This window comes from Nocardiopsis sp. NPDC101807, assembly GCF_044766605.1.
Lineage (GTDB): Bacteria > Actinomycetota > Actinomycetes > Streptosporangiales > Streptosporangiaceae > Nocardiopsis > Nocardiopsis tropica.
This window is the reverse complement of sequence record NZ_JBIWMK010000003.1, coordinates 436,904-551,041: the sequence shown is the minus strand read 5'-3', so window position 1 is coordinate 551,041 and position 114,138 is coordinate 436,904. Positions and strand designations below refer to the sequence as shown.

Below are 114,138 nucleotides of genomic sequence, written 5' to 3'. Positions count from 1 at the left end.
TGGCCGAACCGCTGCGCGACGAGCCGATCCGGCCCGGCGACTCCCTGCTGCTGGAGCCGCGCTCGGGCTACGTGTACGAGCGGATCCCGAAGTCGGAGGTCGAGGAGCTCATCCTCGAAGAGGTCCCCGACATCGCCTACACCGACATCGGCGGCCTCTCCGGGCAGATCGAGATGATCCGCGACGCGGTCGAGCTGCCCTACCTCTACAAGGAGCTGTTCCACGAGCACAAGCTGCGCCCGCCCAAGGGCGTCCTCCTCTACGGCCCTCCCGGCTGCGGCAAGACGCTCATCGCCAAGGCGGTCGCCAACTCGCTGGCCAAACAGGTCGCCGAGCGCACCGGCCGCGACGTCGGCAAGAGCTTCTTCCTCAACATCAAGGGCCCGGAGCTGCTGAACAAGTACGTGGGCGAGACCGAGCGGCACATCCGCCTGGTCTTCCAACGTGCCCGTGAGAAAGCCTCCGAGGGCACCCCCGTCATCGTCTTCTTCGACGAGATGGACTCGATCTTCCGGACCCGCGGATCGGGTGTGTCCTCCGACGTGGAGAACACGATCGTCCCGCAGCTCCTCAGCGAGATCGACGGCGTCGAGGGCCTGGAGAACGTCATCGTCATCGGCGCCTCCAACCGCGAGGACATGATCGACCCGGCGATCCTGCGGCCCGGCCGCCTGGACGTCAAGATCAAGATCGAGCGGCCCGACGCCGAGGCGGCCCGCGACATCTTCGGCAAGTACATCACCGAGGACCTGCCGCTGCACGAGGAGGACCTCGTCGAGCACGGCGGATCGACCAGGGCCACGGTGGACGCCATGATCCAGCGGGTCGTGGAGCGGATGTACACCGAGGGCGAGGAGAACCGCTTCCTGGAGGTCACCTACGCCAACGGTGACAAGGAGGTCCTGTACTTCAAGGACTTCAACTCCGGCGCGATGATCGAGAACATCGTCTCCAGGGCCAAGAAGATGGCCATCAAGGACTTCATCGACCAGCAGTCCCGGGGCATCAGGGTGTCGCACCTGCTGCAGGCCTGCGTCGACGAGTTCAGCGAGAACGAGGACCTGCCCAACACCACCAACCCCGACGACTGGGCGCGGATCTCCGGCAAGAAGGGCGAGCGCATCGTCTACATCCGGACCCTCGTGACCGGCAAGAAGGGCGCGGACGCGGGCCGCTCCATCGACACCGTCGCCAACACGGGCCAGTACCTGTAACGACGCGCTCCGAGAGCGCCGTGAGGGGCCGACCGGATGTTCCGGTCGGCCCCTTCTCGTGCCGGTTGTCTCCGGGCCCCGTGATGGCGGGGTGAGGGCACAGCCCTGGGGTCCGGAGGAGCCGGGAGCGATCCCAGCCGTTCTCCGTTGGGTCACCGACGGTAACCGCCGAGGCCCGGCGCGGATCGCGAACCTGAGGACGGCCGTTACCTCGACGAGCACCCGGGTGCGCTGCGTGAACAGGACCGGCGTCACCTGGGCATCCCCTGTGCCGGCATGTGCTCGGCAGGGCGCCTGGTGACACGCTCCTTCCTCGGCACGTGTCCGGGAGACCTTCGCTGCGGCCCCTGCGGGCGCTAGGGACTGCTCTGCCGCTTGCGCCGCGCGCGGGGGCGGAGCGCCAGTGCGAGCACGGGGCCTGCTGCCAGCAGGACCGCGAGGGCTGCGTAGCCGAAGGCGAGGGTCGAGACGGTGGCGACACCGGCGACGAGCAGGGGTCCGCCTGCGTCTCCGAGCTCGCGGCCCAGCTCGGCCGATCCCATGGTCTGGCCCATGCGCTCCTCCTGGGTGGAGGCGGCCAGGGCGGCGAAGCCGAGCGGGGTGATCAGCCCGGTACCTGCGCCGATGAGGGCGGCGGCCAGCAGGACGCCGAAGAGGCCGGGCAGCACGGCGGCCGCGAGCCCGGCGGCGGTGATGAGAAGTCCGGTGAGAAGCCCCGTGCGCGTGGTCAGGCGCCCGGCGTCGAGGGCGCGGCCGGTCTTGGGCTGGACGAGAGCGGCTGTGGCGGCCAGGACGGACACCGCGGCGCCTGTCGCCACGGGGCCGAGGCCGGCTGCGGCACCGGAGACGGGCAGGAAGCCCACGCCCACGGAGAGCGCGGCGGTGGCAGCGGCGAGGGCGGCGGTCGGGGCGAGGAAGGAGCGGTCGGTCAGGCGGCGGGCGAGGTCGGCCAGGGTCTGCCTCGCGCGGGGCAGGGGTGGTACGGCGGGCACGGCGAGAGCGGCCCACACGGCGACGGCCCCCGCGCACAGGGCCATCACCGTGAAGAGCAGGCGCAGGCCGCCCGCCCACACCAGGATGCCGCCGAGGAGGGGACCGAGGGTGTAGCCGATGGACTTGTAGAAGCCGTAGCTGCCGAACACGCTCCCGCGCTTGGCGGCCGGGTTGAGGCGGGCGACCATGGCGGAGGCCGAGGGGGAGAAGGCGGAGGCCGCGGCGCCCTGGCCGAGGCGGGCGGCCCACAGCCAGCCGGGGCTGTCGGCGATGGCGTACAACGTAGAGGCGGCGGCGAAGGCGAGGAGGCCGGCGAGGAGTACGGGCTTGCCGCCGATACGGTCGGCGAGCGATCCGAAGACGGGTTTGAGCAGGACTTCGGCGCCGTCGTACAAGGCGAGCAGCGCGCCCAGGACGAGCAGGGAGGTGACGGCGTCTTCGGAGAAGCCGCCGAGGTTGGCGGCGATGCCGTGGGCGCCGAAGGCGGTGGTGAACCCGGCCGCGTACAGAGGCCACATGGCTCGTCGGGGGGTTGCCGTGGTGGTGGGCCGGGTGGTCACGGGGTGTCCTCGGAGGTGGAGTGCAGTGCGCTGAAGACGAGTTCGGCGTAGTCCTCGCAGGCTGCGGTGCACTGCTTGAGCCGCTCGGCGGCCTCGGCCGCTTCGGGGGCGCCGAAGACGTCCCGAGCGGTCAGATCGCGGTGCCAGCGACGCAGCCGTTCCAAGCTCTGTTCCTCTTCTTCCAGTTCGGCCAGGGTGAACTTGGCGATCCGGATCTCCTTGGCGATCTCCTCCTGGAACTTGCCGCAGTCAGCGAGGAACTCCGCCCAGTCCGCCGAGCGGGCGGCGGTGAACATCTCCTGGAAACGTGCGGCGTCCTGGTCGGAGCGGCCGGAGGCCTGGAGGGTCAGGCGCTGACCGCCCGCGGTGTCGGTGAGTTCGAGGGCGCGCTGCACTCCCTCGGAGAAGACGGGTACCTCCGGTACCGCCCAGATGCCCTGGCCCAGGGAGAGGGCTCCGATCTTGCGCAGTTCCCGCCACACTGCCACGCGGTGCCGGGAGGGGGCCGCGGGCAACTTGATCACGAGAATCAGCCACCGCGTGGCCTGTTCATTGTTGGTCACGCCTGAGAATGTAGCAGGCGTTACATATCGCCTCGGTTCGCGCGGGTGCGGGCCCCGGGGGTCGCGCACCCGCGCCGATGTCCGGGAGCGATCCGAGGGCCGGGGCGGCCTCGCCGCGGGGACGCGCACGGCTCCAGACCGGCGGCGTCGGTCCGCGCCGGCCGGCCAGTCGGCGTTCCCGCACACCCGGCAGTCCGGGTGGTCGCGGATCTGCTCGCGGTGGTAGCTCGATCGTGCTCCGGAGCACTCGTAGAAGCCGGAGCCGGCCGCGGGCATCTTCACCTGGCGAGCGACGCGGCCGCCCACCTCGTCGGGGAACCCGGTCCGGCCGCGGAGGAAGCGGCCGTGGTGCGTGCAGTACGTCAGCGGCGCGAACCCGGTTTCGTCGTTGCGCGCTTCACGGCGGAGAGCGCAGGGCCCAGGCCCCTCTCATCACGGGTGCGTCCGATGATGCCTTCGGCTGCCAGCATGCCGACGACGACGAGAAAGGCGGCGGTGGGGAGGGGGCGGGCGAGCTCGTCGCGTCGGCCTTCAGGAAGGTCGCGTATCGCCTTGGCCGCGGCTGCGGCGAACTCGACTGCGGTCAGCAGGATGATCCGACCGGACCGCCGGTCGGCCCCTTCGCGTAGGGGGCGTGTCCGTCCGCGCGGGTGGGAGCCGTTCAGCGGGGTGCGGGCGCGAAAACGCCGTCGAGTCGGTGCTCGATCAGCTCCACGGCCTGCTCGGGACTGTGCTGCCCGAGCAGGACGCTGGTCTGCAGGCCGGTGGCGCCCGCGACCAGGAACGCGCTCTCGGCCTCGACGTCGGTTTCCGGCGGCACCTCGCCGGACTGTCGGCCCTGGTCGAGCAGGCCGGTCACGAGGGCCTCCAGGGCGCGCGGCGCGTCGCGGGCCGCGGCGGTCAGGGCGGGATCGGTGACGAAGGGGATGAAGTAGGCGGCGTACACCAGGTGCCGGGTGCGGCGCTCCTCGTCCAGCGGGAGCAGCTCCCACAGCACCCCGCGCACGAGCGCGCGCGTGCCGGGGGCCTCGCCCAGTTCGGCCAGGCGCTGCGCGGCCCGCTGCTCGGCGTCGGCGTTGAGGATCTCCAGCGCTCCCAGCAGCAGGCGGTCGCGGGTGCCGAAGTAGTACTGCAGCAGCCGGGCGGAGACCTCGGCCTCGGCGGCGACCTGGCGCAGGGTGACGTGTTCGAGTCCGCCCCGGGTGGCCAGGCGCCACACCGCCTGGGCGATCTGGCGGCGGCGCAGGTCGTGGTCCACCTGTCGGGGCATGGAGGTTCTCCTCGGGGTCGCGTGCGGCGGTGCATTTTCGTGGTGCGATCGTACCAAGACCGTGTTATGGTTCGATCGAACCATAAAGAGGTGCGCGTCGGAGACCCCGGTCCCGGCTTCGCGCGTGCCGGAGGGAGGGCGAACGATGGTGTACGTGGCGTGCCTGGTCGTGGGTCTGGTGATGCTGGTGCTGGGGGCGCAGGGAGGTATCCGGCTGCTGGTCGACCACGGTGAGGCCGGGATCCTCCACCAGGTGCCCGGAGGGTTCGAGGTGTGGCTCGCCTGCTACGCGGCTATGGCGGTCCTCGGTGTCGTCCTGGCCGGTTGGGGCGCGGGAAGGGCCAGGAGGTCCGGACACGTCCGGTGAGCGGTCGCCGGGGGCGAGCGCCCCCGGCTCCTCCGTCGCACGGATCGGGACGGGGGACTCGGCGGTGAAAGCGAATCGTGTCGCCAGGGGCGACCGCCCGCCGCGGTCCGAGAGAAGGCGGCAGCCCTGCGGACGAGCGCGGTCCGTGGCCTGCGCCGCTCTCGCGGCGCGGCACGGGCCCCCTGGCCCCCGACACGCAAGAGCCCCTCCGACGCGGTCGTCGGAAGGGCCCGTCCGTCTGCGGTCACCGACCGGGTCAGTGCGCTCCGCTGACCGTGCTCGAGGAACCCGCCCCGTGCTTGCCCGCGTGCGTGCAGGACTTCGAGTACCAGGACTTGCCGTCCTTCGCCTTGGAGTGCACCTCGCAGTGGTGGGCGCCCTTGGGCCCGGCCCAGCTGGACTCCGACCCGTAGTAGGCGTCGGCCATCGACACCGCAGGGGCTCCGAAGGCCAGAGCGGGAGCGATGGCGGCGACGAGTGCGAAGCGGCGCAGGGTCTTCTTCGGCATGCTGTCTGTGTCCTCTCACGGAAGGTCCGGCTCGGCGCCGGACCCGCTCAGGTCCTCCCCGGCGGCCACGTCGACGTGGCGGGGTCCCGGACCTCGTCCACGTCCCACAGTGCGGTCCGGGCACACCAACAAAGAACCCCGGCTGTTCCCGTATACGCCCAAGCCGTCCGTGGGGCGCCCGGTCGCGCGGGGACGGGAGCGCTCCTCGCGTTCGTCCGGTCGGCTGTGCCGGCGAGGCGCGGGGAGCGTCGTTTCTCCGCCCTCGCCCTCGGCGCTTCCACCGCGGCCGTGGCCGGCTCCTTCCCCGCGACCGGCCGCGCCGAGACCGGGCCCTGAGGGCCCGGAGCCGGTGCCGGCTTCCCCGGACACGAGGCGGGCTCACCCCTGGCCGTCCGGGCGTGCGCGACCCGCTGCCCCCGGTCTCAGGGCCGGTCCGCCGGGACGGGACCGCCGGTCGTGCCGGCTTCCGTCACGGCGGACCCGCCCGACCTCCGGTCACCAGGTGAGGGAGGTGGTCCACGACTCCCCGTCGGCTGCCACGTAGCAGAAGGCCTCCTGGATCCCGTAGTCCCACGATTCCTGGTTCGGGGCGATGTAGCCGACGAAGTACGTGTCCGGCATGCGCGCCGGGTCCAGGGCGCTTTCGCTCATGGGGCTGCACGTGGCGTCGATGTCGGCGATGAAGGCCGCCTCCCCGGGCCAGTCGCTCCCGGAGGGGGAGTAGGAGCCGATCACCTGGGCGTTGTGCGGTTCGTCGCAGGAGGTGAGCTCGACCTCGTAGAACTCCGTGGTCGCCGGGTCCATGAAGCAGTCGCCGGTCTCCAGCGTGCACACCGTGGCGTATCCGGGGGAGGGCTCGCACAGGTCGGCGGGGGAGGGGCCCTCGCCCCCGCCGGAGGCGGAGGGGAGCGTGCCCGGGATGGACAGGTCCGTGTCCTCCGAGGCGTAGGAGCCGGATTCCGCCTGCGCGACGATGACGGCCGCAGCCGTCCACCCGAGGCCCCACATGCCTGCGGCCAGGAGCCCGACCAGGGAGAAGACGACGCTGATCGCCTTGGCGGCCGCGAACCCGCTCCCGGCCGCCGGGACGAAGGGGGCCGGGACCCCGGCGGCCGGAGGCGTGAACGGCGGCCCCGCCGCAGAGGGCGCGGGCGCCGGTGGCGGGTACACGCCCGCGTGGGATCCCGCCTGGCCTGCGGACCAGTCCGGCGTGATCGGCGCGGCGGGGTCCGTGCCCGGGGGAGCAGGGGAGCCGGAAGGTCCTGCCCGGCCTGCGGACCAGTCCGGTGCGAACGGCGCGGCGGGGTCCGTGCCCGGGGGAGTAGGGGAGCCGGAAGGCCCCGCCTGGCTCGTGAGCCCCTCGGGTGCGCCGGGCGCCGGGTCGGCGGCGGGCCCGGACCACCCGGCCGGCTCGGCCTGAGGGGGAGCGCTGTTCGCCGCGGTTCCGGTCTCCTGGCCGGTCGGCCCCGCGGGGCCGGTCATCGATTCCCTGGACCCCGCCGCGGACGGTCCCCCGGCGGCGGACGGGCCGCCACCAGCCTGGTCGGCGCCAGGGGCCTGGGCCTGGGACGGCGACCGGAGCACCCGGGTGAGGGCCAGGAGCCCGAAGACGATGGCGAAGGGGATGGGGAGGACGAGGAAGCCCAGCAGTCCCAGGACGAGAGCAGCGATGGAGAAGCCGCTGATCCTCCGCTCGTGGACGGTGTTGTGCACCGTGTGGTGGACGTTGTGGTGCGTGTTGTTGGTGTTGTCGCCCATGTGGATCGGGCCCTGGTGGTCGCCGCCCACGCTCACGTTGTGGTGGCCGGTCACCGTGAAGGAGGACACCCGGATGTTCATCATGGCGGCCACCTCCCTGGTCAGGCCCGGGTCCTCCTGCAGGGCCTGCCTGATCCGGCCGTGGAGTTCCCCGGCCGCTCCGGGGTCCTCCGGCGCTGCGGCGAGCCTTCTGACCGCGTCCTCGACCGGGGGTGCGGCCTTCCCGCGCCTGAGCACGGCGGCCAGCACCCGCTGGCCGAGCCGGACGGTGCCGCTCGCCGCCGCGTCCTCGGTCTGTGTCAGCACCGCCTGCCCATAGGCGCTGATCGCGCCTTTCACATAGGGAAACACCTGGGAGGCGAGTGTTTCGGCATCCATCGAAGGCGCTCCTATTCGGTTTCGGCGGCAGGCGTCGCGATGACGCGAGGGGTGCCGGCCGGTGAGGGGTCACCACTATAACGACGCGGTGCGCGCGCACAAGAAGGAATGCGACAACGGTTTTCCGGGTCGGCGTCAAACGGTCGTTCTGCGGCACTCGGAGAAACCGGGGAAGTGCTCTGAACTCGTGGAATGCCCTCGGCTGCGGTGATCCCGCGCCCGTGTCCGGAAGCGGACACGGTTTTTCGATTCCGCGAGGAGTCTGTCGTTCCGGCGGCCCCCTCGTGAACCTGACGAAGGTCCTGAACAGGAACGACCGTGGGTTCGACGAGAATCGTGCGGTTATTTACGGGGGTGGAGGGGTGAAGTCCGTGCGCTTTCTGGTTTTGGGTGAAACGTCGGATTCGAGGTGCTTTGGGGTGAATGTAGAAGCTGCTGCGGGCCTGGAGGCGGCCCGGTTCCCGCTCCGAGGGGCCGGGGAGAACCGTCGGCGTGCGGGCGGTTCCCGCGTACACGGGAACCGCCCCTCACGCGGTGCGGGAGCGGACTCAGTCCCCGGCCAGGGGGTCGTAGGCCTCGCCGGTCACCGGGTTGGTGGCCAGACCCGTCGCGGGGTCGTAGTCCACGTCCATGCCCAGCTCGGGGTCGTGGTACAGCCCGGTGTCCGGGTTGCGTGGCAGCCCCACCTCGGGGTCGACCTCCCAGCCGGTGACGGGGTCCACGGTCGGAGCGGGAGCCTCGGAGGGCGGGGCCGAGGGCTCCGCCGTCGGGGCGGCGGAGGGCGCGGGCTCCTCCGCCTGCCGCTCCTCCTCCGCGTCCTCCTGCTCCACCGCCACGACGTCGCTCCTGGCCGCCTGCGACTCCGCGCCGCCCTCGGGGTCGAGCACGCCCCAGCTCACCAGCGCCAGGATGAGGATGCCCAGGCCCACGCGGTAGTACACGAACGGCATGAAGCTGTGCGTGGAGATGAAGCGCATCAGCCAGGCGATCACCACGAACCCGACCACGCCGGCGACGAGGGTGCCCACGATCGTGGCCCCCCACCCCGCGTACTCGTTCCCGCCGATGTCGGTCAGCTTGTACAGGCCGGAGCCGAACACGGCGGGCAGAGCGAGCAGGAAGGAGTACTCGGCCGCGTCCTTGCGCGTGAACCCGAGCAGCATCCCGCCGGTCACGGTGCCGCCCGACCGGGACACCCCCGGGATGAGGGAGAGGGCCTGGAAGAGGCCGAAGACCAGGCCGCGGGAGGCGGTGAGGTCCTCGATCCCCCGGTGCTTGCGCGTGTACCGGTCGACGATGCCGAGGATCACGCCGAAGACGATGAGGGTCAGCGCGATCAGGCGCAGGTCGCGGAAGACGCTGTCGATCTGCTCCTCCAGGAGCAGGCCCAGGACCACGATCGGCAGGGAGCCGAGGATGACGTACCAGCCCAGGCGTGCGTGGATGTCGCCGCGCAGCTCGCGGTCGAACAGCGACCTGGTCCAGGTGGAGAGGATGGCCCAGATCCGCTGCCGGAAGTAGATCAGGACCGCCAGTTCGGTGCCGAGCTGGCTGACGGCGGTGAAGGCGGCCCCGGGGTCGGGCCAGCCGAAGAACGCGGACATCACGCGCAGGTGTCCGCTGGAGGAGACGGGCAGGAACTCGGTCAGCCCCTGGACCAGGCCGAGGACGATGGCTTCGAAGAGGGACACGGCGGGAACTGCTCCAGGCTGCTTCGGGCGCCCCTGGGAAGGGCGGGGTGGCGGGTGAGCTGTGGGGGACGCTCCGGGAAGTCGGCCGAGGGCGCCGGGAGGCCCGCGGCGTCCGGCCCCGGTCGGATCGGCGCCGCGTCCGGCGGGGCGGGCACGGCGGCCCGCTCCCGGGAGGTCCGAGCGTACGCGGGCCCGCCACCGGTGATTCCGGCGGGTCGGCCGCGACGCAGGGCGAGGCGGCGCGGGGTGAGGCGAGGACCGCCCCGCGAGACGGTGTCCGAGGCGTCACCCAACGTCACACCCTAGCGCTGTGGGGCGGTGGCTCGCGACTCGGAAACGGGGACGGCGGCGCGGGGGCCGAACACGGCAGGGTTCTCGTCCGGAAGTGGCCAGGGTTTCCCCTCCGTGCGGGTCGCCGCCGTGAAATGCCTGTTCCGGGGGGTACGCGTCTTCCCGGCCCCGCGCCCGGCACGGGTCGGGCGCGGCGCCGTTCCCCGCCGCCGGCGTCGCTGCACGCCCCGCCCCGGGCCCGTCGCGCCCGGCGCCTGGTCGCCGTTGCCGCAGGCAGGGACGGGTTCCCGGGCGCCCGAGCGGAATGGACAGCGGTTGCCCCCCGACACCGGACCCCGTGCGGGCTCCACGGAGACGGCCCCTAGCGTGGGTGCCACGGACGGACAGCACCAGGGGAGAAGAGCCATGGACGTCGTCGTCATCGGAGCCGGCGTGGGCGGACTCGCGGCAGCCGTCGGCCTCAGGCGCAGGGGACACGACGTGCGGGTCTTCGAGCGGGGCGAGGTACTGCGCACCGGCGGAGCGGCCCTGGCGCTGTGGTCCAACGGCACCGCTGCCCTGGGCGGGTTGGGCGTCGACCCGACCGGGCTGGGGCGTCCCACCGACGTCATCGTCGGGTCCACGCACACCGGCGCCGAGCTGTACCGGATCGACCTGCGGTCCGTCTCCGCGCGCCTCGGATGGCCCAACCTGTGCCTCCCGCGCCGCGAGCTGCTGGACCGGCTGGCGTCGCTGCTCCCGGACGGCGTCGTCCGCTTCGGCCCGGCGTGCACCGGTGTGCGTCAGGACGCCGACGGCGTGACGGCGCTGTTCGAGGACGGCTCCACCGCCCGCGCCGACGTCGTGGTCGGCGCGGACGGCGTCCACTCGGCGGTCCGGACCTGCCTGCGCCCCGGCGACGCGCCCCGCCCGCGCGGCTACGCCAGCTGGCAGGGCCTGACCCCGCTGCCGGTGCCGCTGGCCGGGAGCACCACCTCGCGCTGGCTGACCGGACCCGGGGGGACCTGCGGCATCATCCCCACCGGCGGCGGTCTGGTGCAGTGGTGGTTCGACCTCCCCTGGGCCCCCGGGGACCCCGAGCCCGCCTCGCCCGCGGAGGTGCTGCGTGAGCGCTTCGGGGGATGGACCGATCCGGACGTCCGCGCGGTGCTGGCCCACGCGAGGGACGAGGACGTCACCAGCTTCCCCCACGTGCAGACCCCGGTCCCGAAGACCTGGGGCAGCGGACGGATCACCCTCCTGGGCGACGCCGTGCACGCCTTTCCCCCCTCGACCGCGCAGGGGGCGAACCAGGCGCTGGAGGACGCCCTGGTGCTGAGCGCCGCGCTGGACGGCGTCCGGGGGGCCGACGCGGCCCCGGCGCTGCGCCGGTACGAGCGGGTGCGCGGCCCCCGGGCAGCTCGGGCCTCCTGGGTGTCCGGGCACCAGCCGACCCAGCGCATGAGGGGGACGAGGCCGGTACCGCTCTCCCCGGCGGTGATGGGCGGACTGCTGGAGGGGTATCTGAAGCTGGTCAGCAACGCCCTGCGGAACGCTCCCCGAGGACCGCGGGCCCGGGTCTGACCGCGGTCCGACGTCGGGGGAGGGGAAAGGCGGGAACGGCGCCGGGCGCCGGAGGACGGTTCCGCCGCCCCCACCGCCGCCGGAGAAAAAAGAACGGACGGCGGAAACGCCGCCGATTTTCCCCGCCGGGGTTCCGGAATCCGTTGCGACCTGCGATGACAACGGATCCGGCGTGTGCGGCGAAACGCCCGGGAAGACGGCGCTTGGGCCACGATTGGCGCGGAAGCGTTCAAGAGCGGGCCGCGGTGGATAACCTCTCACCATGAGTGTGCGGCGGATTATGGGTATCGAGACCGAGTACGGGATCTCCGTGCCAGGCAACCCCGGGGCCAACGCGATGGTCACCTCCACCCAGGTGGTCAACGCCTACCTGGCCGCCTCGGCGGCCCGGGCGCGACGGGCCCGCTGGGACTTCGAGGAGGAGAACCCGCTGCGCGACGCGCGCGGCTTCGACCTCGCGCGTGAGGTCGCCGACCCCACGCAGCTCACGGACGAGGACCTGGGGCTGGCCAACGTCATCCTCACCAACGGCGCCCGCCTGTACGTGGACCACGCCCACCCCGAGTACTCCGCCCCGGAGGTCACCAACCCGCTCGACGCGGTGCTGTGGGACAAGGCCGGGGAGCGCGTGATGGCGGACGCGTCCGCGCGGGCCGGGACCACCCCGGGCATCGACCCCATCCAGCTGTACAAGAACAACACCGACAACAAGGGCGCCTCCTACGGCTGCCACGAGAACTACCTGATGAACCGGTCGACGCCGTTCGGCGACATCGTCCGGCACCTCATCCCGTTCTTCGTCTCCCGGCAGGTGGTGTGCGGCGCGGGCAAGGTCGGCATCGGCTCGGACGGCCAGGGCAGCGGGTTCCAGATCTCCCAGCGCGCCGACTTCTTCGAGGTCGAGGTGGGCCTGGAGACCACCCTCAAGCGCCCCATCATCAACACCCGGGACGAGCCGCACGCCGACCCCGACCGGTACCGGCGGCTGCACGTCATCATCGGCGACGCCAACATGAGCGAGATCTCCACCTACCTCAAGCTGGGGACGACCGCGCTGGTGCTGTCGATGATCGAGGACGGGTTCCTGAGCGTGGACCTGTCGCTGGAGACCCCGGTGGCGGACCTGAGGGCGGTCTCGCACGACCCGGGGCTCACCCACAGGGTGAAGCTGCGCGACGGCCGCAGGATGACCGCGCTGGAGCTGCAGGGCGAGTACCTGGACCAGGCGCGCAAGTACGTGGAGGACCGCTTCGGCACCGACGTCGACCCGGACACCGCCGACGTCCTGGACCGGTGGGAGTCGGTGCTGAGCAGGCTGGGCTCCGACCCGATGAGCCTGGCCGCGGAGCTGGACTGGGTCGCCAAGCTGAAGGTGCTGGAGGGGTACCGGTCGCGGGACAACCTGGAGTGGTCGCACCCGCGCCTGCAGCTGGTCGACCTCCAGTACTCGGACGTGCGCGCGGAGAAGGGCATCTACAACCGGCTGGTGGCCCGTGGCCGTATCCAGCGCCTGGTGGAGGAGTCCGAGGTGAACCGCGCGGTCACCGAGCCGCCGGAGGACACCCGGGCCTACTTCCGGGGCCGCTGCCTTGCCAAGTACGCGGACGAGGTCGCCGCGGCCTCCTGGGACTCGGTGATCTTCGACCTGCCCGGCTACGACTCCCTCCAGCGGGTCCCCACCCTGGAGCCCCGCCGGGGAACCAAGGAGCACGTGGGCGCCCTGCTGGACGCGTCGAACACCGCGGCGGACCTGGTCGCGGTGCTCACCCGCAGGCAGTGAGGCGCTGAGACGACGCCTGGGGCGGGACCGCGAGGTTCCGCCCCTCGGCCGCTGCGGCCTCCCGGTTGATCACGTGGAGATAACGCGCCGCGTCTGCGCAGGTCAGTAACTGTGAGCCCCGCGCACGCGGGGATGGACCGGCGTTCGCGACGGGGCGTCCGATCCCGCGCGGGTGAGCCCCGCGCACGCGGGGATGGACCGCCGGTGGCGCCCGCCTCGACCCACGCGCCCAGGTGAGCCCCGCGCACGCGGGGATGGACCGGAGGGCGCGCGCGACGCGCTGGACTCCCTGTTGTGAGCCCCGCGCACGCGGGGATGGACCGGGGCTTGTCCATGGCATGGTTCGTTCTCGTCGGTGAGCCCCGCGCACGCGGGGATGGACCGTTGAAGTCCTGGAAGGTCGGCATGGGGACACGGTGAGCCCCGCGCACGCGGGGATGGACCGGGACATGAGGTCGATCCCCCACATGAGCGGCAGTGAGCCCCGCGCACGCGGGGATGGACCGGTGCCGGAGGGCGCGGCGGTGGCGTTCTCGTTGTGAGCCCCGCGCACGCGGGGATGGACCGCTGGGGTTCGGCCTGGTCGGGTACGGGTGCATGTGAGCCCCGCGCACGCGGGGATGGACCGGCGGACAGAGAACCGGGGAGCAGTTCGAGGGCGTGAGCCCCGCGCACGCGGGGATGGACCGCCGGACTGCTTCTCTTGCTTCCCGGCGGCGTTGTGAGCCCCGCGCACGCGGGGATGGACCGGTCAGGATCGCGCCGCCCACCTCGTCCGCCACGTGAGCCCCGCGCACGCGGGGATGGACCAACGAGTGGGCCTCTACCGGCTCCCCGGCCTGGTGAGCCCCGCGCACGCGGGGATGGACCGTGGCGGGTCAGGTAGACCAGGCCGCCGACGGCGTGAGCCCTGCGCACGCGGGGATGGACCGTCCACGTCGTCGTCGGTGACGACCTCCTCCGTGTGAGCCCTGCGCACGCGGGGATGGACCGAAGAAGATCAGCGCGAGGATCAAGCAGACGACGTGAGCCCTGCGCACGCGGGGATGGACCGCCGTCGAGGTCGCCCCGCCCGCTGGCGCTTTCGTGAGCCCTGCGCACGCGGGGATGGACCGGCACCGGTAAGCGGAAATGCCCCCAGAGTCGGGTGAGCCCTGCGCACGCGGGGATGGACCGGCAGAGGGCACCCTCACTTTCAAGGTGTCGGGGTGAGCCCTGCGCACGCGGGGATGGACCGGTCGCCGGCCAGCACTCGGTCTCCCGCCGCAGGTGAGCCCCGCGCACGCGGGGATGGACCGTCGCAGCCGCCCGGGGCCCGGGAGGGGTTGGGTGAGCCCTGCGCACGCGGGGATGGACCGCTGATCGACGTCGCCCGGCACTACGGCATCGAGCGAGCCCCGCGCACGCGGGGATGGACCGCTGTCGGCCACCCAGGCCGGGATCTTCAAGCGGTGAGCCCCGCGCACGCGGGGATGGACCGGCATCGACCCGGAGGACCTCGCCTACGAGCTCGTGAGCCCCGCGCACGCGGGGGTGGGCTCGGCGGACGGCGGCGCAAGTGTGAGCCCGTGCACACCGGAGTTCCTTACGGGTCGGCCCTCCCGCCGTGCCTGAGGACGGTTGTCGCAGGCCAGGCGCCGACCGCTACGTCGTGAACGCTTGTGCCGGGACCCCCGCTCCCGAGGCCGCTCAGAGTCGTGTGGCAGTCCCATGTTTGCCCGCGGCAGATCGGGTAGAGAGGGGTGTAACGCACCTGCGCGCCCCGAGGACCAGGGGGTACGGCCTCTTCGGTCGTACGGTTCCGGGATGACACAGCGCGGGTGCGGGGCCGGGCGCTCATGGGGGTGCGCGCGCGGCCCGCGCCGGACCGCCGGTATCGGGGGATGCCGCAGGGTCCGGCGAGACGCGGAGGCCCCCGCGCGACGCTCGGTCGCGCGGGGGCTCTTCCCTTTTCCGGGGTGGACGGGCGCCCGAGGGCTGTTGCGCCGCCGTCCCCTCGCCGGGAGGGGTCACTCCGCCGGCTGCTGCCGGGGTGCGCTCGCGGGCCCGCTGCCCTGGGCCGCGGCCTCGCGTACGGCCTCGGCGATGGCGTGGAAGTCCTTCCTGAGGATCGCGCCGTGATTGCTGGGGACCTTCGCGCTGACCCGGATGCGGGGGTTGCGCGCGGTCACCGCGTCGAGGCTGGTGCGGATCTGTTCCTGCTCGTCGCCCTTGCTGCCGAAGGACGTCCCCGAGGCGACCACGTACCGGGTCGGGACGGCGATCGCGTCCAGCACCGGGCCCAGTTCGCCTTCCCGGGAGATCCGGCCGAGCTCGATGTTGCTGTCCGCCATCTGCTCGGCGTCCATCCGCGGGGTCAGGCCCGTCGGGCGTATCAGCGCCGTGAAGGGGCGCAACCGCTTGAACAGCTTCCGGATCCGCCGCTCCGTGGCCTCGTCGATCCAGTCGTAGGGGAAGGCGCCGTCGACCAGGACCGCGCCCAGGGCCCGGTCCGGGTTGCGGCTCGCCCAGTGCGCTCCGACGAACGCGCCGTAGGACCAGCCCACGACCAGGGCCCGCTCCACGCCCCTGGCGGCCAGGACGGCGTCGACGTCGCGGACGGCGGCCTCGAAGGAGTAGTCCGCCGACGTCCGCGACTTTCTGCCGCGGGCCCGTTCGTCGTAGGTGATGTGCCGCCATCCGGGGCCCAGGTCGGCGATGACCCGGCGCCAGTAGCCCTGGGTGGCGAACTGTCCGTTGAGGTAGACGACGGGGGTCCCGGGCCCGCCGGTGTCGGTGACGGCCAGCGCCGTGTCGTCGACCGGCACCATGCCGGTCCATGTCGCGGGGGTCGGGGAAGTGCTGTTCTTCGTCATGTCTCGCCTTGCCGTGTCGGGTGTTCCGCGGGGATGTTCGGGGGCCGGGGCGGGCCCGGTCGTGCTTTCTCAGAGACTGCGGGCGGTGATGTCGCCGACCGAGGTGGTGGCCCGGATGTCGAGTTCGGCGGCGCCGTCGTTCTTGAGGGCGTTGCTGATGCGGCCGCGGTCGGCGCCGGCGTCCAGGGAGGCCGAGACGCCGGTGGCGGCGGTGACCGAGATGTCGCCGGACCGGGTGCGCAGCACGACCGTGCCGCGTACGGCCTCGGCGATGCGGATGTCGCCCCGGGTGGTGCTGATCTCGGCGGGGCCGTTGAGCCGGCCGACCTCGACGTCACCGTCGATCGCGGTGAGGCGGACGCTCGCGGCCTCGTCGAGCTTGGTCAGCCGGTAGGAGCCCTCGAAGGCGACGTCGCCGAGGCGTCCGACACCGCGCAGCTCGGCGGCGGTGGACGTGGCCTCGACGGCCGAGCCGGCGGGCAGCTGGACGGTGACCTCCACGGACCCGGTGGAGCCGAGGAGCCGGGCGGGGGCGGGGGCCGTGACCCGCAGGACGCCGTCGGTGTAGGCGACGGTGGTCTGCTCGGCGGCCTTGGTGTCGCGGTTCTCGGAGGGGTCGGCGGGCCGGACCTCGACGGTGGTGTCGGCACGGTCCGCGGCGATGAACCGGATGCGGCCGGCGGGGACGTCCAGGACGGCGGAGATCGGGGTGGGGGTGGCGAACTTCTGCATCGTGTGCTCCCGTGCTCGTGTGTTTCTGACAGGGGAAACGCTACGTTGTCTTTCTTGTTTCGACAACATGCTTGTTGCACGAGAAATGCATTAGTGCAGGTAAATACGTTAGAACTGTTGCGGTGGTTGTCGTGATAATGCAACGCAGGTGGCGTCGTCCATTGCAATGATCGAAGGGTGAATGCTATGGGGGCCGGGGACGCCGCTCCGGTCAGCTGTGCCAGGTGCCGTCGAAGCAGGGCATGGGGTCCAGGCTCAGCGCGGTCCACAGCTCCAGCCGGGTGCGGGGGTCCTCCAGGGACCGGCCCATGACCCGCTCGGCGATGCGCAGCCGCGAGCGCAGCGTGTTGCGGTGGATCCCGAGGTCCCGTGCGGTCGCCTCGACCTGGGCGCTGTTATCCAGGTAGTGCAGCAGCGTGTGCGCCAGCTCCGTCGCGTTGCGCGCGTCGTGGTCGCGGAGCGGCCCCAGGACCGCCTGGTCGAAGACGCGTGCTCCCGTCGCGGGGACCGAGGACCGGAGCAGGGCCCACGCGTCGGCCTCGTCCACGTGCCGGTAGCCGTCGGCGGCGGCGTTGCGGGCCCGGTCCACGGCGGAGGGCAGGTCGTCCGGACGGCGCGCGCCGCACGCGCCCGCGGCGGAGGGGCCGTCCGCCTCCGAGGCCAGGGCCGCGAACAGGCGCTCCCCGGTGTGCGGCCGACCGCTCGCGGGCAGCACCGCCAGCAGCACGTCGTCCAGGGCGGCGAGACCCACCCGGTGGGCGACGTCGGTGTCGCCCAGCACGTCCACCAGCGCGTCCGCCGCACGGTCCATCAGGGCGGCCGGGTCGGAGGTCCGCAGGCACACCACCTCCCACGGGGGGACGGGCAGGGTCGGCTGGACCTGGGGGCGTCCGGTCACGACGGCGCGGAGCACGGGCGCGCGCTCGCGGTACAGCGCACGCCGGGCGTCGCGCGAGTGCAGGAGGTCCACCGCCAGCAGCGACGCCGCGTGGTTGGCGAGCATCCGCACATGGGGGGTGACCGGGAACGGGCAGTGCAGCGCCAACCAGCCCAGTGTCCGCCCGGCCGGGCCCAGCGTCTGGAGCAGGACCGTCGCCTCCCCGTCCGCCAGCAGCGTCATCCCGCGCGGGCGTCCGGCCAGCGCCGAGCGCACCGCCGCGTGCCAGGGCGGCTCCGTGTCCGGCACCGACACGCTGGTCATGCCGTTCCGGTCCAGCAGGAGGGACGCCCCGGCCGTCGACGAGGACAGCTCTCCCATCACCCCGGCGGGCCCCGAGCGCAGGGCGGCGCGCGCCATCGCGTCCTGCGCGGTCAGCAGCCGGTGCTGTTCCCGTGTCCGCTCGGCCGCGTAGTGGTCGGCGACCGTCTCCACCACCGCGATGAACGGGGTCTCGCCCTCCACGCGCAGGACCGGGAGGCCCAGGGCGTCGCCCTCCTCCAGCACCTCGGGCGGGATCTCGCGCAGCCAGACGTCGATCGCGAAGGCCAGTCCCGCGCACCCGGCCCCGTGCAGGCGGCGGACGTATTCCCGGCGCGACCGCTCGTCGGAGCCCAGCCCCAGCCCGACCGTCAGCACCAGCTCGCCGCCGCGGAGCCACCGCACCGGGTCGTGCAGCTCGGTCACGTGCGCCCAGCGGATGGACCGGTCCAGGCCGGTGCGCCCGGCCGCGGCCCGCACCTCCAGGGCGGGGTTCGCGGTGATGTCGCCGACCGTGATTGTCACGGGATCCCACCTCCGAAGGGGGTTGTGTGCACCTTGCACATTTGTAACAGCGCGTGGAGTGCGGACCGTCCCGACCCGGGCGGCGCCGGGGTGTCTACGGTCACAACAACATCCGAACCGGCTGTGGCCAGCGGCGACACCCCTCCCAGGGGTGCGGCCGGGACTCACCGAACGCGCAACGGAGCACACATGTCAGAACGGACCGCCCCCACGTCCTCGCACCCGGCGCGTGCGGCGATAGCGGCCTTCGTGGGCACCACCATCGAGTGGTTCGACTTCTACGTCTACGCCACGGCCGCCGGCCTGGTGTTCGGCACCCTGTTCTTCCCGCCCGGCACCGACCCCATGATCGGGCTGATGGCGTCCTTCGCCACCTTCTCCGTGGGCTTCTTCGCGCGCCCGCTCGGCGGGATCGTCTTCGGCCACTTCGGCGACCGGCTCGGCCGCAAGTCGGCGCTGGTCATCACGCTGCTGATGATGGGCGTGGCCACGTTCTGCGTGGGTCTCCTGCCCACCTACGAGCAGGCCGGCTTCATCGCCCCGCTGCTCCTGGTGCTGCTGCGCTTCGTGCAGGGCATCGCCGTGGGCGGGGAGTGGGGCGGCGCCGTCCTGATGGCGGTCGAGCACGCCCCCGAGAACCGCAAGACGTTCTACGGCGCCTTCGCCCAGCTCGGCAACCCCGCCGGCGCCCTGCTCGCCACCGGTTCGTTCGGGCTCATCGCCGCCTGGGACGCCGACCTGCTGTACACCTGGGGCTGGCGCCTGCCCTTCCTCGCCTCGGTCCTGCTGGTCCTGGTGGGCCTGCTGATCCGCCTGAAGGTCGAGGAGTCCCCGGTCTTCGAGGCCGTCCAGGAGAACGACGGCCGACCGGCGGAACTGCCCCTGCGCGAGGCCGTGCGCACCTCGTGGCGCCCCCTGCTGCTGGGCATCGGCGTCCTGCCCGTGGCCGTCGGCGGCTACTACATCGTCACCACGTTCCTGCAGGCCTACGGCGTCGAGGTCGGCGTCAGCGAACAGGTCATCCTCAACGGCCTGAGCCTGGCCGCGTTCGTCGAGCTGGTCGCCACCCTCGGGGTGTCCTGGCTGGGCGACCGCTTCGGCACCGTCCGGATCGTCACCATCGGCCTGGTGGGGGTCATCGTCCTGGCCCTGCCCCAGTTCCTGGTCATGGAGACCGGCAGCACCCTCCTGATCTTCGTGATGCTGTGCGTCATGCGCCTGGCCATGGCCGCCGTCTACGGCCCCATCGCCCGCGTCCTCGCCCAGATGTTCCCGCCCCGGGCCCGCTACACCAGCATCTCCATCGCCTACCAGGTCGCGGGGGCCGTCTTCGGCGGCCTGTCCCCGATCGTGTGCACGGCCCTGTTCGCCCTGACCGGCAGCATCCTGCCCGTCGTCGGCCTGCTCATGGCCATGGCCGTGGTGAGCATCGCCTGCCTGGTCAAGGCCCCCCGCCACCAGGACGACGACCTGGCCACCGCCGCCTGACGCGGCCGTCCACAGAACCGCCGCCGCGCCGCGGCGGCACCACCGCACACCCACCGCCGCCGGGCCCTTCCGGCCGGCGGCACCCACCCAGGGAGGAACCGCACCCGTGTCCGGTCTGCTCATCCACAACGCCAACGTCCTGACCATGGACGACACCAACCCGCGGGCCGAGGCCGTCGCCGTGCTCGACGGACGTGTCCGCCTCGCCGGGAGCGTCGAGGCCGCCCGGGCCGCCGCGGGTCCCGGCGCGACCGAGGTGGACGCGGGCGGGCGGACCGTCCTGCCCGGGTTCATCGACCCGCACAACCACCTGCTGTCCACCGCCGAGTCGCTGGCCGCCGTCGACGCCGGCTACCCGCGCGTGGGCAGCGCGGCCGACCTGGTCGCGGTCATCGGGGCCGAGGCCGAGCGGACCCCGCCGGGACAGTGGATCCGCGCCTTCCACATGGACGACGCCAAGTTCCCCGGGGGCCGCCCCACCCGCCGCGACCTGGACGGCGCCACCAGTGAGCACCCGGTCATCGTCTACCACGTCTCGGGCCACCAGGCGGTGGTGAACTCCGCCGCTCTGGCCTGGAGCGGCATCGGCGAGGACGTCCCCGACCCGGCGGGCGGCTCCTTCGTGCGCGACGAGGGCGGGCGCCTGACCGGGATGGTCCTGGACTCGGCCATGGAACTGCTGCTGCCCCTGGCCGTCGACATCGGCTGCCACGGCCCGAACTTCCACACCGACCTCCCGGCCGAGCAGCTGCTGGGCTGGCTCTCCGCCGCCGCCGACCCCTACCTGTCGGCCGGGGTCACCACCGTGTGCGACCCGCAGGTGTCGGCGCGCGAGCTGCGCGTCTACCGGGCCGCCCGCGCCGCCGGGACCCTGCCGCTGCGCACGTTCGGCATGCCGCTCTCCCACCAGCTGGACTCGCTCACCCACGCGGGGCTGGCGAGCCCCTTCGGCGACGACTGGCTCCGCCTGACCGGCATGAAGTTCTACTCCGACGGAACCCTCCTGGGCGGCACCGCCAAGTTCAGCGTCCCCTACGGCGAGCGGGGCGAGTTCGCGGGCAGCCTCTACCACCACCCCGACCAGCTCGTCGACCTGGTGACGCGGGCGGCGGCGGAGGGCTGGCAGGTGGCCGTCCACACCCAGGGCGACGCGGCGATGGAGAACACCCTGGCCGCCATCGCCTCGGCCGCGCGCGTGTCCGGACCGGACCCGCGCCCGCGGGTGGAGCACTGCGGCTACCCGACCCCGGAGCAGGCCAAGCGCTTCACCGACTACGGGGTCATCCCGGTCAACCAGCCCAACTTCCTGTACGACAGCGGCGGCGACTTCGTCCGCCGCCTCGGCGAGCGGGCGCACCGGCTCCAGCCGATGCGCGAGGAGATCGACCTGGGTCTGCGCCCGGTGCTGTCCAGCGACTCGTTCGTGTCCAGCCTGCGCCCGATGGACACCGTCGCCAACGCGGTGTGCCGTACCACCCGGGAGGGCGGCCCGATCGGTGTCGAGCAGGCGGTCACCCTGCACGAGGCGCTGCGCGCCCACACCCTGGACGCCGCCCACGCCCTCGGCGTGGAGGACCGCCTGGGAGCCCTGCGTCCCGGCTACCTGGCCGACCTGGTGGTCCTGGACCGCGACGTCGAGTCGCTGCCGGAGCAGCGGCTGCGCGAGGTCGACGCCTGGTTGACGGTGCTGGACGGGCGCGTCGCCCACCGCGCCTCCTGAGGCGCCCGGTCCGGTCCCGCCGCACGAGGGGCCGGGCGGGGCGGCGCCGGGCGTCCGGCGCCGCCCCGGGCACATGGGCGTCCCCGCCCGCTGACGCGGACGGGGACGGTCAGGGGTGGTGAGGAGGGTCAGCTGGTGCGGATGCTGACGCCCCACGAGTTCACCATCGGCAGGACCTCCTGGTAGAAGGTGGTGCCGCCGACGGAGCAGTTGCCGGAGCCACCGGAGGTGACGCCCTGGGCCTGCGAGCCGGAGATGAACGAGCCGCCGGAGTCGCCGGGCTCGGCGCAGACGTTGGTGCGGGTGAGCGAGTAGACGGTGCCCTGCGGGTAGCTCACCGTCTGGTTGCGGGCCTGGATGGTGCCGCAGCGCCAGCCGGTGGTGGAGCCGGAGCGGCAGATGGCGGAGCCGACGGCGGCCTGGCTGGTGCCGGTGACGCTCTGGTAGCCGCCGGTGTTGTAGCGGGAGACCAGGTTGGTCAGGGTGAAGTTGGTGATGCCCCGCACGAACGCGGCGTCGTTGCCGGGGAAGACCGAGTTCTGGAAGGTGCCGCTGCCGTTGCCGATGGTCACCGCGGTGCCGACGCGGCCGCAGTGGCCGGCGGTGACGAAGCCGGGCTGTCCGGCGCTGTTGGTGGCGGCGAAGCCGACCGAGCAGCGTCCGCCCATGGTGTAGGCGAGGCCGCCGATGATGTCGGCGTAGGTCTCGGGGGTCTCGCCGGTCTCCTGGACCTGGACGGCGGAGGCGTCCACGCCCGCCTCGGCGAGCAGGGCGTCGATGTCGGCGCCGGAGCCCTCCAGGACCTCGACCACGACGGTGTCGCTCGTGACGTCCGGGTACCAGCCCACGACGCCCTCCGGGACGTCGGCCGCGTTGAGGTCGTCCACGACCTCGGCCAGGCCCTCGGTGCCGTAGGAGACGACGCTCGCCTCGGCGCCGGTCGCCTCGACGGCCTCGACCGCCGCGGCGTCGGTCACCAGGACGGTGAGGGTGTGGGTGTCGATGTCGAAGGTGGAACCGCCGTAGGCGGAGCCGGCTGCCTCGGTGGCCTCTGCGTCGATCTCCAGGGCGGCCTCCTGGGCCTCCAGGAGGGACTCGGCCTCGGACTGGGTGAGGTCGAGGTCGCGCTCGAGGGCCTCGAACATGCTGGCGGCGTTGTCGTCGGCGGAGGGGCCCTGGGGGAGGGGGGCGGTCGCCGCGAGGGCTCCCGGCGCCAGGGACAGAGCCAGGCCGAAGGCCAGGGCTCCCGTGCCGATGGCGGAGATGACGGGGGAGGGTCGCATGGGTGTCTACTCTCCAAGGGGGGATCTGAGGGGGATTCGGAGTTTCCGCGCCGGTAGGGACGGAAAACCGCATTTCCAAAGGCCGGAGTTGTTCCGGCGTCCGGAATTCACCGAGACATCCGGTAAACGATCCCCAACATAAATGGACACTTTGGTGAGGGAAAGACCCGCTCTGTGTTGATCTATTCAGACGTACGAAGGATCGTCCGATGACCCTCTGTTCCGTCATGGCTACGCGTAGCCGCCCGGTGTGCGACCTTGCGGTTTCTGCAGTCGGACGCTCACGGATCGAAGCGGCGGCCTGGGGGCAAGGGGTGTTCCGTGGCCGGATGCGGACATCGGTACCCGGTACCTTTCGTGACGGCCCGGCTACCTGGATGTAACACCAGAGGTCACAGAGGTGCCAAAGGGGCTCCGCGGACGGTTCGCGGCGCGGCCCCGGGCACGGGCCTCTGGCCGGATGCGGACGTGTGGGCGGCCTGCGCCCCTTCGGGACGCCGACCGCCCACGGGGAGGCGCTCAGGAGGTGACCAGGTTCAGACCCCACATGGCGAGGAGCGGGTTGACGTCCTGGAAGAAGGTGGTGCCGCCCGAGACGCAGCTGCCGGAGCCGCCGGAGGTCACGCCCTGGGCCTGCGAGCCCGCGAGGAAGGGGGAGCCGGAACCCCCGGGGCCCGAGCACGCGGTGGTGCGGGTCAGGCCGTAGACCGTGCCCTGCGGGTAGTTGACCGTCTGGTTGCGGGCCTGGATCCGGCCGCACCGCCAGCCGCTGTAGGGGTTGGACACGCACACGGCCGACCCGATCGGCGCGGACTGGGAGCCGTTGACCTCGATGAACCCCCCGCCCTGGTCGGTGACCAGGTTGGTGAGGGTCCACCCGGGCCCCACGCGGACGAACGCGCCGTCGGAGACGGGGAACTGCGAGTGCTGGAAGGTTCCCGTCGCTCCGGCGGGGATGCTCTGCACCGGGGTGCCGACGGCGCCGCAGTGCCCCGCCGTCAGGAAGCCCGGCACCCCCGCGGCGGTGGCGGCGAAGCCGATGGTGCACGCACCTCCGCCGGTGCCGAACAGGCGACCGCCGACGACCTCGGCGTAGGGCACGGCCTGCTCCGCGCCCTCACGTATCCGCACGGCCGCGGGGTCCACGCCGGCGTCCTCGACGAGGGCGTCGGCCTCCCGCGAGGCCCCGTCCACGGTCTCGACGACCACGGCGCCCTCGGACGGGTCCGGGTACCAGCCGACGACCCCCGCGCCGGGGTCGGCCGCGTCGAGGTCCGCCATGACCGCGGCCAGCTCGTCGGCGGAGCGCGGGACGACCTCGACCCGCGCTCCGGTCCTTCTCACCTCCTCGGCGGCGGAGGGGGTGTCGACCAGGACGGTCAGGCGGAGCGTGCTCGTGTCGAAGACGGAGCCCGCGTAGGCGGAGCCGGCCGCCTCGGCGGCCTCCGCGTCCGCACGGGCCGCCTCCTCCTGCGCTCCGAGCAGGTCCCGGGCGTCCGCCCGGCTCAGGCCGAGTTCCGCGGCGAGGGCCCCGACCTGGTCGGCGGAGGCGCCGGAGCGGGCGTCCTCCGGGGCGGCGGGGAGGGCGGCGGCCCACGAGGGCGCGGGCGCGGCGGCGAGGGCGGTGGTCAGGGCGAGGGAGAGGAGGGCGCCGGCGGTTCGCGGCGCGGGGGTGGGGGAGGTGCGCATGGTCGTCCGTTCTCCTGGGGGAGGGGCTTCCAGGAGAACCCGGAAGTCCGCACGGCGCCAGAGGTCCTCCGCCCCTGTGGACGACGGAGACGGCAGGCGTCCCCGCCCGCGGGTGCGGACGGGGACGCGCTGCGGTCGACCGGCCGGCCCGGTCGGCGGCCGGGGTCAGCCGGTCACCAGGCTGAGCCCCCACGAGCTCAGCAGCGGTCCGACCTCCTGGTAGTAGGTCGTACCGCCGGAGGTGCAGTCGCCGGAGCCGCCGGAGGTGACGCCCTGGGCCTGCGATCCGGAGATGAACGAGCCTCCGGAGTCGCCGGGCTCGGCGCACACGTCGGTCCGGGTCAGGTCCTCGACCGTGCCCTCGGGGTAGCTCACCGTCTGGCCGCGGGCCTCGATGGTGCCGCAGTGCCAGCCGGTGGTCGAGCCGGAGCGGCACACGGCCGAACCGATCGGCGCCTGGGTGGAGCCGGAGACGGTCGAGGAGCTGCCCTCGACCCGGTTGGTCCCGGTCCAGTCGGACGTGGCGGCGACGTAGGCGCCGTCGCTGCCGGGGAAGACGGACTCCTCGAACACACCGGAGCCGGTGCCGTCGGAGCTCTCGGCGGTGGTGCCGACGGTGCCGCAGTGGCCCGCCGTCACGAAGCCGCCCTGCACGGCGAAGCCGATGGAACAGCGTCCGCCGCCGCCCATGTGGTAGGCCTCGCCGCCGACGATCTCGGCCAGCAGCCTGGGCGCCTCGACGGTCTCCTGCACCTCGAAGGCGGAGGCGTCCACCCCGGAGGCCTCGATGAGGCCGTCGGCGCTCGCGCCCTCGGTGACCTGGATGACGACGGTGTCGCGCTCCACGTCCGGGTACCAGCCGACGACGCCCTCGGGCGCGCCGACCGCGTCGAGTTCGTCCACGACCTGGGCCAGGCCCTCGGTGCCGTACGAGACCACGGTGGCCTCGGCGCCGGCGGCCTCGACCGCGTCGACGGCGGCGGCGTCGGTCACCAGGACGGTGAGCTCCTGTGTCTCGGGGTCGAACAGGGAGCCGCCGTAGGCGTCTCCTGCGGCCTCGGTGGCCTCGGTGTCGGTCGCGAAGGCGGATTCCTGGGCCTCGAGAAGCGCTTCGGCCCCGAACGGGGTGAGGCCGAGGTCCCTCTCGAGGGCTTCCAGCATGGTCGCGGACCCGCCGCTGGCGGGCTCGGCGGGGACGGCCGCCGCGGTCGCGCCCGGCGTCACGGAGAACGCCAGGCCGAACGCGAGTGCGCCGGTGCCGATCGCGGAGATAACGGGGGAGGGTCGCATAGATCCCTACTCTCCTCGGGGAATTCTGACGGGGGTTCGGGGCCCGACACCCGCCGGCGAGGGCGTCGGACCCCGGACCGGAGCCCGTGATGGGACGAGAACTCCGGCCGGTTCGCCGTGTGTCCTGGGGTTCAAGACACTCGGTCAACGTTCATCCACGTTAAGTGCACATCTTGGGCAACGAAAGGACCGAGAACCTGGTATTTCATTCACATGGCGAAAGGATCATGTGATGATCCGATGCTTTTGCTCCGATCACGCACAGTGACGACATGGCTGACCTTGTAGTTTCCTACTGTGATCATTTTCGGATCACATATCAGGTCTGAGCGCAAGGGGTGTTGCGTGGCCAGATCCGGCCACTGGAACTGAATGCCATCTGTGATGGTTCGGACACGGATATGTAACTGCAAAGGTCAGAGCGGTAACTCCTGGGTAACTTTGTTTGTCTTGCGAACAGTCGTGCGTTTTCCGAACAAGCTCGCGATGTAACTCGTCCGGCCGTGAGGCGCGGACCCGGTGCCGGCCGGCCCGGGGGCGGCTCCGGGAGACACGCCCGGTGCGCAACGGGCGCCCGCGCGGGCCACGCCGCGCGCACATCGGACGATCCGAGGTAACTAGCGGGTATCGGGCCCCGGGAAGGGGGTTGAGTCGCGCGGTGTTGGGCCAAGATAAGGGCGAGAGCCCCGAACGGGAGCCCGAACGGGAGGGAAGACGCCATGGCGACGAAGGACACGGGCGGTCAGAAGCACGCCTCGCGCCGCGACGAGGAGGTCGAGGAGACCGAGGCGGCGGCGGACGTCCAGGAACGCAAGGACCAGCTCGACGAGGACGTCGACGACATCCTCGACGAGATCGACGACGTGCTGGAGAGCAACGCCGAGGACTTCGTCCGGCAGTTCGTGCAGAAGGGCGGCGAGTAGCCGCTCCGCGGCGGTTCGCTGACAGCGCACCCGGGCGCCCCCGGCACCGCCGTGCGCCCGACTAGGGTCAGTCTCATCGGCCGGAGCACTGCCCGGCCGCCGAAAACAAGGACAACAGGCGCCCCACCCGCCCCCACGTCGGGGTGGGGCGCGAGTGGAGGGAGTCGCGTGTTCGAAGGGTTCGAGGGCGGACGGTTGCCGGCCGCTTTCATGAGTGCGGGAACCTCGTCCTTCACCGAGTTTCTCAGTTCGGTCAGCCCCGAGATGCTGCCCGGGCACAAGCTCCCGGCCGGAGGTGGGACGGAGCACCTGACGCCCGACGCGACGACCATCGTCGCCCTGACCTTCCCCGGGGGGGTCCTGCTGGCGGGCGACCGCCGGGCCACCCAGGGCAACGTCATCGCCAACCGCGACATGGAGAAGGTCTTCCGGACCGACGAGTACTCCGCGGTGGCCATCGCGGGCTCCGCCGGGATCGGTATCGAACTCGCCCGCCTCTACCAGGTCGAGCTGGAGCACTACGAGAAGATGGAGGGCCGCTCGCTCTCCCTCGAGGGCAAGGCCAACAAGCTCGCCCAGATGGTCCGGGGCAACCTCGGCATGGCGATGCAGGGCTTCGTCGTCGTCCCGATCCTCGTCGGGTTCGACGAGAACACCGGGGTGGGGCGGGTCTTCAGCTACGACGCCGTCGGCGGACGCTACGAGGAGCAGCGCTACCACTCCATCGGATCCGGGTCGGTCTTCGCCAGGGGCTCCATCAAGAAGCTGTACCGCGACGACCTCGACGAGACCGGCGCCGCCAAGGTGGCGCTCCAGTCCCTCTACGACGCCGCCGACGACGACTCCGCCACGGGCGGACCCGACCTGCACCGCAAGATCTTCCCCCTCGTCGACGTCATCACCGAGGACGGCCACCGCCGACTGCCCGTCGAGGTCGTCGCCCGCCTGGCCACGGAGGTGGTCGAGGGGCGCGCCGAGCACCCCGACGGCCCCACCGCCGAGCTGGGCTGATCCGGCGCCCGTCCCCACCCCAGACTTCTCCCGACTAGGTAAGGAAACGATCCGCGGTGTCGATGCCGTTCTACGTCGCCCCCGAACAGCAGATGAAGGACAAGGCGGACTACGCGCGCAAGGGCATCGCGCGCGGCCGCAGCGCCGTCGTCCTGCAGTACGAGGGCGGGATCCTCATGGTGGCGGACAACATGTCCCGCACCCTGCACAAGATCAGCGAGCTCTACGACCGCATCGGCTTCGCCGCCGTCGGCCGCTACCCCGAGTTCGAGAACCTGCGCCTGATGGGCGTGCGGTTCGCCGACGTGCGCGGGTACCAGTACGACCGCCGCGACGTCAGCGGGCGCCAGCTCGCCAACATCTACGCCCAGACCCTCGGAACCGTCTTCAGTGAGAGCCTCAAGCCCTGGGAGGTGGAGATCGTCGTCGCCGAGGTCGGGGACACCGCCGACGACGACGAGATCTACCGCATCACCTTCGACGGCTCCATCGTCGACGAACAGGGCTTCGTGGCCGTGGGCGGATCGTCCGAACACGTCTCCACCCAGCTCAAGGACCGCTTCGCAGCCGACGCCCCGCTCAGTGCCGCCCTCAACGCGGCCACCCGCGCCCTCGCGCGCGAGAACGGCGAGGAGCGGGAGCTGGAGGCATCCAACCTGGAGGTCGCGATCCTGGAGCGCTCCAGGCAGCACCGCAAGTTCCGCCGCATCCAAGGCCGTCGCCTGACCGCCCTCATCGAGGAGGGCAAGGCCGGAGGCACTGTCGCCGCGGGCGGCGACGGCACCGAGGACGAGGCCGACGAGTGATCTGAACGATGACGACGGTGCGGCGCGCCCGAGGCGCCGCACCGGCCGGGCGGGTGCGGACGGCGAGGGCCCGTCGTCCGCACCCCGGTGACGGGAAGTTGGTGAGGCCGCGTGGAACGACGGATCTTCGGGCTGGAGAACGAGTACGGGGTCACGTGCACCTTCCGGGGACAGCGCAGGCTGTCACCCGACGAGGTCGCCCGGTACCTCTTCCGCAGGGTGGTCTCCTGGGGGCGCAGCAGCAACGTGTTCCTGCGCAACGGCGCCCGGCTGTACCTGGACGTCGGGAGCCACCCCGAGTACGCCACCCCCGAGTGCGACAGCCTCGTGGACCTGGTGGCCCACGACAAGGCCGGCGAGCGCATCCTGGAGGGGCTGCAGGTCGACGCCGAGCAGCGCCTGCACGAGGAGGGCATCGCCGGCGACATCTACCTGTTCAAGAACAACACCGACTCGGCGGGCAACTCCTACGGCTGCCACGAGAACTACCTCGTCGGACGGCACGGGGAGTTCGGCCGCCTGGCCGACGTGCTCATCCCCTTCCTGGTCACCCGCCAGATCATCTGCGGCGCCGGCAAGGTCCTCCAGACCCCCCGGGGTGCCCTCTTCTGCGTCAGCCAGCGCGCCGAGCACATCTGGGAGGGCGTCTCCTCCGCCACCACGCGCTCCCGCCCCATCATCAACACCCGCGACGAGCCGCACGCCGACGCCGAGCGCTTCCGGCGCCTGCACGTCATCGTCGGCGACTCGAACATGAGCGAGACCACCACCCTCCTCAAGCTGGGCTCCACCGACCTCGTCCTGCGCATGATCGAGGCCGGGGTCGTCATGCGCGACTACACGCTGGAGAACCCCATCCGGGCGATCCGCGAGGTCAGCCACGACATGACCGGTCGGCGCAAGGTGCGGCTGGCCAACGGCCGCGAGGCCAGCGCGCTGGAGATCCAGCGCGAGTACCTGGACAAGGTGCAGAGCTACGTCGACCGGCACGGCACCGACGCCACCGGCAAGCGCATCCTCGACCTGTGGCAGCGCACCCTGGAGGCGGTCGAGACCCAGAACCTGGACACCGTCGCCCGGGAGATCGACTGGGTCGCCAAGTACCAGCTCCTGGAGCGCTACCGGGACAAGCACGACCTTTCCCTGTCGTCGCCGCGCGTGGCCCAGCTCGACCTGACCTACCACGACATCCACCGCGACCGCGGACTCTTCTACCTCATGCAGAAGCGCGGCCAGATGGACCGCGTGGTCGGCGACCTGAAGATCTTCGAGGCCAAGTCGGTGCCCCCGCAGACCACGCGGGCCCGGCTGCGCGGGGAGTTCATCCGCCGTGCCCAGGAGCAGCGCCGCGACTTCACGGTGGACTGGGTGCACCTCAAGCTCAACGACCAGGCGCAGCGGACCGTGCTCTGCAAGGATCCCTTCAAGTCGGTCGACGAGCGCGTGGAGAAGCTCATCGCCGGAATGTGACCTTCCGCAGTGGTCGGACACGGGCCCCGCCCGGAGGACGAAAGCCCTCCGCGGCGGGGTTCTGACGTTCGGTGCTCTCCCGGGGGTGGTTACGGCCCTACTTTTCGGTAGTGTGACCCTGTCCCAAGCCGGAAATCAGAGGTTGTGACTCATGCACCGACGTGCCGCCGCCCTCGCGGTGCCGCTGGCCGCCATCACCCTGGCGGTCTCAAGCTGCGGAAGCATCCCAGAGGAATGGCGAACGCCAGCCTTCCTGCGCATGAACGGGGACCAGCTCGACCCGCGGCTGCCCACCGTCACCGGCGAGGTCGGTGAGGAACCGGAGGTCACCTTCCCCGAGTCCGACCCGCCGGACGAGGAGATCTCGGGCATCGTCAGCGCCGGCTCGGGCGAGGACGAGCTGGTGCGCGCGGACGACCTCGTCGTCGCCAACGTCGTCCAGTACCAGTGGACCGGCCCCGGCGAAGGCGAGCTCGCCGAGGGCATGTCCAGCTACGAGACCGGCGCCCCCGACCTGATCCGCATGGAGCAGATGCCGGAGCAGATCAGCGAGGTGCTGGTCAACCAGCCCGTCGGCAGCCGCGCCGTCTACGTCATGCCCCCTCTCACCGAGGACGAGCAGGCCCAGGCGGAGGCGGCCGGACAGGCCGCCCCGGCCGGCGCCAGCGTCCTGGTCATCGACCTGGTCAACAGCTTCAACAAGGGCTCGGTCGTGCCCGGGGAGCAGAGCACCGACGGCGGCGACGGCCTGCCCGTGGTGACCCAGGAGGGCCACAGCGAGCCGACCATCGAGTTCCCGGAGGACGCCCAGGCGCCCGAGGACCTCGAGGTCGTCCCGCTCATCGAGGGCACCGGCGACGAGGTGGAGGAGGGCGAGCAGGTCATCGTCCAGTACACCGGCGTGCGCTGGGAGGCCGACGACAACGGCGAGCACCCGTCCTTCGACTCCACGTGGAGCCGCGGCGGCGACCCGTTCGACACGACCATCGGCGCGGGAGCCGTCATCGAGGGCTGGGACGAGGGCATCGTCGGCCAGCCGGTCGGCAGCCGCCTGCTCCTGTCCGTGCCCGCCGACATGGCCTACGGCGAGACGGAGGAGGAGACCATGGGCGCCCCCGCCGGCCCCCTCGTCTTCGTCGTCGACGTGCTCGGGTCCTACCAGAACCCGCCGCCCGCCGAGGAGGGCGCGGAAGGCGGCGCCGCCCCCGAGGAGGGCGCCGAGGAGGAGGCCGACCCCGCCGAGGGCGGGGAGTAGCCGACTCCGCGCGTACGCGTACGACCGCCCCCGCGGGCCTCCCGCGGGGGCGGCCGCGTGTCCGGGGCCGTCCGCGCCCCGGCGCGTCCGGGGCGCGGACCCCGCGGCGGTCGGCCTCCTGCGGGGCGCCCGGGCCTGACACGCCCGGTTGACGAGGTCCCGGGCCGGACGGCGGCCCCGTGCGTAGAGTCGGAGGATCCGTGGACAGGCGAGGGGGAGTCATGTCGGACCGACGGCGCTACTGCTACGTGTCAGGACTACGCCTCGGGGTTGCGGCCCTGGAGGAGCTCTGCGCCCAGGGGCGCCCGCCCGCCCTGGTGGTGTCCTACTCGGGGGAGCTGGCCCACCGCTGCGGGTACCTCGACTACGAGTCCGTCGTCCGCCGCCACGACCTGCCGCACCTGCGCGTCGCGGACATCAACTCCGACGAGGTCCGGGACGCCCTCGCCGCGCACGGCGTGGACCTGATGGTCGTCGCCGGGTGGTCGCAGCTGGTCCAGGAGGACGTGCTGGAGCCGCTGGCGCTGGGCGCGGTCGGGCTCCACCCCTCGCCCCTCCCGGTCGGGCGGGGGCACGCGCCCATCCCCTGGACCATCCTGCGCGCCATGCGCTCCAGCGCCGTCACCCTCTTCCACCTCGAACGCGAACCCGCCACCGGCGACATCGTCGACCAGAGCTGGTTCGACGTCCCCGCCGACGCCACCGCCACCGGCCTCTACGAACGGGTCGGCCGCCTCCAGTCGGAGCTGCTGGTCCGGCACCTGGACGACCTGCTGGAGGGCTCGGCCCCGCGGCGCCCGCAGAGCGGCCACGCGTCGGTGTGGCCCGCCAGGCGCCCCAGCGACGGCCACCTCGACCTCACCGCCGCCGGGAGCGACGTGGACCGGATGGTGCGCGCGCTCGCCTCCCCCTACCCGGGGGCGTTCGCGATGTTCGGCGGCGCGCGGATCACCCTGTGCGCGGGGGCGCTGCACGGCGAGGCCCGGGGCGGGGACCCCGGCCAGGTGGTCTCGGTCGGGGAGGGGCGCAGGTGGGGCATCACCTGCGGGGACGGGACGGTGTTCGTGCCCGAGTCGCTGCGGGTCGACGAGGGGGTGCGGGCCGAGCCGACCTCGCTGTCCATGTTCCGGCCGGGGGCCTACTTCGACGCGCCCTCCGAGCACATGCTCGCCTCCACCCGCAGGGTGCCGGTGCCCGGCCAGGCACCGAGCCCGGACGCGCTCCAGAGCGCCTGAGAACCGGGCCTCCGGGCCCGTGGGAGCGGCTCGGGCCGCGGGGCCCTGCCCGACGGCGGGCGCGGTGCGCCGGAAGGCGCCCCGGGGCCGGGGAGCGCCCGCTGCCGGTGCGCACGGGCGGGGGCCGGGTTGTGCGGCGCCGGGGAGCACACGGGCCGCCCCGCACCGCCCGGGGCCGGTGCGGGGTCGGCGGGCGCGCGGTGCGCACGGGCGGCCCCCGGGCAGCACCGGGCCGGCAGAACCGTGGGCCCCCCTGTATCCAGGAAACCCCACCGCGGGGCGCGGCGGAAGGAGCTGTGGACGACCGCCGGCGCGGACCCTACAGCAGTGCCGCCGCGTGGCGGCCCGCCGCGGCGGAGCTCAGGAACGCCGCGCGGTCCTCGTCGAGCCCGCGGCCCATCGTCGACACCTTCACCGGCAGGGCCGTCAGGGCCTCCTCCAGACCGCCGACGCCGACCTCGACCAGGGTGTGCCGCGCACCCAGCGGCCGGGCCTGGGCGCGCACGCGCTCGCCGAACACCCCCGGCAGCACCGGCACCACCACGTCGGCCCGGGCCAGCGCCACGCGCCCGTACGCGGTCAGGCTGTGGTGCGACACCCCCCGGTGCCGCTCGCGCCCGTCGGCCTCGCTCACCCGGAGCGCGGCCACCGGGCGCCCGCCCAGCACGGCCGCCGCGTTGACCGCCTCGCCGCAGGAGACCCCCGAGAACCCCCACGGGGTGCCGGTGCCCAGATTCCCCGGCCCCTGGCACACCACCGCCACCTCCGCGCCCATCACGTGCCGGGCCGCCAGCAGCCCGGTGTGCACGGTGACCGCCTCCAGGTCGCCCCCGAAGGACTGCCCGGTGGTCACGCACCCCTCGACCAGGCCCTCCTCCCGCAGGGCCCCTACCAGCTGCGAGAACGCGGCGGGCAGGGCCCCGCCGTCCAGCATCACGTTGACGATCCGCGTCCCCGGCCGCTCCGCGCGCACCCCGGCGACCACCGCGGGCAGCGCCGAGTGCAGGTCGGCCACCACCACGGGCATGCCGTCCACACCGTCCGCGGACCGCAGCACCCCGTGGTGGGGCGACCCCTGCTCGTCCGCGCCCAGCACGGTGGCCTGGAGAGGCGTGTAGCGGGCCTTCACCAGGTGCCCGGGCCCCTCCCGGTCGGCGGGGAGGCGGTCCGGGAGCGCCACGACCAGCGCGTACCCGCCCGTCCCCAGACCCAGGTCCAGGGCCCCGGTGTTGAGCAGCACGGAGTCCCCGACCACGGGCTCCCCGACGAGGTCGGTGTAGGCCAGCGCGCGGCACGTCGCCGCGGCGCCCGCGCCGGTCCCCTCCGCGCCCCCGCCCCCGTCACCGGCGGGGTCCACCGCCACCAGGGCCAGGGCGACCCCCGGCCAGGACGGGAGGAGCTGAAGGACTTCACCACGGCGCCACCGGATCATGCCAGGCACGGTACCGTCGTTGCTGAACCGGAGTAGGGACGACGCGCCAGAGCGCACCCCGGCCGGTCCATCCACCATGCGCGGGCGAGAAGGGTGCGGACGATGTCTCGCAGGAAGACGGAACGACAGCTGAACCTGGTCATCTGTCTGTTGTCCACACGCCGCCACCTGACCGCCCAGGAGATCAGGCAGACGGTGCACGGCTACGCCGAGGCGGACACCGAGTCGGCGTTCAAGCGCATGTTCGAGCGGGACAAGCGCGAACTGCGCGACAGCGGCATCCCCATCCAGGTCGGGACCGGGGACGCGGTCAGCGGCGAGGAGGGCTACCGCATCTCCCGCTCCGACTACGAGCTGCCGGAGATCGAGCTCCTCCCCGACGAGGCCCTCGTCCTGGGCCTGGCCGCCCGCGCCTGGAGGCACGCCTCCCTGGGCGAGGCGGCGGCCAACGCCCTGTTCAAGCTCCGCTCCGCGGGGGTGCCCGTGGACAGCGAGGCCGCGCCCGGGCTCACCCCCGCGATGCGCACCGACGAGCCCTCCTTCGGCCCCGTCTGGCAGGCGGTGCGGGACCGGCGCCCCATCTCCTTCGACTACCGCAAGCCCGGCCAGGCCGGGTCCGAGACCCGCGAGGTCGAGCCCTGGGGCATCGTCAACCTGCGCGGCCACTGGTACGTGGTCGGCCACGACCGGCTGCGCGACGCGCGCCGGGTGTTCCGCCTGGGCCGCATCCGGGGAGAGGTGACCGTCCTGCGGGGAGGCCCCGACGTGGTCGTCCCCGAGGGCGTCGACCTGCGCTCGGTGGTCGCGGGCCAGACCGCCGAGCCCGAGCGCACCGCCCTCCTGCGGGTGCGCGCCGACTCCGCGCACGCCCTGCGGCGCCGCGCCCTGCGCGTGGTCCCCGGGGAGAGGGACGGCTCGGGCAACGGCTGGGACACCCTCAGCTACCCCTACTCGGACACCCCCGCCCTCGTCCGGCGCGTCGCCTCGTTCGGCTCGCGCGCGGAGATCGTCGAGCCCGCCGGGGCCCGCGAGGCGATGGCGGCCCACCTGGCGGCCACGGCCGGGGCGGCCGGAGCCGCCGCGTCCGAGCCCGTCGGCGCGGGCGGCGCCGGGGCGGCCGACGCCCCCGCCCGCGGGCCCCGCTCGGCCGACCAGCTGCGCCGGCTGCTCATGCTGGTGCCCTACGCCCTGGGCCGCGACGTGCGCGTCCCGGAGGTCGCCGGGCACTTCGGGCTCAGCGAGAAGCAGGTCGTCGCCGACCTGAGCCTGCTCTGGATGTGCGGACTGCCCGGCTACACGCCCGGAGACCTCATCGACGTCGACCTCGACGCGGCCAAGGAGACCGGCGAGATCATCATCGCCAACGCCGACACCCTCGCCCAGCCTCTCCGGCTCACCGCCGACGAGGCGGCCAGCCTGGTCGTGGGCCTGTCCCTGCTGGAGGCGCTCCCCGAGACCGAGGGGCTGGAGGGCGGCGCCCTCAAGCGGGTCGGGGAGAAGCTGCGCACCGCGGCCGGGGCCGCCCTGGGCTCCCTGGCCGACTCGGTCCAGGTACGGGTGGAGGGGGACGAGCAGGTCGCCCGGACCCAGCGGCGCTGCGCCGACGCCCTGGAGGCCGGGCAGCGCCTGCACCTGCGCTACCTGTCGGGCTACCTGGACCAGGTCACCGAGCGCGACGTGGACCCCATGGGCCTGGTCGTCCAGGACGGCTACCCCTTCCTGGAGGGGTACTGCCACCTGCGCGAGGACGTGCGCCTGTTCCGCCTGGACAGGGTGCTGGAGCTCACCGTCCTGCCCTACGCCGCCGAGGTCCCCGAGGGGGTGGGCCGCCGCGACCTGTCCGCGGGGGTGCTCCAGCGCTCGGACCGCGACGCCCAGGTCACCCTCGACCTCGAGCCCACGGCGGGCTGGGTGACCGAGGACTACGTGTGCGAGTCGGTGACCGAGCTCCCCGGGGGAGGGGTCCGCGCCACACTGCGCACGCCCGCCCCCGCCTGGGTGGTGCGCCTGGCGCTGATGCTGGGGCCGGAGGGGCGCGTGGTGGCGCCCGGAGCGCTCGCCGAGGAGGCGCGCGCCGAAGCACTGCGGGCGTTGGAGTACTACCGCACAGAACGAACCTGTGGGAAATTGGTCGAGACCACTTCGTCGCCCGAGTGAGGCCCAGCTGTTCACCGGGGGCAGGGGTGGCGGTCACTCCGCAAGGGATAAGGTGAACGCGTGATCGTCCTCGCCGTCCTGTTCGGTGTGTTCACAGCCGGACTCGCCGTCGTCGCGGCCCTCGCCCTGCGGGTGCGCCGCGCCGCGGGTGTGCTGTCCGGGCAGGTGGCACGGGCGTCGGGCGAGTACCGGGCGAGCAGTGACGACCTGCGTGAGCGCGTCGGTCGAAGCGGTGCGGCGACATGACGGACCCCTATCCGCACCCGCGTACCATCGAAGGCGCTTGTTCGCGCCCCACAGAGAGGTAGAACCATGGGACCGTTCAACGGACCTACCCTCGCCATCCTGGCGATCCTGGCACTGCTGCTGTTCGGAGCCAAGAAGCTGCCGGACCTGGCCAGATCCCTGGGGCGCAGCGCCCGCATCCTCAAGGCCGAGAGCAAGGGCCTGATCGACGAGGACGAGAACGCCGAGGCGAACGGGGCCCAGGCCCAGCAGGCCTCCCAGCAGCAGAACCCCGCGGCCGGCCAGCAGTACCCCCAGCAGCCGCAGCAGCAGAACTACCCGCAGCTGCCCCCCGGCCAGCGCATCGTCGACGAGTCCGGTGAGACCACCCACCGCACCTACGGCAACTGATCCAGGCACCACATCCGAGTGGAGCCGCGCTCCGCGCTCCGCGGTCCCCGCACCGCGTGACGCCGCGGTTCCGCCCCGGCGGCCCGCCCGAGGGCGGCGCCGCGGGACGCCCGACGCCGAGAGGCGGGCGGCTCCCGTGACCGGGCACCCCGCGGTGCCGGACACGGGTGCGACACGGGCGCGGCGCCGAGCAGGAGCGCCGCGCCGCACGGCTGTCATGGGGGTGCGCGCCGAGCGCGCGGACCCGGAGGAGAAGAGAGTGACCACACGATGAGGGCACGAGGCCGGGCGGCCAATCCGGAGGCCCGGATGCCGCTCATGGAGCACCTACGCGAGCTGCGCAGCCGACTGACCAAGGCGGCCATCGCGCTGGCCCTGGGCGCGGTGGTGGGATACCTCGTCTACGACTACGTGTGGGCGTTCCTGGTCGAGCCCTACTGCTCCCTGCCGGTGTCCCAGGTCAACGGACCCGACGACTGCTCCCTGATCGTCACCGGCCCCTTCGACGCGTTCTTCGTGGCCTTCAAGGTCTGGCTGTTCGTCGGGGCACTCGTCTCCGCGCCGTTCTGGCTGTACCAGCTGTGGGCGTTCGTCGCCCCCGCGCTGCACGGGCGCGAGAAGAAGTACGCCTACCTCTTCGCGCCGCTGGCCGCCGTGCTGTTCGCCGCGGGCGCGGGCCTGGCCTACGCCATCACCTCCATGGCGCTGACCATGCTGTTCGGCTTCCTGCCCGAGGACGCCGACCCCTTCCTGACCATCGGCGAGTACCTGAACTACATGCTCATCATGATGGGCATGTTCGGCATCGGCTTCGTGCTGCCCCTGCTGGTGGTCCTGCTCAACATCTCCGGGGTCCTGCCGCACGCCGCCATCGCCAAGTGGCGCCGCGTCATCATCTTCTCCTCGTTCGTGATCGCGGCCGTCATCACCCCGGCCGAGCCGATCTCCATGCTCGCTCTGGCGGTCCCGCTCGTCGTCCTCTTCGAGATGGCCGAGCTGTTCGCCTTCCTCAACGACCGCCGCAAGAAGCGCGACGACCCCTACGCCGACCTGGACGACGACGAGATCTCCGAACTCGACGACACCCCGTCCGCCCTGGACGGGCCCGACGTGGGAGAAGAGTCCGGAAAACGCTCCTGAGGGGCCCCGCCACACGCTAGGGTCGGGCGGTGGGGCGGGCTCGTCCCACCGTCGGCTCCGGCGCACCCCCGGGCCGACCCAGGCCGCGGAGAAGGGGAAGACCGATGAGTGAGCAGAGAGAAGCCCGACGGGAGCTCCCGCCCGAGGCCATGGGCAACGAGAAGTGGCACGACACCACCGACGCCGTCTGGATGCGCTCCTCCCTGTCCAAGGAGGAGTCCGAGGCGGTCGTGGAGGTCGCCACCTTCGACGACGGCTTCCGCGCCGTACGCGACGGCAAGTCCCCCGAGAAGGGCACGCTGTACTTCACCCCCGCCGAGTGGGAGGCCTTCGTCCTGGGCGCCCGCGACGGCGAGTTCGACATCCCCGAGGAGTACCTCACCGAGGAGGAGCGCCGGATCCAGAACGGCGAGGTCGACGTCGAGGTCGCGTGGGTGCCCTCCCCGCTGAACACCCCCAAGGCGATGGAGGAGTACCATCGCCGCCAGCGTGAGGAAGCCGAACAGCGGGAACAGCGGACCGGGGCCTCCGAGGCCTCCTGACGCACCCCCGCGCGCACCCGGGCGCGAGGGATGCGCGGCGACCTCCACAGCTCCGACCCCCTCCCTGTCCCTCACGGGGTAGCAAGGACTGGTATGCCCCCTCACATCGCTCTTCTCGTCAACCCCGTCTCCGGCAGACGTCGCGCCGCCGTCACCGCGGTCCGGCTCAAACAGGCGCTCCGCGACGCCGGGGCCAGAGTGCACGTGTACACCGGCCGCTCGGCCTCCGACAGCCGGAGAATGGCGCGCCTGGCCGCCTCCGACAGCCCGGACGCCCTCGTCGCCGTCGGCGGTGACGGGCTCGTCCACCAGGCCCTCCAGGGGGTCGTGGGGACCGGGGTCCCCCTGGCCGTGGTGCCCACCGGGACCGGCAACGACATCGCCCGCGCCTTCGGCCGCCCCAGCGGCCCGGCCCGTGACGTGGCCGCCGCGATCCTGCGGGGCCGCACCCGCCCCGCCGACACCGTGCGCATGACCCTGGCCGACGGCACCCACCGCTACTACCTCAGCGTTCTGGCCTGCGGCTTCGACGCCAGGGTCAACGAGCGGGTCAACGAATCCCGGTTCAGGCTCGGCCGCGCCGGCTACGTGATGGGCCTGCTCGCGGAACTGCGCTCCTTCGCGCCCGTCGACTTCGAGATCGAGGTGGACGGCAGACGCATCGCCGAACCCGGCATGCTCGTCGCGGTCGGCAACACCAGCGCCTACGGCGGGGGCATGCTCGTGTGCCCCGACGCCGAACCCGACGACGGCCTCCTCGACGTGGTCTTCGTCCGTGAGGCCCCGGTGGGCCGGTTCCTGCGCCTGTTCCCCCGCGTCTTCAACGGCAGCCACACCGGGTGCGACGAGGTGGTGGTCGAACGCGGCCGCTCCGTCACCGTCCGCGCCGCGACCGGCGCCGCCTACGCCGACGGAGAGCGGGTCGGGGAGCCGCCACTGGTCTGCGAGGTCGTCCCCAAATCGGTCGAGATGTTGGAGCTGACCTCATAGGCTGGAGGCCATATGAGTAGTCACTCCGAGCGGTACGCCGCCTTCCGTCGGCGCCAGGCCGCCTCCAGCCCCGCCATCGAGGCCTTCCAGGGCCTCTACGGGTTCGAGTTCGACCCGTTCCAGGTCAGGGCCTGCCGGGTCCTGGAGAACGGCCACGGGGTGCTGGTGGCCGCCCCGACCGGCTCCGGCAAGACCGTCGTCGGCGAGTTCGCCGTGCACCTGGCCCTGTCCGAGGGCACCAAGTGCTTCTACACCACGCCCATCAAGGCCCTGTCCAACCAGAAGTACAACGACCTGGTCAAGCGCTACGGCGCCGACCGGGTCGGACTGCTGACCGGTGACAACAGCGTCAACGGCGAGGCCCCCGTGGTCGTCATGACCACCGAGGTGCTGCGCAACATGCTCTACGAGGGCTCCTCCACCCTCGGCGGGCTCGCCTACGTGGTGATGGACGAGGTCCACTACCTCGCCGACCGCTTCCGCGGCGCGGTGTGGGAGGAGGTCATCATCCACCTGCCCGAGTCGGTGCGCATGGTCGCCCTCTCCGCGACCGTCAGCAACGCCGAGGAGTTCGGCGAGTGGCTGCAGCAGGTGCGCGGCGACACCACCGTCATCGTCGACGAGAAGCGCCCGGTGCCGCTGTGGCAGCACGTCATGGTCGGCAACCGCGTCCACGACCTGTTCGTGGACATGGAGGAGGACACCCGCCAGGAGGAGGAGCCCGAACCCGGCGGCCATCGCAACAAGGGAAGGCGCAAGCGCGAGAGGCGTCGCCCGCAGCAGCACAGGGAGATCGAGGTCGGCGGCCAGAGGCTGCGGATCAACCCGTCCCTGATCCGGTTCGCCGAGGAGGACTCCCGGATCACCCAGCTGGCCGACCGGCGGCGCCACCCGCAGTCCAGGGCGCGGGGAAGCATCCGCCCGCGCTCGCGTTTCACGCCGCCCTCCCGGACGGCCATCATCGAGGAACTCGACGACGACGGGCTGCTGCCCGCCATCACCTTCATCTTCAGCCGCGCGGGCTGCGACGACGCCGTCCGCCAGTGCGTGGCCTCCGGGCTGGTGCTCACCACTCCGGAGGAGGCCGCCGAGATCCGCGAGTACGCGGAGACGCGTTGCGCCGACATCCCCCCGGCCGACCTGGCCGTGCTCGGCTTCGACCAGTGGCTCCGCGCCCTGGAGGCGGGCATCTCCTCCCACCACGCGGGGATGCTCCCCACGTTCAAGGAGATCGTCGAGCACCTGTTCTCCCGGGGGCTCATCCGCGCCGTGTTCGCCACCGAGACCCTCGCCCTGGGCATCAACATGCCCGCGCGGACCGTGGTCATCGAGAAGCTCGACAAGTGGAACGGCGAGGCCCACGTCCGGCTCACCCCGGGCGAGTACACGCAGCTCACCGGCCGCGCCGGACGCCGCGGCATCGACGTGGAGGGCCACGCCGTCGTTGTGTGGCAGGCCGGGACCGACCCCGAGGCCGTCGCGAGCCTCGCGGGCACCCGCACCTACCCGCTCAACTCCAGCTTCCAGCCGTCCTACAACATGGCGGTCAACCTGGTCGGCCAGGTCGGCCGCCGGCGCAGCCGCACCATGCTGGAGGAGTCCTTCGCCCAGTTCCAGGCCGACCGCGCCGTGGTCGGGCTGGTCAAGCAGCTGCGCAAGCACGAGGAGGCGCTGGACGGCTACGCCAGGGCCGCCGAGTGCCACCTGGGCGACTTCATGGAGTACGCCTCGCTGCGCCGCGCCCTGAGCGACCGCGAGTCCATGCTCTCCAAGACCCGTTCGGCCCAGCGGCGCGACGAGGCCCTGGAGAGCCTGGAGAAGCTGCGGCCGGGCGACATCATCCGCATTCCGTCGGGCCGCTTCTCCGGCCACGCCGTGGTGCTCGACCCCGGGCTGCGCCACGACCTGCCCGCACCGCTGGTGCTCACGGCGGACAAGCAGGTCAAGCGGGTCAACGCCAGCGACTTCACCGTTCCCGTGCATCCGTCCGGGCGGATGCGCATCCCCAAGTCGTTCTCCGCCAAGTCGCCCCGGTCCCGCCAGGACCTGGCCTCCACGCTGCGCAACAAGCTCAAGGAGCGCGGCACCGACCCGGTCTACGAGCGGGGCGGGCGCGACGCGGGCGAGGACGCCGAGGTGCTGCGGCTGCGCACCGCGCTGCGCGAGCACCCCTGCCACGGGTGCTCGGACCGCGAGGACCACGCCCGCTGGGCGGAGCGGTACTTCCGGCTGAGCCGTGAGACCGACTCGCTGCGCCGCCGGGTCGAGGGCCGCTCGCACGTCATCTCCCGCACCTTCGACCGGGTGTGCGGTGTCCTGGAGGACCTGGAGTACCTGTCCGGGGACAGCGTGTCCGACGACGGGTCGCGTCTGGCCAAGATCTACTCGGAGCTGGACCTGCTCGTCGCCGAGTGCCTGCGCCGGGGGGTCTGGAAGGGCCTCAACCCGGTGGAGCTAGCCGCGTGCGTGGCGTCCCTGGTCTACGAGGCGCGGCGCAACGACGACGCCTACCCCCGCATCCCCTCCGGCCCGGTCGAGACGACCCTCGCCGAGATGGTGCGGCTGTGGGGCGAGCTCAACGAGGTCGAGGCCCGGCACCGGGTGTCGTTCCTGCGCCAGCCGGACCTGGGGTTCGTGTGGACGGCGCACCGGTGGGCGCGCGGGGACCGGCTGGACGACATCCTGCGCCAGGCGGACATGCCCGCGGGCGACTTCGTGCGCACCGCCAAGATGCTGGTGGACATGCTCAGCCAGATCGCCGGGGCGACCGGTGACGCGGAGGTGCGTTCCACCTCGCGCAAGGCCGCCGACCTGGTGCGCCGCGGCGTGGTCGCCTACTCCTCGTTCAACTAGGCGCGTTCCCCGCGGCGGCCGGCCCGGTGGCGCCGGACGCCGCGGGGAACACCGGCGGTCGCGGGGGCGTTCGTCGCATTGCGGGACCCGGTGGTCGCAGCCGCTCCCGGCCGGGTCCATCATGGGAGACGCACGGGACCCCCGACACAGGGGCCTGTAGTTCGCAAGACACCTGAAACGAGGCTCGAACAGTGCTGCGCACCCTCATCAACGGCAAGATCCACCGCGCCACGGTCACCCAGGCCGACCTGCACTACGTCGGCTCCGTCACGATCGACGCCGACCTGATGGACGCCGCCGACATCGTCGACGGGGAGCAGGTCCACATCGTCGACATCGACAACGGAGCCCGCCTGGTCACCTACGCCCTCGTCGGGGAGCGCGGCAGCGGGGTCATCGGCATCAACGGGGCCGCCGCACGTCTGGTCAGCCCCGGCGACCTCGTCATCATCATCGGCTACGCCCAGGTGGACGAGGCCGAGCGAGCCGAGCACGTCCAGCACATCGTGCACGTGGACCGCGACAACAGGATCGTCAAGCTGGGCAACGACCCGGCGGAGCCGGTTCCCGGCGACGCGACACTCGTCGCCGGGCGCTGACCGGCCCGGACGCGCACGAGGCGGACGCCCGTGCCGGCGCCCACGGCGTCGGCACGGGCGTCCCGTCCGTGCAGCGGCTTTCGGAGCGCACCTACAACCCTTGCAAACTGGCCGATTCCGGCCTGATCGGTCCTCCCGGCGGCGGGTATGCCCACAGTCGGCATGGACGACACAGGAGACGAGGAACAGCGCCGGATCGCCGAGCACATCGAATGGCAGAAGCAGGGGGCGTGGGTCGTCGTCTGGGGGGCCTACACCCGCTGCTTCTGGGCCTACGCGTGCTGGCCGGTGGTCCCCGAGAGCGGCGTCGTCATCAGTGCGCGCGACCCGCACACCCTCTACGCCGAGATGCGCTACGTCGAGCGCGAGCACGACTTCCTGCGGTGGCGCTACGGCCGGGCCTAGGAGGGCGTCCGCCCATGCGGTCCGAACACACTCGTCGCGGACACGCGCCCGGAGCGGGGGCCGCCGCACGGCGTTCGCGTCGCGCGGGAGGCGCCACGGGCGGCATCGGCGGACGATCCCGTCCGGGGGCGGGGGAGCCCCCCTCTGTCCGGGAGAGCGTGAGGGACGCCGCGGTCCACGGGGCGGGGCCGCCCCCGCGCGCGGCGGGCCCCGACACGTCCGTCCCCCTGAGCGGCCGGTTACGATTCCTCCATAGATAGGACGAATCGGAGAGCAGGCCTCGTGTCGACAGAAAACGCTCATGTCGGGGAGGCCCTCCCCGAGGAGGCGCGCGCCCGCATCCAGCGCCGCACCGTCCTCGTCCTCATGCTCGCCCAGGTGGTCGGCGGCATCGGCATGGGCGCCATGCTCGCCGTGGGCGCGCTCATCGCGCTCGACCTGTCCGGCTCGGACGCCTGGTCCGGTATGGCCACCACCATGATCACCCTGGGCGCCGCCGTGTTCGCCCTGCCGCTGGCGTCGCTGGCCGCCCGCAGGGGCCGCCGTCCCGGCCTGGCGCTCGGCTGGGCGCTCGGAGCCCTCGGCGGCACCACCGTCATCGCCGCCACCGTCCTGGAGGCGTTCGCCCTCTTCCTCCTCGGGATGGTGCTGGTCGGAGCGGGGACCGCGACCAACCTCCAGTCCAGGCACGCGGCCGCGGACCTGGCGTCCGAGGCCACGCGCGGCCGCGACCTGTCCGTCGTGGTGTGGGCGACCACCGTCGGCTCGGTGGCGGGCCCCAACCTCATCGGCCCCAGCGGTAGGGTCGCCGCCCTCCTCGGACTCCCCGAGCTGCTCGGCCCGGTGGTCTTCACCACCACAGGGTTCGTCCTGGGGGCGATCCTGATCTTCGCCCTGCTGCGCCCCGACCCCCTGCGCACGGCCACCACCGAGCTGGCCCGCAGCGGGGCCCCCGCCGGGGCACGGCTGTCCGTGTCCGGAGCCCTGCGCCTGGTCGGACGCAGCCCGGGCGCCCTCCTCGCGATCGTGGGCATCGTCGCCAGCCACACGGTGATGGTCGCGGTCATGACGATGACGCCCGTGCACATGTCGCACCACGGCGCCGCGCTGACCGTCATCGGCCTGACCATCTCCCTGCACATCGCCGGCATGTACGGCCTGTCGCCGGTGGTGGGCTGGCTCACCGACCGCTTCGGCCGGATCCCGGTGCTCCTCACCGGCCAGGTGATCCTGCTGGTCGCGACCGCGGTGTCCGGGACGGCCGGGCACGACGAGGTGCTCGTGACGACGGGGCTGGTGCTCCTGGGGTTGGGCTGGTCCTTCGGGCTGGTGGCGGGGACGGCACTGCTGGCCGAGTCGCTGTCGGCGGACGTGCGCCCGCGTGTGCAGGGGGTCAGCGACCTCACCATGAACCTGGGCGGCGCCGCGGCGGGAGCGCTGTCCGGCGTCGTACTGGCCCAGGCGGGGTTCGGCGGGCTCAACCTGTTCGCGGCGCTGTTCACCCTCCCGGTGTTCGCGCTCGCCGTGCGCGCCCTGGCGTCCCGTTCCCGGAGCACCCCGCGGACGCCGTGAACCGGGGCCCGTGAAACACATCCGGACCTTTACCGGAAACGCCCCCGCAGCTGTCCTACGAGCCCCCGGGCCGCGGTTACCGTGCAGTTTTGGGGCGCCTACCGGCCTCGGTGGGCGGATTCCGCTGACAGGGGGTGTTCTCAGTGACCGGTCGAGAGCCCGAGGACGGGGCGGGGGAAGCGTCGGAGCCGCGTCCCGACCCGGTGAACCACCACCCGCCGGAGGAGTGGAGGCCCGGTGACCCGGGGGATCCTGTCGAGGGCGGCCGGCAGCCGCCCGGCGAACCGCCGCACGAGTTCCCCCACCACGATCCGCACATGCAACAGCCCCCTCCGGGCGGGGAGGGAGCGGGGTACACCTCCGAGGACCCGCCCCCGGGCGGGGACCCCGGCCGTGACCTGCCCTTCGGGGCGCACCCCTACCGGGAGCAGCCCTACGGCGAGCGCCCGCGGGAGGGCGGCGCGCCGGGGGAGGCCCCCGCCGGCGGACCGTCCGCGCCGGACGGCGGTGAACTCTCCGAGGGGCCCAACGGGCCCGCGCAGGCGGGCTACGAGCACGAGGGGTACCCGCCCGGCTACGGCGAGACGGACGCCTCGGAGGCCGGCGCGGGAGGGGCCCCGGAGGGAGGCCCGCTCGCCGGGGACCAGAGCTCCGGACAGGGGCCCGGTTACGGCGAGGCGGGCGGCTACCCGTCCGGGCAGGGGCCCGGGTTCGCGTCGGACCCCGGGTACGCGGCCCACCACGGTCCCGGACAGGGCTACGGGCAGGGGCCGGGGTACGGCCCGGGTCAGCCGCCCGGGTACGGCCCGCAGGGCTACGGGCAGGGCGCCGCCTACGGCCAGGGCTGGCAGCCGCAGCCCGGCTACACCTATCCGCCCCAGGGCGGCTACGGGCCGCCGGAGACCAGGCCCACGCCCTGGGGGAAGATCATCGGGATCGGCTGCGGCGTCCTGCTGCTCCTGCTCCTCCTCGGCGGAGGGTGCACGGCCATCGCGCTGATCTCGGCGGGCGTCGGAGACCGGGCCACGGAAGGGTCCGGGGAGCGGGCCCCCGGTGACGAGGGGCTGAACGAGACCCGGGGCGCGGAGGTCACCGCCGGCGAGACCGACTTCGAGCCCAGTCCGCTCTACGCCGAGGGCGTCTACACGAGCGTCGCCGTCTCGGTGACCAACTCCGGCGAGGAACAGCTGGACGTCAATCCGCTCTACTTCAGCATCGTGGACGCGGAGGGCTCCGTCCACAGCACCAGCGAGGCCATCGGCATGGACGCCAACGAGCTCGGCGCGCAGACCCTCGCCCCGGGACAGACCACGTCCGGGGCGGTCACGGTCGAGGGCCGCGTGGACGCGGCGCGCGTCGTCTTCGAGCCCTTCTACAGCAGTCCGGTCGAGGCGCCGGTCACCTGAGGCCGGCGGTGGCGGGGCACGGGTCCCCGGGCGGTGCGCAGGCGTCCGTCAGGGGGCCAGGGCGGGGTCGCGCAGCCACTCGGACAGGGCCTCCTGGCGCTCCCCGTCGCACTTGAGCGGGCAGGTGGTGCAGTAGCCGTGCTCGGGGTCGCCCTTGTAGTCGAAGCAGCACGTGCCCCGTACGGCCCAGGTCCCGCGCGGGTTCTCCGGGGCGAAGGGGAACAGCCGGGGACGCCTGCGGGTCACGGCGCCCGCCTCGACCACGGCGTCCGCCAGCCGGGTGGCCAGCCCCCAGGCCTCCTCCGCGTCGCGGCCCAGGTACCGGGCCGGGTTGAGCATGTAGAAGTGCAGGGTGTCGAGCACCCACCCCCACAGGGTGCGCCTGCCCGCGCGCGAGTGCGCGTGCAGGGCCTCGACCAGGGGCGAGAAGGTGGCGAACAGGCCCTCGGCGGCCAGGCGCAGCTGGTCGTCCCCGTCCCGGGCGACCACCGTCCCGGGGCGGCCCGCGGCCGGGTCGTCCGGCAGCACGGCCAGCCGCGTGCCGACCGACGCGGGGGTGCGGAACCGCGCCTGGACGGTGTCCCAGGGCAGGTACAGGCGGTCCGGGGACAGGACCGGCGCGCGCCCGGTCAGGTACAGGGAGGCGGAGACCAGGAAGATGGGTTCGCGGAGGGTGACCCGGAGGAAGTTGGTGGCGGCCGGGAGCCGGTGCCCGGGACCGTGCTCGGTCTGCAGCTTGTCGAACAGGACCGGCAGCCAGCCCTCCGACGCCAGGGAGTCGGACCGGTACCAGTGCACGCCGCCGACCGCGTGGGAGTGCAGGTCGTCGAGGGTGACGAGGTCGGGCAGGGGTGCGAACCTGAGCCCCGCGCAGGCGTCGCGGAGCGTGTCGAGCGGGTCTGGAGTCACCGCGGAACCTGCCCTTCGTCGCTGATGCCGTCGTGTCCGGGGGTGCGTTGTCGCAGTTCACACCCCGGGGGGAACGGGTACATCTGCGTCTCTTAAGTGAGGCTACCCTAACGAGTGGTGATGTCGCAATGAACGCCCGGGTGACCCGGATCCTTCCCCGAAGCACGGTCGGAAAGTCTGGTTCGCTCAAAATCTGGGCTGTTTTCGTTTTTTGTCCGCTGTTTCGGGTGTGCGGGGCCGCAGGGGCGCCGTCACCCCCGCGGCCCCGCACCGGATCACGCCTTCCCCGGGGCGCGTGCCCCGCCCGCTCGGGGGCGGCGGTACTTGAGCCACCACTCCACGAACAGCAGGGGGAGCACGGTGTTGAGGAAGGCCGCGCCCGGGGCGACGTCCAGGATCAGCGCCTCCACGTCACCGCCGTAGCCCGACTCCAGGCGGGGCAGCACGGCGAGCACCAGCAGGGGCGTGCTCACCCTGGCGAGGGGGATGGACAGGATCAGCGCGAAGCTGCGCAGCATCCACTCGCGGTGCACGCCGTACCGGCGCCTGCGGGCCATCGCGTAGCCGATGGCGGTGAAGGCCAGCCACGCCAGGGCCCACACGGTGTTGATGAGGGCGACCGAGGTCCCGCCGTGGCTGTACGGCGCGATGAGCAGGGCCGGCACACCGACGAAGGGGACGCCGAGCATGACGTAGGCGCGCCCGCTCCACCGGTGCACGGCGGGGTGCGCCAGGCGCAGCCAGGGCCACACCTGGAGGGTCACCAGCGCCATGAGCACGGTGCCGCCGAAGACGTGCGTCAGCAGCATCGGGTAGTACCAGCCCGGCTCCTCCCAGATCGGGATGGGCGCGGTCGCGGGGTCCAGGCGCGCGTAGGGCGGGACGGAGAACGCGGCGAAGGTCCCGCAGAGCAGGGCCAGCGGCGCGATCCAGGGGCGCTCCCACCAGCGCGCGGCGGGTCCCTCGCGGCCGGCGCCCGTTCCGGGGCGCGCCGCGGTGGAGGCGGTCATGGGTCTTCTCCTCTTGTCGTGAAGGGGTGAGGCACGGGGTCAGGGCTCGTGGAGCCGCGGCGGACCCGGGTCAGCGGCTGAGCCGCCGGAAGCGCCGCACGGCCAGGGGCGCGGCCACGGCGACGGCGAGGACCGGGACGGTCAGCGCCAGCAGGAGGGCGTTCTCCGAGGGCCAGGCGTCGGAGGGCAGCGACGGGTTCCCGAACAGGTCGCGGGTGGCGGTGACCACCGCCGAGAGCGGGTTCCACTCGGACACCGGGGCCAGCCAGGACGGCATCTCCGAGGAGGGGATGAAGCTCGTCGAGAGCATGGTGACCGGGAAGACCAACGGGTAGACCACCATGCTCACCGCGTCGGGGGTGGGAAGCAGCAGGCCCATGAGCACCCCCAGCCACACCAGGGCCAGCCGGAAGAGCAGGAGCACCCCGATCGCGGCGGCGGCGCCCCCGGGGCCGTCCTCGGCGCGCCAGCCCATCGCCAGCCCGACGAGGAGCAGCGCGGCCACCTCGGCGCCCGCTCGGGCCATGTCGGTCAGGACGCGGGCGCTCAGGACGGCCGCCGGCGACATGGGGAGCGTGCGGAAGCGGCTCATCACGTCGCGGTCGGTGTCGCGGGCGATGCCGGAGGCGGTGCCGCCGACGCCGTAGACCATGACCATCGCGACCATCGCCGGGACCAGGAACGCCCGGTAGCCGTCCGTCCCCGGCGGCGCCATCACGTCCCCGAACACGTAGCCGAAGAGCAGGACCATCATGACCGGCATGGTGATCGCGATGGCCGGCTCGAAGGGGTCGCGCGCCATGTGCAGGAGGTTGCGGCGGGTCAGGACCAGGGTGTCGGAAACCGCCTTGCGCCACCCGCGGAGGGCCCCCGGGGGGCCGGGCGGGCCGTCGCCGGGAGGGGTCGGGCGGGGCGTGGTTCCGAGGTCGGCGGCGGTCATCGGTACTCCTTCGGGAGGGTGTCGTCGGAGGCGGCCGGGTCCCCGGCCCCCTCGCCGGAGCGGTCGGCGGCGGGCTCCCCGGTGAGGGCGAGGAAGACCTCGTCGAGGCTGGGGCGGCGCACGCCGACGTCCTCCACCCGCAGCCCCGAGCCGTCCAGGGCGCGGACCACCGCGGTCAGCACGGCCATGCGGTCCCCGGCGGGGACGCTCACGCGCTGCTCACGGCGGTGGACGCCGACCGCCCCGGGGACGGTGGAGCGCAGGAGTTCGGCGGTGGCCTCCAGGTCGGCGGGGTCGCGGACGATCACGTCGACGCGGTCGCCGCCCGCCCGGGACTTGAGGGAGTCGGGCGTGCCCTCGGCGATGACCCGGCCGCGGTCGATCACGGCGACGGAGTCGGCGAGCCGGTCCGCCTCCTCCATGTACTGGGTGGTGAGGAGCACGGTCGCGCCGGAGGCCGCCAGGGCGCGGACCGACTCCCAGACCTGGAGGCGGCTGCGCGGGTCGAGCCCCGTGGTGGGCTCGTCCAGGAACAGCACGTCGGGCCCCTGGACGAGGCTCACGGCCAGGTCGAGGCGGCGGCGCATGCCGCCGGAGTAGCCGTCGGCGCGCCGGTTGGCGGCCCCGACCAGGTCGAAGCGTTCCAGGAGGGCCGCGGCGCGGTCCGCGGCCCCGCGGGGGCCGAACCCGTACAGGCGGCTGAACATGACGAGGTTCTCGCGGCCGGTGAGGAGTTCGTCCACCGACGCGTACTGGCCGGTCAGGCCGATCCTGGTGCGGACCAGGTCGGCCTGGGCGACCACGTCGTACCCGGCGACGAGGGCGTGCCCGGCGTCGGGGCGCAGCAGCGTGGCCAGGGTGCGCACGACGGTGGTCTTGCCCGCGCCGTTGGGCCCGAGCAGGCCGAGGACGGTCCCGGGCGGGACCGTCAGGTCGACGCCGTCCAGGGCCTGGGTGGCGCCGTAGCGCTTGCGGAGCCCCCGGGCGCTGATGGCCGGGGTCGGGTGGGTCATGGCGTGCGCCCTCTCAACTGTTTATCTCATACACGTATTAGTGTAATAGATACACAGTTTTAGGATGGGTGTCAACGCGACCTGGAGGCCGAAGGGGCGCAGCCGACGACTGGTGGGGTATGACGACCGAGCAGCAGCCGACGAACCGGACGACGCGGGAGGTGGACCTCCTGTGGGGCCTCGACCGGCCCGCGCCCAGACGCGGGCCCCGGCCCAAGCTCAGCCGGGAGGCCGTCGTCGCCGCCGCCGTCGCCGTCGCGGACACGGAGGGCCTGGAGGCCGTCTCCATGCAGCGGGTCGCCAAGGAGCTCGGCTACACCACGATGTCCCTCTACCGGCACGTGGACAGCAAGGAGGACATGCTCGTCCTCATGAGCGACCGGGCCATGGACGGGACGCCCCCCGCGCCGCGCCCGGACCGGGGGTGGCGGGCCGGGGTCGAGGAGTGGGTCCACGAGGTGATGGAGGTGTACCGCCGCCACCCCTGGGCGATCCACCTCACCGTCAGCGGGCCGCCCGTCGGGCCCAACGGCCTCCGCTGGATGGAGGCGGGCCTGCGCGAGATCGTCCGCTCGGGGCTCGACGTCGGGGGCGCGCTCCAGATGCTCTCGATGCTCTCCTCCCTGCTGCGCGACACGCTCCGCCTGGAGGCGGACATGGCGCGCGCGGCCGGGGAGGCGGGGAGCACGATGGCCGAGGCCGAGCGCGACTACAGCGTGGGCCTGCGCAAGGTCGTCACCCGTGAGGAGTTCCCCACGATCGCGATGATGCTGGAGAGCGCGGTACTGGAGGAGCCGCCGGGGCGTCCGGACCGGCTCGGCGGCCCCGCGGAGGGGTTCGGCTTCTCCCTCCACCGCGTCCTGGACGGCATCGAGGTCCACGTCGGGCGAATGCGCGCCGAACGGGAAGCCGGCGGCGGGGGCGAGCCCGCCGTCTAGCCGCGCGCCCGCGTGGCCGGCGGACGCGGAGCCGCCCGGCCCCTCCGGCCGACTGGAGCCGCGGGGGGCGCCCGCCCCCCGCGACCGGTCAGCGCACCAGCACCAGGTGGTGCCTGGCCAGCACCGCCACGATCTCCGCGGCCCGTTCCGGGGTCAGCCCCGCGCGGTCGGCCAGCGCGCCCACCGTCAGCGAGCGCTCCTGCGCCAGCACCGCCAGGACCGGCTCCACCTCGGCGGGGAACCGGTACCGCCGCCCGCTCACCGACACCGCGACCCGTCCGCCCTCGCGGACGAGCGGCGGAGGCAGGATCGGCACGAACTCCACCCGCGCGTCCTCCGGCGGGGCCACCTCCTGGACCGGCCACGGGAGCGAGAACGACGTCCGGCGCGGGAACCGGGCGTCCCGCTCCGCCAGGAAGTCGTCCACGCCCCACTCCTCGGCCAGCTCCACCAGCCGCGCCGCCAGCTCGTGCTGGTGCTTGCGCCGGACGTCGGGGTCGGAGAAGCGGGGCAGGTCCCGCCGGAACCCCTCCTCGGCGAACAGCCGCCGCACCAGCGCGTCCGCCCAGTCCACCCCGGTCGCGCGGGTGAACCCGAAGGTCAGGTGCATGCTCACGTCGCCCGTCCCGGTCACGGTGTGCCACCAGCCGCGCGGCACGTGGATCACCTGGCCGGGGCGCAGGACCCCCTCCCACACCAGGTGCAGCCCGCCGTCGGCGTCGCGGGGGGGCTCGTGGTCGTGGTCCAGGTCGTCCTTCATCGGGAAGGGGCGGGAACCGGGGCCGTGCACCTGCCAGTGCTTGGAGCCCTCCACCTGCACGATCACGGTGTCGTGGTCGTCCCAGTGGGTGTCGAAGCCGCGTGACTCGCCCCAGATCAGGTACAGGTTGGCCTGCGCCCGCTCGCGCACGAGCCGCATCAGGTCGTCGGCCGCCGCCCCCACGGGCGGGTGCATCCTGTCGACCCCGTCCAGGACCAGGCTCGCCCCCGCGCGCAGCTCCCGGTAGAGCGCCTCGGGACGGACCACCCGGCGCTCGGCCCGCGAGGCGGTCGCCGTATCGGTGTAGCGGTCGACCGGGACGGGCGACCCGTCGCGGTGGAGGCGCAGTCTCGGCGGTTCCGGCGAGCACGCGGCCAGCAGCCCGTTGAGGTCGTCGAAGGTCAGCAGCGAGCGCACCGCCTCCGCCCCGAGGTCGGCGAAGACGAACTCCTCCGACAGGCGTGTGGTGAGGGCCTCCCGCCCCACGATGTCGCACAGCGTCCGGGTGAACAGGTGGCCGGGGTCGGTCACGGGTCGTCCTTTCCGTACAGGGGGGAGAGGGCGGCGCCCCCCCCCGGGGGCCCGGGGGGGGGGGGCCCCCCGGCCCCCCCCAACTGCACTGGGGAGTGAGCTCAGGCCCCCCCCCGGGGCCGCCCGCCGGGGGGGGGGGGGGGGGGGGGGGGGGGGGGGGGGGGGGGGGGGGGGGGGGGGGTGGGGGGGGGGGGGGGGGGGGGGGCCCGCGGGGGGGGGGGGGGGGCGCCCCGCCCCCCCGCCCCGGTCCCGAGATCAGATGAAGTCGGAACTGGAGTCGGTACCGTCGCTGTCGCCGCCCGCGGTGATGTCGCGCGACGTCACGTCGGCCAGGTCCTCGATCTCGACCTCGATGGGGTCCATACGCACCGCACCTCGCTTTCTGTGTGCTTCTCGTGCTGTTTCCTCTGTCCAGGGCCGCCCGAGCGCGTCAGCGCGGGGACAGCCCCGTTCGGTGGGCCGCGAACGCGTGCGCGTCGGCGGCCAGTCCCACCGCCCGGCCGACCGCGCGCGGGCCGTGCCCGACGTCGCGTTCGTACCGGAGCAGGACCGGTGGGCGCCCCCCGTCCCGCGCGGCGGCCAGGAGCGCCGCGCACATCTTGCGCGGGTGGGCGGCGTCGGTGCGGGTGTCGCCGTGGAAACCGGTGAGCAGGACGTCCGGGAAGTCCGGCCGCGGCGTGCGCGCGGCGGCCTCCAGGGCCCGGTGGTAGGGGGAGTAGGACATCAGGGCGGCGAAGTCGTCCGGGTCGGCCGCGGTGCCGAACTCCCGCGTCCACATCCGGCCCAGGCCCATCCGCTCGAACCGTGCCATGTCGGCGAGCGGCGCCGAGGCGATCACGGCCCCGCACAGGTCGGGACGGGCGGTCGCCGCGGCCAGGACGAGCAGCCCGCCCGCCGATCCGCCGGACAGGCACAGCCGGTCCCGCGTGCACAGCCCCGCCGCGACCAGGGCGTCGGCGGAGGCGACCAGGTCCTCGACGGCGCGCGGTTTGGCGCGGCCGGATCCGGCCAGGTGCCACGCGCGGCCGGCGTCGCCGCCCCCGCGCACGTGGGCGACGGCGTACCGCCCCCCGGCGAGCAGCCAGGCCAGCACCGTGGCGCTGAACCCGAACTGGCGCGGACGGCCGAAGCCCCCGTAGGCGTGCAGGATGGTCGGGGCGGGGCCGGAGGGCCCGCGCAGGCCGGCGCCCGCCGCGTCGAACACGGTGACGGGGACCCTCGTGCCGTCCTCGGAGCCGCACCACAGCACGGTGCGCTCCACGGCGGGGGAGGGCGGGGCGTCCGGGGCGCCCGCGGGCCAGGGGCCGGGCCGCCGCTCCCCGGGCGGCAGGCGCAGGATCCGCTGCTGGGTGGCCACGTCCGCGTACGCCAGGTGGACCGATCCGTCGGGGGCGGTCTCGGGGGTGGAGACCATGCCCTCGCCCGGCAGGTCCACGGGGTACAGGAGCGCTCCGGTGCGGGCGTCGTGGACGGAGGCCTCGCTGATCCCCAGGCGGGTGCGCGACACGAACAGCGCCGGTGCGCCGGCCCCTTCGCCGGCGGAGCGCGCCAGGACCGCGAACGCGTCCAGGGTGGCGCCGCTCTCCTGTGCCATCACCTCGGTCCAGTGCTCCACCCCGGGCTCGTCGGGGGAGACCGCGCAGATGCGCCTCCAGGGCGCGCCCAGGGTGGTGCGCAGGTACAGGAGGCCGTCCGGGCCCAGCCGGGCCTCGGTCTCGCCCTCCTCGCCCACCTGGACGGGTCTCAGCGCCGGCCGCGCGGCCCGGCCGCCGGACAGGTCGGCGAGCCACAGGTCGGTGCGGTGCCCGGTGCCGTGGCTCTCGGTGACCAGCAGCCACCGGCCGCCCAGGACGCGGACCCCGGGCACGGTTCCGGGGGCGGTGCAGGCGTGGACGAGCGTCTCCGCGCCGTCGCGGACGCGGCGCAGCCAGACGCCGCGCACCCCCCGCTCGCCGTCGCGGCGCACGTAGAAGAACGAGGGGTCGCCCCCGGGGGCCCACGCGACGTGGGAGTAGCGCACCCCCGGCACGTGCGGCCCGCACGGTTCGCCCGTGGCGGTGGCGAGCACCCGCAGGAGTCCGCGCTCGACGCCGCCGCGGGAGGTCTGCACGGCGACCATGTCGCCGTCCGGGCAGGGTTCCCAGGCGTCCAGGGTGGTGTGCCCGGCGGGGTCCTCGGCCGCGGGGTCGTAGACGGTGCGCGGGGGCGCCGCCCCCTCCAGGGCGACGAGGCGCGGGTGTTCGCTCCCGGCGGGGCGCACGGTGGCGAAGGCCCTGCCGGGCCGGTGCGCGGGGACGCTCCACAGGTCGGTGGCCACGAGGGAGCGGATCCGCTCGGCCAGGTGCTCGCGCAGGGGCCAGCCGGCGGCCTCGCGCTCGTACTCGCGGCGGCGCTCGTCGAGCCAGCGGGCGGTCTCGGGGGAGTCGGGGGTCTCGAGCCAGCGGTGGGGGTCGGCCACCCGGTGGCCGTGCAGGGTGTCGACGACGGGGCCGGGGGCGAGGGCTGCTCCGGGGGCTCGGTTGGGCACCATCACATGGTTCAGGTGGGTCGAGTCGGCGGTCAAGCAACAGCTGCCTCACCCGCAGGAACACGAATATGTCCGACTGGTCAGGTTTATGCACCGTTTGGGGAAGTGTGAGGGCTCGCGTCCTTTGTGGGCGGAGCGGGTCCGAACGGGTAGGACCCCGGACGCGGGACGTCCCGTCCCGCCGACACGACGGGCACACCGCCCGGGACCGGGAGGAGAGCATGGAGAAGACGGTGGAACGGCGCAGGGCGTCGCCCGGACGGTCCGTCCTGGCGGCGGCGGGGTTCGCCGCGGCCCTCGTCGCGGTGGCGGCCGTGGGCGGAGCGGCGGCGAGCGGGTCGGGCGCGGTCTACGCGGAACTGGAGCTGCCGGCCTGGGCGCCGCCCGCCTGGCTGTTCGGCCCCGTCTGGACCGCGCTCTACGTGATGATCGCGCTGGCCGGATGGCTGGTGTGGAGGGCCTCCGGGCTGGCGGGGGCCTCGGCCTTCTTCGCCGTCTACGCCCTGCAGCTCGTGCTCAACGCGGCGTGGACCCCGCTGTTCTTCGGCGCGGGCCTGTACTTCGCGGCGCTCGTCGACATCGCCGCCCTGGCCGTGGCGGTGGCCGCCGCGATCGCCCTGGGCCGCCGGCACAGCACCGCCGCGGCGCTGCTGCTCGTGCCGTACCTGCTGTGGGTGGTCTTCGCCGCCGCCCTCAACCTCGCGATCGCGGTGGCGAACTGAGCCCGCCCGCCCCGGTGGGCAGGGGCGGGGCGGCCCCCCGCGTCGTGCGGGGAACCGCCCCGGAGCCCGGCGGACCGGCGGCAGGGGCGGGAGCGGGGCCCGACGCCCCGCTCCCGCCCCTCCCGCACCCGCGGCCCGGGGAGCCGCTCAGGCGTTGTCGGGGTGGCCGATGGCCAGACCGCTCTCCTGGTCGAAGAAGTGCAGCTGGCTCACGTCCACCGACAGGCTGACCTTGCTGCCGGGGCGCACCTGGCTGCGGGGGCTCACCCGGGCGGTGAAGAGCGAGCGGTCGCCGCCCAGGGGCAGCGCGGCCTCGGCGCTCTCCTCGTCGTCGCCCGCGGCGTCCCGGGCCAGAGCGGTGGCGTCCTCGTGGCGCACCGGCGGGGCGTCGACGCCGAAGATGATGTTGATCTCGGTGCCCAGCTCCTCGGTGACGCCCGCGGTCACCTCGATGCGGGGGTCGCCGTTGCCGTCGAACTCGGCGTCGTTGAAGTCCGAGGGTCGGATGCCCAGGATGACCGAGCGGCCCAGGTAGTCGCGCAGCTTCGGACGGGCGTCCAGGACGGCCGCGGGGACGGGCAGCCTGTGCTCGGCGAACTTGAGGGTCGCCCCACTGCCGTCGGCGGTCAGCTCGGCGTCGACGAAGTTCATCGCGGGCGAGCCGATGAAACCGGCCACGAACAGGTTGACGGGGGAGTCGAACAGGCGCTTGGGGGTGTCGACCTGCTGGAGCCGGCCGTCGCGCAGCACCGCGACGCGGTCGCCGAGGGTCATGGCCTCGATCTGGTCGTGGGTGACGTAGACCGTGGTGACGCCCAGGCGCTCGTGGAGCTGGTTGAGGGAGGCGCGCATCTGCACGCGCAGCTTGGCGTCCAGGTTGGACAGCGGCTCGTCCATGAGGAACGCGCGCGGCTCGCGCACGATCGCGCGGCCCATGGCCACGCGCTGGCGCTGACCGCCGGAGAGCGCGCCCGGCTTGCGCTTGAGGTAGGGCTCCAGGCCCAGCATCTCGGCCGCCTCCTGCACGCGGCGGGCGATCTCGGGCTTGGCGACCTTGCGCAGCTTCAGGCCGAAGGCCAGGTTCTGCTCGACGCTCATGTGGGGGTAGAGCGCGTAGTTCTGGAAGACCATCGCGATGTCGCGGTCCTTCGGCGGGCGGTCGTTGACGATCTCGTCGCCGATGACCAGGGTGCCGGCGGAGATCTCCTCCAGGCCGGCGATCATGCGCAGCGCGGTGGACTTGCCGCAGCCGGACGGGCCGACGAGCACCATGAACTCGCCGTCCTCGATCTTCAGGTTCAGGTCGTCGACGGCCTTGACGTCGCCGCCGTAGATCTTGTCAACGCCCTCAAGGACGATCTCCGCCATGGTTTCAGCTCCCGCGCTGGGCTCGAGGTGGGGGTGACGGGGATCTCGTGGCCGAAGGTCCGCGTCACCCGACCCGGTGTTTCCGAAGTTGATCGAAACGGGCCGATTTACTGATCACATCAGACACGATCGTGATCGAAAAGTCCAGGCTTGGCCTGATGTCGATCCGATTGCGGTCAGGTGCAAACGCCAGCGGTCCAGCTGGCGTGGCGGCCCCAGGTGCGTTAGCCTGTCCGACGGTTCATCGCTATCTCCCCTCCAGACGCCCGAAGCGGCGGCCACGACACGGCAGCCGGGTTGAGGCATCCGGTTGGGGAGTCTGGGTAACCTAACGACCAGTCCAGCACTGGACGGACCGGTTGTGCGGCCCCCGCTCGTCCGATCGGACGCTGCATCACGCGCCAGGTGCAGTTGGGATCGGGTGAGGGGCGGAGTACCACGACCGGGCGGGGGGTTGGACCCGGAAAAGGCCCGGACATCCAGTAGACAACGGTCTTCCGAGCTCGCCGCCGACGGGACGGAGCCGGTCCGAAGGGTGGCTCGGGCCTTTTCCGCGTCCCCCCAATATGCTGACCGCCAGCACTTCACCCGCCAGCGGAAAGCGAGCACCCCACGTGGTTGCCGAGCACATCGAGCAGGGCGACGCCCCCGGCTCCGACAGACCCTCGCCGGGACCGGAGGGGCGGGAGCGGACGGCGAACCCGGGACGCTCCGCCGCTTCCGCACTGATGCCGGGGCACCGCTGGGGACGCCTCGACACACTGTGGCGCGTACTCGCCGCGGTCGGCTCCGGCCTCGCGCAGCTCCTCGCCCTGCCGCCCTTCGGCCTGTGGTGGCTGGGACCCCTCAGCGCGGCCCTGCTCGCGTTCGCCGTCGCCGGGACCCGCATGCGCCGCGCCGCCTGGCTCGGCGCCCTCGCCGGAGGCACCCTCATGGTGCCGCTCGTGCACTGGCAGGACATCTTCGGCGTGGACGTGTGGCTGGCCATCGCCGGCGCCGAGACCGTCTACTTCCTCCCCATGGCCATGGGTGTGGCGCTCGTCATGCGCCTGCCGGGCTGGCCTCTCTGGACCGCGGCGCTGTGGGTGGCCCAGGAGGCCGTGCGCGCCCGCTGGCCCCTGGGCGGCTTCCCCTGGGGCAAGCTCGCCTTCGCCCAGCCCGACACGCCCTTCGTCGGCTACGCCGCCCTGGGCTCCTCCGCGCTCGTCTCCTTCGCCGTCGCCCTCACCGGTGGGCTGCTGCTGTGGAGCGTGCTGCGCGCGGCCCACGCCCTCCTCGGCACGCGGGGGACCGCACCGGGCGCCGGGGTCGCCTCCACGGCCCCGCGGCCCCGCGCCCAGTGGGTCGGCGCGGCCGCGGGACTGGCCGCCTGTGCCGCCGTCGTCGCCGGAGGCTCCCTGGCCCCCGCGATCGGCCGCCCCGCCGTCGATGACACCGTCACCGTCGGCATGGTCCAGGGCAACGTGCCCAACGTCGGCCAGATGTCCATCCTCGGCGAGCGCATGCAGGTGCTCAACAACCACGCCGACGGCGTCCACGAGCTCGCCGCCGCCGTTCGCGAGGGGGAGTACCCCCGGCCGGACATGGTGCTGCTGCCCGAGAACGCCACCGACATCGACCCCTTCCGCGACCCGGTCGCCCGGGAGACCATCGACGCCGCCGCGGCCGACGCGGGAGTCCCCCTGCTGTGGGGCATGAGCCGCTTCAACGACGACGGCACCCGCCACGTCAGCAGCGTCGTCTGGGACCCGGAGACCGGCCCGGGCGAGCTGTACGACAAGCGCTACCTGGTGCCGTTCGGCGAGTACGTCCCCTACCGCGACTTCTTCACGCGCTTCGTCGACCGCCTCCAGCAGGTCAGCTCCGACGCCGTCCCGGGCACCGAGCCCGGCGCCCTGGACGTGGCCGGAACCACGCTGGCCGTCGGCATCTGCTTCGACGTCGCCTTCGACCCGCCGGTGCGCGAGTCCGTGGCCGCGGGCGGGCAGGTCATCGTCATCCCCACCAACAACGCCAACTACAACTTCACCGGCCAGTCCGACCAGCAGCTCGCCATCACCCAGCTGCGCGCCGTCGAGCACGGCCGCCCGGCGGTGGTCGTCTCCACCAGCGGCGTCAGCGCCGTGGTCGACCCCGACGGGAGCGTCGTCTACCGGTCCCCCGAGGGGGAGCCCGACATCCACGTGGCCGAGCTCGACGCCATGGAGGGCACCACGGTGGCCACCCGGATCGGCGCCGCCCCCGAGGCGGCCCTGAGCGCCCTCGGCCTGGCCGCGGTCGCCGCCGCCCTCGTGATCGGCCGCCGCCGGGCCTGAGGACGCCACGGGGCCCGCGCCGGGCGCCCCCGCCGGGGCACCCGGGGCGTTCGCCCGCGGATGAACGGGCCCCGTCGGGGAACCATTGCGGCCCCGGACGCGTTCATCCCTGTGAGGGAGGACCCGTTGGCCGACGACCCTGAGGATGGTTCCGCATGCCGCTGCTGACAGTGCTGGCGCTCATGGCGCTGCCCTTCCTCGAAGTGTGGCTGATGATCGTGGTGGGCGGCTGGATCGGTGTCCCCTGGACACTGGCCGCGCTGGTCTCGCTGATGGTCCTGGGCGTGGCCGTGCTGCGCCGGGCCGGGACCAAGGCCTTCCAGGACGCCGACGAGGCCATGCGCTCCGGTGAGCCGCCGCGCGGCGGCCTGCTCGACCCGCTCATGCTGATGGCGGGGGGCGTCCTGCTCGTCATCCCCGGCTTCATCACCGCCGCGCTCGGACTCCTGCTCGCCCTGCCGTTCACCAGGCCGGCGCTGCGCTGGGCGTTCGCCGGATGGGCCCAGCGGCGGATGAGGAAGATGCAGGACCGCATGAACCAGGAGTTCGTCGTGCAGGGCGTCCGCGTCCCCGGACAGGGCGGACGCGCCGGCGACCCCTTCGGCGGCGGGCCCGGAGCCGGCCCCTTCGGCCGCCGCCCCGGCGCCGACGCGGCGGGGGACGCCCCCGCGGCCGACCGCGGACGCGTCATCCAGGGCAGGTTCGAGCCCACCGACGGGGGCGACGACACCCCCAGCTGATCCATCCACCTCCCGGGGCAGGCGCGCTCCCGGGAGCGACGAGGCCCGCCGCGGATCGCCCCACGGCGGGCCTCGTCACGTCCGGACCCGGTCGTCAGTCCCGGTCGTGGAAGTGCGCCTGGAGCGCGCGGACCTCCTCGGCGAGCGCCTCCACGGGGCCCTCCACCTCGACCCCGGGCACGACCTCGTTGACGGACAGCGCGCGCACGGGTCCCGCGGGCACGCCCCACCCCTCCAGCCAGGAGACCAGCTGCGCCGTGGAACTCGCGTACACGATGCGGCCGAGACCCGCCCAGCCGTGCGCCGCCGAGCACATGGCGCAGTGCTCCCCGGAGGTGTACACGGTCGCCGCCGCGCGCTCGGCCGGGGTCATGCGCGTCGTCGACCACCGGGCGATCGCGAACTCCGGGTGCTGGGTCCCGTCACCGCCCGAGACGTGGTTGTGGTCCTCGAACAGCACGGTCCCGTCGGCCGCGACCAGCAGCGAGCCGAACGGCTCGTCCCCCGCCGCCAGCGCCTCCGCGGCCAGCTCGACCGCGCGCCTCAGGTGCCGCAGGTCGGTGTCGTCCACCATGCCCTCCCTCTCCTCGCGCCGCGGCCGGGGGCCGCGGTCCGCGCCACGGTACCGTCGGCGCGGCCGGGACGGCGAACCCCCTGCGGAAGGCGTCCCGGGGCCCGGCTAGGGTCCGTGTCCATGACCGAACCCTCCTTCCTGACCCGCACCCGCACCGCCTACGACGCCATCGCCGTGGAGTACGCCGAACTCCACCGCGGCGAGCTGGGCAGGGTCCCGCTCGACATGGCGATGCTGGGCCTGTTCGCCGACCTGGTCCGCCCCCTGGGCGGCCCGGTGACCGACGTGGGCTGCGGTACCGGCAGGGCCACCGGGCACCTGGCCGGGCTGGGGGTGGACGTGTCCGGGGTCGACCTGTCACCGGGGATGCTGGAGGTCGCCCGGGCCGCCTACCCGGACCTGTCCTTCAGGGAGGGGTCGATGACCGGCCTCGACCTCCCGGAGGCCTCCCAGGCCGGCATCACGGCCGTGTACTCGATCATCCACGTGCCGATGGAACTGCTGCCGGGGGTGTTCGCGGGCTTCCGCCGCGCGCTGGTCCCCGGCGGCGAGGTGATGGTGGTCTTCCAGGTCGGGGAGGAGCCCCGGCGCATGGGGCCGGTGCTCGGCCACCCCGTCGAGCTGGTCTTCCACCGCCGGACAGCGGAGCAGATCGCGGCGCTCCTGGAGGAGGCCGGGCTCGTCGTGCACACGCGGGTGGTGCGCGAGCCCATGGGGGACGAGCGGACGCCCCACGCCCACCTGTTCGCCCGCAGGCCGCTCGAGGACTGAGCGGCGGGCGGGGACCCGGCGGGCCCACGGGCCCGCCGCGCCCGCACACGCGGACGGGGGCGGCCGCGCCCCCCCCCGGGGGGGGGGGGGGGGGGGGGGGGGGCCCCCCCCCCCCCCGGGCCCCCCCCGGGCGGGCACAGCCCGCCGCCGGCCCCCCCGCGCGGGGGGGGCGCGGGGGGGGGGGGGGGCCCCGGGCGCCCCCCCCCCGCCCCCCCCCCCCCCCCCCCCGCGGCGGCCCCCCCCCCCCCCGCCCCGCCCCCCCCGTCGGGGGTCGGCGCGGTCCCCTAGACCAGGGAGGCCTCCCGGCGTTCGTCCTCCTCCCGGGCCGCCTCCTCGGCGGCGCTGGCCTCGGACCGGGCGATCCACCGGTCGTCCACCACCCGGATCACCGTGATCGCCACGATCGCCACCCCGGCCACGGCCAGACCGGTGAGGACCTTGGCCGGGTCGCTCACGTCCAGGTCGAAGAACCACTGGCCCAGCGGCGTCACCATGGCCAGTGTCAGCAGGCCGACCATGGAGCCCACCATCAGGACCTTCCACCACACGTACGGCTTGGCCACCAGCAGCAGGACCCACAGGGTGGTCGCGCACAGCGTGATCACCACCGCAGTGCGGTCCGCCGGGTCCGGGACGGTCCGCCCGCCCAGCACCAGCAGGTAGGTCGTCACCGCCGCGAAGCCGGCCACCATCCCCGAGGGGATCGCGAGCCGCAGCGTGCGCATCACGAACCCCGGCTTGGCGATGTCGGTGTTGGGCGCCAGGGCCAGGAAGAACGACGGGATGCCGAACGTCACCGCGTTGATCAGCGTCGCGTGCCGGGGGAAGAACGGGTACGCGACCGCCAGCAGCCCGACGATGATCGCCAGCGTCATCGTGTACACGGTTTTGGTCAGGAACAGGCTGGCCACACGCTCGATGTTGCCGATGACCCGGCGGCCCTCGGCCACCACGCGCGGCAGCACCGCGAAGCGGTTGTCCAGCAGGACCAGCTGCGCCACCGAGCGCGACGCCGGGCTGCCGGAGCCCATCGCCACCCCGATGTCGGCCTCCTTCAGGGCCAGCACGTCGTTGACGCCGTCGCCGGTCATCGCCACCGTGTGCCCGCGGTCCTTCAGCCCGCGCACCATGTCGCGCTTGCGCTCCGGCGTCACCCGGCCGAACGCCGAGCGCCTCTCGACCTCGCGGGCCAGCTCGTCCGCGTCGGCGGACAGGGAGCGGGCGTCCACCGGGTCCTCCGCGCCCGGCAGGTGCAGTTCGCGGCCCACCGCGCCGACCGAGGCCGCGTGGTCGCCGGAGACGATCTTGACGTCGACGCCCTGGCCGGCGAAGTAGTCGAGGGTGGCCCCGGCGTCCTCGCGGACCTTCTGGTCCAGGACCACCAGCGCGACCGGCTCCACCTCGCCCGGGGCGGCGTCGGAGTCCACCCGGACGGAGGCGCGGGCCAGCAGCAGCACCCGGAGCCCCTGCGAGCCGAGCCGTGCCGCCTCGGCCGCGGCGGGGGAGTCGGGGGAGGACAGCACGTCGGCGGCGCCCAGGACCCAGTGCTCCTCGCCGCCCGGGGTGAGGAAGCCGGCCCCGCTCCACTTGCGGGCCGACGAGAACGGCGCCAGCGCGGTGACGGTCCAGTCGGGGGCGGACACCCCGCTCGCCCCGAACCCCTGGGCGATGGCGGCCATGCTCGCGTTGTGGTCGGGGTCGCAGGCCGCCAGGGCGGCCAGTACCAGGGTCGGCGACGGGTCGTCGCCGACCGGGCGCCCTCCCAGGTCGCGGATCTCGGCCAGCTTCATGCCGGCCTCGGTCAGCGTCCCCGTCTTGTCGGTGCACACCACGTCCACGCGGGCCAGGCCCTCGATCGCCGGCAGTTCCTGCACCAGGCACTTGTACCTGCCCAGCCGGATCACACCGACCGCGAAGGCGATGCTGGTGAGCAGGATGAGCCCCTCGGGGATCATCGACACCAGCGCCGCCACCATGCCGCGCAGCGCGTCCGCCAGCGGGCCGGAGATCTGGCCGCCCGCCGTGGGCTCCTCCAGCGTGACGTGGCCGCCCATGAACAGCTGGCTGTAGATCAGCAGCGCGCCGATCGGGAACAGCGCGTAGGTGATCCAGGTCAGGATGCGGTTGATGCCCGACCTGAGCTCCGAGTGCACCAGCGAGAACCGGCTCGCCTCCTCGGCCAGGCGTGCCGCGTACGCGTGCCGTCCCACCTTGGTGGCGCGGAAGCGCCCGGCGCCGGCCACCACGAAGCTGCCCGACATCACGGTGTCGCCGGGCCGCTTGAGCACGGGATCGGCCTCGCCGGTCAGCAGGGACTCGTCGACCTCCAGCCCTCCCGCCCAGGTGACGACGCCGTCGACCGCGATCTGGTCGCCCACGCCGACCTCGAGGACCTCGTCCAGGACGATCTCCTGGGTGGTCACGCGCACCGTCGCACCGTCGCGCACGACCCGGGGGTGGGCGGCGTTCACGATCGCGAGCTTGTCCAGGGTGCGCTTGGCGCGCAGCTCCTGGACGATGCCGATCAGCGTGTTGATCAGGATCACCATCGCGAACAGCCCGTCCTGGACGGGACCGATCACGGCGATGATCGTGAACAGCACCGCGATCATCGCGTTGATCCGGGTGAACACGTTGCCGCGGATGATCTGCCCGACGCTGCGGCTGGCACGCACGGGGACGTCGTTGGTCCGGCCGGTGGCGACCCGTTCGGCGACTTCCGCCAGGGTCAGCCCGGTCTCGGACGGGGGGCCGTGGAGGCCCGGCCCGGCACGCTCGGGCCGGGCGCCGTCGACGGTCGGGGCAGCCGCCTGCGAATCCCTGTCCGAGGCGCCTTCCGCACCGTCGTCGGGTCGTTCGGGTTGGACGGGCACGCACACTCCTGGGTGGTACGGGAGACGGGTGGACGGGCCCCGGATCACGCGAGGGGGCGCACCGGCCACGGACGTCCGGAGAGTAAGGAGATGCACAGCCTAAAAGACCCGGGGACCACTCGCGGGCGTCCTGCCCCCCGGATGCCGGGTGGTGCGGGCACCCCCGGCATCAGGGGACGGCAGGGGCCGTGCCCGGCGCCCGCCCCGCGCCCCCGGCGGGCCACGCGCGGACGTAGAGTCCAGGTACCGTTCCGTCCACCCTCCGGGCGGGCCTCTCGGGCCGTGCCTCCGGGGAGACAGCAGAGGTCCTCATGTGCACCGTCATCGTCGGATTCGATCCCGGCGCCGACACACCACTCGTCGTCGCGGCGCTCCGGGACGAGATGTCCCTCCGGCCCTGGGACCCGCCAGCGCGCCACTGGCCCGACCGGCCCGCGCTGGTCGGCGGGCGCGACCTCACGGCGGGGGGAACCTGGCTGGCGGTGAACCCCGGCCGCCCCCGGATGGCCGCCGTGCTCAACGGATGGCCCCGGGACGGGAGCATGCCCTGGGAGGGCGTGTACCCGGCGAGCCGGGGGGAGCTGCCGCTGCGCGCCCTCGCGCACCCGGCACGGGACCCGCTCCAGGGGGAGGACCCCACCTGGTACGCGCCCTTCCACCTGCTGGACGCCGACGCCCACAGGGTCGGCCTGCACAGCTGGGACGGGCGGTGCGTGGACACGAGGCCGCTGCCCGCGGGGGTGAGCATCGTGGTGAACACCGGCCTGGACCCGCAGGACCCCAGGGCGGCGCGCCACACGCCGGCGTTCGCGGCCACACGGCCCGACCCGGCGAACCTGGCCGCCGCGAAGGGGGTCGAGGAGGTGTGGGGCGAGTGGCCCCGCCTCATCACCGAGGCCGCCGGCGCGACCCCCCGTTCCGTGGGCGCCGACGGCTCGGGCGACCCGTCGGGCCTGGTGGCGCGGGCGGACCTGGGGGAGGGGCGGATCTGGGCCACGGGTTCGGTGACGCTGGTCGCGCTGGACCGGGAGACGGTCCGCTACGCCTTCACGGACGCCCCCGCCGACGCCGGGGCGTGGCGGATGGTCGAGGTGTGAGGGGCCGTCGCCGCCCCGGCGCCCGGGGCGGCGACGGGCCGCGGAGTGAAACCTCGGTGAAGGATTCCCGCAACGGGGTGTTTACAGGAGGTCGGCCGCTGGCTACTCTCATGGGAGCGTTCCCAAATGACTTGGGTCACATTCTTTCGGCATCCCCCTTCCCCCTGACATCCCCCTCCCCCCACACCCCTCGCCCGGCGTCGCCCCATGGTGGTCGGGTTTCCTTCGCCTGCCGTTTGGGAGCGCTCCCACACCCCCCGGCGCATCGCGCCCCTGCCAGTACGAGGTCGTCATGCCCCGCGCACCTCCGTCCCCGTCCACGTCTGAGCGGACCCCACGCAACCGTCGCCCGCACCCCGGTCGACACTCCGCATGCTCCTTTTGGCCACCCCCCTCCATGAGGAAGAAGACGACATGAGCAGGATCCACCGTGGCGCGAGCACACGCTCGCGGACACGACGAGGCCTCGCCGCGGCCTCGGCCCTCGTACTCGGCACCACCTTGGCACTCCTTCCCACCACGCCCGCGAGCGCCGCTCCGGGCTGTGAGGTGGACTACCAGGTCAACGACTGGGGCTCCGGTTTCACCGCGAGCGTCGAGATCACCAACCTGGGAACCGCCCTCAACGGCTGGACCCTCGACTGGTCCTTCCCCGGAAACCAGCAGGTCACGAACCTGTGGAACGGTACGCACACCCAGTCGGGGCAGGACGTGTCGGTGACCGCGGCCGGTCACAACTCGTCGATCTCCACGAACGGGACCGTCTCCTTCGGGTTCAACGCCTCCTACTCCGGGAGCAACGCCGCACCCTCGGACTTCGCCCTCAACGGCGTGCTGTGCGACGGATCGGTCGACCCCGGTCCAGGACCCGACCCGGACCCGGACCCCGACCCGGAACCGGGGGACCGCGTGGACAATCCGTATGAGGGCGCGGATGTGTACGTGAACCCGATCTGGTCGGCCAACGCCGCGGCCGAGCCCGGCGGGGACGCGATCTCCGACCAGCCCACGGGTGTGTGGCTGGACCAGATCAGCGCGATCGAGGGCAACGACAGCCCGACCACGGGGTCGATGGGCCTGCGCGAGCACCTGGACGAGGCGGTGGTCCAGGCCGCGGGCGAGCCCCTGGTCTTCCAGGTGGTGATCTACAACCTGCCCGGCCGCGACTGCGCGGCGCTGGCCTCCAACGGCGAGCTGGGTCCGGACGAGATCGACCGGTACAAGGAGGAGTACATCGATCCGATCGCGGAGATCCTGGCCGACCCGGCCTACGCGGACCTGCGGATCGTGACGACGGTGGAGATCGACTCGCTGCCCAACCTGGTCACGAACGTGTCCCCGCGCGAGACGGCCACGCCCGAGTGCGACGAGATGCTGGCCAACGGCAACTACGTGGAGGGTGTGGGCTACGCCCTGGCGCAGCTGGGCGCGATCGACAACGTCTACAACTACGTGGACGCGGGCCACCACGGCTGGATCGGCTGGGCCGACAACTTCACGGCGTCGGCGGCGCTGTTCTACGAGGCGGCCAACACCGCGGGCGCTTCGCCGGACGACGTGCACGGGTTCATCGCGAACACGGCCAACTACTCGGCGCTGGTGGAGGACAACTTCTCGATCGGCCAGACGATCGCGGGTACGCCGGTGCGGCAGTCGCAGTGGGTGGACTGGAACCAGTTCACCGACGAGCTGTCCTACGCCCAGGCACTGCGCGAGGAGCTGGTCTCGCAGGGGTTCGCCTCCGACATCGGGATGCTGATCGACACCTCCCGCAACGGCTGGGGCGGCCCGGACCGCCCCACGGGCCCCGGCCCCGAGACCAGCGTGGACGCCTATGTGGACGGGGGCCGCTACGACCGGCGGATCCAGTCGGGCAACTGGTGCAACCAGTCGGGTGCGGGGCTGGGCGAGCGCCCGCAGGCCTCTCCCGAGGCGGGCATCGACGCCTATGTGTGGATGAAGCCCCCGGGTGAGTCGGACGGCTCCAGCGAGCTGATCCCCAACCCCGAGGGCAAGGGTTTCGACCGCATGTGCGACCCGACCTACGAGGGCAACCCCCGCAACGGGAACAACATGAGCGGCGCGCTGGCCGACGCCCCGATCTCGGGCCACTGGTTCTCGGCCCAGTTCCAGGAGCTGCTGGACAACGCCTACCCGCCGTTGAACTGACGCCCCCCGTCTCCCCGGCGTGCGCCGCGGGGGACCGCTGAACAGGACGCCCGTCCGCTCACCGAGCGGGCGGGCGTCCGCCACGGGAACCCCGGGCGGAGCACGGGGCGCGGCTCACGCGGACCCGGGGGCCGGTCCGCCGCTGGAGGCGCGCGCGACGAACTCGAAGCCCAGGACCTCGTGCACGGGCTCGTCGTCCACGGTGCGGCCCGCGAGGATCTCCACCACGCGCCGCGCCATGGCCTCCGTGGGCTGCTGCACCGTGGTCAGGGCGGGGATCGACACCAGGCAGTTGCGGGTGCCGTCGAACCCCACGACGGCCAGGTCGTCGGGGACCGCCAGCCCCGCCCGGTGGGCCGCGTACAGGACGCCGAAGGCCTGTTCGTCGGTGGTGCAGTAGACGGCGCGCGGCCGGTCCGCCCCGCTCAGCAGTGCGTAGGCGGACTCCGCGGCGTCGTGCCGTGAGATCTCCGAGCGGATCGTCCACGCCCGCACGCCCTCCGCGCCGGCGACCGCCCTGTCGAAGCCCGCGCGGTGCTGCCGCGCGCCGGTGGACTCGACCGGGCCGTTCAGCAGCACGATGCTCCCGTAGCCGTGCGCCAGGAGGTGCTCGGTGGCCCGCTGGGCGGCGGCCTCGTAGTCGATGGTGATCGACGAGGCGCGTTCGCGGTCCGAGATCGGGTGCAGGGCGACGACGGGGATGCCGGCCTCGAAGAACTCGCCGAGGTCGGGTTCGTCGCACACCGAGACCAGTACGACCGAGTCGACCTTGCGCTCGACGAGCGAGCGGGTGTGGCGGCGCTCCTGCTCCGCCGACAGCGCCGAGTCGGCGATGAGCAGCAGGTTGCCCCTGACCCCCGCGGCGTCCTCGATGGCGCGGGCCAGTTCCGCGAAGTAGGGGTTGCAGATGTCGGGCACGATCAGCCCGATGGAGTGCGTCCGGCCGCTGGAGAGCGAGCGCGCCAGCGCGTTCGGCCGGTAGCCGAGCTCGGCCGCCGCGTCGAGGACCTTCTGCCGGGTCGCCGGGGCCACCCCGCGCGGTCCGTCGTTGAACACGTAGGAGACCACGGCGGTGGAGGTGCCCGCCCGTCGCGCGACGTCCCGTGCTGTCGCCATGCGGCACCAGTCCCTTCCCGTTTCCCTAGCGTGAGGGTAGCCGTCCCCGCGTGCGTCCCGGGCGCGGGGGCGCCCGGAGGGCGCCGGGTCACGAATCGGGCCCACGACCTTGTCATTTACCGTTCACATGAGGTTTGCTAGCTTATATCTAAGCGCATAGATCGCTGACTTCCCGGTGAAGGCCTCCGCGACCCAGCAGTGCCGTGCGAGCCGGAACCCGCCTCGAAAGGTCACCGTCCATGAGAAAACGACAGAGAGTCCTGGCGTCCGTCGCCGGAGCGGCATCCCTGGCACTGATCGCGGCCTGCTCCCCGGGCTCCGGTGACGGGGGCGGGGACGGGACGATCCAGTTCCTCGGTCCGGAGGACCCGGCCTTCTTCGAGCCCCTCATCGAGGCCTTCGAGGCCTCCCACGAGGGCTACACCGTCGAGTACACCCAGGTGCCCTTCGACCAGTACAACAGCACGGTCCAGCAGCGGCTCTCCGCGGGCGACGAGTCCATCGACGTCTACGCGGTCGACCAGCCCCGCGTGCCGTGGATGGCCGCCCAGGGGCTCCTGGAGGACCTCTCCGACCTGGAGGACCGCGCCCGCGAGGCCACCACCGAGGGCCAGTACTCCACCGGGATCCACCAGGACAAGCTCTGGGCCCTGCCCGTGTGGAACTCCACCCAGCTGATGTTCGTCAACCAGGACGCCCTCGCCGCCGCCGACGTCGAGGGGCCGGGCTCCGACCCCTCCGAGCGCTGGACGTGGGAGCAGACCGCGGAGGCGGCCGAGGCGGCCCAGGAGGCCGGCACCGAGTGGGGCCTGCTCCTGGAGCAGACCGACTTCTACTACCAGCTCCAGCCGCTCATGGAGTCCAAGGGCGGCGGGAGCGGGGTCGTCGGCGAGGACATGCTCGACCAGGACGTCGCCAACGCCGAGTGGGTCGAGGCCATGGAGTGGTTCGGTGCGACCTTCGAGGACGGGCTCTCCCCGCGCGGCGTCGGCACCTTCGAGACCAGCCCCCTCTTCTCCGGCGGGGACGTCGCCTTCTTCGTCGGCGGCCCCTGGGACCTGGGGGAGTTCGCCGACTCCGACGTGGACTGGACGGTCGCGCCGATGCCCTACTTCGAGGGCGGCGAGGAGGTCACCCCCTCCGGGTCGTGGTCCTGGGGCGTCAACCCCGCCTCGCAGGCCAAGGACGCCGCACGCCTGTTCCTGGAGTACGCGGCGCTGGACCCCGCCGGCAACCTCGCCAGCACCGAGCGCCAGACGATCATCCCGGCCAACACCGAGGCCGCCGAGGAGTACCTGCCGCGCATGGACGCCCTGGCGGGCGAACGGAGCGCCGGAGCCGCCGACCTCATCTCCCACGAGGTGGCCAACACCGGGGTGGTGCGGCCCGTCACGGTCGGCTACGCCCAGTTCGAGGAGGTCATGAACACGGCCTTCGCGGACATCCGCAACGGCTCCGACGCCGCGTCCAGGCTGGAGCAGGCCGGGGAGCAGCTCGAAGACGCCTGGGCCCCGCTGCGATGAGCGGCCCCTCCACACGGGCCGGGGACGGCGGGCGGGCCGTGAGCGCCCGCCCCCGGCCCGGGCACTACCGGCGCCCGTGGTGGCGCGGGACCGCGGCGGTCGCGCTCGCGTTCCTGCTGCCCTCGCTGGTGGCGCTCACCCTCCTGCGGCTGCTGCCCGGCGCGACGGCCCTCTGGGAGAGCCTGCACCACACGTCCCTGCTGTCCGGCAGGAGCTTCGTCGGCCTCGGCAACTACCTCGACCTGTTCGCCAACGCCGACTTCCGCGGTGCGGTGGCGGTGACCCTGCTCTTCACCCTGGTGGTGAACCCGCTGCAGGTGGCGGTCTCCGTCGCCCTGGCGGTGCTGTACACGCGCCGCCGCATGGCCGGCTCCAAGGTGTGGCGGGCACTGGTGATCCTGCCGATCGCCACCCCGCCCGCGGTCTCCGCCGTGGTCTGGAGCGTGATCTTCCGCCCCGAGGGCGGGCTCGCCAACGCCCTGCTGGCGGTGGTCGGGCTGCCCCCTCAGGGGTTCCTGACCTCGCCCGACCAGGCGCTGGCGTCGATTATCGTCCTGCTGTCGTGGATCGGCGTCGGCTACTGGATGCTGTTCCTCATCGCGGGGATCAACGACATCCCGGCCGAGCTCTACGAGGCGGCGGAGCTGGACGGGGCGTCGCCGGTGCGCGCGTTCTTCGGCGTCACCCTGCCGATGCTGCGCAGGCCGCTCTCGTTCGTCCTGGTCGCGGCCACCGTCTCCAACCTGCTGGTCTTCGCGCCCGTGCAGATCCTCACCGGGGGCGGGCCGGAGGGGTCCACGAACCTCCTCATGTACGACATCTACTCCCGCGCCTACTCGCTCGGCGACATGGGGCGCGCCCAGGCGGAGGTGGTCGTGCTGGTGGTGATCACCCTCGTGATCGTCGCCGTCCAGTTCCGCATGCTGCGAAGTGAGGACTGAGCGATGCCGACGAACACCTCCTCCGCCCCCGGGGCGCCGGCCGCCCGGGCGGACCGCCCCGCCGGGCGGACACGGCGGCGCCCCCGCACGCGGAGGGCCCTGATCACCGCCACGGGCGCCGTGGTGGGACTCGTCTTCGTGGTCCCCCTGCTCTGGGTGCTCACCAACTCCCTCAGGCCGAGCGCCGACACGTTCCGCTTCCTGTCGCCGATCGGCTGGGAGACCTTCCTGACCCTGACACCGGCCCTCGACAACTACACGGCCCTGGTGGGGACGGGCCTGGGCCGGGGCATCCTCAACTCGCTGCTCATCAGCGCGGTCACGGTCGTGGTGGGACTGGTGCTGTGCGCCACGGCCGCGTTCGGGCTCTCCGCGCTGCGGTTCCGCGGCCAGGGCGCGGTGTTCGCGGTGATCGTGGTCAGCTTCCTGATCCCGTTCGACGCGATCGCCATCCCGCTCGCGGACCTGTTCCGCGACTGGAACCTCCAGAACACCTTCACCGGGCTGATCCTGCCCGGCCTCGGCAACGGCATGGCGATCTTCATGCTGCGCAACTTCTTCCTCGCCGTCCCGGAGGAACTGGTGGAGGCCGGCCGCCTGGACGGCCTCAGCTGGTGGGGCGTGTTCTGGCGGATCTACCTGCCCCTGTCCAGACCCGCGCTCATGGGGGCGGGCCTGATGCTGTTCCTGTTCCAGTGGCAGGCCTACGTGTGGCCGCTGCTCATGGGGACGGACGCCGAGCACGTCGTCGGCCCCGTCGCCCTGGCCAACATGCAGGGCCAGTTCAGCGTGGACTACGGCCTGATGTTCGCCGGGTCCGTGGTGCTGATCCTGGTGCCGCTGGTCGTGATCCTCTCCCTCCAGAAGTACTTCATCCAGTCCGTCTCGACCTCGGGGCTCAAGTGAGCCCGTCGAACCACACGAAAGGCTCCTCCATGCCCGCCGCCCCTACCGCCCGCGCCGTCGTCCTGGACACCGACATCGGGACGGACGTGGACGACGCCATGGCGCTCGCCCTGCTCCTCGGACTGCCGGGGGTGGACCTGCTCGGGGTCGCGACGGTGTACGGGGACACGGTGCTGCGCGCGCGGCTGGCCCGGCGCTACGGCGCCCTGGCCGGGTTCGACCTGCCCGTGCGCGCCGGGGAGGGGACGCCGCTCTCCGGCCGCGAGGTGTGGTGGGCGGGGCACGAGGGGTCGCTGCACACGGGACTGGACGGGGAGGCCTACGAGGACGGGGCCGCCGTCGAGTGGCTGGTCCGCACGGTGGCCGAGCGGCCCGGGGAGGTCGACGTCCTCGCCATCGGCCCGCTGACCAACATCGCCCTGGCCCTGGAGGCCGATCCGCGCTTCGCGGAGAACGTGCGCACCCTGTGGGTGATGGGCGGCGCGTTCGACGACGTCGAGAGGACCGAGCACAACTTCCGCAGCGACGCCCGGGCCGCTCACCTGGTGTTCTCCTCGGGCATCCGCGCCGTGGTCACCGGCCTGGAGGTCACGCGCAGGGTGAAGGTGCTGGAGCCGCACCTGCGCCGTCTCGGGGCCGCGGGCGCGCTCGGCGGCGCGCTGGCCGCCGACATCGACCAGTGGTGGAAGTTCTGGGACGAGCAGTGGAACGTCCCCCACGACCCGGTGGCGGTCCTGAGCATGGTCAGACCGGAGCTGTTCACCCTCTCCGAGCCGGGCACGGTCCTGATCGAGACGGAGGGGGAGGACGCCGGGGCGAGCGTCTTCAGGCCGGGCGACGGCGGCCGGACCCGCCTGGTCCGGGACCTGGACACGGCCGCGGTCCCGGAGGAGATCGTACGGGGGATCGTCGCGGCGGGAACCGGGCGCGAGCCGGCGGCGACGGGGGCCTGAAGCCCCCCGGGAGCCCCGAGCGGTTCCGCGCGCGGGCGGCGGCCTCAGGCCGCCCCGAGGGCCTCGGCCAGGTCGTCGAGGCCCTTCGCCTCCAGGTCGAACGCGTCGGCCGCCCCGGGCGGGTCCCCGACGGGGCGTTCGACGTAGGCGGTCCTCATGCCCACCGCCTGGGCGCCCCGGAGGTCCCAGGCGTGGGCGGCGACCATGAGCAGGCGTTCGGGGGCGCAGCCCGCGTTGGCGACCGCGAGCCGGTAGACGTTGGGGCGGGGCTTGTAGCTGCGCGCCTCCTCGGCCGAGAGCACCTGGTGCCAGCGCAGGCCGGCGTGTGCGCCGATGCGGGTGAGCGCCGCGCGGCTCGCGTTCGACAGACCCACCACCGGGAAGCGGGAGGCGATCCTGTCCAGTGCCCGGACGGAGTCCGGCCAGGGGTCCAGCCGCTGTCCGGAGGCCGCCAGCGAGCGGATCGCTTCGGCGTCGCCGACACCGGCCCGGGCCGCCACGCGCGTCGCCGCCTCCAGGTCGAGCACCGTGCTGTCGGTGTAGGCGCGGCGGCCCGCGAGGATCTCCCGCTGCTGCTCCTCCACGTGTCCGTGCCACAGCGCGGCGAGCTCGCCCAACCCGGCCTCGTCGGTGTCCGGGAGCAGTGCGCGCAGGCCGCGCCTGATACCGGCGGGTTCGTCGACCATGGTCCCGAGGATGTCGAAGACGACCGCGTCGATGTCGGGGTGGGGTGTCACGGGGGTCGCTCCTGGGCGTCTCGGCCCGCACGGTCCGGCGCGCGGGGCCCCGTCGGAAGGGGCGCGGGATCCGGCGCTCCGCCGGGTTCGCGGGCGAGCATAGTGCGCCGGACCCCCCGTGTCAGGCGCGTTTTCCGGACCCGCCCGGACGCTGCCGGTCCCCGGCCGGGAGCGGCCTCGTGTTCTCCGCTCCTGGAGGCACAGGCTCCGGGCGGCCCGCCGCGCCTTCGCGGGTCCACCGCGCGACCCTGCGTCGATCCCCTTCGCCCCCGGTCCACGCGACCGGCCGGAGAGGGGCACGGCCGCCCGGCCTCCGTCGCCACGGGGAGGCGGATCGGGCCTCTGGCCGCGAGGAACCCGCGGGCCCCGGAAAATGGCTCGACGGCGGCGCGGAGCCCTGCCACAGTGACGCGGTATGACGAACCCGGAGCTTCTGACCGCCGCGGACGTGCGGCTCATGCAGGGCCTGGCGCAGCGTGTCACCGCCGTCCGCCCGGACCTGGTGAACAGCGACGCGTCGTTCGGCGAGCTGGCGTGGAACTGGGGCAGGGGGCACGCCGCCCTCGGCGCGAGCTGGCGCCGTCGGCTGTGGTCCTCCGGCGGGGAGCTGGTGGCGTGGGGCTGGGCCCACCTGCCGCGCCGCGTGGAGCTGAGCGACGGGTCGGTGAAGGACGTCACCGGCGCCTATCTGGCGTACCAGGTGCATCCCGACCACGCGGGGCTGGTCGACGAGGTGATCGACTGGTACGACACCACGGCGGCCGGTCTCGAGCGCTCCGTGCTGCCGGGAGCCGCCGACGGGTTCGCCCTGGGGAGGTGGACGGAGCACGGGTACGCGACCGATCCGGCCTCCCTCGGCGACACGGGGGACTGGACCCAGCTCAACGTGCGGGACCTCGCCGACGTGGAGCAGCCCGTGCTCCCGGCCGGATACCGGTTCCGCACCGCCGACGAGGCCGGGCCGGAGGCCGCGGTCCGGGCCCACCTGGACGCCTGGGCCCCCTCGGCGTACACGGCCGAGGGCTACCGGGGCGTCCGGCGGACGGACGGGTACCGCGGCGACCTGCACCTCCTGGTGGAGGCGCCGGACGGGACGATGGCGGCCTCGGCCCTCATGTGGCTCGACGAGGCGAACAGGACCGTCGAGTTCGAGCCCGTCGGAACGCATCCGGACCACCGGCGCCTGGGACTGGGAAGGGCGATGCTCCTGCACGGCATGCTTCTGGCGCGGGCGGCCGGGGCCGTGCAGGCGACGGTCGCCTGTCTGGGCGCGCCGGGGCATCCCGCGGCGCGCGGACTGTACTACAGCGTCGGGTTCCGGGAGTTCACACGGGACGCGCCGCTCGTCAAGGCCGGGACCGCCGGCTGAGGAGCGCCCGTTCGGGCGACGGCGCGGGGGCACGGGCCCCCGCGCGGCACGCCGGAGTCGCGGCCCCGGTTCAGGGGGACCCGTCGCGCCCGTGCAGCAGGCAGAACTCGTTGCCCTCCGGGTCGGCCAGCACCGTCCACCGTGCGTCCTCGGGCTGTCCCACGTCCACCTTCACCGCACCCAGTCCCATCAGCCTCTCCAGCTCCTGGGCCACCGTCAGTCCGCCCGTGACCCTCAGGTCCAGGTGCAGGCGGTTCTTGACGGTCTTGCGCTCGGGCACGGGAAACACGTCGATCCCGATCCCGGCGTCCTCGGACGGGGCGAGGACGATCCCGTCCTCCTCCTCTTCCACGATCGGCCAGTCCAGGACACGGCTCCAGAACCCGGCCACGGTCCTGACGTCGATCGCGTCGATGGCGACCACTGCGATTCGGCTTCCCATGGCCGGGACCCTACAGGACGGCCCCGCGGACCGGTCGCGCGCTTCCCCGGCGTTCCCGGGGCGGACCCGCCCCCGGGCCCCCTCGCCCAGCCGCGCCTCGCGCACGGCGTCGGCGACGAGGACCCGGTTCGGGGCGTCCAGCTCGGCCGTCACCCGGCCCACGACCGCCTTGACGCTGCCGACGCCGGTGACCCGCGACGCCGTCATCGTGGACGTCTCCGGGGCCGGCCCGACCGTGGCCACCCTCGTGTTCACGGCCGCCGACTTCTCGTACGCGATCCCCACGTGCTTCGCCTACCGGATCAGCCCGGGCATGATCGTCCCCGACGCGGTCTACCCGGACCCTGCGCAGGCCCTCACCGCGGGCCGGGCGGTGACGGTCCTGTTCCTCGTGCTGCCGCCGGCGGCCGACCTCGCGGTCGTCACGCGCCGCCGGTACCTGCGCCGACACGGGTCCGCCGTGCGACGGCGGACCGGCCCGGGGACGTGCCCGGGCCGGTCCGCCCGTGCGGCGCGGCGGTGCGCCCCGGCCCGCGGCACACCGCCGGGAGCCGGGATCAGCGCCCGGTCGCCCCGTCGATCTGCTCGCGGAGGATGTCGGCATGGCCGGCGTGGCGGCCGGTCTCCTCGATCATGTGGACGAGGGCCCACCGGACGCTGGGGGCGGGACGGCCCGGCCGCGTCCGGGGGAGCGGGGCGCCGAGGTCGGCGCACCCGTCGAGAACGGCGTTCGCGCGCTCGACCGTCCTCTCGTAGCGGGCGACGACGTCGGCCACGCTGTCCTCGGGCGCGGCCCGGAACGTCGCCTGCCAGTCGGGGACCTCCTGCCCGAGGAACATCGCGCCCTCGACCGAGGCGAGGTGGCCGAGCAGGCCGAGCAGGTTCGTGCCGGAGGGAACCCTGGCCGACCGGACCTGCGGTTCGGGGGCGCCGGCGACCTTCGCGGCCATCGAGGCCCGCAGGTAGTCGAGGAACCCGCGCAGGACCTCGGCCTCGCCGCCGCCGGTCCGCGGCGGAGGGGTGTCGCCGCGGCGGGCGCGGCGGTGGAGGGTGGGCACGGTGGCCTCCTTCGTCGGGGGAGCGGTTTCAGGCACCGGGTCAGGCGGTGCGGCGGACGATCAGGACGTGGTCGGTGACCTCGGCGGTGCGCCCGTCCGGACCCGTCGCGACCCGGCGGGGGGCGTCGGCCCGCTCGACCGTCCACGACGCCGGATCCAGGGCGATGTCCTCGGCGACCTCCTGCGGGGACGGGAACCGGGTGTCGGGGTCCTGGTTCCACGACCACGGCGCGACCGAACCGTGGTCCACGACCAGGAGCCGCCCGCCCGGACGCAGCGCGTGCGCCGCCGAGCGCAGGACGGCCGCCCGGTCCAGGGCGAAGAAGGTCTGGAGGTAGTGGGCGCTGACCAGGTCGAACCGGCCCTCCGGGAAGGACGCGTCCAGGTCGTGCCGCTCGGCGGTGACCAGGTCGCCCAGTCCGCGTGAGCGGGCGAGGTCGGTGAGGCGCTCGACCGCCACGGCCGAGATGTCCACGGCGGTGACCCGCCACCCGCGCCGGGCGAGCCACAGGGCGTCACCGCCGCCTCCGCACCCCAGGTCCAGCACGCGGCCGGGCGGCAGGTCCGCGACCGCCTCGGTGAGGCGGACGTTGGGCCGAGGGTCGGTGGCCGCGGGGCGGGACGCGTGGATCCCGTCCCAGAACGTGACCGCGTCGGTGGTGTTCACAGGGGCTCCTTCTGTCGGTATGCGCCCAGTCTCACCGCACCCACCACGATCTGGCACGAAAAATTGCGGTTCTGGCAATATGGCGGGATGGACCGTGAAACAGAAGACGTTCTCGACGTGGTGGGGCCCCGGCTGCGCGCGCTGCGCCGCGAGCGCGGCATCACCCTCGCCGACCTCGCCGCGACGACCGGGGTCTCGGAGAGCACACTGTCCCGGCTGGAGAGCGGTCGGCGCCGGGCGACCCTGGAGCTGCTGCTGCCCCTGGCCCGCACCTACGACGTCCCCCTGGACGTCTTGGTCGGAGCCCCGCGCACCGGGGACCCCCGGATCCACCTGAAGCCGATCCGCCGGTTCGGGATGGTCTTCGTGCCGCTGTCCAGGCGGCCGGGCGGCACGCAGGCGTTCAAGATGGTCATCCCCGCCGTGCCCGCCCCGCTCGAACCGAAACCGCAGACCCACGAGGGGTTCGAGTGGCTGTACGTGCTCGACGGGCGCCTGCGGCTCGTGCTCGGTGAGCGGGACCTGACACTGTCGCCCGGCGAGGTGGCCGAGTTCGACACGTCCCAGCCGCACTGGCTGGGCAGCGCCGACGGCGGCGCGGTCGAGCTCCTCATCCTGTTCGACCTGCAGGGGGTGCGTGCGCACGTGCGCACGGGTTCCGCGTCCCAGGGCAGTTGAGGTGTGGGCGGGGCAGAGGCCCGGCGCGGTCCGGGGCCGGGACGAACGCCCGGGTGGGCGCCTCCGGCCTCCCCGCTCCCGGGGGCCGGGCACGGCTCGGGCCCGCTCCGCGGCTCACACCGGTCCGGAGCGGGCCCGATCACCGCTCAGGAGAAGAACCCCGCGACGCCCCGTCCGGCCGCGACCGCGGTCCGGCACCAGTCCATGCAGGACTCGGCGGCGTGCAGGACGGAGGGGTCCAGGGCGGCCTTGCCCTCCTCGGAGGCCGCCTCCCACTGTTCGAGGGCCTTCCGGCACTCGGTGGTGCTCCACTCGCCGTAGCACGGCTCGAACTCGGGCGCGGGGAGGGGCGAGGGCACGCGGCCGAAACCGAACTCCTCGACGCCGACGGCCGTCACACCCAGCTCCGCCAGGCCCTGGTCGACCGTCTCCAGCCACCCCGACCTCATGGGGCTGAAGTCGTTGTTGAACAGGGCGCGGCCGTGGAACTCGCAGATCCACTTGTAGGCGTATCCGTACAGGAAGCCGTACTGCTCGTCGAAGGGGCCGCCCTCGATGACCGCGCGGATCGCGTCGCGGATGGAGGGGCCGCCCGCGTCGGCGACGTGGGAGAACTGGTCGTCGAAGCCGCTCAGGTGCTGCTTGAACCGGCCGCCGATCATCCGGCGGAGCTTGTCGTCCTTCGACCCCACGGAACCGTGCAGGACGTCGAGGTCGACCACGTATGTCGTCAGCGAGTAGCTCATGGCGGGGAAGCTATCGCCCGGCGACGACATCGGGGAGCGGAGGACGGCGCCGGAGGTCTCCGGGGGACGGGGGAGCGAGCCCGTGCCGGTGACGCCCGTCCCCGTAGGCGCGCTGTGTCCCATGCCGGTCCTCCTCGTCCTCTCCTGCGGCCCGCCGGGGTCGGCCCGGTCCCGGCGCCGGATCCGGTGTCGGCTCCGGTGTCGGCTCCGGTCAGTCCCGCGCGGTGGCGGTGTCGGTCTTGACCAGGCGCTTGGTGGAACGGCGGAAGGCCCAGACGACGGCGACGGCGGCCAGGGCGGTCAGGGGGAAGCCGGTCACGGTGTCGGCGATGGCCAGGCCGGCGGTGGAGTCGGCGACGTAGAGCCACTGGCGGACGATGAACCGGCCGGCGAAGACCGCGGTGACGGCGAGGGTCGCCAGGTCGTGGACGAGCAGGGTGGGGCGGTCCTCGCGCCAGGGGTGGGCGCCGCCGTGGACGGCGTTCCAGATGACGCCGGTGAGCGGGCGGCGCACCAGGAGGGAGAGGAGCGTGACGACCCCTCCGGCGAAGGAGGCCCAGATCCCGATGAGGAAGAAGTCGTTGGCCGATCCGGTCATGGCGGAGACGCCTCCGGCGGCCGCGACGCCGAACACCCCGCCCAGCGCGGACATGAGCTTCTCGCCGCGCCACATCCGGAAGACGGCCAGGACGGCGGCGATGGCGATCGCGGTGCCGATGGCGGCCATGAGCGACATGAAGGGAACAGCGAGGGCGAAGGCCACGACAGGCAGGGTCGTGTAGACCATCCCGGAGGGGCCGCCCATCCCGTCGAGCACGGCCTGCTTCACGTCCACCGGCTGCTCCGGGGCGGTGGCCCCGGCGGTGCGGCCGGGCTCGGGGGCGGGGGTCGAGGTGGGGCCGGGGGCGGTCTCGTGGGTGAGGCCGGTGTCGAGGTCCTTGGCTGCGGTCATCGCGTCCTCCCGGTGGGTCTGTGGTGAGTGGTCCTGTGCCGCTGTGGGACCAGTCAAAACCGTGCCGTTGCGGCACGGTCAACCTCTGCCTCACGAGAAGTTCCCGGGCGCGACGGTGAGTGACGACCTCTCCGGGTTCCTGATCTGCGGAGATTCCGTGCGATGGAAAAATCGAACTTTCCGTCGCTCCCTGACGGTTCTCCGCCGCGTCCGTGTCGGGGAGCCTGTCCTTTCGGCGGGCGGCGGACCGTGGGGAGGGTGTTGCCCGCGCTCGGAAAGCGGGGGAGCCGGGAGGCGCTTTCTCCACCCCGCTCTGAGCCGCCCGGGAGACCCGGTCACCCCGGGGTGTGGGGGCGCCGCGGTCCATCCCCACGTGCGTGGGGCGCTCCGGAACGACCTCTGCCACGTCGAACGACAGTTCGGTCCATCCCCACGTGCGTGGGGCTCACCGTCCTCCGGGACCATGTCGCCAGCAGCGGCGGCGGTCCATCCCCACGTGCGTGGGGCTCACAGCCGCGTCTTGACCAGGCCGGGGACCGGTTCCGGTCCATCCCCACGTGCGTGGGGCTCACCACTTAACGACCTGCGAAAACGCAGGGCGTTATCTTGGCGTTACCAACCCTCCGGGAGTTCCGTCCACTCATCGTTGTCCCCTTCGTCCGGCAGGGCGGTGAACTGGATCAGTTGCAGTCCGTCGAAGTCCACCACCTGACGACGGCGTTCTCCCGCTGTCAGGACGACGAAACCCTGTTCGTTGTCCGCCGTGTGCAGGCATACCGCGGCTCCCTCACCCACCGTGTCGCTCACGGCGGTCCACAGCTTCTCCCGCACGCGCGCGCTCATCGTCCCGACGTACAGGCCTGCTTTCGGCTCCACCATCCACCGGGACAGAGCCCCCCGGACACGGTCCGGAACGGCCGTCGTCGAGATCACCACCATCGTCCCCATCAGGCGCCGTCCTCGGCGTAGTTCACACCACCAGCCACGGTTCCCGAGCCGGGGTCCCACAGGTCCACGACCTTCCACCGGTCGGGCACGGTGCTCTCCTCCTCGGCGTCCAGGTCCGGGTCGAGGAGTTGTTGGACGTCGCGCACGATCCGCGGGATCAGCCGGTACAGGCGCAGTTCGCTCCGCAGCCGGAAGCGGGCGGTGCTGTCCGGAGTGCCGGAGTCGTGCAGGGAGAACGCCAGAGGGATCGTCGTCTCGGCCTTGTAGAGGTCCGCGATGTCGTACACGAAGGAGTGCTGCTTCCCCGTGTGCACGAACCCCAGCGCGGGCGAGCACCCCAGGTGGGCGATGACGGAGTGCACCACCCCGTAGAGCGCTGCGTTTCCCGCTGACAGCGCCTTGTTGACCGGGTTCTGCTCGTCCCACGACTCGGGGTCGTAGTTGCGCTTGAACGGTTTCACCCTGTGCTTGGTGGCCAACTGCCGGTACAGCGCTTTCATGCGCTGCCCCTCCAGGGCGCGCAGGCGTTCGACCCCCGTCCCTTCCTCCACGTCCTCCCCGAACCGCAGGGAGTACATGGCGCGCGCGACCTCGAGCCGTCGGGTGACGTCGGAGTAGGCGTCCACCTGCCGGTCCAACCACAGGGTGGTGCGGGCCTGGGGGACCAGGCTCCCGTAGTGCAGTACGCCGCCCGCTCCCGACGCAACGACGGTCGTCCCGTGCCGCATGAAGGTGGCCAGGGCCGGAGCGGTGATCGACGTCCCCGGCCCCAGCAGGACGCATGCCAGCGCCGCCGTCGGGATCGGCACCCGGTGCACGGATCCCGGCCCCGCGGCGACCTCCGCGCACACCCCCGTGTCGGTCTGGACGACCCTGCAGATGTCCACGTACAGGAACGACAGGTTGTCCGAGACCCGGGGGAGCATCGCCAGGGTCGGCCTGGCCAGAGCCTTGCGGGCCGCTGCCTCACCGCCCACGGCGGTCACCTCCCCGCCGGGGCGAGGCTCAAAAGCCCGCAGCCGAAGGACTTCCCCCGTCCGACCCCGTTACGGACCGCCTCACGGAGCGCGTCGGGATCGCGGACGACCGCGTATCCGTCGAACCGGGTCACATGGATGCGGACTCCCCGCTTCCCGCTCCGGCCCCGGTCCAGGGCGGGAACCGCTCCCGTGCCGGAGACGTCGAGCAGGTCGAGCCCGTTCCGCTCCGCACGCTCCCGCCACCACTGTTCGGCCTGCTCGCCGAACAGCGGCCGCGTATAGGCACGGACCCCCGGCTTCGCGCGGTCCCCCAGGCGGTCGGCGTTCTTCTCCGACTTCCCCAACCGCTTGCTGGGCGCGGCCGCGATGCGGTACCGGACCTCCTCGCCCTTCTCCAACCCCTCCAGGAAGGGGGTCAGGTCCCGCTCGGCCACCGAACCGAACCCCTCGCCCAGGGCGTTCGCGTCCAGGGCGCCGGAACTCTGGACCAGGAGCACGGGGGCGCCCCGCGTCTCCTCCAGCCGGAACAGCAGCCCGGCGCGTCGGCGCGGGGACTCCACCCGTTCCTCTCCCAGGTCGCGTGAGGCCAGGCCGATGACGAGGCGGTGGAGTTCGCCGGCGCTCGTGAAACTGGACTGCGCCCGGCGCGAGGCCAGGTCCGGGACGATCTTCGTGAGCCAGGTCAACGGTGCTCCTTGACGTAGGCGAACAGGCGGTCTTGGTAGTCGCGCCAACCGCGCGAGACCAGGGCGACGGGCACGCGGACCGAGTCCACGCGCACCTCCCTGCTCGCGTACAGGCGCCTGAGGGAGGCGAAGGAGCGGGGGACGTCGTTGAGCGTCGTGCGGCTCCGCCCCGCGTCCCCTCCCGTTCTGGGGTCGTCGCCGTCCGCGCCCCCTTCCACCACGAGGTCCACGGGGACGGACTCCGCCCCCTCGGGCACACGCACACGGGGCAGCGGTACCCCGGTCCGCAGTTCCTCCACCGGGTCGGCGACGCCTCGCCGGAGCAGGAGCAGGGGGTCGGGAACGAAGGACCGCCTGCCCAGGTAGGTCTGCCAGTGCGGCGAGACGAGGGCGGCCCCGATGTCCTCGGTGCCCGGCCCGGTGACGGCGACGGTGAACACCGCGTCGGCGAGGAACGCCTTGCGGGTGACGATCGTGGTGGCGTTCTCCGGGCGGCGCTTGCCCTCGGCGGTGGGCACCGTCCGCTCGCGGGGCAGCCCGCCGCCGACCGTCTGGAAGTCGCTCATGCGCAGGCCCGGCGAGTCCACACGGACGGTCAGCCGGAGGGCGTCGTAGCGGTCCAGCGGTTCGTCCCGCCCCACGCCCTGCGCGGCGGCGAACATCCCCACCAGCCCCGACCGGCTGGGGTGGGGGAGGGTGTCCCGTTCGCCGAAGGCGCTGTGCTCTCCCCAGCTCTGCATGGGACCGGCGAGCCGCAGGAGCAGGCCGCTCACGGGCCGACCGGGCCGTAGGCGGCCGCCACGGCGGTCTCGACCAGGGCCGGGTACCCGGAGACGGCGGGCCCCAGGTTGTCGACCGGTTTGGCGTCGATCCCCGTGTGGCACTCGGCGACGACGGTGTCGGGCCACCACAGCTCCCGGAGCCGACCCGCGTACTCGGAGAGGCGGTCGCGTGAGACGGCCGCGAAACCCGACTCGCCCCGCACGGCCGCCTCGAAGGCGGGGGCGAACGACACCGGCCGGTCCGACCTCACCGCCACGTAGGCGAGATCGGGCAGGGTCGCTGCGGCGGTCGCGTTCTGTTTGCCGGAGGGGATCGTGGCCACGAACGCGCGGACGAACTCCGACACCAGCTCGCGCGCGGCGGCGGTGTCGCCGTCCAGGTTGCGCTCCAGGCCCGCGAGGTCGATGTTGGCGTAGCGGTAGAACGTGCCCGTGCTGAACTGGCTGGCGTTCATGTGGCCGCTGCCCCGGTCGTTGTCCTTGGGGACGTCGTCCACGGCGGTGAAGAAGTCGACCTCCACACTGGTGCCGTGGGTGGTGAAGGCGTGGGCGAACTGGACCGCGCCGTCGACCTCGGTGCTGGGAAGCTCGGCGAGCATCCTCCCGAACAGGTTGACCGTGGCGTTCCGGCTCCGGAGGACGGCGACGATGGGGTCGCTGGGGATGACGGCCTTGGGGGACTTCTTCGCCGACTCCTTGGCGATCGCCTCCCGGTGCTCGTCCGCGATGTCCGCGAGGGAGTCGATGGCGGACACGGGGAGGTAGAACAGCACGGAGGTGACCGGGGGCTCGCCCTCCTTCTCCTTCTCCAGCTTGATCCCTCCCTTGGCCGCCGACAGCACGATCTGGCGTGCTCCGTTCTCCGCCGACCCGGCGTCCCAACCGCGTGCCGAGAGCCGCTCGCAGATCTGGCCGGTGATGCGTCGTGTGCGCACGGCCGGGTCGCCGAGTCGGGCCTCGACCTGGTGGCGGACCACCCGCTTCCAGCTCTGGCTGGAGATCCGTGTGCGCTCGGCGCCGCCGTAGACGACCGTCTTGGGCGAGCCGAGGTCGTCGCGGTTGACGTTGGAGTAGGGAAGGGTCTGGAGGACGTGGACGTCCAGGAACTTCGGCGTGCTCATACGGTGCTGACCTCTTCGATGCTCTGTGTATCGGTCTGTGTGGAGTTCTGGGACGCGGCTTGCCGGGCCCGGCCGATCGCGCGGTGGAACCCCTGCGCCCACTCCTTGGCCACGTGGTCCCGCTCCCCGCCCCACCGGGCCAGGTCCAGGACGAGTCGGCCCCAGTCGGGTCGGACGCCCTTGGCGGTCGCGTGCGCCAGCAGCCTGGGGAGCTGCGCGTGCACGCCGTCCAGGGACTGGCGGCACAGCAGGTGAAGACGCTGCTCGGTGGTGTCGGCGTTGAGCCGGCCCTTCCCCACGGCCTCACCCAGGGTGGTGCCCAGGCCGCGGTCACGGGGCGGCGTTTCGCCCGTGTCCCCGGCAGCGGCGGGTTCGCCGACCGACGCGGGCGTGGCCGCGTCCTCGCCGCCCGGTGCCTCCGCGGGGGACTCGCCGGTGTGCTCCCGACCGTCGTCGGCCCCCGCCGAATCCCGGTCCCGCGCCTGGCGGGACTGGGCCGCGATGAGGGCCGCGACGGCGTAGAAGGCGCGTTCGACCGCTTCTCCCTGATCGGGGAACCGCCTGGGTCGCGCACGCTCGTGCAGGTCCCCGAGGTAGGGGGTGACGAACCCGTGGAGGGGCAGCATCGCCGGGTCCTCCACCCGGCGTCCCACTCCCCGGCGCAGGGTGGCCCGGACGGCCGGTTCGTCGGCGACACGCCTGGTGAGGTCGTGAGCCATACGGTCGGCCGCCCGGCGGATGTCGTGCTCGGTGGTACGCGTCATGCTGCGTCTTCCTCGTCGGTACGTGCGCGGGTCCAGCCGTCGAACAAGCGGCGGCGGTGCGATTCGACCGCCTTGGCGACCCGGGGGCGGAAACAGTAGGAGGAGGTCACCTCGTCGTAGGCGCGCAGCGCCAGGAGGATGAAGCCGTTGCCGGGCCCTGCGGAGTCCTCGTCCATCACGGTCCGCCAGAACAGGGTCTCCGCGGTCGACCAGTACCGGGCCGTCCCGGTACGGAGCCACGGCCCCGACCCGGTCTCGGTCCCGGCCGATCCGCCCGACGGACTGTTGCTCTCCTTCCAGGCTGAGATCAGAGCGTCTCGGAGGCGCCGCCCGGTGCGCTCGGCCGCGTCTCGGGTGGCCTTGACCCGGGTGAGCGCGAGGGTGTGGCCCTCGGCGGATTCCGATGACTCCTGCAACCACCGCAACACCGGCGGGGTGCCGGCGGTGAACCACTGCCGGTCGCGGGTCTGGCCGTCCTGGTCGAAACCGAAGGCGCGCAGACGCAACGACTCCCGCAGGTCGAGTGGGAGGTGGGCCCTGCTGGTGAGCTGGGTGAACAGTTCCGGTCGGAACCGCTCCCGGGTGCTCTCGGCCAGCAGCGACTCCAGGTCGCGCCACACCGCTCGGGAGGCGTCCGCGGGCCGGGCGTACCTGCGTCCGTCCTTGCTGGTCAAGTGGATGAGGTACGGGTCGGTGGGTGCTACCTGCCGTTCCCGGAGCGCCCAGGTGACATGGGCGTCCACGACCTGGGAGCCGTCGGCGCTCGGTGAGAGCAGCACCGCGTGTCGAGCCTGGTTGACGAGGACCCCGGCGGGTCCGCTGGATTCCTCGGGGAGTCCCAGGGGGTTCGGGAGGTCGGCGCGCTCCCAGGGGGCCGGTTCGGACTCGTCGTCCTCGTACTCCGACTCCTGGGGCAGGGGGATGTTGAGGACCAGGCTCTCGAACAGGTTGCGGCCCACGGGGTGGAAGGACACGGTGCCGCGCAGGGGGCCGGCCGTGCTGTTGGCCTCGGAACGCCCGTCGACCGTCCGCGAGGTACAGCGTCCCGAAGGGCCGTAGCCGAGGGTGGCGAGCAGGTGCCACGCGGCCTCGGCGGGTGTGAGCGGCACAGGGTCCAGGTCGTGGTGGTGGCCGCCGAGCCACACCTGGTTCTGTCCGGCGGTCCGGCCCCAGGCGAGCTTGTTGACCCCGGAGGACTTCGAGCACTCGTCCCGCAGCCGGGGGTCCTGGAGCCAGGGGCGCTCGGGGTGGAAAAGGTCGAAGCGCTCGCGGAGCGGGGCGAGGTAGGCGTCGACCCCGTCCTCCGGAAGGCGGCCGGTCCTCAGAACGTCGCGGCGCCGCTTCTGCCAGGCGGTGGCGCCCTCCGAGGTGTCCAGACGGGTGATCCGTGCGGTGACGAGTGCGAGCACGCGCCACAGCTGGGCGGAGGCCGGTGGGAGAGGGAGCTCGACGTCGGAGAACTCGTGTGCGCGGCAGAGGAGTTCGCGAAGGCCGACCGGGGGGCCAGCGGTGCCGTCGGGGAGGCGGACCGGCAGCCACGGCTCCGTGGTCAGGTCGAAGGAGGGGGACGTCACGTCGCTCCGTTGTGGTTCGAGGTTCCGTGTGGAACGTGCGTTCATGTCTCTCGGGCAACTGGGCCCCGTAGGCCACACCAGACGGCTTGTAGCACTCGGTATCCGGCCTGCTTCAGTTCTTGCGCTCCTCCAGGCCGTTGAGGCGGCTGAGGAAGAGGGTGCGGTCGCCCAGACGGGCAGGGGTGACCGTGCCGTCGTCGGAGACCCCGTGCACGAGCATCACCACATCGCGCAGGTGGAACTCGTCGGCCCAGGAATCGGGCACGCGGTTGGCCGCGGGAAGGGGAGGCTGGGTGTGGTGGCTCGCGCGCAGAGGGATCGTCCGGGAGATCACCGCGCGAAGGTCCTCATGGCTCACACGCCCGTGCGGTCCCGGTTCGGGGAGCGGGCGGGTCCGCTCGGGGTCCAGCCACAGCCGCCCGTGCCCGTCCCGGTAACAGCACAGCACCCGGACCGAGTCGGCGCCGAACCGCGTCGCGAGATGGTGCTCGCCGAGGCCGAGGTCCATCGCGGTCAGCGGGTGCAGATCCTCTCCGAGGCCTCTCGTGGTGGGGATGACGGCGTTGCGGCCGTGGGCGCGCAAGGCCATCTCCTCGCCGAGGCGCCGGATATCGGCCTCCACGTCCTCGATGAGGGTCTCGTCGTCGTAGAGGTCGTCCACCAGCGTCTGCACGTCTTCCGGGACGTGGACAGGACGGCCCGAACGGCGTCGCAGCAGGGTGTGCGTGCGCATGAGCAGGGAGAGCGGGTACACGTACTGCCACGAGCGCGGGACGTGCTCCGCGCTCTCCGCCTCGGCCGGAACCAGGACGGCCATGCGCGGTTCGGCGGCCCACACAGGTCTGCGGACCGTCTTCAGGTGCTCGTGCCGCCAGCACCTGCCGGCGCGCTGGAGGAGCAGCCCGACCGGGGCGAGGTCGGTGACCAGCAGGTCCATGTCCAGGTCCAGCGACTGCTCGATCACCTGCGTCGCCACGATCACCGCCGATGTCGGGCGCCGGCCCGCGGCGGCGCCCTCCTTGCCGAAGCGGGTGATGATCTCCTCGGTGATCGCGGTCCTGCGCTCCTGGGGGAACCGGGCGTGGAGGAGGTGGAGTTCGGGGGCGGCCCTCCCGGAGTCGCGCACCCGCGCGAACCATACGGCCAGCAGGTCCCTGGTGGCCTGGGCCTCCGCCACGGTGGTGCAGATGACCGCCGCGCACCCGCCGTGTTCCACCAGAGGGCCCAGCTGCTCGCGCAGCGCGGCCGAGCGGTCCGGGCGACCCTCGCGTACCGGCACCGGCACCAGATCGACCGCCGTGGGGAGGCGTTCGGTGGTGGGGATCGGATCGGGGTCCGCAGAGACCTCCCCTGTGCCGGGATGGACGTGGAGCCACCCCGGGTAGCGGATCGAGGGCACGCGTTCGGGATCGGAACGTCGGCGCTTCCTGCCACAGCCCTGGAGGTAGGCCTCGACGAGGGCGTTGGCCGTGGAGTGGTGCAGGGTCGCGGACAACAGGACGACGGGTGTGCCGAACGCTCCCAGCCAGTGCAGCAGCCGTTCGAGCAGGGTCTGCATGTACGGGTCCACGGAGTGGACCTCGTCGATGACCACGACCTTTCCGGCCAACCCGAGCATGCGGACCGCGTTGTGGCGGGAGGGGAGCGCCGCCATGAGCGCCTGGTCGATGGTGCCCACCGACCACGAGGCCAGGAGACCGCGCTTGTTGCCCAGGAGCCACTCGGTGACATCGAACCCGGAAGCACCCGCGGTTGCAGCGTTCGCCGTGTCCGGCCCGTGGCCCGACAGCACGGTGGAGACGCCCGGGGCCGGTGAGGGGGCGTAGTCGGGGTTCAACCAGGCCATGGAGTGCAGAAGGGCGAGCGGCGCCGGCACGGTGGAGCGGCGGGCCGCGTACTCCTTGAGGCGCGTGTGCATGTGGTCGGCGGTGGCCATGGTCGGCAGGGCGACGAAACGGCCGTCTCGGCCGGTCGCCCGCCCGAGGATGTCGGCCGTGTGAAAGGCGGCCTCCGTCTTGCCCTCACCAGGGGGAGCGGTGATCAGGACCAGTCCGCCGTCGGCGCAGAGCTTCGGCAGGTGGTGGGCGAGAGATTCCTGGAGACCGTTGGGCGTGCGGATGGCGGGGAAGGAGTCGGTGAAGGTCGCAGGCGAGACGGCGAGGCGTCCGAGTCCCGCGGAGGCCACGAGCTGCGGGACAGCGGAGACGGTGTGGCGGAAGTGCTCGTGCACGGCGGCCCGGCTCCCGTCCCGGGGAGGGGTCCGGAGCTGTCGCAGGATGAAGTGCTCCTGGCTGACCAGCCAGTCCGCAAGGATGACGAGTCCGCAGACCAGGGCTGCCACAGGGGCTTCCATCCGGGGTGGCGGGGTGGGTGAGCCGGAGAGGTCGTGGACGACGAGCATCGCCCGGCCCCGTTGCTCCTCCCAAGGACCCTCGGCGAAACCGAAACCGGAGAAGGGGTCGCGGAACTCGGTCAGCGGTGCGGGGTAGACCCCGTGGTGGCCGCCGAGAAGTTGGGTGACGAGCGAGGTGACGTGCCCGCCGTCGTCCTCGTCACCGTCGATACCGGCGTACCCGAGGCGGGGGAGTGCCGTGGAGAGCCATTCGCAGGTGACGAGGGCATGGCCTTTTTTGCCGTCGGTGCCGGGCTCATGGGAGTAGGAGGAGAGGTCGGTGGGGACCTGCTCCTGGAAATCGCGGACGAGCTTTCCGGTGTCGTGGCATCCTGCCCAGAAGGCGACCAGTGAGCGTGCGTGCGCTTCGGGGACCCCCAGGCCGGCGCTGATGCGCTGGGCGAGACCGGGCGGGAGACAGGAGTCCCAGATCTCCATGGCGGCGGCGACAGTGTCGGCGGCGTGGCAGACGTAGGGGTAGCGCCGACCTCCGAGGCTGCGCTCTTTGGCCCAGAGCCCGAGGTCGAAGTGGTCGGGGTCGTCGTTGACCGTTGCCACGAGATGCGCTCCGCTTGTACGTGGGGGAGTATGTGATGGCGAAGCTAATGTGCCTGTGGTGGTGTGCGGGGGTGTTTCCCGCCCAGTGGCCGAAAGCGGCCAAACAGCTACCGACAAGTAGGTCTCGCGGAGATAACGCCTCGCGTGTTCGCAGGTCATTAACTGTGAGCCCCACGCACGTGGGGATGGACCGAGGGTTCCGAGGAGCCCGGGGTCCCCCTCGGGGTGAGCCCCACGCACGTGGGGATGGACCGGCGCTGGAGGCGTCGCGCACCGCGCGCATGACGTGAGCCCCACGCACGTGGGGATGGACCGACGTCCGGCCGGGTGCCCGGGGGCAGGAGCGGGTGAGCCCCACGCACGTGGGGATGGACCGGGCCTGGGGCGGCGCGGCCTGCGCGTGCCGGAGTGAGCCCCACGCACGTGGGGATGGACCCGATACAGAGGGTGAGCAGGGGCAGGTCGGGCAGTGAGCCCCACGCACGTGGGGATGGACCGTACTCCCCGCCCAGGTCCTCCCCGCAGGTCTCGTGAGCCCCACGCACGTGGGGATGGACCGACGAACAGCCTGTCCCTGGCGGGGTCGTGGCCGTGAGCCCCACGCACGTGGGGATGGACCGCCGACGGCGATGGACAGCGACCCAGCGATCGTGTGAGCCCCACGCACGTGGGGATGGACCGGCGGATGAGTCGGTGGGGCCGGTGTAGGGCTGGTGAGCCCCACGCACGTGGGGATGGACCGCCCTGGAGCTGGCCGCCGCCCAGGCCCGCGAGGTGAGCCCCACGCACGTGGGGATGGACCGTGGTCCTCCCGGGTTGGTAGCCCGGTAGCAGGGTGAGCCCCACGCACGTGGGGATGGACCGTGCTGGTAGACGGCGTCGCAGCCTTCCTCGTCGTGAGCCCCACGCACGTGGGGATGGACCGACGGGCTGTGGCAGGCATGGAGGCCCCAACTCGTGAGCCCCACGCACGTGGGGATGGACCAGACCGAGGGGCGGGGGTGCGTGGCCTGTGGCCGTGAGCCCCACGCACGTGGGGATGGACCGCGATCGCAGGTGGAGTCCCGGACGCCGCTGAGGTGAGCCCCACGCACGTGGGGATGGACCGCCACGATGTGAAGTGCCCCAGAGATCCCTCCGTGAGCCCCACGCACGTGGGGATGGACCGCACAGCGCGGCCGCGCTCCCGGCGAGGAGGGCGTGAGCCCCACGCACGTGGGGATGGACCGGGTCGATACCCCACCGGACCGCTTCGGTCCACGTGAGCCCCACGCACGTGGGGATGGACCGCGTCGGGTCGCAGGTGGGGCAGGACGACGTCGGTGAGCCCCACGCACGTGGGGATGGACCGGTCCACCGCACGGCGGACCAGGCGGAACTTGCGTGAGCCCCACGCACGTGGGGATGGACCGGAATCGCCCGACGGGTGGGCCTACGTCGCCCCGTGAGCCCCACGCACGTGGGGATGGACCGTCGCGCAAAATCATGACCGTCAGACCTACACAGTGAGCCCCACGCACGTGGGGATGGACCGGCGGAGGGTCGGATCCGCGGGGCCACGATCGGGTGAGCCCCACGCACGTGGGGATGGACCGGCCGGCCGCCTGACCGCTGTGAGGACGCTCGGGTGAGCCCCACGCACGTGGGGATGGACCGAGCGTGCTCTCCGGGTCGTACAGCTCCAGGGTGTGAGCCTCACGCACGTGGGGATGGACCGCGAAGCTCCGCGCCGAAGACGTTCTCCACAGCGTGAGTCCCACGCACGTGGGGATGGACCGGCGCTCCCGGGCATAGGCGGGGGCGGGTCGGGGTGAGCCCCACGCACGTGGGGATGGACCGTGGGGCAAGGACCCCCTCGCCGCGGCGATGATGTGAGCCCCACGCACGTGGGGATGGACCGTTCGGGATCCGGTTGCACGCTCTGACCCAGAGTGAGCCCCACGCACGTGGGGATGGACCGCCGGAGTCGATCAGCTTGCGGGTGGTGGCCCGGTGAGCCCCACGCACGTGGGGATGGACCGTCATCGATCATGCGACCTTCACCTCCTGGCCGGTGAGCCCCACACACGTGGGGATGGACCGTGGGAGCAGGACAGGCAGAAGCCGAGCCCGCACGGCGGAGGAGGCCAGAAGCCGGGTGGCGGTAGGTAGTGGTCCCCTGACTTCGATGTCGACGAGCGCCTGTCCGCCCTGCTGGACCACCTCCAAGAGGTCGGCGCGCTCACCGACGAGCGGTGGCGGGCCGCCTTCGCCGAGGCGCCCCGCCACCTGTTCCTCCTCGACCCGATCTGGGCCGACGACGGCGTCCTCGACGACGGGTGGATGGTTCCCGTCGGCCACGAGGGCCCGTATTGGTGGGAGAACGCCTACGCCGACTTCGCCCTGCCCACCCAGATCGACGACGGCACACCGGCCGGGGCGGGCGGCCGGGGCCGCTACACCATCAGCTCGGCCTCCCAGCCCTCTCTCGTCGCACGCATGCTGGAGACCCTGCGGGTCCGGGACGGCATGCGGGTGCTGGAGATCGGCACCGCCACCGGCTACAACGCGGCCCTGCTGAGCGCACGCCTGGGCACGGACAACGTCACCACGATCGAGGTCGACCCGCACCTGGCGGAGCAGGGCCGCGCGGTTCTGGCCAGTGCGGGGTTCAAGCCGACCGTGGTGTGCGGCGACGGTGCCCTGGGCGTGCGCGGCGGCGTGCCGTTCGACCACGTGCTGGCGACCGTGGCCGCCAAGCGCATCCCCTACGCCTGGGTGGAGCAGACCCGGCCCGGCGGCCTGGCCGTCACACCGTGGAGCAACGACTACGCAGCCACCGCCCTGCTGAGGTTGGAGGTGGGCCACGACGGCACCGCGTCGGACCGACCGATCGGGGACGCTCCGTTCATGTGGCTACGCGACCAGCGCTCCGCGAAGGGTGCCTGGTCCGACCACGTCGACCGCGACGCGCCGGTCAGACGGTCCCAGACCGCCGTCGACCCGCGGCCGCTCGCCGAACCCCGCAGTGGAGCCGAGTTCGCCGTCGGCGCGATGGTGCCCCACCTGGTGAAGGCGCTTTTCCACGCCCGGGACGGATCCGGGGAATACACGCTCTCGCTCTACGACACCCACGGCTCCTGGGCGTCGGTGGACTTCGTCCCGGGCGCCGCGGAGTACGCGGTCGAGCAGGCCGGCCCACGGGACCTGTGGGAAGAGACCGAGGCCGCCATGGCCGCGCAGCCGGTCACCTACCCGACCGAGCAGCTGTGGACTCGGGCCTAAATGGAAGCGCAGGTGCCCGGATGATTCCCCCGTTCCCGCCCCGCCCTGGTGGAACCCGCCTGCTCCGAGCAGCGTCTGGACGAAGGAGGCCGCCGCCACTGCGTGATCGAGGTCGGCCACGACGGCGACCACATGGACGCCCGCGGCGTGTGCTGGGAGCCGCCCGGCGCGACCCTGGCCCGCCTCAACAAGGAGTTGGGGAGCACCCACCAGATCGCGTGGACCGGGTCCCTGTGGCTGGCCACCGCCCGAGACCCCGCCGCTCCGCACCGTTCCGAGGTCGAGAACACGCCGGAGCAGCTCATTGCGGCCATCCGGCGCCACAACGCCCCCACCACCCCTGAGCCCGTGAGGAGCCACCCGTGATGTTCGCCGACTCCGACCCGGACGACGCCCCGCTGATGCCGGAGGAACAGGACGCCGAGACGCGCCAGGGCAGCTACATCGACTGGCAGTCCGGCCGAGGCGGTGACCGGTGACCGAACTGTCAGGCCCGGGGCCCCTGAGGACCCCCGGCGAAGTCGCCCGCGTATTCCGAGTCGACTCGAAGACCATCAACCGCTGGTCGGACAAGGGCGTGCTCACCGCCCTTCACACCCTGGGCGGCCACCGGCGGTGCATGGAGGCCCAGGTGTACGCCCTCCTGGAGAGGCGTTCCTAAGCCCCCGCAGACCCCCGCGCGTCCCTGCCCAAGAAAAGCGCGTAGACCCTCGCCACACGAGGGAAGGCCCGGCACCCGCACGGGTGCCGGGCCGTCTAGCAAACCTGTCCGGAAGTGGCCATATCCGAACGAGTCTTGAGAAGCTGCAAGTGAGCGCAGTAGGCACGCTCTATCGTGCGGATCATGGAACTGTGGCAATACGCCCTCTGGGGCCTGCTAGGCGCTGCTGCCGTAGAAGGCTCCGAGGCCTTCGCTGTGATGCGGCGGACACATGCTCCGCCTTGGAGGCACAAGGAAGGCCCGGCCCCCACTGTTTTCGCTTGGTCGGTCGTGATCCGGTTGTTTCTCGGAGCAATCGTCGCCTCGGTCATGGGAGAGTCCGGGGCGGTTGCCAACGCCGTCGGCGCGTTCGGGGTTGGACTTGCTGCTCCGGTTCTGATTGAGAAGATGCTCCAGTTGGCACGGCACTCTGGAGCCAGTGATGGGGGCGGAGGTGTCAACGGTGGCTGACACATTTTGGAGCCAGCTCCTCGAAGCCCTCGCGCGTGACTCCCCTCCCTTCAGGGCGAAGCAACCAGCCGAAGTCGAACCCGAGCCTGCGGCTGACCTCGTTCGGACCCTCCGACGAGATGGCCCTCCGTTCACTGGCCGCACTCTGCATCAAGACGCATTCCGCAGTGGTCCGGCGAGTTCCGAAACCAATGCGACGCAAGACCGATCAACCCTGCCTGCTGGCCGCCGGTTTCGGTACAGCACAGTCGTGGTGAAAGCCGTGGCCTACATGTTGAAGTACCTCATCAGAGAGAGGTCGTGAAAACCAGTGAGCGCCACGCCCACCGTGATGGTGAACGGGGCTACCACGTGTCCAGGGTCAGCCGAACACCCGCCGCCAGGTCTTCAGGCCGGTGAGCCCATCGACATTGCGGCCGGTGAACCTGGCCCGGCGCTGGAAGTCGGCGACGGCGGCCTTGGCCCTCGGCCTGTACCGGCCGTTCTTCTTCACACCGACCTCGCTCTGGATGTCGCGGATCGCGGACCGGCCCCGCTCCCAGTACCCGGAATGGTTCCGGGCATTGCTGGACTCGGGCCCGTACCAGTAGTGCCCCGACGCGAGCGGGAACTTCTTCTTGCCCGGGGGCTTCGGGGCGGCCTCGGTGTCCTTGCCCCACAGCCCGTCGACGGTGACGCCGACCTGGCCCTGGAACCACTCCACACCCTCCAGGGTGCGGAGCCCGAAGTCGCCGTCGACCTTCAGCTCGGGCTGGCGCCCGGTGAGCCCCATGCACGTGGGGATGGACCGGAGGCCTGATGGACACCCTCGACCGACTCACCTTTGCCCTGCTCGCTGAGCTGTGCCGTCTCCATGACGTCACCTCCGAAGGGTGGTCGCTCACCGGGGACTACGCCGCCCTCAGGGACGACACTGAGCAGCTTGCGTGGATCGCGGTGAAGGTCATGGAGGAGTCGGGGAAATGACGGAGGGCGGCCTGCGCCCGCCTCACTATGATCACTCATGTGAACACGTTGATTACCATGAGCGAAGACCTTCTGCGCTTTGCCAACACCACGACCCCTATGTCAGCGCTCGTCGCCGCGATCGTTGGTGTCTTGATTGGGGCCCGCCTCTCCCGCCGGAACGAGATGGCTAAGGAGATCCGCCAGACCCTCACTGAGCTGAACGACTATCTCAGCGAACAAGAGATGGGAGAGCCGGATGAACACAAGCGTGCTCGCAGGATGTGGGCACGCATTGCTCTTCTTCTCAGGGGTTCCCGAGGGCGATCGAGGGTCATTCGAGGCCGGCTAGAACGCACGGTAATGGCGATCGAGGCTAGAAATTCTGGGGGTGTTAGGTTCCGATACCCACAAGCCGCGCTTGCCAACAACACCTTGTGTTGGTACGGCCAGTCAGTTATCTCGGCAGCGATCAACCGGGAGCGGATGCCAGTTGAAACCGCAGACTTGGTCCGCATCTGCGACGCAGCACGCGAGGAACTCAAAGAGATGCATCTGGAAATGATGAAGGATCCAGCCGAAAACGAACTCTGAGCGTCATGAGAGCAGGCCGAGCAGCGGTACCATCCACCAAGCCCTTGGAGGAGACAGTGACCGATTTTGGAGCTCTCATCAGCTTCCTTTTCCACCGATACGAGGACGAGCAAGAGCGCCTCAGGGAGGTTCTTTACAGCGACCACGAGTGCCCCCACGCCAACCCGGCCGTGATGGTGCTCGATCTTGAGTCGAAGAAGCGGATCCTCGACCAAGTCACCTGGGTGATGAATGACGCCGGAGAGAGCTACGTGACCTCCCGCTTCCTAGCTCACTGCGAGACCACCCTCAAGCTTCTCGCTATGGCGTATGAGGACGATGTCGAGTTCAAGCCGGAGTGGAAGGTGGACACGAAGGAATGGCGAGTTTGAGTACCGCAACTGCTATTTTCGCCGAACAGCTCTACGCCGCCGAGTAAGCTGCGGACGAGGGGATTCCAGGCGAGCACCACTGCTGCGGTCGCGGCGGGTCTGTCAGGTGCGGCGGTTTTTGCTGTGTTGGCGGCGCTCACTGGCGCGGTGTCAGCGGCAGTGCAGTGCAGTGCGGGTTCACGGTGGGCACTCAGATCGCCCTACAGGGTGCGGCGGGTCGGCGTGCACGGATGCATCAGCTCGTCGTGGAGCCTATGCCTACGAGCGTGGAAGCGGACGTCAGGGCGGTCGTGGAAGACGTCGCGAGGCGCATCGGCTCGGTCATCGCGCTGAGCCCCACGCATGTGGGGATGGGACCGTCTACACCGAGCCCATCGGCACTCCGGGGTGGGAAGTGTTCACGGTACGTCGTGGGCCGAGGCGGCAGTCGGGTCCACGCAGCCTCACATCCGGGATCTCAGCACGTCGACCTCACAGCCCGGCGCGAAGGGGTCGAAGCCGTGCTCGACCAGCCAGCGAACCCCCAGCAGGCTTCGCAACGACCACCACGCGCGGATCACGTCGAGGTCGACGTCGGGGCCGTAACCGGAGATGACGTCGTCGAGGTTCTCTTCGTGTCCGAGCGTCAAGGTGGCGAGGTCGAACAGGGCATTGCCCCGGCCCGCCTCGGACCAGTCGATGATGCCGGTGACCTCGTCGCCGTCGACGAAGACGTGGTCGATCTGCAGGTCGCCGTGCGTGAACACCGGAGTCCACGGCCGGAGCGCGGCCTCGGCGACCCGGCGGTTGCGGGTGACCAGGTCAGCGGGCAGGACACCGTTCGTCACGAGCAGCTCGCACTCGACGTCGAGTTCCGCCGCCAATTCGTCGGGACCCCGGCGGCGCCGGCCGGGCCAGGGCGGCAACGGCGCCTCGTGCAACCGCCGGATGACGGCGCCCGCCGAGGCCCACGCCGCCGATGACGCGGCCGACGGCTCACCGAGACGGCCGAGCACCGTTCCCGGGACGGCGGCGATCGCGAGCACAGGCGGTTTGCGCCACAGGACCTCCGGAGTCGGGACCGGCGCGAGGGACATCGCCTCGACCTCGACGTCGATGCGCGCCTGGTCGGCGTCCACCTTCAAGAACACGTCGCCGGCGCGCAGGGTCGCGCGCTCGGAATGGGCGACGACGACTTCGATCTCGTCCATGGGCGACCAGTATCCCGGGGATGATCGCCGACGTCGCCGGGTTTTTCGCGCGCGATGACGTGGCTGACCGCACCCCCCCCCTGTCCGGTGGCCTCGTGCACGACATCGACCTCTACCGGGTCAAGTCCACCACTCTTGTTGGGGACGGGTCGGCCGGACCGCCTTCCCGGTGCGTGCGCGCCCGCCTCCGGCCGGGCGGCGCCGCAGGTGCGGGAACTCGCGTCAGGGCTTGCGGCCCACCCCGCAGTGCTCGTCCACGTCGTTGACCGAGCCCACCTCGGTGGGGTCCGGCCGCCAGCGGGGACAGGAGACCACCCCGGGTTCGAGCAGTTCCAGGCCCTCGAAGAACGCCGCGAGCCGTTCGGGGGTGCGGTTCACGCGGGGACTCCCGCCCGAGGCGTTCCACTGGCGCACCATCGCGTCCATCTCCTCGGGATGGACCACGTCGGTGTCGTCGGAGAGGACCAGGAGGCTCCCCGGGGCCAGGGCCGCCATGAGCCCGGCCACCAGGGCGCGGGCCTCCCCGTCGTCGGTGACGTGGGCCAGCACCCCGGCCAGGACGAGCGCCACCGGCCGGGAGAGGTCCAGGGTCCGGGCCGCCTCCCGGACGATCCTCCCCGTCTCGCGGATGTCGGCCCCCACGTAGCCGGTCGCGCCCTCCGCGGTCCCCACGAGCAGGGCCCGTGCATGCGCCAGCACGAGCGGGTCGTCGGCCACGTAGACCACGCGCGACTCCGGGGCCGCCGCCTGGGCGACCACGTGGACGTCCTGCGCCGTGGGCAGCTCGCTGCCGACGCACAGGAACTGGCGCACCCCGTGCTCGTGGACCAGCCGGGTGATCGCCCGGCGCAGGAAGTCGCGGGCGGCCCTGGCGATCTCCAGGACGTGCGGGTTGGTCTCCAGGATCTGGTCGGCGACCGCCTTGTCCGCCGGGTAGTAGTCCTTGCCGCCCATCCAGTAGTTCCATACGCGGGCCGACTGCGGCACGGAGGCGTCGATCATCGGGGGGCGTGCCTCGGAGGGGGTCACATGCGGCTCGCTTCTGTCCTCACGGGTCGACCGGGGGAGGGGACCCTGTCCCGGTCGACCAGAGTGGCACAGCGCGGGAAGCCCTGCCACCACGGGACTCCGACGCCCCCGGCGAGCTGCGGCGGGCGGCTACCGCGGTTCGGGGCCGACCATCGCGCGGCGTCGCAGGGGGGCGAAGCCGACGGCCAGGCCGAGCCCGATCACCGCCATCCCCAGCCAGGTTCCGAGCGTGGGGAGGGGCGCGCCGAACAGGGCGCCGATCAGCGCCGCGGCCGGTGCGGCCGCGCCCGCGGCGAGCCCAGCGCCGCCCGCGCCGATGCGCCCCACACCCGTGAACCACAGGACGAACGCCAGCGCGGTGGCCACGACCCCCAGGTAGGCGACGGCCCCGAGCGACGCGGGGGTGAGGAGCAGGCCGAGTCGCGCGTGCTCGGTCGCGACGGACAGCACGGCGAACACCAGCGCGGCCACGGCCGCGGTCGAGGCCGTGTAGCTCCACGCGCCCATGCGCGGCAGCGCGGGTGCGCCGAACAGGGTGAGTCCCGCCTCCAGGGCGATCAGGGACAGGGCCATGAGGATGCCGAGGGCGTCGGCGGTGCCCCAGCCGGTCACCGCGACCGCTCCGAGGCTGACGACGACGGCCCCGGCGACGAGCCGCCGTGAGGGGCGCTTCCCGCGGGTGAGCGGTCCGGCCACCGACAGGACGATCGGGATGCAGGCGACGGCGGCGCCCAGGACGGCGGGTTCGGCGTGCGCAGTGCCGATCACCACGGCGATGTTGAAGCCGACCAGGCCCGAGAGGGCGCCTCCGGCGACCCAGAGGAGGTCGCGGCCCCGGGGGAGTACGAGGCGCTTGCCGAACAGGACGGCCAGGGCCGCCACCGTGAGGGCGGCGACGGCGTACCGGGCGCTCTGGAGGCCGAACGCGGGGAGCCCGGCGGTCGCTCCGATGACCGCGACGCTGCTGCCCAGCAGGGCCATGCCGCCGAGGGCGGGCCACAGCCCCCACAGGACGCCGGGGGAGCCGGGCGCGGTCCGGGGGAGCGGGGAGGAGGGGACGGGTGTCGTCTGCATGCGGTCCAGACTGGCCCCTCCTTGGTCCCGCCGACAGGGCCAAGTTCGGTGCAATAGAGTGGTCCATATGAGCCAGGGTTCCGACTTCCTCCAACTCGACGCCGCCGGGGTCCCCAGGGGCGGGCGCACCGCCTGGCTGGCCTCCGCCCTGCGCGGGGCGATCGGTGCCGGAGTCCTGGGGCCGGGGGCGCGCATGCCCGCCACGAGGGCCCTGGCCGAGGACCTCGGCTTCGCGCGCGGCACCGTCGTGGAGGCCTACCAGCGCCTCACGGAGGAGGGGCTCCTCGCCGCCAACCGGGGAGCCGGGACCACGGTGGCGGCGAGCCCCGTCCTCCGGGAGCCGGCGCCCCGCGTGGCGGCCCGCACCCGGTCCGGGGCCGGCGCCCGACCGGGGGAGGGGGAGGTGGGAAGCCCCGCCGCCGCGCCCTCCCCCGACCCGGGTCGACGACCCGGGGAGGGCCTCGGGCGGACACCCGGCCCCGACATGACCGCGCCGGGCCCCGGGCCCGGTGGCACTGCTTCCGGCCGCACCGCCCCGGCCGAGGTCACGGACCTCTCCACCGGCCTGCCCGACCTCGCGGCGTTCCCGCGCGGCGCCTGGCTGCGGGCCGAGCGCGAGGTCCTGGCCACCGCGACCGCCCGCCAGCTCGGCTACGCCCCGCCCCAGGGCGCCCCCGAACTGCGCGCCGAACTGTCCGCCTGGCTGGCCAGGTCGAGGGGCGTCGACGCCCCTCCGGAACGGATCGTCGTGTCGGCCGGGGTGACCGGGGCACTCAGCCTCCTCGCCCAGGTGCTGCGCGACCGGGGCGTGGAGGAGGTGGCGCTGGAGGACCCCGGGGCCGACGGCAACCGCCGCATCCTGGGCTACTGGATGGACCGCGTCACGCCGGTCCCCATGGACGGCGAGGGGATCGACGTGGCCGGGCTGGCGCGCACCTCCGCGACGGCGGTCGCCGTGACCCCCGCGCACCAGTTCCCCACGGGTGTCGTCCTCTCGCCCGGCCGCCGGCGCGACCTGGTGGCGTGGGCGGGGGAGCGGGACGGGATCGTCATCGAGGACGACTACGACGCCGAGTACCGCTACGACCGCGCACCGGTCCGCGCCATGCACTCCCTCGCCCCGCACGCCGTCGCCTACGCCTCCAGCCTGTCCAAGACCCTGGCCCCGGCGCTGCGCCTGGGCTGGCTCGTCCCGCCGCCGCGGCTGCTCGACGCGGTGGTGGAGCGGCGCTGGGCCACCGACCTCGGCTCGCCGGTGCTGCCCCAGCTCGTCCTCGCCGCCCTGCTGAGGAACGGGACCCTGGCCCGGCACCTGCGTTCGATGCGTACCCGGCACCGGGCCCGCCAGCGCGCGGCCGTAGCTGCGGTGCGCGAATACATGCCCGGGTGCCCGGTCCTCGGGGTGGCCGCCGGGGTCCACCTGTTGGTCATGCTGCCGGACGGGGCGGACGACGAGGAGGTCGCGGCCCGTGCCCTGGACGAGGGGGTCGCCGTGCAGCCGCTGAGCCGCAACCGCTCGGCGCCCGGCGCCCCGGGCCTGGTGGTCAGCTACGCGGGCCACGACCCGGAACGGCTCCGCGACGCCGTCGCGCGGCTCGGCCGGGTCGTCTGAGGGGCGGCGGGCCCGAGGTTGTCCACAGGGCGGCGGCCGGGGCTGGTCGGGTGCGCGGCCGGGCGCCTACGCTGGAAATCGGGGGGACCCCACGCGGGCAGCCCGTCACCGGGCCCCCGGTGCGCGAACACGCCGACGACCTCCCCGACCCCGCACCGGCTCCCGTGCCCTTCCGCCCACGCCATGCCCCCGCCGCTGTCCGGTGCCCTGGCGCAGCCGACGCCGCCGCCCACCGGGTGGGGAAGGCCCGGTGGGCGGCGGCGTCGTGTCCGTGCGCCGGTCGAGAGCGGCGTGCGCCGGTTCAGAGCGAGTAGACGCGCACGTAGTCGACGACCATCCGCTGCGGGAACTGGGTGCTGCCGTCGGGGTAGCCGGGCCAGTTGCCGCCGACGGCGACGTTGAGGATCATGAAGAACTGCTGGTCGTAGACCCAGGGGTTTCCGCGCGTGTCGGCGGAGGTGTAGGTCTGGTAGGCGTTGCCGTTCACCGACCAGGTGACCGAGCCGGGCCGCCAGTCCACGGCGAACGTGTGGAACGTGTCGGCGAACGACCATCCCTGCGGGTGCATGTAGGAGCCGGTCAGCGGGTTGCCGCCCGAGTATCCGGGGCCGTGGAGGGAGCCGTGGACCAGGTGGGGTTCGCGGCCGATGTTCTCCATGATGTCGATCTCGCCGGAGTTGGGCCACGGCGTGCCCGGGAAGCTGCCGCCCAGCATCCAGAACGCGGGCCAGATGCCCTGGCCCCGGGGGATCTGGATACGGGCCTCGATGCGTCCGTACTGCGGCTGGACCTTGCCCTGGGTGGTCATGCGGGCCGACGTGTAGGAGCCGTTCGCCTCCTGGCGCGCCGTGATGACGAGGTTGCCGTTGCCGTCGAGGGCGGAGTTGTTGCGGCTGTTCGTGTAGTTCTGCAGCTCGTTGTTGCCCCAGCCGTGGTTTCCGGTCTCGTGGTTCCAGTTGGCCGGGTTGGGCGCGCTGCCCGCCGGGCCGTTGAACTCGTCGGACCACACCAGGGCGGCCTGGCTGTCCACCGTGTCGGAGGCGGGCGCCGCGGAGGCGGGTGCGGTGGACGCGGAGGCGGCGCCGGGGGAGAGGAGGGCCAGCAGGGTGAGTGCCGCCGTGGCCACGGGTGCGAGGAACGTGCGGGGGGAGCGCTCGGTGCGCATGGTCTGCTCCGGGGGGAGGCCCCGCCTGGGCGGGGCGGTCAGCGGGCGGAGTCGGGCCGTCGGACGCGGCCCCTGGGAGGTCACGGCGGGAGGCGACCCAGCGTGGTCGCCGCGTGACCCGGTGGATTGTAAAGTTACTGTACGTTTAGTCACCTTGGTGTGCAAGGGGTGTGAGCCCCGCTCCTGCCCGAACCCGGCGGAGCGGCTCCGACCCGGGGCGCCCGCCGCCCCCGCTGCCTCCCGCTTCGCTCGGGCCCCGGCGGCCGTCCGCCGTCCCCCCGTCCCGCGCCCCTCCCGCACGTCCCTTCCCGCCGGTCCCCTACTTGTAGGCCGCCGCCCCGTGGCGCCAGTAGCCGACGAAGGAGACGTTCGCCCTGGGGACCCCGCGCTCGCGCACCAGGGCGCGGCGCAGGCCGGTGGGCAGGCCCCGCTCCCCGGCCACGAAGCAGTAGGGCGTCCCCGGGGGGAGCTCCGCGGCCAGGACCGTCTCCAGGGCGAGCGCCCCGGGCACCGTCGACGCCCCGTCCCGGGGCAGCCAGTGGACGCGGATGCCCTCGGGGGCCGACGTCTCCCGGACGTCCCCCTCCTCGGGCACCTCGAGGAAGACCTCGGCCCGCAGGTCGGCGGGGGCCTGCTCGACGATGGACAGCAGCGCGGGGACCGCGCTCTCGTCCCCCACGAGCAGGTGCCAGTCCGCGTTCTCCGGCGGCAGGTAGCAGCACCCCTCCGCGAACAGACCGACCTCGTCGCCGGGCGCGGCCGCTGACGCCCACGCGGAGGTCGGGCCGCCGTCCCCGTGGGTGACGAACTCGATGTCCAGCTCCCGCCTCCCGGCGTCGAACCGCCTGGCGGTGTAGTTGCGGATGTGCGGCCGTTCGGCGAGGGGGATCAGGTAGTACTGGGCGATCCAGCCGCTGTGCGCGGCCGTGGGCATGCGCAGGGCCCCCTGTCCGGCCCGGGGGAGGAAGAGCCGGACGCACTGGTCCAGGCCGAGGAAGTCGAACTCCGCCAGCCCGTCGCCGCCGAAGGTCACGGTGACGAAGTTCGGCCCGGTGGGGCGGACGCGGACGACGCGCGCGCGGAGCATCGCGCGGCGTTCGGGGTGCTGGATGCGCATGGCGTTCTCTTCTCGGCGGGGGCGGGGAGGGGCGGAGGCCGCCGGGGCCGGGCGACCTCGGACAGACCAGGAAGAAGTTAGGTTAGCCTACCCAATATTTTTGTCCCGGCGCGGGGCCCGCCGCCCCCAGCGGAAGCGGCCACGCGTTCCCGCGGTCCCTGGACGGCCGGAACCACCGCGTCCGCGCTGGTCGGACGAAACCTCCCCGCTCCGGCCTGCGGCGATGTCCGGGCCGGTCGGGCTGAACGGCTCCGGCGGCAGGAACCGGGGTGCCGGGGGCATAGGGGAGTGCCAGAAGGGGAGGGAGAGAGCAAGAGTTGCCGGAAAACGGTGTTGGAGGGGCCGGAGAGATCTCCGGGCCGATGCGTCGTCCGCGAGGGCGGCGAAAGGATTCCGAAACCGCGTCATAGGCGCGGCGCGGGACCGTGTACTCGGTGAACCGGGGCACGACAAACCGTGTCGAACCGTGAACCCGGGGCTTTCCTGAACACCGACCCACCTCAAAGGACCATTCCATGAGCGCCACCGCACCCCACCAGGCCCACCCCGTCTCCGACCGGTTCGCGCGAGCCGCCTCCCGCGACACCTCCCGCGCCCGCTGGCGCCTGCGCGCCGTCCAGGCGGAGATCGTCGAGTTCGGCCCCGAGGGCGACCCCGACCTCGTGCGCGTGACCGACGAACTGGAGCACCTGGAACTGGCCGCCGCCGCCAGGCCCTGACCGCGGCGGCCTCCGGCCGCACGGAATCCCCGGACCGGAGCGCCGGACCGTCCGCGACCTGCGTCGCGCGGTCCCGACCGGTGGGTCGCGCGGGCTCCCCGCACGTCCGCGCCCACACCGGCCCCTTCCGACCCCCGCCCGCCCTCCGACCGCCCCCGGGCGGTCGAGGCACCGGGCGGGGCGGGCGGCAGCCCACGCCCGCCCCGCGCTCCGCCGCCTCCCTACCCCGCCCTGTCCGAACCTCCCGCGGGACGCACCCGGATCGCGGGGCCGGCCGGGTCGGGGACGCCCTGGCGCGGTTGCGCGGCCTCGGAGCCCTCACCCGGTCCCGCGCTCCGCCGCCTCCCTCGGGGCGGGCGCGTTCCAGGCGCCGGAGGCGTCCACGACCTAGCGGGCCAGGGACTACTCCTCCCCGGCGCCGCTCGCCACGACGGGACGTGCCCCGTCCGTGGCGCACCTCTTCCACCGGCTGTCGTCCGTGAAGCGGGGCTCTGTCGATGTCCATCCATGGAGGCAGTCATAGATCGTGGTCGATGATGCGGGGTATGACCGTGACCCGGCCCCAGCGCGCCGCACCCGCGCTGCCCCAGTCCGAAGCCGAGACCTACGCCGCCTGGTTCGCCTGCCTGGCCGAACCCGTGCGCGTCCGACTGCTCCACGCCATCGCCGCGACCCCTGGCCCGGTCGGCGTCGGCCGGCTCGCCGAGATGGCGGACATGCGCCGGCCCACCGTCTCGCGCCACCTGCGCACACTCGCCGACGCCGGGTTCGTGACCCTGACCGGGGTGGGGGCCTCCGCCCGGGTCGCCGTCGACCCCGCCTGCCGCACCGGCCTGCCCCACGCCGCCGACGCCGCCATGGGCATGCTCGACGCCCGCCCCTGCTGCCCCGCCGACCTGCCCGCCGACACCGCCACCCGCGCCATGGCCGACGCCGACCTGGCCGAGGTGCACCGTATCTACGCCGAGGGCGTCGCCACCGGCGACGCCACCGTCGAGACCGAGGCCCCCGCCGTCGAGGACCTGAGGGCCAGGTGGCTCCCGGGGCACCGCTGGGTGGCCGAGACCGACGGGGCCGTGGTGGGCTGGGCCGCCGCCTCGCCGATCTCCGCCCGAGAGGCCTACGCCGGGGTGGCCGAGACGTCGGTGTGCGTCGCCGAGGGCGCCCGCGGCCGGGGCGTGGGCAAGGCGCTGCTGTACCGGCAGGTCACCGAGGCCGACGCCGCGGGCCTGTGGACCCTGCAGGCCTCGGTCTTCCCCGAGAACCGGGCGAGCCTGGCCCTGCACCGCCGGGCGGGCTTCCGCACCGTCGGGGTGCGCGAGCGCATCGCCCGCCACCACGGCGCCTGGCGCGACACCGTCCTCCTCGAACGGCGGAGGCCGGAGGGCGACCGGGCCGGGTGACGGGGCGGGCCGGGCCGGGGCGCGCGGGGCGCCGCCGCGGGAGCGCGGGCGGCCTTCGGGACGACGGGGTCCGCCCGCGGAGCCGATCACTCCAGCCACACGGTGATCATGCTCCCCACCGCCCCCGGGGCGGCCCCCGCCCCCTCCTCCCTGGTGGCAGGGGTTCGGCCGTCTCCATAACCACCGTCACATTGTTGGTGGGAAAGATCTGTCAACCCCCTGTGTGACCACGGCGTCTCTGAGAGAGACGGTGCTCGCGCCGTCAAGCGCGTGGGAGCCACGCGTACGAGGTAGGGGGAAGCATGGAGGGCCGTCACGGCAACCTGGTGGAGAGCGGAGCGTACTGGCTCCTCTACGTGGTCTCGGTGAGCGGTGCGCTGCTGCACTGGCGGCTGGGCAACGAGGGCCTCGCGGCGGTGTGCGCCGCGGCCGCGGTGTCCGGCGCGCTCCTCATCGGCAGGGGCCACCGCGGCATCGCCGCCTAGCGCGGGCCGGCGCCCCGGCCGCGGCACTATTCCCGCCTGTACTGGGAAGATCGTCACCCACCGCCCGCGCCCGTCCCCGGGCGTTCGCCGCACGGCCGTGCGGATAGTCTTCCGGGTATGCGTTCATGGTCTGCGCCTGACATCGTCCCCCTGCCGGGTACCGGCGGCCCCCTCCGTATCCACGACACCACCACCGGACGGATAGAGACGACGACGCCGGGGCCCCGGGCGGGGATGTACGCCTGCGGGATCACCCCCTACGACGCCGCCCACCTCGGACACGCCTTCACGTACCTCACCTTCGACCTGGTCAACCGGGTCTGGCGCGACGCCGGCCACGACGTCGACTACGTGCAGAACACCACCGACATCGACGACCCGCTCCTGGAGCGGGCCGAGGCGCTGGGCGTGGACTGGCGCGACCTCGCCCACCGCGAGATCGACGTGTTCCGGGACGACATGGCCGCGCTGCGGATCATCCCCCCGACCTCCTACGTCGGGGTCGTGGAGTCCGTCGACCTCATCAGCGAGCTCGCCGCACGCATCCGGAGCACGGGCGCCGCCTACGAGATCGACGGCGACCTGTACTTCTCCATGGCCGAGGCCGAGCACTTCGGCGAGATCAGCCACATGAGCCGCGAAGAGATGCTGGAGGTGTTCGGCCAGCGCGGCGGCGACCCCGGGCGGGACGGCAAGAAGGACCCGCTCGACTGGCTGCTGTGGCGCGCCGAACGCCCTGGCGAACCCGCCTGGGAGAGCCCGCTCGGCCGCGGCCGTCCCGGCTGGCACATCGAGTGCAGCGCCATCGCCCTGGACAGGCTCGGCCCGAACTTCGACCTCAACGGCGGCGGCAGCGACCTGATCTTCCCGCACCACGAGATGGGCGCGGCCGAGACCCGCGCCACGACGGGCGGTCCCAACGCCCAGCACCACCTGCACGTCGGCATGGTCGGCCTGAACGGCGAGAAGATGTCCAAGTCCCTGGGCAACCTCGTGTTCGTGTCCAAGCTGCGCGAGCAGGGCGTCGAACCGGCCGTCATCCGCCTGGCCATGCTCACGCACCACTACCGCTCCCCGTGGGAGTGGACCGACGTGGAACTCCCCGCCGCCACCGAGCGCGCCTCACGCTGGCGCGCGGCCCTCGCCCTGGGCGCGGGACCGGACGCCGCTCCCGTGCTGGCGGCCGTGCGCGCGGCCCTCGCGAACGACCTGGACTCGTCCGGCGCGCTGGCCGCCGTGGACGCCTGGGCCGACACCGCCCTCACCGCGGGCGGCACGGACACCGGGGCCCCCGCCCTGGTCCGGGCCACGGTCGACACCCTCCTGGGCGTCGCCCTGTAGGGCGCCCCGGCCGGGGCCCGACCCCGGCCGCGGGCCCCGTCCGCCGCAGGGAGGGCGCCCGCGTCGCGCGCAGGCGGCGCCGCGCCCCCGACGGGCCCGGGCCCGCCGGGACACGGGGCTGCCGGAGGCGCCCGGTCAGGGCGCCGAGAAGTCCGGGTAGGGCGACCGGGGCGGGTCGTCGGGGCTCAGCCGCACCACCGGGATGCCGTTCTCCGGATCGGCCCCCACCCTCGCGAAGGACTCCGGGCCGCCGTCCACGTCGTGCCCCAGCCCCCGCATCAGCGCCACCGCGGCCTCGGGGTGGCGCTCCGCGTAGTGCGCCAGCGCCTCGCCGGACTCCTGCGGGGAGAGCACGGTGGCCGTGCCCCGGTGGCGGCGCCCGCCCACCTGGAACAGCACACGCGGCTCCGCGACGATGTTGCGGAACCACTGGGAGCGCCGGCCGTAGCCGGAGGCGATCAGCACCGCCCCCGTGGTGTCGTTGCGTCCCACCACCTCCAGCACCGCCTGGCGGGCCTCCCCCGTCGTGCGGCCCCTGTGCGTCAGCAGCACGAACCGGCCTCCGAGGGCCCCGCCCAGCCCCAACCGGTAGATCCAGATCGGCGCGCGGAACAGGGCCCGGCTCAGGGGCGTGGTGGGCGGTTGGGCGAACGGCATGGCGTGGCCTTCCTGGGTACGGTCCCGGGCACGGGGGCCCCGAGTGTAGCGACGGCGCCGCCCCGTCCCGCCGCCGCCACGCCCGCGAACCGTCCGAGGGCGGTGCCACAATCCCGGACATGCAGACAGGACCGGACGTACTCCGCGACACCGACTGGACCCGTACCTTCCACGCCTACGGTTCCGGCGCCGACGCCCCCGACCACCTGGCGCCCCTGCTCACCGGCGACCCCGGCGGGAGCGAGCGGGCGCTGGGCTACCTGTACAGCGCGATCCTCCACCAGGGGACCGTGTACTCCGCGACCGTCCCTGCGGCGCTGTTCGTGGCCGGGATCCTGGACCGTCCCGCGCTCGCGGCCGCGGCCACGACGCCGTTCACCGTCTCCGGCGGGTCCGCGCCCCTGCGGCAGCTCCTGCTGGGTTTCCTCGCCTCGGTCGCCGAGAGCGCGCTGCACTGCCCCGCCCCCGGGGAGCAGGCGCCGCCCGAACCGCCCTCCGAAGCCGACCTCGACCGCGTGTACGCGGCGCTGAACGCCCCGGACGCCGCCGAGGACGCCGAGGTCTGGGAGGACCCGGCGATGGACGCCCTCATGTACCGGGTCGGCCCGGACATGCGCGCCGCCGCCCCCGTCCTGTACGAGGCGGTCCACCCCCACCTCACCCACCCCGATCCGGCGACGCGTATGCACGCGGTGGAGGCCGCGACGGCCGCCGCCCGCCTGGGAGGGTTCGACCCGGACCTGTCCGGCGCGGCCGACATGGCCGAGTCCCGCGACGAGGGCGCGGTGATCGTCCTCGCTCTGGGACAGGCCGGGCGGGACACCACCGAGTTCCTCGCCCACGCCGACCCGGCGATCCGTGCCTGCGCCGCCCTGGCCCCCTCTCAGGCCGGCAACCCGGCCGCCACCGACGAGCTGGCCGCCGCGCTGGCCGACCCGGCCGCGGCGGACGCCTGGTTCGGGAGGCGTCCGGCGTACTTCCCCGGCCACGTCCGTTTCACCCTGGCCCGGGCGCTCGCCGAGCGGGCGGACCCCGGCGACGCCGAACGGCTGCTGCCGGTGCTGCGCGCGATGGTGCCGCTGTCCTCCACGCACGTCGGCGCCCAGGACCTCGGCCCGCTCCTGCGGGTGGCGTTCCCCGCGGCGGGGGAGGACGGAGCGGACCGGGACCTCACCGCGGTCCAGCGCGCCTACCTGGCGGCCCTGCTCGACAACGACGCCCTGTGGGAGGGCAGGATCGCCGGCTTCCGGGTCCACCTCAAGGGGCTGGGCCTGCCGGAGGACCGCGTCGGGATCAGCGCCCTGGCCGGGGTCTGAACACGGGGGCGGACGCCGGGTGCGGGGCCGGCCCGCCTGGACCCGTCCGCTTCCGGAAACTTTCGGAGGGGATTTGTTCCTCTTCGTCTCGATATGCGCGTGCAGGGTGACCACCTGTGGCCACGACCTCGGCCAAACACCCGTATCAGGGCTCCGGGCGTGGTGGGATAACCCCCATGACTACCCCCACGCGGCGCAGCGCGGCCGCCGAACTCATCGCGGACTTCGTCTCCACCGGTGGTCACCTGACGGACCGGGCCGACCTCGCGCGGTTCCTCCGACGGCACCACCTGGCCACCGAGGGGGCCATCCCCATCACCCTCGCCGACCTCGACGAGGCCATCGCCCTGCGCGACGGGATCCGGGCCGTCCTGGACCGGGACGCCGAACCGGACACCGAGGCGATCGCGCGGGGGCAGAAGGTCCTGGACGGCCTGCGGGTCACCGTGCGGCTGGAGCCCGCCCGCGACACCGGGGGACAGCTGGCCCCCGCCGTCGTGGACGAGGTGCGGCGCGGCCTGGCCCGCATCGCCGGGGCCTGGGCCGCGGTCCTGGCCACGGGGGAGTGGCGCGGCCTGCGGGTGTGACCGGGCCCCGGGCAAGGGCGGGCCCCGGCGGAGGTCGACCGGGGCCGGGGCCCGCGGGCCCCGGCCCGGAGGTCAGCCGTCGTCGCGGCGGCGCAGGTAGCGCTCGAAGTCCCGGGCGATCGCGTCGCCCGAGGCCTCGGGGAGCTCGGCGGTGTCCTTGGCCTCCTCCAGGCCGCGCACGTAGGACGCGATGTCCTCGTCCTCCGCGGTCAGCTCGTTGACGTTGGCCTCCCACGTCACCGTCTCCTCGGGCAGCGAGCCCAGGGGGACCTGGACGCCCAGGAAGTCCTCCACCCACGCGAGCAGCGCCAGGGTGGCCTTCGGGCACGGCGGCTGGGCCACGTAGTGGGGGATGGCCGCCCACAGCGACACCGTCTCCATGCCCACGGAGCTGAACGTCTCGTGCGCGACGCCCAGGATCCCCGTCGGCCCCGAGTAGGTGGTCGGCTCCAGTCCCAGGTCGGTGCCCAGGTCCACCGGCGTGGCCATCCCGGTCACCGGGATCGGCCGCGTGTGCGGGGCGTCCGCCAGCAGCGAGCCCAGCATCACCACGCGGGTGACGCCCAGCTCCCGCGCGATCGCCAGAAGGTCGGCCGCGTACGAGCGCCACCGCATGTTCGGCTCGGGGCCGGTGACCAGTACCACGTCGCGCCCGGCCCCGGGCGGAGAGGCCACCTGGACCCGCGTCGTCGGCCACTCGACCTCGCCGACCACGCCCTCCACCACGGACATGCGCGGACGCGTCACCTGGAAGTCGTAGTAGTCGTCCGGCGCCAGGGCGCACAGCTCGTACGCGCCCCACTCCTTGGACAGGTGTTCCACGGCGAGGCTCGCGGCCTCCCCTGCGTCGTTCCAACCCTCGAACGCCGCCACCATGACAGGCTCGACAAGCTCCCGGGCGAGCTTGATCATCGGTGGCCCCTTCCTGCACGTGGACGGAGTCCACCCTATGGGGTGCCGCCCCACCCGGGAAACCGTTATACGGACTCCGCCCGCAGGGCCCGGCGCACACGAGGTGGGACACCTGTCTCACGTGCTGAAACGGCCCATGGGGTAGCCTCGGGGACAGCGACTGAAACGGACGCAGCTGTCCCCGGACGCCCGACCCGCCCCGCGCCGCGGGTCGACCCAGTGCCACGCATCACGGGGACAGAACTGGGCCGCCCCGGTGCTCTTACATAGAGTTGCTGAACATGAGAGCTCGCCTCACCTTCCGTGAAGCACTGTCCCGACGCGTCCTCGTGGCGGACGGAGCTATGGGCACCATGCTCCAGGCTCACGATCTCGACCTCGACCAGTTCGAGGGCCACGAGGGTTGCAACGACATCCTCAACCTCACCCGTCCCGACATCGTCCGCGACACCCATGCCGCCTTTCTTGCCGTGGGTTCCGACGCGATCGAGACGAACACCTTCTCCGCCAACTTCTCGGGTCTGGCCGAGTACGGCATCGAGGAGAGGACCTACGAGATCGCGGAGGCCGGAGCACGGGTGGCCCGAGAGGCCGCCGACGCCTACTCCACCCCCGACCAACCCCGCTACGTCCTCGGCTCCGTGGGCCCCGGCACCAAGCTGCCGACCCTGGGCCACGCCCCCTACGCCCTCCTGAGGGACTACTACGAGCAGTGCCACCGGGGCCTCATCGACGGTGGCGCCGACGCCATCCTCATCGAGACCTGCCAGGACCTGCTTCAGGTCAAGGCCGCCGTGGTGGCGGCCCAGCGCGCCCGCAAGGCCCTGGGCAAGGACATCCCGATCATCGCCCAGGTCACCATCGAGACCACGGGCACCATGCTGCTCGGATCGGAGATCGGCGCCGCGCTGACCTCCCTCGAACCCCTGGGCATCGACGTCATCGGCCTCAACTGCGCCACCGGCCCCGCCGAGATGAGCGAGCACCTGCGCTACCTCTCGCACCACTCGCGCATCCCCATCTCCTGCATGCCCAACGCGGGCCTGCCCGAGCTGGGCGCCAACGGTGCGGTCTACCCGCTCTCCCCGGCGGAGCTGGCCGACGCCCACGACACGTTCACCTCCGAGTTCGGGCTCAGCCTGGCCGGCGGCTGCTGCGGCACCACCCCCGAGCACCTGCGCCAGGTCGTGGAGCGCGTCCAGGGGCGCGGCATCAAGGACCGCAAGCCGTTCGTGGAGGCCTCGGCCTCCTCGCTCTACCAGAGCGTGCCCTTCCGGCAGGACGCCAGCTACCTGGCGGTCGGCGAGCGCACCAACGCCAACGGGTCCAAGAAGTTCCGCGAGGCGATGCTGGAGGGCCGCTGGGACGACTGCGTGGAGATGGCGCGCGACCAGATCCGCGACGGCGCCCACCTGCTCGACCTCAACATCGACTACGTGGGCCGTGACGGGGTCAGCGACATGCGCGAGCTGGCCTCCCGCTTCGCCACCTCCTCCACCCTGCCGATCATGCTGGACTCCACCGAGCCCCCCGTCCTGGAGGCCGGGCTGGAGTCCCTGGGCGGCCGGGCGGTCGTCAACTCCGTCAACTACGAGGACGGCGACGGCCCCGACTCCCGCTTCACCCGCATCATGGAGCTGGTCAAGGAGCACGGCGCCGCCGTGGTCGGCCTGTGCATCGACGAGGAGGGCCAGGCCCGCACCGCCGAGTGGAAGGTCCGGGTCGCCGGCCGGCTCATCGACGAGATCACCGGCGACTGGGGCCTGCGCACCGGCGACATCGTCATCGACTGCCTCACCTTCCCGATCACCACCGGGCAGGAGGAGACGCGCCGCGACGGCATCGAGACGCTCGACGCGATCCGCGAGCTCAAGCGCCGCTACCCCGAGGTGCAGACCACCCTGGGCCTGTCCAACCTCTCCTTCGGCCTCAACCCGGCCGCCCGCATCGTGCTGAACTCGGTGTTCCTGCACGAGGCGGTCCAGGCGGGGCTCGACTCGGCCATCGTGCACGCCTCCAAGATCGTGCCGATCAACCAGATCCCCGAGGAGCAGCGCAAGGTCGCGCTCGACCTCGTCTACGACCGGCGCGAGGGCGACTACGACCCGCTCTCCGCGTTCATGGACATGTTCCAGGGCGTGGACGCCAAGTCCATGCGCGCCTCCCGCGCGGAGGAGCTGGCCGCGCTGCCCCTGTGGGAGCGGCTGGAGCGCCGCATCATCGACGGGGAGCTCACCGGCATCGAGGCCGACCTGGAGGAGGCGCTCCGGTCCAAGCCGGCCCTGACCATCGTCAACGAGACGCTCCTGTCCGGCATGAAGACCGTCGGCGAGCTGTTCGGCTCCGGCCAGATGCAGCTCCCGTTCGTCCTCAAGTCCGCCGAGGTCATGAAGAAGGCGGTCGCCTTCCTCGAACCGCACATGGAGAAGACCGACGACGACGGCAAGGGCCGCATCGTCCTGGCCACCGTCAAGGGCGACGTCCACGACATCGGCAAGAACCTCGTCGACATCATCCTGTCCAACAACGGCTACGACGTCGTCAACATCGGCATCAAGCAGCCCGTCTCGGCGATCCTGGAGGCGGCCGAGACCGAGCGTGCCGACGTCATCGGCATGTCCGGGCTCCTGGTCAAGTCCACGGTGATCATGCGCGAGAACCTGGAGGAGATGAACTCCCGGGGCATCTCGGAGCGCTTCCCCGTCCTCCTCGGCGGCGCGGCGCTGACCCGCTCCTACGTGGAGCAGGACCTGGCCGAGACCTTCGACGGCGAGGTGCGCTACGCCAAGGACGCCTTCGAGGGCCTGCGCCTGATGGACGCGTTCATGGCGGTCAAGCGCGGCGAGGAGGGCGCCGCGCTGCCGGCCCTGCGCCAGCGCCGCGTCAAGACGGGGGCCAGGCTCAAGGTCACCGAGCCCGAGGAGATGCCCGCGCGCAGCGACGTGTCGACCACCAACGCGGTGCCCACCCCGCCGTTCTGGGGGGACCGGATCAGCAAGGGCATCCCGCTGGCCGAGTACTCCGCGTTCCTGGACGAGCGGGCCACCTTCATGGGCCAGTGGGGCCTCAAGGCCGCCCGCGGCGGCGAGGGGCCCTCCTACGAGGAGCTGGTGGAGACCGAGGGCCGCCCGCGCATGCGGATGTGGCTCGACCGCATCCAGACGGACGGCCTGCTGGAGGCGGCCGTGGTGCACGGCCACTACCCCTGCTACAGCGAGGGCGACGACCTGGTGGTCCTGGACGACGACGGGGTCACGGAGCGCACGCGCTTCACGTTCCCGCGCCAGCGCCGCGACCGCCACCTGTGCCTGTCCGACTTCTTCCGGCCCAAGGAGTCGGGGGAGCTGGACGTGGTGTCCTTCCAGGTGGTGACCGTGGGGGCGGCGATCAGCCGCGCCACCGCGGAGCTGTTCGAGAAGAACGCCTACCGCGACTACCTGGAGCTGCACGGGCTGTCGGTGCAGCTCACCGAGGCGCTCGCCGAGTACTGGCACACGCGGATCCGCGCCGAGCTGGGCTTCGCGGGGGAGGACCCGGCGGAGCTGGACGCGTTCTTCAAGCTCGGTTACCGGGGCGCCCGGTTCTCCCTGGGCTACGGGGCGTGCCCCGACCTGGAGGACCGGGCCAAGATCGTGCGCCTGCTGGAGCCCGAGCGGGTGGGCGTGAGCCTGTCGGAGGAGTTCCAGCTGGTGCCGGAGCAGGCCACCGACGCGATCGTCATCCACCACCCGGAGGCGACGTACTTCAACGTCTGAGCCGGACGCGGGGCCCCCCCCCCCCCCCCGGGGGGGGGGGCCCCCCCCGCCCCCCCGGCCCGGCCTGTGGGGCGGCGCGCGCCGCCCCCCCCCCCGCGGGGGGGTGGGGGGGGGGGGGCCGCGCGCGGGCGCC

Annotated in this window: 96 protein-coding genes and 3 CRISPR repeat arrays (1 of these 99 running past the window's edge); of the genes, 50 read left to right on the top strand and 46 right to left on the bottom strand. The window is 73.0% G+C overall.

Features of this window, described 5'->3' with window-relative positions; genetic code table 11:
* Positions 1-1,214, top strand: the 3' portion of a protein-coding gene (gene arc, locus ACIRPH_RS11805) for a proteasome ATPase (RefSeq protein ID WP_402912797.1). The gene continues 556 nt to the left of window position 1, outside the view; the window shows 1,214 of its 1,770 coding nt (coding positions 557-1,770); the start codon falls outside the window, past its left edge; it ends in the stop codon at positions 1,212-1,214.
* 356 nt (positions 1,215-1,570) lie between these two features.
* Here arc and ACIRPH_RS11800 read toward each other — a convergent pair whose 3' ends face one another.
* The 3 genes from ACIRPH_RS11800 to ACIRPH_RS11790 form a co-directional block, all read right to left on the bottom strand.
* Entirely contained in the window at positions 1,571-2,767 is a 1,197-nt protein-coding gene (locus tag ACIRPH_RS11800) for an MFS transporter (protein ID WP_402912794.1), read from the bottom strand.
* Positions 2,764-3,330, bottom strand: a complete 567-nt coding sequence (locus tag ACIRPH_RS11795; protein ID WP_402912791.1) for a Chromate resistance protein ChrB — start codon at positions 3,328-3,330, stop codon at positions 2,764-2,766. Before ACIRPH_RS11795 ends, ACIRPH_RS11800 begins: the two co-directional genes overlap by 4 nt.
* Positions 3,331-3,991: 661 nt before the next feature.
* Positions 3,992-4,600, bottom strand: a complete 609-nt coding sequence (locus tag ACIRPH_RS11790; RefSeq protein ID WP_402912788.1) for a TetR/AcrR family transcriptional regulator — start codon at positions 4,598-4,600, stop codon at positions 3,992-3,994.
* A gap of 145 nt (positions 4,601-4,745) precedes the next feature.
* Between ACIRPH_RS11790 and ACIRPH_RS11785 the strand changes: the two genes are divergently transcribed.
* On the top strand, positions 4,746-4,967 hold the full coding sequence (locus ACIRPH_RS11785) for a hypothetical protein (protein ID WP_402912786.1): 222 nt from the start codon (positions 4,746-4,748) through the stop codon (positions 4,965-4,967).
* Positions 4,968-5,223: 256 nt separating this feature from the next.
* On the opposite strand, the gene ACIRPH_RS11780 is transcribed toward ACIRPH_RS11785, so the two are convergent.
* The 3 genes from ACIRPH_RS11780 to ACIRPH_RS11770 all read right to left on the bottom strand — a co-directional run bounded on the left by ACIRPH_RS11780 (position 5,224) and on the right by ACIRPH_RS11770 (position 9,302).
* Positions 5,224-5,475: a hypothetical protein gene (locus ACIRPH_RS11780; protein WP_402912784.1), complete on the bottom strand. Its 252-nt coding sequence runs from the start codon at positions 5,473-5,475 to the stop codon at positions 5,224-5,226.
* 495 nt (positions 5,476-5,970) lie between these two features.
* Positions 5,971-7,611 carry a septum formation family protein gene (locus ACIRPH_RS11775; RefSeq protein WP_402912781.1) on the bottom strand — a complete coding sequence of 547 codons (1,641 nt, stop codon included), beginning with the start codon at positions 7,609-7,611 and terminating at the stop codon, positions 5,971-5,973.
* 548 nt (positions 7,612-8,159) lie between these two features.
* Positions 8,160-9,302, bottom strand: coding sequence for an undecaprenyl-diphosphate phosphatase (locus ACIRPH_RS11770; RefSeq protein ID WP_402912779.1), 1,143 nt, complete (start codon positions 9,300-9,302; stop codon positions 8,160-8,162).
* A gap of 696 nt (positions 9,303-9,998) precedes the next feature.
* Here ACIRPH_RS11770 and ACIRPH_RS11765 point away from each other — a divergent pair.
* Both ACIRPH_RS11765 and dop read left to right on the top strand, forming a co-directional pair.
* Complete coding sequence (locus ACIRPH_RS11765) at positions 9,999-11,156, top strand: FAD-dependent oxidoreductase (protein ID WP_402912777.1); 1,158 nt, start codon at positions 9,999-10,001, stop codon at positions 11,154-11,156.
* A gap of 262 nt (positions 11,157-11,418) precedes the next feature.
* Positions 11,419-12,936: a depupylase/deamidase Dop gene (gene dop / locus ACIRPH_RS11760; protein WP_402912775.1), complete on the top strand. Its 1,518-nt coding sequence runs from the start codon at positions 11,419-11,421 to the stop codon at positions 12,934-12,936.
* Positions 12,937-13,047: 111 nt separating this feature from the next.
* A CRISPR array of direct repeats spans positions 13,048-14,477; the repeat unit is 20 nt; unit sequence GCGCACGCGGGGATGGACCG.
* 468 nt (positions 14,478-14,945) lie between these two features.
* On the opposite strand, the gene ACIRPH_RS11755 is transcribed toward dop, so the two are convergent.
* From ACIRPH_RS11755 to ACIRPH_RS11745, 3 genes are all read right to left on the bottom strand, one after another.
* Entirely contained in the window at positions 14,946-15,791 is an 846-nt protein-coding gene (locus tag ACIRPH_RS11755; protein WP_402912772.1) for an alpha/beta fold hydrolase, read from the bottom strand.
* A gap of 69 nt (positions 15,792-15,860) precedes the next feature.
* Entirely contained in the window at positions 15,861-16,523 is a 663-nt protein-coding gene (locus tag ACIRPH_RS11750; RefSeq protein ID WP_402912770.1) for a DUF4097 family beta strand repeat-containing protein, read from the bottom strand.
* Positions 16,524-16,734: 211 nt separating this feature from the next.
* Entirely contained in the window at positions 16,735-18,246 is a 1,512-nt protein-coding gene (locus tag ACIRPH_RS11745; protein ID WP_402912767.1) for a PucR family transcriptional regulator, read from the bottom strand.
* A 189-nt stretch (positions 18,247-18,435) separates the two neighbouring features.
* On the opposite strand from ACIRPH_RS11745, the gene ACIRPH_RS11740 reads away from it, so the two are divergent.
* Together ACIRPH_RS11740 and ACIRPH_RS11735 are read left to right on the top strand one after the other, a co-directional pair.
* Positions 18,436-19,734, top strand: coding sequence for an MFS transporter (locus ACIRPH_RS11740; RefSeq protein ID WP_402912765.1), 1,299 nt, complete (start codon positions 18,436-18,438; stop codon positions 19,732-19,734).
* Between the two features lie 106 nt (positions 19,735-19,840).
* Positions 19,841-21,454 (top strand): amidohydrolase, encoded by a 1,614-nt coding sequence (locus ACIRPH_RS11735; RefSeq protein WP_402912763.1) that lies wholly within the window; start codon positions 19,841-19,843, stop codon positions 21,452-21,454.
* Between the two features lie 128 nt (positions 21,455-21,582).
* Here ACIRPH_RS11735 and ACIRPH_RS11730 read toward each other — a convergent pair whose 3' ends face one another.
* From ACIRPH_RS11730 to ACIRPH_RS11720, 3 genes are all read right to left on the bottom strand, one after another.
* Positions 21,583-22,737, bottom strand: a complete 1,155-nt coding sequence (locus ACIRPH_RS11730; RefSeq protein ID WP_402912760.1) for a S1 family peptidase — start codon at positions 22,735-22,737, stop codon at positions 21,583-21,585.
* Positions 22,738-23,256: 519 nt separating this feature from the next.
* Entirely contained in the window at positions 23,257-24,426 is a 1,170-nt protein-coding gene (locus ACIRPH_RS11725; RefSeq protein ID WP_402912757.1) for a S1 family peptidase, read from the bottom strand.
* 165 nt (positions 24,427-24,591) lie between these two features.
* Entirely contained in the window at positions 24,592-25,716 is a 1,125-nt protein-coding gene (locus ACIRPH_RS11720; RefSeq protein WP_402912754.1) for a S1 family peptidase, read from the bottom strand.
* 719 nt (positions 25,717-26,435) lie between these two features.
* On the opposite strand from ACIRPH_RS11720, the gene ACIRPH_RS11715 reads away from it, so the two are divergent.
* The 6 genes from ACIRPH_RS11715 (at position 26,436) to ACIRPH_RS11690 (ending at position 32,416) form a co-directional block, all read left to right on the top strand.
* Positions 26,436-26,639, top strand: coding sequence for a ubiquitin-like protein Pup (locus ACIRPH_RS11715; RefSeq protein ID WP_267945320.1), 204 nt, complete (start codon positions 26,436-26,438; stop codon positions 26,637-26,639).
* A 168-nt stretch (positions 26,640-26,807) separates the two neighbouring features.
* Positions 26,808-27,650 carry a proteasome subunit beta gene (gene prcB, locus ACIRPH_RS11710; RefSeq protein WP_402912751.1) on the top strand — a complete coding sequence of 281 codons (843 nt, stop codon included), beginning with the start codon at positions 26,808-26,810 and terminating at the stop codon, positions 27,648-27,650.
* A 56-nt stretch (positions 27,651-27,706) separates the two neighbouring features.
* Positions 27,707-28,456: a proteasome subunit alpha gene (gene prcA / locus ACIRPH_RS11705; protein WP_402912748.1), complete on the top strand. Its 750-nt coding sequence runs from the start codon at positions 27,707-27,709 to the stop codon at positions 28,454-28,456.
* A gap of 111 nt (positions 28,457-28,567) precedes the next feature.
* On the top strand, positions 28,568-29,926 hold the full coding sequence (gene pafA / locus ACIRPH_RS11700; RefSeq protein ID WP_267945317.1) for a Pup--protein ligase: 1,359 nt from the start codon (positions 28,568-28,570) through the stop codon (positions 29,924-29,926).
* A gap of 151 nt (positions 29,927-30,077) precedes the next feature.
* Positions 30,078-31,181, top strand: coding sequence for an FKBP-type peptidyl-prolyl cis-trans isomerase (locus tag ACIRPH_RS11695; RefSeq protein ID WP_402912744.1), 1,104 nt, complete (start codon positions 30,078-30,080; stop codon positions 31,179-31,181).
* Positions 31,182-31,402: 221 nt separating this feature from the next.
* Positions 31,403-32,416, top strand: coding sequence for a methionyl-tRNA formyltransferase (locus tag ACIRPH_RS11690; RefSeq protein ID WP_402912742.1), 1,014 nt, complete (start codon positions 31,403-31,405; stop codon positions 32,414-32,416).
* A 319-nt stretch (positions 32,417-32,735) separates the two neighbouring features.
* Here ACIRPH_RS11690 and ACIRPH_RS11685 read toward each other — a convergent pair whose 3' ends face one another.
* Positions 32,736-33,848 (bottom strand): DUF3866 family protein, encoded by a 1,113-nt coding sequence (locus ACIRPH_RS11685; RefSeq protein ID WP_402912739.1) that lies wholly within the window; start codon positions 33,846-33,848, stop codon positions 32,736-32,738.
* A gap of 102 nt (positions 33,849-33,950) precedes the next feature.
* Here ACIRPH_RS11685 and ACIRPH_RS11680 point away from each other — a divergent pair, with 102 nt between their 5' ends.
* The 11 genes from ACIRPH_RS11680 to ACIRPH_RS11630 all read left to right on the top strand — a co-directional run bounded on the left by ACIRPH_RS11680 (position 33,951) and on the right by ACIRPH_RS11630 (position 46,148).
* Positions 33,951-36,005 (top strand): helix-turn-helix transcriptional regulator, encoded by a 2,055-nt coding sequence (locus ACIRPH_RS11680; protein WP_402912737.1) that lies wholly within the window; start codon positions 33,951-33,953, stop codon positions 36,003-36,005.
* 60 nt (positions 36,006-36,065) lie between these two features.
* On the top strand, positions 36,066-36,251 hold the full coding sequence (locus ACIRPH_RS11675; protein WP_402912734.1) for a hypothetical protein: 186 nt from the start codon (positions 36,066-36,068) through the stop codon (positions 36,249-36,251).
* 66 nt (positions 36,252-36,317) lie between these two features.
* Complete coding sequence (gene tatA, locus ACIRPH_RS11670; protein WP_402912732.1) at positions 36,318-36,641, top strand: Sec-independent protein translocase subunit TatA; 324 nt, start codon at positions 36,318-36,320, stop codon at positions 36,639-36,641.
* Positions 36,642-36,950: 309 nt separating this feature from the next.
* Entirely contained in the window at positions 36,951-37,781 is an 831-nt protein-coding gene (gene tatC, locus ACIRPH_RS11665; RefSeq protein ID WP_402913305.1) for a twin-arginine translocase subunit TatC, read from the top strand.
* Positions 37,782-37,885: 104 nt separating this feature from the next.
* Positions 37,886-38,323 carry a DUF397 domain-containing protein gene (locus ACIRPH_RS11660; protein ID WP_402912730.1) on the top strand — a complete coding sequence of 146 codons (438 nt, stop codon included), beginning with the start codon at positions 37,886-37,888 and terminating at the stop codon, positions 38,321-38,323.
* A gap of 93 nt (positions 38,324-38,416) precedes the next feature.
* Positions 38,417-39,313: a diacylglycerol/lipid kinase family protein gene (locus ACIRPH_RS11655; RefSeq protein ID WP_402912727.1), complete on the top strand. Its 897-nt coding sequence runs from the start codon at positions 38,417-38,419 to the stop codon at positions 39,311-39,313.
* Positions 39,314-39,325: 12 nt separating this feature from the next.
* Positions 39,326-42,166 carry a DEAD/DEAH box helicase gene (locus ACIRPH_RS11650; protein WP_402912724.1) on the top strand — a complete coding sequence of 947 codons (2,841 nt, stop codon included), beginning with the start codon at positions 39,326-39,328 and terminating at the stop codon, positions 42,164-42,166.
* 191 nt (positions 42,167-42,357) lie between these two features.
* Positions 42,358-42,765 carry an aspartate 1-decarboxylase gene (gene panD, locus ACIRPH_RS11645; protein WP_330161564.1) on the top strand — a complete coding sequence of 136 codons (408 nt, stop codon included), beginning with the start codon at positions 42,358-42,360 and terminating at the stop codon, positions 42,763-42,765.
* A gap of 147 nt (positions 42,766-42,912) precedes the next feature.
* A complete protein-coding gene (locus tag ACIRPH_RS11640; RefSeq protein WP_402912721.1) occupies positions 42,913-43,170 on the top strand; it encodes a hypothetical protein in 258 nt (85 codons plus the stop codon).
* A gap of 366 nt (positions 43,171-43,536) precedes the next feature.
* Positions 43,537-44,742, top strand: a complete 1,206-nt coding sequence (locus tag ACIRPH_RS11635) for an MFS transporter (RefSeq protein WP_402913302.1) — start codon at positions 43,537-43,539, stop codon at positions 44,740-44,742.
* A gap of 317 nt (positions 44,743-45,059) precedes the next feature.
* On the top strand, positions 45,060-46,148 hold the full coding sequence (locus ACIRPH_RS11630) for a DUF4352 domain-containing protein (protein ID WP_402912718.1): 1,089 nt from the start codon (positions 45,060-45,062) through the stop codon (positions 46,146-46,148).
* 48 nt (positions 46,149-46,196) lie between these two features.
* On the opposite strand, the gene ACIRPH_RS11625 is transcribed toward ACIRPH_RS11630, so the two are convergent.
* From ACIRPH_RS11625 to ACIRPH_RS11610, 4 genes are all read right to left on the bottom strand, one after another.
* Positions 46,197-47,057 (bottom strand): (2Fe-2S)-binding protein, encoded by an 861-nt coding sequence (locus ACIRPH_RS11625; RefSeq protein ID WP_402912716.1) that lies wholly within the window; start codon positions 47,055-47,057, stop codon positions 46,197-46,199.
* Positions 47,058-47,332: 275 nt separating this feature from the next.
* Entirely contained in the window at positions 47,333-48,067 is a 735-nt protein-coding gene (locus tag ACIRPH_RS11620) for a DUF2306 domain-containing protein (protein ID WP_402912713.1), read from the bottom strand.
* A 70-nt stretch (positions 48,068-48,137) separates the two neighbouring features.
* Positions 48,138-49,007 carry an ABC transporter permease gene (locus ACIRPH_RS11615; RefSeq protein ID WP_402912708.1) on the bottom strand — a complete coding sequence of 290 codons (870 nt, stop codon included), beginning with the start codon at positions 49,005-49,007 and terminating at the stop codon, positions 48,138-48,140.
* Positions 49,004-50,020, bottom strand: a complete 1,017-nt coding sequence (locus ACIRPH_RS11610) for an ATP-binding cassette domain-containing protein (protein ID WP_402912706.1) — start codon at positions 50,018-50,020, stop codon at positions 49,004-49,006. The genes ACIRPH_RS11615 and ACIRPH_RS11610 overlap by 4 nt, the downstream gene beginning before the upstream one ends.
* 119 nt (positions 50,021-50,139) lie before the next feature.
* On the opposite strand from ACIRPH_RS11610, the gene ACIRPH_RS11605 reads away from it, so the two are divergent.
* The gene (locus ACIRPH_RS11605; RefSeq protein WP_402912703.1) at positions 50,140-50,958 is read left to right on the top strand and encodes a TetR/AcrR family transcriptional regulator; all 819 of its coding nucleotides are present in this window, start codon (positions 50,140-50,142) and stop codon (positions 50,956-50,958) included.
* Positions 50,959-51,046: 88 nt separating this feature from the next.
* On the opposite strand, the gene ACIRPH_RS11600 is transcribed toward ACIRPH_RS11605, so the two are convergent.
* On the bottom strand, positions 51,047-52,249 hold the full coding sequence (locus ACIRPH_RS11600) for a JmjC domain-containing protein (RefSeq protein WP_402912700.1): 1,203 nt from the start codon (positions 52,247-52,249) through the stop codon (positions 51,047-51,049).
* A 430-nt stretch (positions 52,250-52,679) separates the two neighbouring features.
* Complete coding sequence (locus tag ACIRPH_RS11595; protein WP_402913299.1) at positions 52,680-54,779, bottom strand: prolyl oligopeptidase family serine peptidase; 2,100 nt, start codon at positions 54,777-54,779, stop codon at positions 52,680-52,682.
* Positions 54,780-54,997: 218 nt separating this feature from the next.
* Between ACIRPH_RS11595 and ACIRPH_RS11590 the strand changes: the two genes are divergently transcribed.
* Positions 54,998-55,498, top strand: a complete 501-nt coding sequence (locus ACIRPH_RS11590; RefSeq protein WP_402912697.1) for a TspO/MBR family protein — start codon at positions 54,998-55,000, stop codon at positions 55,496-55,498.
* A 147-nt stretch (positions 55,499-55,645) separates the two neighbouring features.
* Here the strand turns inward: ACIRPH_RS11590 and ACIRPH_RS11585 are convergent, their stop codons facing one another.
* Positions 55,646-56,866 (bottom strand): ABC transporter ATP-binding protein, encoded by a 1,221-nt coding sequence (locus ACIRPH_RS11585; protein ID WP_402912695.1) that lies wholly within the window; start codon positions 56,864-56,866, stop codon positions 55,646-55,648.
* A 614-nt stretch (positions 56,867-57,480) separates the two neighbouring features.
* Between ACIRPH_RS11585 and lnt the strand changes: the two genes are divergently transcribed.
* Together lnt and ACIRPH_RS11575 are read left to right on the top strand one after the other, a co-directional pair.
* Complete coding sequence (gene lnt, locus ACIRPH_RS11580) at positions 57,481-59,181, top strand: apolipoprotein N-acyltransferase (RefSeq protein ID WP_402912692.1); 1,701 nt, start codon at positions 57,481-57,483, stop codon at positions 59,179-59,181.
* 155 nt (positions 59,182-59,336) lie between these two features.
* Positions 59,337-59,921, top strand: a complete 585-nt coding sequence (locus tag ACIRPH_RS11575) for an FxsA family protein (RefSeq protein WP_402912689.1) — start codon at positions 59,337-59,339, stop codon at positions 59,919-59,921.
* Positions 59,922-60,015: 94 nt separating this feature from the next.
* Here ACIRPH_RS11575 and ACIRPH_RS11570 read toward each other — a convergent pair whose 3' ends face one another.
* Positions 60,016-60,495 carry a nucleoside deaminase gene (locus tag ACIRPH_RS11570; protein ID WP_402912687.1) on the bottom strand — a complete coding sequence of 160 codons (480 nt, stop codon included), beginning with the start codon at positions 60,493-60,495 and terminating at the stop codon, positions 60,016-60,018.
* 120 nt (positions 60,496-60,615) lie between these two features.
* Between ACIRPH_RS11570 and ACIRPH_RS11565 the strand changes: the two genes are divergently transcribed.
* Positions 60,616-61,266, top strand: a complete 651-nt coding sequence (locus ACIRPH_RS11565) for a class I SAM-dependent DNA methyltransferase (RefSeq protein ID WP_402912684.1) — start codon at positions 60,616-60,618, stop codon at positions 61,264-61,266.
* A gap of 284 nt (positions 61,267-61,550) precedes the next feature.
* Here the strand turns inward: ACIRPH_RS11565 and ACIRPH_RS11560 are convergent, their stop codons facing one another.
* Complete coding sequence (locus tag ACIRPH_RS11560; protein ID WP_402912682.1) at positions 61,551-64,139, bottom strand: HAD-IC family P-type ATPase; 2,589 nt, start codon at positions 64,137-64,139, stop codon at positions 61,551-61,553.
* A 311-nt stretch (positions 64,140-64,450) separates the two neighbouring features.
* Here ACIRPH_RS11560 and ACIRPH_RS11555 point away from each other — a divergent pair, with 311 nt between their 5' ends.
* Both ACIRPH_RS11555 and ACIRPH_RS11550 read left to right on the top strand, forming a co-directional pair.
* Positions 64,451-65,236 carry an NRDE family protein gene (locus ACIRPH_RS11555; protein ID WP_402912679.1) on the top strand — a complete coding sequence of 262 codons (786 nt, stop codon included), beginning with the start codon at positions 64,451-64,453 and terminating at the stop codon, positions 65,234-65,236.
* 414 nt (positions 65,237-65,650) lie between these two features.
* A complete protein-coding gene (locus tag ACIRPH_RS11550) occupies positions 65,651-67,405 on the top strand; it encodes a glycoside hydrolase family 6 protein (protein WP_402912676.1) in 1,755 nt (584 codons plus the stop codon).
* 114 nt (positions 67,406-67,519) lie between these two features.
* Here ACIRPH_RS11550 and ACIRPH_RS11545 read toward each other — a convergent pair whose 3' ends face one another.
* Positions 67,520-68,521 (bottom strand): LacI family DNA-binding transcriptional regulator, encoded by a 1,002-nt coding sequence (locus ACIRPH_RS11545; RefSeq protein ID WP_402912675.1) that lies wholly within the window; start codon positions 68,519-68,521, stop codon positions 67,520-67,522.
* A gap of 239 nt (positions 68,522-68,760) precedes the next feature.
* On the opposite strand from ACIRPH_RS11545, the gene ACIRPH_RS11540 reads away from it, so the two are divergent.
* Genes ACIRPH_RS11540 through ACIRPH_RS11525 form a run of 4 tightly spaced genes read left to right on the top strand, consistent with a single transcriptional unit; the run spans position 68,761 to position 72,844 of the window.
* The gene (locus ACIRPH_RS11540) at positions 68,761-70,044 is read left to right on the top strand and encodes an extracellular solute-binding protein (protein WP_402912672.1); all 1,284 of its coding nucleotides are present in this window, start codon (positions 68,761-68,763) and stop codon (positions 70,042-70,044) included.
* Positions 70,045-70,082: 38 nt separating this feature from the next.
* Positions 70,083-70,985 carry a carbohydrate ABC transporter permease gene (locus ACIRPH_RS11535; RefSeq protein WP_402912669.1) on the top strand — a complete coding sequence of 301 codons (903 nt, stop codon included), beginning with the start codon at positions 70,083-70,085 and terminating at the stop codon, positions 70,983-70,985.
* A 3-nt stretch (positions 70,986-70,988) separates the two neighbouring features.
* A complete protein-coding gene (locus tag ACIRPH_RS11530) occupies positions 70,989-71,891 on the top strand; it encodes a carbohydrate ABC transporter permease (protein WP_402912666.1) in 903 nt (300 codons plus the stop codon).
* Positions 71,892-71,920: 29 nt separating this feature from the next.
* A complete protein-coding gene (locus tag ACIRPH_RS11525) occupies positions 71,921-72,844 on the top strand; it encodes a nucleoside hydrolase (protein WP_402912664.1) in 924 nt (307 codons plus the stop codon).
* A gap of 44 nt (positions 72,845-72,888) precedes the next feature.
* Here the strand turns inward: ACIRPH_RS11525 and ACIRPH_RS11520 are convergent, their stop codons facing one another.
* Entirely contained in the window at positions 72,889-73,581 is a 693-nt protein-coding gene (locus ACIRPH_RS11520) for a haloacid dehalogenase type II (RefSeq protein WP_402912662.1), read from the bottom strand.
* A gap of 415 nt (positions 73,582-73,996) precedes the next feature.
* Here ACIRPH_RS11520 and ACIRPH_RS11515 point away from each other — a divergent pair, with 415 nt between their 5' ends.
* Positions 73,997-74,950 carry a GNAT family N-acetyltransferase gene (locus ACIRPH_RS11515; protein WP_402912659.1) on the top strand — a complete coding sequence of 318 codons (954 nt, stop codon included), beginning with the start codon at positions 73,997-73,999 and terminating at the stop codon, positions 74,948-74,950.
* Between the two features lie 70 nt (positions 74,951-75,020).
* On the opposite strand, the gene ACIRPH_RS11510 is transcribed toward ACIRPH_RS11515, so the two are convergent.
* The 3 genes from ACIRPH_RS11510 to ACIRPH_RS11500 form a co-directional block, all read right to left on the bottom strand.
* Positions 75,021-75,677: a VOC family protein gene (locus tag ACIRPH_RS11510; RefSeq protein ID WP_402912656.1), complete on the bottom strand. Its 657-nt coding sequence runs from the start codon at positions 75,675-75,677 to the stop codon at positions 75,021-75,023.
* Between the two features lie 272 nt (positions 75,678-75,949).
* Positions 75,950-76,450 carry a DinB family protein gene (locus tag ACIRPH_RS11505; RefSeq protein ID WP_402912653.1) on the bottom strand — a complete coding sequence of 167 codons (501 nt, stop codon included), beginning with the start codon at positions 76,448-76,450 and terminating at the stop codon, positions 75,950-75,952.
* A gap of 40 nt (positions 76,451-76,490) precedes the next feature.
* The gene (locus ACIRPH_RS11500) at positions 76,491-77,117 is read right to left on the bottom strand and encodes a class I SAM-dependent methyltransferase (RefSeq protein ID WP_402912651.1); all 627 of its coding nucleotides are present in this window, start codon (positions 77,115-77,117) and stop codon (positions 76,491-76,493) included.
* An 87-nt stretch (positions 77,118-77,204) separates the two neighbouring features.
* On the opposite strand from ACIRPH_RS11500, the gene ACIRPH_RS11495 reads away from it, so the two are divergent.
* The gene (locus ACIRPH_RS11495) at positions 77,205-77,795 is read left to right on the top strand and encodes a helix-turn-helix domain-containing protein (RefSeq protein ID WP_402912649.1); all 591 of its coding nucleotides are present in this window, start codon (positions 77,205-77,207) and stop codon (positions 77,793-77,795) included.
* Positions 77,796-77,941: 146 nt separating this feature from the next.
* Here ACIRPH_RS11495 and ACIRPH_RS11490 read toward each other — a convergent pair whose 3' ends face one another.
* The 10 genes from ACIRPH_RS11490 to cas3 all read right to left on the bottom strand — a co-directional run bounded on the left by ACIRPH_RS11490 (position 77,942) and on the right by cas3 (position 89,298).
* A complete protein-coding gene (locus ACIRPH_RS11490) occupies positions 77,942-78,541 on the bottom strand; it encodes a hypothetical protein (RefSeq protein WP_402912647.1) in 600 nt (199 codons plus the stop codon).
* Between the two features lie 211 nt (positions 78,542-78,752).
* Positions 78,753-79,493, bottom strand: coding sequence for a DUF3159 domain-containing protein (locus tag ACIRPH_RS11485; protein WP_402912645.1), 741 nt, complete (start codon positions 79,491-79,493; stop codon positions 78,753-78,755).
* Positions 79,494-79,852: 359 nt separating this feature from the next.
* Positions 79,853-80,066: direct repeats of the CRISPR family, unit length 29 nt; unit sequence CGGTCCATCCCCACGTGCGTGGGGCTCAC.
* A 39-nt stretch (positions 80,067-80,105) separates the two neighbouring features.
* Positions 80,106-80,441: a type I-E CRISPR-associated endoribonuclease Cas2e gene (gene cas2e / locus ACIRPH_RS11480; protein WP_402912642.1), complete on the bottom strand. Its 336-nt coding sequence runs from the start codon at positions 80,439-80,441 to the stop codon at positions 80,106-80,108.
* Entirely contained in the window at positions 80,441-81,418 is a 978-nt protein-coding gene (gene cas1e, locus ACIRPH_RS11475) for a type I-E CRISPR-associated endonuclease Cas1e (RefSeq protein WP_402912640.1), read from the bottom strand. The genes cas2e and cas1e overlap by 1 nt, the downstream gene beginning before the upstream one ends.
* Positions 81,419-81,423: 5 nt before the next feature.
* A complete protein-coding gene (gene cas6e / locus ACIRPH_RS11470; protein ID WP_402912638.1) occupies positions 81,424-82,107 on the bottom strand; it encodes a type I-E CRISPR-associated protein Cas6/Cse3/CasE in 684 nt (227 codons plus the stop codon).
* Positions 82,104-82,880 carry a type I-E CRISPR-associated protein Cas5/CasD gene (cas5e, locus tag ACIRPH_RS11465; RefSeq protein ID WP_402912636.1) on the bottom strand — a complete coding sequence of 259 codons (777 nt, stop codon included), beginning with the start codon at positions 82,878-82,880 and terminating at the stop codon, positions 82,104-82,106. The genes cas6e and cas5e overlap by 4 nt, the downstream gene beginning before the upstream one ends.
* On the bottom strand, positions 82,877-84,010 hold the full coding sequence (gene cas7e, locus ACIRPH_RS11460; protein ID WP_402912633.1) for a type I-E CRISPR-associated protein Cas7/Cse4/CasC: 1,134 nt from the start codon (positions 84,008-84,010) through the stop codon (positions 82,877-82,879). Before cas7e ends, cas5e begins: the two co-directional genes overlap by 4 nt.
* Positions 84,007-84,774 (bottom strand): type I-E CRISPR-associated protein Cse2/CasB, encoded by a 768-nt coding sequence (locus ACIRPH_RS11455; protein WP_402912631.1) that lies wholly within the window; start codon positions 84,772-84,774, stop codon positions 84,007-84,009. Before ACIRPH_RS11455 ends, cas7e begins: the two co-directional genes overlap by 4 nt.
* Positions 84,771-86,348, bottom strand: a complete 1,578-nt coding sequence (gene casA / locus ACIRPH_RS11450) for a type I-E CRISPR-associated protein Cse1/CasA (protein WP_402912628.1) — start codon at positions 86,346-86,348, stop codon at positions 84,771-84,773. The genes ACIRPH_RS11455 and casA overlap by 4 nt, the downstream gene beginning before the upstream one ends.
* A gap of 112 nt (positions 86,349-86,460) precedes the next feature.
* Positions 86,461-89,298: a CRISPR-associated helicase Cas3' gene (cas3, locus tag ACIRPH_RS11445; protein WP_402912625.1), complete on the bottom strand. Its 2,838-nt coding sequence runs from the start codon at positions 89,296-89,298 to the stop codon at positions 86,461-86,463.
* Positions 89,299-89,462: 164 nt separating this feature from the next.
* A CRISPR array of direct repeats spans positions 89,463-91,380; the repeat unit is 29 nt; unit sequence GTGAGCCCCACGCACGTGGGGATGGACCG.
* Between the two features lie 240 nt (positions 91,381-91,620).
* Between cas3 and ACIRPH_RS11440 the strand changes: the two genes are divergently transcribed.
* The 4 genes from ACIRPH_RS11440 (at position 91,621) to ACIRPH_RS11425 (ending at position 93,733) form a co-directional block, all read left to right on the top strand.
* Entirely contained in the window at positions 91,621-92,562 is a 942-nt protein-coding gene (locus tag ACIRPH_RS11440; protein ID WP_402912622.1) for a hypothetical protein, read from the top strand.
* A 102-nt stretch (positions 92,563-92,664) separates the two neighbouring features.
* Entirely contained in the window at positions 92,665-92,928 is a 264-nt protein-coding gene (locus ACIRPH_RS11435) for a hypothetical protein (protein ID WP_402912619.1), read from the top strand.
* Between the two features lie 109 nt (positions 92,929-93,037).
* Positions 93,038-93,223 carry a MerR family DNA-binding transcriptional regulator gene (locus ACIRPH_RS11430; protein WP_402912617.1) on the top strand — a complete coding sequence of 62 codons (186 nt, stop codon included), beginning with the start codon at positions 93,038-93,040 and terminating at the stop codon, positions 93,221-93,223.
* 183 nt (positions 93,224-93,406) lie between these two features.
* The gene (locus ACIRPH_RS11425; protein WP_402912614.1) at positions 93,407-93,733 is read left to right on the top strand and encodes a hypothetical protein; all 327 of its coding nucleotides are present in this window, start codon (positions 93,407-93,409) and stop codon (positions 93,731-93,733) included.
* Between the two features lie 361 nt (positions 93,734-94,094).
* On the opposite strand, the gene ACIRPH_RS11420 is transcribed toward ACIRPH_RS11425, so the two are convergent.
* Positions 94,095-94,505: a peptidoglycan-binding protein gene (locus tag ACIRPH_RS11420; protein ID WP_402912611.1), complete on the bottom strand. Its 411-nt coding sequence runs from the start codon at positions 94,503-94,505 to the stop codon at positions 94,095-94,097.
* Positions 94,506-94,531: 26 nt separating this feature from the next.
* Between ACIRPH_RS11420 and ACIRPH_RS11415 the strand changes: the two genes are divergently transcribed.
* Complete coding sequence (locus ACIRPH_RS11415) at positions 94,532-94,699, top strand: hypothetical protein (protein WP_402912608.1); 168 nt, start codon at positions 94,532-94,534, stop codon at positions 94,697-94,699.
* A gap of 432 nt (positions 94,700-95,131) precedes the next feature.
* On the opposite strand, the gene ACIRPH_RS11410 is transcribed toward ACIRPH_RS11415, so the two are convergent.
* Positions 95,132-95,233 (bottom strand): GCG_CRPN prefix-to-repeats domain-containing protein, encoded by a 102-nt coding sequence (locus tag ACIRPH_RS11410; RefSeq protein WP_402912606.1) that lies wholly within the window; start codon positions 95,231-95,233, stop codon positions 95,132-95,134.
* A gap of 83 nt (positions 95,234-95,316) precedes the next feature.
* On the opposite strand from ACIRPH_RS11410, the gene ACIRPH_RS11405 reads away from it, so the two are divergent.
* Complete coding sequence (locus ACIRPH_RS11405; RefSeq protein WP_402912604.1) at positions 95,317-95,643, top strand: DUF6221 family protein; 327 nt, start codon at positions 95,317-95,319, stop codon at positions 95,641-95,643.
* A gap of 443 nt (positions 95,644-96,086) precedes the next feature.
* Here the strand turns inward: ACIRPH_RS11405 and ACIRPH_RS11400 are convergent, their stop codons facing one another.
* From ACIRPH_RS11400 to ACIRPH_RS11390, 3 genes are all read right to left on the bottom strand, one after another.
* A complete protein-coding gene (locus ACIRPH_RS11400) occupies positions 96,087-96,833 on the bottom strand; it encodes a phosphotransferase family protein (RefSeq protein ID WP_402912601.1) in 747 nt (248 codons plus the stop codon).
* Between the two features lie 222 nt (positions 96,834-97,055).
* The gene (locus ACIRPH_RS11395; RefSeq protein WP_402913296.1) at positions 97,056-97,835 is read right to left on the bottom strand and encodes an SAM-dependent methyltransferase; all 780 of its coding nucleotides are present in this window, start codon (positions 97,833-97,835) and stop codon (positions 97,056-97,058) included.
* A gap of 156 nt (positions 97,836-97,991) precedes the next feature.
* Positions 97,992-98,936 (bottom strand): DMT family transporter, encoded by a 945-nt coding sequence (locus ACIRPH_RS11390; protein WP_402912598.1) that lies wholly within the window; start codon positions 98,934-98,936, stop codon positions 97,992-97,994.
* A gap of 67 nt (positions 98,937-99,003) precedes the next feature.
* Here ACIRPH_RS11390 and ACIRPH_RS11385 point away from each other — a divergent pair, with 67 nt between their 5' ends.
* Entirely contained in the window at positions 99,004-100,548 is a 1,545-nt protein-coding gene (locus tag ACIRPH_RS11385) for a PLP-dependent aminotransferase family protein (RefSeq protein ID WP_402912596.1), read from the top strand.
* A 301-nt stretch (positions 100,549-100,849) separates the two neighbouring features.
* On the opposite strand, the gene ACIRPH_RS11380 is transcribed toward ACIRPH_RS11385, so the two are convergent.
* Both ACIRPH_RS11380 and ACIRPH_RS11375 read right to left on the bottom strand, forming a co-directional pair.
* Positions 100,850-101,713: a family 16 glycosylhydrolase gene (locus ACIRPH_RS11380; RefSeq protein WP_402912593.1), complete on the bottom strand. Its 864-nt coding sequence runs from the start codon at positions 101,711-101,713 to the stop codon at positions 100,850-100,852.
* Positions 101,714-102,032: 319 nt separating this feature from the next.
* Positions 102,033-102,830: a siderophore-interacting protein gene (locus ACIRPH_RS11375; RefSeq protein ID WP_402912590.1), complete on the bottom strand. Its 798-nt coding sequence runs from the start codon at positions 102,828-102,830 to the stop codon at positions 102,033-102,035.
* A gap of 515 nt (positions 102,831-103,345) precedes the next feature.
* Here ACIRPH_RS11375 and ACIRPH_RS11370 point away from each other — a divergent pair.
* The 4 genes from ACIRPH_RS11370 (at position 103,346) to mshC (ending at position 106,778) form a co-directional block, all read left to right on the top strand.
* The gene (locus ACIRPH_RS11370; protein WP_402912587.1) at positions 103,346-103,549 is read left to right on the top strand and encodes a hypothetical protein; all 204 of its coding nucleotides are present in this window, start codon (positions 103,346-103,348) and stop codon (positions 103,547-103,549) included.
* Positions 103,550-104,094: 545 nt separating this feature from the next.
* Complete coding sequence (locus tag ACIRPH_RS11365) at positions 104,095-104,952, top strand: helix-turn-helix domain-containing GNAT family N-acetyltransferase (RefSeq protein WP_402912584.1); 858 nt, start codon at positions 104,095-104,097, stop codon at positions 104,950-104,952.
* 302 nt (positions 104,953-105,254) lie between these two features.
* On the top strand, positions 105,255-105,437 hold the full coding sequence (locus tag ACIRPH_RS11360) for a hypothetical protein (RefSeq protein WP_267945258.1): 183 nt from the start codon (positions 105,255-105,257) through the stop codon (positions 105,435-105,437).
* 117 nt (positions 105,438-105,554) lie between these two features.
* Entirely contained in the window at positions 105,555-106,778 is a 1,224-nt protein-coding gene (gene mshC, locus ACIRPH_RS11355; RefSeq protein ID WP_402912580.1) for a cysteine--1-D-myo-inosityl 2-amino-2-deoxy-alpha-D-glucopyranoside ligase, read from the top strand.
* Between the two features lie 135 nt (positions 106,779-106,913).
* Here mshC and ACIRPH_RS11350 read toward each other — a convergent pair whose 3' ends face one another.
* On the bottom strand, positions 106,914-107,435 hold the full coding sequence (locus ACIRPH_RS11350; protein ID WP_402912577.1) for a nitroreductase family deazaflavin-dependent oxidoreductase: 522 nt from the start codon (positions 107,433-107,435) through the stop codon (positions 106,914-106,916).
* Positions 107,436-107,554: 119 nt separating this feature from the next.
* On the opposite strand from ACIRPH_RS11350, the gene ACIRPH_RS11345 reads away from it, so the two are divergent.
* Together ACIRPH_RS11345 and ACIRPH_RS11340 are read left to right on the top strand one after the other, a co-directional pair.
* Positions 107,555-108,751 carry a hypothetical protein gene (locus ACIRPH_RS11345; protein ID WP_402912575.1) on the top strand — a complete coding sequence of 399 codons (1,197 nt, stop codon included), beginning with the start codon at positions 107,555-107,557 and terminating at the stop codon, positions 108,749-108,751.
* Between the two features lie 176 nt (positions 108,752-108,927).
* Entirely contained in the window at positions 108,928-109,338 is a 411-nt protein-coding gene (locus ACIRPH_RS11340) for an ABATE domain-containing protein (protein WP_402912572.1), read from the top strand.
* 72 nt (positions 109,339-109,410) lie between these two features.
* On the opposite strand, the gene ACIRPH_RS11335 is transcribed toward ACIRPH_RS11340, so the two are convergent.
* Positions 109,411-110,250: a PAC2 family protein gene (locus ACIRPH_RS11335; protein ID WP_402912569.1), complete on the bottom strand. Its 840-nt coding sequence runs from the start codon at positions 110,248-110,250 to the stop codon at positions 109,411-109,413.
* 281 nt (positions 110,251-110,531) lie between these two features.
* Between ACIRPH_RS11335 and metH the strand changes: the two genes are divergently transcribed.
* Complete coding sequence (metH, locus tag ACIRPH_RS11330) at positions 110,532-114,005, top strand: methionine synthase (protein WP_402912566.1); 3,474 nt, start codon at positions 110,532-110,534, stop codon at positions 114,003-114,005.
* The last annotated feature ends 133 nt before the right edge of the window (positions 114,006-114,138 follow it).

Excerpts from the sequence above, each read along its gene's own strand:
- ACIRPH_RS11550 (WP_402912676.1), top strand. The coding sequence starts at position 65,651 with ATGAGCAGGATCCACCGTGGCGCGAGCACACGCTCGCGGACACGACGA.
- ACIRPH_RS11610 (WP_402912706.1), bottom strand. The coding sequence starts at position 50,020 with ATGACCCACCCGACCCCGGCCATCAGCGCCCGGGGGCTCCGCAAGCGC.
- ACIRPH_RS11490 (WP_402912647.1), bottom strand. The coding sequence starts at position 78,541 with ATGAGCTACTCGCTGACGACATACGTGGTCGACCTCGACGTCCTGCAC.
- ACIRPH_RS11370 (WP_402912587.1), top strand. The coding sequence starts at position 103,346 with ATGAGCGCCACCGCACCCCACCAGGCCCACCCCGTCTCCGACCGGTTC.
- ACIRPH_RS11390 (WP_402912598.1), bottom strand. The coding sequence starts at position 98,936 with ATGCAGACGACACCCGTCCCCTCCTCCCCGCTCCCCCGGACCGCGCCC.
- ACIRPH_RS11750 (WP_402912770.1), bottom strand. The coding sequence starts at position 16,523 with ATGCAGAAGTTCGCCACCCCCACCCCGATCTCCGCCGTCCTGGACGTC.
- ACIRPH_RS11605 (WP_402912703.1), top strand. The coding sequence starts at position 50,140 with ATGACGACCGAGCAGCAGCCGACGAACCGGACGACGCGGGAGGTGGAC.
- ACIRPH_RS11345 (WP_402912575.1), top strand. The coding sequence starts at position 107,555 with ATGCAGACAGGACCGGACGTACTCCGCGACACCGACTGGACCCGTACC.
- ACIRPH_RS11525 (WP_402912664.1), top strand. The coding sequence starts at position 71,921 with ATGCCCGCCGCCCCTACCGCCCGCGCCGTCGTCCTGGACACCGACATC.
- ACIRPH_RS11485 (WP_402912645.1), bottom strand. The coding sequence starts at position 79,493 with ATGACCGCAGCCAAGGACCTCGACACCGGCCTCACCCACGAGACCGCC.
- ACIRPH_RS11420 (WP_402912611.1), bottom strand. The coding sequence starts at position 94,505 with ATGGGGCTCACCGGGCGCCAGCCCGAGCTGAAGGTCGACGGCGACTTC.
- ACIRPH_RS11380 (WP_402912593.1), bottom strand. The coding sequence starts at position 101,713 with ATGCGCACCGAGCGCTCCCCCCGCACGTTCCTCGCACCCGTGGCCACG.
- ACIRPH_RS11375 (WP_402912590.1), bottom strand. The coding sequence starts at position 102,830 with ATGCGCATCCAGCACCCCGAACGCCGCGCGATGCTCCGCGCGCGCGTC.
- ACIRPH_RS11545 (WP_402912675.1), bottom strand. The coding sequence starts at position 68,521 with ATGGCGACAGCACGGGACGTCGCGCGACGGGCGGGCACCTCCACCGCC.
- ACIRPH_RS11395 (WP_402913296.1), bottom strand. The coding sequence starts at position 97,835 with ATGATCGACGCCTCCGTGCCGCAGTCGGCCCGCGTATGGAACTACTGG.
- tatC (WP_402913305.1), top strand. The coding sequence starts at position 36,951 with ATGCCGCTCATGGAGCACCTACGCGAGCTGCGCAGCCGACTGACCAAG.
- ACIRPH_RS11350 (WP_402912577.1), bottom strand. The coding sequence starts at position 107,435 with ATGCCGTTCGCCCAACCGCCCACCACGCCCCTGAGCCGGGCCCTGTTC.
- ACIRPH_RS11400 (WP_402912601.1), bottom strand. The coding sequence starts at position 96,833 with ATGGACGAGATCGAAGTCGTCGTCGCCCATTCCGAGCGCGCGACCCTG.
- ACIRPH_RS11635 (WP_402913302.1), top strand. The coding sequence starts at position 43,537 with ATGCTCGCCCAGGTGGTCGGCGGCATCGGCATGGGCGCCATGCTCGCC.
- ACIRPH_RS11630 (WP_402912718.1), top strand. The coding sequence starts at position 45,060 with ATGCAACAGCCCCCTCCGGGCGGGGAGGGAGCGGGGTACACCTCCGAG.
- ACIRPH_RS11655 (WP_402912727.1), top strand. The coding sequence starts at position 38,417 with ATGCCCCCTCACATCGCTCTTCTCGTCAACCCCGTCTCCGGCAGACGT.
- ACIRPH_RS11725 (WP_402912757.1), bottom strand. The coding sequence starts at position 24,426 with ATGCGCACCTCCCCCACCCCCGCGCCGCGAACCGCCGGCGCCCTCCTC.
- ACIRPH_RS11620 (WP_402912713.1), bottom strand. The coding sequence starts at position 48,067 with ATGACCGCCTCCACCGCGGCGCGCCCCGGAACGGGCGCCGGCCGCGAG.
- ACIRPH_RS11440 (WP_402912622.1), top strand. The coding sequence starts at position 91,621 with ATGGTTCCCGTCGGCCACGAGGGCCCGTATTGGTGGGAGAACGCCTAC.
- ACIRPH_RS11515 (WP_402912659.1), top strand. The coding sequence starts at position 73,997 with ATGACGAACCCGGAGCTTCTGACCGCCGCGGACGTGCGGCTCATGCAG.
- ACIRPH_RS11575 (WP_402912689.1), top strand. The coding sequence starts at position 59,337 with ATGCCGCTGCTGACAGTGCTGGCGCTCATGGCGCTGCCCTTCCTCGAA.
- dop (WP_402912775.1), top strand. The coding sequence starts at position 11,419 with ATGAGTGTGCGGCGGATTATGGGTATCGAGACCGAGTACGGGATCTCC.
- ACIRPH_RS11455 (WP_402912631.1), bottom strand. The coding sequence starts at position 84,774 with ATGACGCGTACCACCGAGCACGACATCCGCCGGGCGGCCGACCGTATG.
- ACIRPH_RS11570 (WP_402912687.1), bottom strand. The coding sequence starts at position 60,495 with ATGGTGGACGACACCGACCTGCGGCACCTGAGGCGCGCGGTCGAGCTG.
- ACIRPH_RS11695 (WP_402912744.1), top strand. The coding sequence starts at position 30,078 with ATGCACCGACGTGCCGCCGCCCTCGCGGTGCCGCTGGCCGCCATCACC.
- ACIRPH_RS11425 (WP_402912614.1), top strand. The coding sequence starts at position 93,407 with ATGGAACTGTGGCAATACGCCCTCTGGGGCCTGCTAGGCGCTGCTGCC.
- ACIRPH_RS11415 (WP_402912608.1), top strand. The coding sequence starts at position 94,532 with ATGGACACCCTCGACCGACTCACCTTTGCCCTGCTCGCTGAGCTGTGC.
- ACIRPH_RS11720 (WP_402912754.1), bottom strand. The coding sequence starts at position 25,716 with ATGCGACCCTCCCCCGTTATCTCCGCGATCGGCACCGGCGCACTCGCG.
- cas7e (WP_402912633.1), bottom strand. The coding sequence starts at position 84,010 with ATGAGCACGCCGAAGTTCCTGGACGTCCACGTCCTCCAGACCCTTCCC.
- ACIRPH_RS11410 (WP_402912606.1), bottom strand. The coding sequence starts at position 95,233 with ATGCATCTCTTTGAGTTCCTCGCGTGCTGCGTCGCAGATGCGGACCAA.
- ACIRPH_RS11565 (WP_402912684.1), top strand. The coding sequence starts at position 60,616 with ATGACCGAACCCTCCTTCCTGACCCGCACCCGCACCGCCTACGACGCC.
- ACIRPH_RS11785 (WP_402912786.1), top strand. The coding sequence starts at position 4,746 with ATGGTGTACGTGGCGTGCCTGGTCGTGGGTCTGGTGATGCTGGTGCTG.
- tatA (WP_402912732.1), top strand. The coding sequence starts at position 36,318 with ATGGGACCGTTCAACGGACCTACCCTCGCCATCCTGGCGATCCTGGCA.
- ACIRPH_RS11495 (WP_402912649.1), top strand. The coding sequence starts at position 77,205 with ATGGACCGTGAAACAGAAGACGTTCTCGACGTGGTGGGGCCCCGGCTG.
- cas2e (WP_402912642.1), bottom strand. The coding sequence starts at position 80,441 with ATGGGGACGATGGTGGTGATCTCGACGACGGCCGTTCCGGACCGTGTC.
- ACIRPH_RS11680 (WP_402912737.1), top strand. The coding sequence starts at position 33,951 with ATGTCTCGCAGGAAGACGGAACGACAGCTGAACCTGGTCATCTGTCTG.
- ACIRPH_RS11595 (WP_402913299.1), bottom strand. The coding sequence starts at position 54,779 with ATGGTGCCCAACCGAGCCCCCGGAGCAGCCCTCGCCCCCGGCCCCGTC.
- ACIRPH_RS11335 (WP_402912569.1), bottom strand. The coding sequence starts at position 110,250 with ATGATCAAGCTCGCCCGGGAGCTTGTCGAGCCTGTCATGGTGGCGGCG.
- mshC (WP_402912580.1), top strand. The coding sequence starts at position 105,555 with ATGCGTTCATGGTCTGCGCCTGACATCGTCCCCCTGCCGGGTACCGGC.
- ACIRPH_RS11715 (WP_267945320.1), top strand. The coding sequence starts at position 26,436 with ATGGCGACGAAGGACACGGGCGGTCAGAAGCACGCCTCGCGCCGCGAC.
- ACIRPH_RS11690 (WP_402912742.1), top strand. The coding sequence starts at position 31,403 with ATGTCGGACCGACGGCGCTACTGCTACGTGTCAGGACTACGCCTCGGG.
- ACIRPH_RS11590 (WP_402912697.1), top strand. The coding sequence starts at position 54,998 with ATGGAGAAGACGGTGGAACGGCGCAGGGCGTCGCCCGGACGGTCCGTC.
- ACIRPH_RS11650 (WP_402912724.1), top strand. The coding sequence starts at position 39,326 with ATGAGTAGTCACTCCGAGCGGTACGCCGCCTTCCGTCGGCGCCAGGCC.
- ACIRPH_RS11790 (WP_402912788.1), bottom strand. The coding sequence starts at position 4,600 with ATGCCCCGACAGGTGGACCACGACCTGCGCCGCCGCCAGATCGCCCAG.
- ACIRPH_RS11530 (WP_402912666.1), top strand. The coding sequence starts at position 70,989 with ATGCCGACGAACACCTCCTCCGCCCCCGGGGCGCCGGCCGCCCGGGCG.
- ACIRPH_RS11365 (WP_402912584.1), top strand. The coding sequence starts at position 104,095 with ATGACCGTGACCCGGCCCCAGCGCGCCGCACCCGCGCTGCCCCAGTCC.
- ACIRPH_RS11540 (WP_402912672.1), top strand. The coding sequence starts at position 68,761 with ATGAGAAAACGACAGAGAGTCCTGGCGTCCGTCGCCGGAGCGGCATCC.
- ACIRPH_RS11730 (WP_402912760.1), bottom strand. The coding sequence starts at position 22,737 with ATGCGACCCTCCCCCGTCATCTCCGCCATCGGCACGGGAGCCCTGGCC.
- ACIRPH_RS11360 (WP_267945258.1), top strand. The coding sequence starts at position 105,255 with ATGGAGGGCCGTCACGGCAACCTGGTGGAGAGCGGAGCGTACTGGCTC.
- ACIRPH_RS11640 (WP_402912721.1), top strand. The coding sequence starts at position 42,913 with ATGCCCACAGTCGGCATGGACGACACAGGAGACGAGGAACAGCGCCGG.
- ACIRPH_RS11755 (WP_402912772.1), bottom strand. The coding sequence starts at position 15,791 with ATGACGAAGAACAGCACTTCCCCGACCCCCGCGACATGGACCGGCATG.
- ACIRPH_RS11660 (WP_402912730.1), top strand. The coding sequence starts at position 37,886 with ATGAGTGAGCAGAGAGAAGCCCGACGGGAGCTCCCGCCCGAGGCCATG.
- metH (WP_402912566.1), top strand. The coding sequence starts at position 110,532 with ATGAGAGCTCGCCTCACCTTCCGTGAAGCACTGTCCCGACGCGTCCTC.
- ACIRPH_RS11615 (WP_402912708.1), bottom strand. The coding sequence starts at position 49,007 with ATGACCGCCGCCGACCTCGGAACCACGCCCCGCCCGACCCCTCCCGGC.
- ACIRPH_RS11765 (WP_402912777.1), top strand. The coding sequence starts at position 9,999 with ATGGACGTCGTCGTCATCGGAGCCGGCGTGGGCGGACTCGCGGCAGCC.
- ACIRPH_RS11775 (WP_402912781.1), bottom strand. The coding sequence starts at position 7,611 with ATGGATGCCGAAACACTCGCCTCCCAGGTGTTTCCCTATGTGAAAGGC.
- ACIRPH_RS11740 (WP_402912765.1), top strand. The coding sequence starts at position 18,436 with ATGTCAGAACGGACCGCCCCCACGTCCTCGCACCCGGCGCGTGCGGCG.
- ACIRPH_RS11780 (WP_402912784.1), bottom strand. The coding sequence starts at position 5,475 with ATGCCGAAGAAGACCCTGCGCCGCTTCGCACTCGTCGCCGCCATCGCT.
- ACIRPH_RS11685 (WP_402912739.1), bottom strand. The coding sequence starts at position 33,848 with ATGATCCGGTGGCGCCGTGGTGAAGTCCTTCAGCTCCTCCCGTCCTGG.
- ACIRPH_RS11555 (WP_402912679.1), top strand. The coding sequence starts at position 64,451 with ATGTGCACCGTCATCGTCGGATTCGATCCCGGCGCCGACACACCACTC.
- ACIRPH_RS11385 (WP_402912596.1), top strand. The coding sequence starts at position 99,004 with ATGAGCCAGGGTTCCGACTTCCTCCAACTCGACGCCGCCGGGGTCCCC.
- ACIRPH_RS11585 (WP_402912695.1), bottom strand. The coding sequence starts at position 56,866 with ATGGCGGAGATCGTCCTTGAGGGCGTTGACAAGATCTACGGCGGCGAC.
- ACIRPH_RS11340 (WP_402912572.1), top strand. The coding sequence starts at position 108,928 with ATGACTACCCCCACGCGGCGCAGCGCGGCCGCCGAACTCATCGCGGAC.